Genomic DNA, 115,343 nt, shown 5'->3' on the forward strand with positions numbered 1-115,343 from the left:
TTAGTACTCCTTTTTACTTAAATATATATTAATATTTATATTTTAACTTTTATTTATATCATATGACGTTAACAAATGATACTATCTCATGATATATTATAAACTCTTATTTTATTTTAAACTAGTCTATGTTAAAAAATTTATAAAATAAAGGAAGATGTTTTATGAAAGAATTCAAATTACCATACGATTCAAAGACAATAGATCTTAAGCTTAATGATGAAAATTTTGCAGGTCTTTTAGAATCAAAGCAAGGTACATACAAATGTATTGAAAACGAAAATGACATTGTTGAAAAATCACTAGACAATCCAATTGGAAGCCCTTCACTTGAAGAACTTGCAAAAGGTAAAAAGGACATTGTATTAATAAGCAGTGACCATACAAGACCAGTTCCTTCAAAAATCATTACTCCTATTTTACTAAGAAGAATAAGAAGTGTATCTCCTAATGCACGTATACGTATCTTAGTTGCAACAGGATTTCACAGACCAAGTACAAAAGAAGAATTAATATCAAAATACGGAAAAGAAATTGTAGAAAATGAAGAAATAGTAATGCATTTTTCAAAAGATGATGCTGCTATGAAAAAAATAGGTACTCTTCCAAGTGGTGGAGAATGCATTATAAATAAAATCGCAGCTGAAGCTGATTTATTAATTGCTGAAGGATTTATCGAATCACATTTCTTTGCTGGATTCTCTGGTGGAAGAAAATCAGTACTTCCTGGTATAGCTTCATATAAAACTATCATGGCAAATCACTGTGGAGAATTTATAAATAACAAAAATTCACGTACAGGAAATTTATCTCATAACCTTGTTCATGAAGATATGCTTTATGCAGCAAGAACAGCTAAATTAGCTTTTATAGTAAATGTTGTTCTTAATGGTGATCATAAAGTAATCGGATCATTTGCAGGTGATGTAGAAAAAGCTCATTTAGAAGGATGTAATTTTGTAAACAGCTTAGCACGTGTAAATAAAGTTAAATGTGATATAGCTCTATCAACAAATGGAGGATATCCTCTTGATCAGAATATTTATCAGGCTGTAAAAGGAATGACTGCTGCTGAAGCAACACTTAACAAAGATGGAATAATCATAATGGTTGCAGGATGCCGTGACGGACATGGTGGACAAGACTTTTATGATAATATCGCAAATGTAAAAGATCCAAAGGAATTCTTTGATTCAGCATCAAATACTCCAAGATCAAAGACTGTACCTGAACAGTGGACTTCTCAGATTTTAGCAAGAATCTTAGCTAATCACAAAGTAATAATGGTTTCTGATTTAGTTGACCCTTCACTCGTAACTGGATTACATATGGAACTTGCAAAAACTTTAGATGAAGCTTTTAATAGAGCATTTGAATTAAAAGGAAAAGATGCAAAGGTTGCTGTAATACCTGATGGTTTAAGTGTTATAGTACAGGATAATAAATAATATGATCTCTCTTGAAGAAAAGCTAAAAACTTTAAAAAGCTTAATAGCCTCATACGGTTCATGTGCTATTGCCTTTTCAAGCGGTGTAGATAGTACATTTTTATCATATGTCACAAAGGAAGTACTTAATGACAAGGCTATTTTAATTTCTGCTAATGTTAATACACTTACATCAAGAGATACAGAAGATATTATTTCCTATTCAAAAAATATAGGACTAAAATTAATAACAATTTCATGTGATCAGCTTGCAATAGATAATTTTGTTAAAAACCCACCAAAAAGATGTTATTTTTGTAAATATCATTTATTTTCAAAAATAAAAGAAACTGCGAAAAAAAACGGTATAGATACTGTAATTGATGGAACAAATGCAAGCGACTGCAATGATTATCGTCCTGGTATTAAAGCTTTAGAAGAACTTAATATAAAGTCGCCTTTAAAAATATGTGGCTTTACAAAAAAGGAAATAAGAGACTTATTAAAAGCATGGAATATAGATGCTTTTAATAAGCCATCTTCAGGTTGTCTTGCAACTCGTATACCTTATTTTGAAAATATTACGCAGGAAAAACTTGATATTATCCGTAAATGTGAAGACTATTTATTAAATCTTGGATTAACAGATATACGTGTAAGACTGCAAAACGGTACTGCACGTATTGAAGTTAATCCTAAAAATCGATCTTATTTTTTTAATACATCAATAATGGATAATATCTACAAAACCTTTATATCATTTGGGTGCAGCTATGTTTCTCTTGATTTAAGAGGATATAAAACAGGAAGTTTAAATGAAATTTTAGATAAAGGAACAAATCAAAATGAATGATAACAAATTTATAGATATTGATATAGCAAAAGTAGATATTGATAGAGATAAAAGAAACGGCTATCCCGAAGTAATTTATGGCGAAGGAAAAACTTTTGATCAGATAATAAAAATATCTAAAGTTTTATTAAATGAAGATAAAACCGTACTTGTAACACGTCTTTGTGAAGAAAAAATGTCGCATATATATAAAGAATTTCCAGATGCAGTATATGATAAAGAAGCTCGCTGCATGGTAATTAATAAAAAAAATAGCAAAAAGCCAAAAAGCTATATTGCAATTGTAACTGCTGGAACAAGTGATATACCTGTTGCAAAAGAAGCAGAATTTTGTGCTGATGTATTCTCTAATGAAGTAAAAGCTATTTACGATGTAGGTGTTGCAGGAATACAAAGATTATTTTCTTATCTTGATGTTATTAGAAACGCTAAAGTAGTAATAGTTATAGCAGGTATGGAAGGCGCTCTTGCAAGTGTTGTATGCGGACTTGTTGATAAACCAGTAATTGCTGTTCCAACAAGTGTTGGATATGGTACAAGCCTTAATGGCATTACTGCTCTACTTTCTATGCTAAACAGTTGTGCTAGCGGCTTAAGCGTTGTAAATATTGATAACGGATTTGGTGCTGCTTACAATGCAAGTATGATTAATCATTTATAGGAGGAATTTATGTCTACATTATATTTAGATGCATTTTCTGGTATAAGCGGTGATATGTTTATTGCAGCTATGCTGGATATTGGTGCAGATTTTAAAAATTTAGAAACTGAATTAAAAAAACTGAACTTATCAAATTATAAGCTTTATTATGAAAAGAAATCAAAAAACTCTATCTTTGGAAGTGATTTTGATGTCATTTTAGAACATGGTGAAAAAGACTGTGGTATTTCTGAAGAACATAACCACCACCATCATCATCATCACGGAAGAAATTTTGCAGATATAAAAAAACTTATTGAAGAAAGTACTTTAAGTGATTTTGTAAAAAGCCATTCTATTTCAGTATTTCTTGAAATAGCAAAGGCAGAAGCTAAAGTACACAATAAAACTATAGATGACGTTCATTTTCATGAAGTAGGTGCTATTGACTCAATTATAGATATTGTTGGATCCTTCATATGTTTAGAAGAATTAAATATTGAAAAGGTAATCTCCTCTCCTCTTACTGATGGATGTGGACATATAAATATCGCACATGGAGAAATGCCTGTTCCAGTTCCAGCTGTAATGCAGATGAGAGTAAATTCTTATATTCCTGTTAATCAGCGTCTTGACATACATACAGAGCTTATTACTCCAACAGGACTTGGAATTGTAAAAGATATTGTTTCTGAATTTGGTTCAGTAAAAAGCGATATGGAAATTACAAATGCAGGTTATGGATTTGGTAAAAGAGAAACAGGATGTTTCAACGCTTTACGTGTACTTTTACTAAAAAAAAAATAAATAATTTTGAAGATAATATATTGGAAATAGAAGCCAATATTGATGATCAAAGCAGTGAACAGATTAGTTATGCTATGGATCTTCTTCTTAATATTGGAGCAAAAGACGTATTCCTTGCTCCAATAATGATGAAAAAAAGCAGAATGGCCTCTAAACTTACAGTTCTTGTTGACCCTTTAGAAAAAGAAAAGTTTATTAAAGCCATTTTGACTCATACTTCAACACTTGGAATACGATATAACATAAAACAAAGAACGATTATGAATCGTAAAATTATTAATATACAAACAATTTATGGAACTGTAAAAGTAAAACTTGCATCTTACGGCGATATAAAACATTATGATATCGAATATGAAGATTGTGCAAAGCTTGCTAGATTACATAACGTTCCAATAAAAAATATATATTTTGAAACAGAAAAGATATGTAAAAAACAATTTAAGGAGGAATAATAATATGTTTCAACATTTAGTTGCTGAATTTCTAAGCACGGGTCTTATGATTATTTTTGGTGTAGGAGTTCATTGCGATGAAGTATTAAAAAACACAAAATACAGAGGAAGCGGACATATATTTGCAATAACAACATGGGGATTCGGAATTACAATCGCCCTATTTATCTTTGATGGTGTATGCATGAATCCAGCTATGGTTCTTGCTCAGTGCATCTTAGGTCTAGTGCCATGGGCATGTTTTGTACCTTATAGTATAGCTGAAGTTTTAGGAGCATTTGCTGCTTCAATAATCGTTTATATAATGTATGCAGATCACTTTAAAGCTAGTGAAGAGGAAGTAAATCCTATTGCAGTAAGAAATATTTTCTCAACTAACCCTATAATTCGTAACCTTCCAAGAAATTTCTTTGTCGAATTTTTTGCAACATTTATATTTATAACTGGTACTCTTATGATTGCTACAAAATACGGAAGCATGCTTCCAATAGGCGTTGGTCTTTTAGTATGGGCAATTGGTATGGGACTTGGAGGTCCTACAGGATTCGCCATGAATCAGGCAAGAGATCTTGGACCAAGACTTGCTTTTCAAATACTTCCAATAAAACATAAAGCTAATAATGACTGGCAGTATGGTTTACTAATACCAGGTATTGCACCTTTTGCAGGCGCTGCATTTTCAGCAATAATTTTACATGTATTTTTAGGACTTTAATCTAATACATAGTTTACAAATGACAAATGTTGTGGAAATTCCGTAGGAATTTCATTGTATGATTTTTTGCGTTTTTACGCAAAAATAAGCTTTCGCCTGAAGCGAAAGCTAAATACAAAGTTTCTGCAATTTTGAGCAGAAACATCTTTCTTTGTCGGATTGGACCCCTCAAATGGGACTAATACATTCAAATACTAGTTTATTCTTAGATTTTCATTTTTGAAGAACTAATTTATTTAGTTCTTCAATTTTTATAATTTTACTACAAGGTTATTTTTAAAATTATTGTTTTTTAACTTATAAAATTCTTCAGGTGTTCTATAATCTATTGATGAATGAATTCTTCTACTATTATAGCCTTGAACATAAGTATTTATAACAGTTTCAGCTTCTTTAAAATTTTTAAAAAATATACCCGCTAAACATTCATCTTGTAGATATCTGTGATATGATTCAATGTGTGCGTTATAATTGGGGCTATGAGCTGGTATGCGCTCATGTATTATCTTTTCTTTAATACATACTTTCTCAAATTCATAAGCTATGAACTGACTACCGTTATCGGTACGAATTGTAAGACCATTTACTGAGTCTTTCAATTTACGCCTATATAAAGCTTGAAACACAGTTCTAATTGCACTTTTGGCATCAGCAGAATGTGATAAAATACACGAAACAATGCTTCTATCGAATACATCAATTATTGATGCTAAATAAGCTACTTGACGTGTTTCTGCTATGTATATATATTTTGTATCTAGTTCCCAAAGCTGATTTGATCTTAACACTTCGTGGTTTTTACATATACGTTTATATTTACGGATGCTTTTTCGTTGTTTTCTTAAAACACCCATAGTCAGCATAAGTCTATAAACTTTTTTCTTGTTTATTCTTATTTGATGCTCTCGCCTTAAAACAGATGTGACTTTTTTATATCCATAATGTTTTCCGAATTCGTCTGATAAGACAATAGTAATTAGTTTTTGTATTTGCAAGTCATTAATTTTTATGCCTGAAAAAGTATAACTAAAGCCTGGTATTATGCCATCCTTTTTTGTTTGTATTTTTAATTTATTGCTTTCAAGGCTTCGCCATCGGTAGTAGGTTGACTTCTTCAAAGCTAAAATTCTTAGTATAACAGATACAGGTGCACCTGTTGATATCCAATCATTAGCTATAATATATAAGTCTAATCCTACATGTTTTTTTTTAACATATCTCGAAGAACAGCAATCTCTAGTTCAAGCTCATTATTTCTCTTTTTAAGAGCTATGAACTCTTTTTTATAGTCAGGTATTTTTTCACTCAAGACTTGAGCTTTCTTAGGTTTTAATGTTTTTCCATACCTGCGATAATTACATTTCCAATACGATATCTGATGTGAATTGATATCATATTTAGCAGCTATTAACGAATTACTTCCACACGCTAAAGTTTCTTCTACTATTTTTACTCTTTCTTCTTCGGTAAATTTTCTAATAAATTTCATAAAAGACCTCCCCAAAATGTTGATTTTATTATAAAATACACTGAGTGTATTAGTCCAACATCTTGAGGGGGCCTATGAGCTATGAGTTGTCATTTGTCATTTGTACTTTGTCCTTTAGTATGTCCTCGTATAATAGGTTTATAATAAGAAATTTTCTTATTATAAACCTATTTTTATTATATAGAATAAAGAATTATCCTTTTTATTTGTTCTTTAATTTAATGCTAAATCATCTGACTCAATTTCAGCATTTTCTTTTTCTTCTTTGATTAATTTAGAATCATACATTTTAACAAAAGGGAAATAAATCAAAAATGCGAGTACACCATTAATTAATGCTAATAATATAGCTCTAAAATCTCCTGCAGTTCCTATAAATGCTCCGATACCAATTGGTGATGGCCATGGAACTTGTGCAATTATTGGATTAACCATGTGTAATTTTATTGCAAAGTAAGCTGTTGATGCACATGCCATTGGTGCTAAGAAAAATGGAATTGCAATGAATGGAATTATATATTATTGGGAGTCCAAATATAATTGGCTCATTAATATTAAATATTGCTGGTACAATACTTGCACGTCCTAGTACTTTTAATTGTTCTGATCTAGCTAAAAATGCTATAAATATTGTAAGTCCTAATGTAGTTCCTGAGCCTCCCATTATAACAAATGAATTTTGAAATTCACCTGCAAATGGTATATTTGCACCTTGTATATTTAATTGCATATTAGATAAAACAATTGGAGTTAAAAATGAACTTATAATATTTGCACCATGTATACCTACAATCCATAAAGCATGAATTAAGAAGTAAATTACTAAAATTCCAAGCCAGCTATTAGTTAGATTACTTACAAAACTAAATGGTATTGATATAACTTTAAATATGTCAATTCCAAAAGAAACAAATATACCATTTATTAAAAGTACTACAAAAGATACAAGAAATGCTGGAATTAATGCAGTAAATGAACGTGCTACACCTTCTGGAACAGCCTCTGGCATTTTAATAATTAAATTATGTTTTACACATTCACGATATAATTGAACAGCTACAACAGCCATTATAATTGCTGTAAATATACCAGTAGTTCCTAAACGAGATACTCCATCTCCTCCTATATTCCAACCATTTATTATTTTTGTATTATCAGTAATTTGATTTATTAAACTTATCTTTCCATCTCCTAATACCAATTCTGGAATAGTCATAAAAAATGCGAACATAGAAAGAAGTGCTCCATTTAACGGATTAAGATTAAGTTCCTCTTCGTCTGCAATAATTTTCGTATATTCGTATCCAATAACAATACAAAAATAAAGTGCTAAAATTCCCATTGTACATTTGTTAGCAAGCATGTACAAATCACTTATACGGAAAAATGTATTATTAAATATACCCTCAAGAAATGTCATTGTTTGAGGCAATATATTTAATACAAGAAACATAGATCCTACAATTGTAAACGGAATAGATGCCATACCTGCTGCCATTACTGCACGAACAAGACGAAACTGAGATACCTTCCCCATAGGTCCCATTAGATATTTTTCTAAAATTTCAAATAGTTTATTTTTATTTTCCATAATTATTCCTCCCTTTTTTTAATTCTTTTTCTAGTTCTTTTGTATATTTGAATTGCTTATCAGTACGATTTTTTATTCTTTGTAATCGTTTTAAGATAATCGCACAAAAAATCATTCCAATAAAAATAATTCCAATAATAAACTGATGAGACTCATTATTATTTTGTAAAAATGGAAATAGTCCATAAAATAATGGTGTAAATATGGTTACCATAACCATCACATTAATGCCTAATATTATTTTGTATGCTAAAATTGTCTTCTTCGCATTATCTATAGGAGAACTATACATCGTAAATTGTTCTACTACAGCTCTTACAATAAATATTAAATTAATTCCTGGCACTATAGCCCATACTTTATAGCTCATAATGAGAGAACAAAACCAATAAAGATTTGCAAAAAAGAAACCTGCTGTAATATAGCGGACTAATAAGAATCTATTAAAGTACATTGCTTTTAGACTCATTTCCTTTTTCCTTGCTTCAAGTTTCTGTTTTGCCTGACTACTATTCATCGAAATTTTCTCCATTTTTTAATTTGTACATCTGTTTATACATCTTCAAAAATTCAAGTGCCATTTCTCTAAGTGTCATTGTAGTCATTAGATGATCCTGTGCATGAACCATAATAATTTCCATAACTATTTCATCTCCATTTGCATAATCTTGAAGCAGTTTTGTTTGTGCTTTATGTGCCTTCCGAAGCTCATTATTTGCATCTTCCATCTTCTTTTGCGCTTCCTCAAATTTTCCTTTATTCATTAAATCAAGTCCTTCATGGACCATAGTTCTTGCATCTCCACTATGAACGATAATTTCAAATGCCACTACTTGTAAATCATCTTTTGTCATATATATAACTTCCTTTCATTCTTAAATTAATGTTGTAAATATTTCTTCAAAATCCTTAAAATCTTCACATTTTAATAATTTTTCTTGTACGTTTTCTTTTTCAGTTAATGAAACAATAGCTCTTGTTATATACTTTAAATGAGCATTCTCTATTTTGGATGGAGATAGTAAAAATACAAATTTTATTTTTTTAAATTGATCATTCCATCTTACCCCATCTTTTATTATTGCTACAGCAATACGTGCACTTTCTCCAATTGATTTTGCTGGATGCGGCACTGCTATGTTACTACTAAATACTAGAGAGCTCATCTGTTCACGCTGATCTATCTGCCTTAACATGATTTCAGAATAATAAGGTTTTTCATATCTTTGTAATAAATTAACTAAATCTTTAACTATATCTTCTTTTAATTCTGATTTATTTAAGATAATAAAACAGTCTTTTTTAAAGAACTTTTCAAATAAAGTTTTCTTTTCTGATGAAATAACTAAACTTTCACTTTTATCTTTCTTGCTATTTTTAGAGATTCTATTTTCAATAAATGCTTTGATTTCCTTTATTTCTTTATCATTTAAAAAAACGCTGACATGTATAACAGGCACATTAAATACAACTGTGTATAAATCTATAGATGAAATAATAAGATCAATTCCATTTAATTTTTCATCATTTATTTCATAATATCCAATAACATCAACAATATTTATGTGTTGTCCAAACTCTTTTTTAAGTCTTATACTAAGCATCTGTCCACTGCCATATCCTGTAGCACATATAACGAGTATATTAAGTTTTTTATTATCTTTATATCTTTCTATTGCAGCCATAAAGTGCAAACAAATATATGCCCATTCACTATCAGATACTTTGTAATCTTTTAAAATTGATAAATTTGAGAGATAATGTTTTGTAAGGAGCAAAATATCACCATAATTTTCTCTTATTTCATTAAGTAATGGATTCTCTAGCACTACCCCATTTTCAAGCCTCATATGAAGCGGGTAAAAATGCGTCATAAGACCATTAATAAGCTGATGATCATTTTTTATACAATATCCTATTTCATTTTCAATTTTCTCTAAAATTATTACTAATTCATCGTATATTTTCTTTTCATTATTAAATTCTTTAACATCATCTTGATTTTTAGAAGTACATTTTACTTTTAAATGAAGAGCTACATAATAAGCTTCTTCTTCTGGAAATTCAATATTGCTGCATAATTTTATACGCTTTAAAATATTTTTAGCTACTAAAAGCTGCTTATCATTTTTCATAACTATATCGCTTTTTGCTACTTTAAGATTAAATCCATCTCTTATACGTTTTATCGCTAATGCAATATGCAGTACAAGATTTTGTATTATGTAATCTGAAAGTTTAAGCTCTGCTTCACGACATTCATCTAAAACTATTATTGTTATTTCCTCAAAACTTATATCGCCTAAAAACAATGTATTTCCAACATATTTATTAATTGAAATGCTAAAACTGTTGCTGAAAAAGTAATCCATTATAAAATGTCTTTTATCTTTTTCATTTCCATCAATATAGACTCCCTTTTTTACTTTACTTACTACAGACAGGTTATAAGATTTCAAAAACTTTCTTATTTCTGAAAAATCATTCGATAATGTTGAACGTGATACATATAATTCATCACACAAATCATCAAATAGTGCATATTCATCTTGAAATAATAATTTATTCAAAATGTAATACTGTCTATCTTTTGAATCCTCCATTCTAATTTCATTTTTTTTCATTAGATTATTTTTATTCTTTTTTATAAAAGTGTTAAACTCAGATTCGTAAGTAATTTTAAAAACATATCCATGGCCTGGTCTTGCAGTAATTTCAGCACCATTTTCTATTAATATCTCTTGCAATCTTTTTATATAATTACGTATAGTACGATCTGATAAATTCAAATTTTCTGCTATATCTTTACTCGTCATAATCTCGCCCGTATTTTTAATAAAAACTTCCAAGATTGCTTTTTCTTTATTGCTTAACACCTAAACACCTCTCCTTAAAGAATCACTTTTTATTTTAAGTTTTCAAGAATGAGCTTTGCCATCTTTTGTACTCCCATTGGAATTGGAATATATGCTTGTGGCATAATATTTATAACAGGTTTATTTACTTTTTTACCAGCTTCAGCAAACTTTGCATAATACATTTTTGTTTGTGGACTTATTAGAAATAAATCAAAATCTCCTTCTTCTATATTTTTGGCGCCTTCTGTTGCTGAAACCGCATCTACTATGATTTCTTTTCCTTTACTTTTTAAAAATTCTGTTGTTTTCTTTGCCATTAATGATGATGACATTCCTGCTGCACAAATAATTAACACTTTTTTCATAATAATCACTCCATTTTTAATTTATATTTTTAATCCAATTTTTCTCCATTTGATGCAATAACCTTTTTATACCAGTCAAATGATTCTTTCTTAGATCTTTTTAATGTTCCATTTCCTTCATTATCTTTATCAACATAAATAAATCCATAACGCTTTTTCATTTCACCAGTTCCTGCTGATACTAAATCAATACAGCCCCAAGGTGTATATCCCATTAAATCAACACCATCTTCTGAAACTGCTTTTATCATTTCCTTTATATGAGCCTTTAAATATTCAATGCGATAATCATCATGTATCATTTTATCTTCAGAAATTTTATCTACAGCTCCAAATCCATTTTCAACTATAAATAATGGAAGATGATACATATCTGTAAACCAATTTAGAGCATATCTTAATCCTTCTGGATCAATCTGCCATCCCCATTCAGATGCTTTTACATACTTATTTTTAACTAAATCTCTTGTTTCATCATATTCAAATGATTCATTTCCTTCATTATATTTTGTAGCAAATGACATATAATAACTAAATCCTATATAATCAACACATCCAGCTTTTAAATCTCTTGCATCATCTTCTGTAAAATCTAATTTTATGCCTTTTCTTTCTAAATATTTCTTAATATGATTTGGATATTCACCATGTACATGTACATCTGCGAAATAATAACGCTTTTGCATTGCTTTTTGTGCCATTAATACATCTTTTGGAGCACATGTTGCTGGATAAATAGGGCACATTGCAATCATACATCCAATCTTAAAATCTGGATTTATTTCATGTCCAATTTTAACTGCACGTGCACTTGCTACAAGTTCATAATGAGCTGCCTGATACATTATTGCTTCACGATTTTCACCTGGTTTATAATAAATACCCGAATTAGTAAATGGTGCAAAATCTGTTTTATAGTTAGCCTGATTATTTATTTCATTAAAAGTCATCCAATATTTAACTTTGTTTTTATAACGTTTAAAACATGTTGTTGCAAATCTTTCAAAAAACTCAATAAGCTTACGATTACGAAAACCTCCATATTTTGTAACTAGATGAAATGGAAGTTCAAAATGTGATAATGTAATAACTGGTTCAATTCCATATTTTAAACATTCATCAAATAAATCATCATAAAATTTTAATCCTTCTTCATTTGGTTCTAATTCATCACCATTTGGAAATATTCTTGTCCAAGCTATTGATGTTCTAAAACATTTAAAACCCATTTCTGCAAAAAGAGCAATATCTTCTTTATAATGATGATAAAAATCAATAGCTTCATGGTTAGGATAATATTCTCCTTCTAAAACCCCATCAGTAATCTTACGATCTACTCCGTTTGCTCCAGCTGTCATTACATCAGCTACACTTATTCCTTTATTTCCTTCTTTATATGCACCTTCAAGTTGATGAGCAGCAACTGCTCCACCCCAAAGAAAATCATCTTTTAATTTTTCCATTATAATTTCCTCCTTTTTATTTTAGCTTTTAATATAACGTTTTCATCGAAGTTATATCGGCTTAGCTTGTACTATATTTGTTTGCCTCACCTTATGATTATATATTACATTTAATTTATGTAATTTTGAATAGTATCTTTTTCCGCAGTACAAAGGAAAAAAATTAAAAAAGTTCTAATTATTAAATATACATCAATAATTAGAACTTTTTATATTTTATTTAAAATAATTCTTTATATACTTTTTTTATTCTTTCTTTATCAAAAGGCACAAAATTATTTGCAAGTAGACGCTGTTGATTTTCAATTACAGAATCTGCAAATAGTAATATTTCCTCTTCTTTCATGCCATATTCATGTAAGGCTTTTTTAGGAATTAATACATTTAAGATCTTTTCTAATTCATCATATACATTTTGAACATCACATTTAATTATATCTGCAATATATTTATTTAATTTTTCAATCTCACCATCATTTTTAAGTTCCATGTAGTTTTTCATAACACCTGTAAATACTGCATAGTTTGCTTCTCCATGAGCTACATGATAATTTGCTCCTAATGGATAACTAAGTGCATGCACAGCAGCACATCCTGCATTTCCAAATGCTATTCCAGCATAATTTGAAGCGATTAAAAATTCTTTTAATAATGGAATTCTTGCGTTTTCTCCATCTTTGCAGATTTTTATATAGTTCTTTAAGATAATTTCAATTGCTTTATAACTGAATAATTTTGTATATTCATTTGCCTTCGGTGATAAGCTTGATTCTATTGCATGAATTAAAGCATCAATAGAACTTGTAGCAAAAAATTTAAAAGGAAGTCCTTTTAATAATTCAGGAATAAGCACTGCTGAATCTGCATACATTGCATCAGATACAAGCCCTTTTTTAGTTCCACGACTATTTAACGCCATAATAGTGATATTTGTCATTTCAGAACCAGTTCCACAGGTTGTTGGAACTAAAATTAACTCTTTATCTTTTTGTAGTGGAAGCTTTCCATCATATAAATCAAGAATAGGAGTTACATGTTTTAATGCAAATAATTTTGAAATATCTAAAACAGTTCCTCCTCCAATTGCTATAATACGTTTTACCTTTGTTTTAATCGCATTATAAATTGCCTCTGCCATATCATCTGATGGCTCTCCCATGCCATAATTTTCTTGATAAATAACTTCACATTCTAAATTTAAATTACCAAAACATGGTTCATAAATATACTTGTTTGTGATAATTAAATCTCCTGCGCCTATGTTAAATTCTTCTGCAAATTTTCTGCATGTATCATATTGTATAATTTTAGGTATAATTTGAAATTCACTCATTATGTTAGCCCCCTTATTAAATTAATTTATAATAATAATTATATCATGTCATATTTACTCATGATACCCATTAAGACTAAATATATTTCTTTATTTGACCTCATTTATCTTAAAATATAAATTACATATATAGTTCATACATTCTTCGTATAGTTTCTTTTATCTCCTCAACATACTCTTTAGGTTTAGTAACCTTCAAAAATTCCTTTTGTGAAAGAATCCATCTTTTCACGCCTTCACCATAAATCTCTGCTTTAACCTTATAGCCTCTTTCTGTCTTTCCTATAATAGTTGCTGTTGGTAATCTATCCAAAACCGCTTCAATAGAATCTCCAAAGAACTCAAATTCGATAGTTTTAAAATCACCTGTATACATAAACTGAACTTTTTTTCTATATTTATCCTCTTCAAATCTCCCATATGGATATGTAGAATTTTTATTAGTTTCCTTATAATTTTCAATTCTATCAACCCTAAATGCAATCTCTATCTTACTGCTTCCTTTTTCAATTTGTGAAACTAAATAAAAATAATATTCATTAAAAACTATTGCTATAGGATTTACTATATTATAGAATAGCATTTTATATGATGTTAAAAAATTTAAATATCTTCAAAATAAATAAAGAGCAAGCATTATTTGCATGACTAAATTTTAGTCAAAGTATTTAATGCTTGCCTTTTTTAGTATATTATTATTTTATATTATTCTTAGAAAGGAAAAAAGCAGAGCAACACCACCGACCAAAGTTTTGTTGCTCTGCTAACCATAAATTCTATGATAACTAATATTTATGATACAAAAATCATATCTAATTTAGATTCAAAAATCAAGTCATTAACGCAAAAATCCTATGATAAATTTATTAAAGACATAGATTTTCACAAACTTACTTGTTCCTGCGGAAGGTCCGGGCAGCTTGTAAAGCATGGTTATTACAAGAGAACTGTTAAAAACAGTGATGGCAAGATATCTATAACAATTCTTAGAGCAAAGTGTACATGTTGCAATAAAACTCATGCTATATTTCCAGAGTGTATTGTACCTTATTCTCAAATTCTTTTATGTGATCATATTTCAATTATTAATGCTTATAATTCCAAAGCTTCTTTTGAACCCATTATGATAGCTAATGAATTTATCGATGAAAGCAATATTTTTTATATAATAAAACAATATCTAGAGCATTGGAAGGAACGTATTACTTCATTTAAAATTTCATTAGATTTAAGTATTTCAAAGCAATGTTTAAAAAACTTTAAAAGACAATTTATGCAAATTAAATGCATCAATAATATTTTATTTTCGTAAAACCACATAACTTAGTTTTACTGTTAATTTATGTAGATATAAGCTTATATTGTAATAAAACAAAGGAGGCTTTTTCAAAATATGGACGAAAAAACTAGAAAAGAAATACCACTTTTCAGGTACGGAATCTTGGCTCCTCTGATAAGTGGTACTTATGATGAAAATAAAAGTGTTAAACAATTTTTCCGAGATGCCGCAGGCAAAGTATATCAGACTCCAGATGGTGAAGATACTAAGGTAGCTGCTGCTACTCTTGAACGTTGGTATTACAATTACAAGAATAAGGGCTTTGAGGCACTCATACCTGTAAAACGATGCGACACTGGAAGAACACGTAAATTAGATTCTGATATTACAGAACAGATTAAATATTTAAAACAAGAATATCCAAGAATCCCAGCAACACTTATCTATCAAAAGCTTATTAACAATGGAACTATTGTTAAAGGAGATATTTCACTTTCAACAATTAATAGGTATGTTAATGTTCTTAAGCTTGAGAATAAATATTCTAAAAATAAAGATATGAAAAGATATGAGCGTGCTCATATAAATGAAGTATGGTGTGGTGACAGCAGCGTTGGACCTTATTTGAAGGTAGATGGTAAAAAGAAACGCGTTTACATAATAGCACTTATTGATGATGCTTCAAGATACATAACAGGAATAGATGTATTTTTTAATGATAATTTTGTAAATCTTATGTCTGTTTTAAAATCTGCTGTTACACGATTCGGGAAACCTAAAATCTTAAACTTTGATAATGGTGCTTCATATAAGAACAAGCAAATGGAACTTTTAGCAGCTAGAATAGGTACAACTATTAGTTATTGTGCACCCTATACCCCACAATCAAAAGCTAAAATTGAAAGGTGGTTTCGTACATTAAAAGATCAATGGATGTCCCAGCTTAATATGAATGATTTTAATAATTTAGATGAACTTAGGATAAGCCTTATTTCATATGTTAATAGCTATAATCAGCATATACATTCTTCTCTAGATGGACTATCTCCACAGGACAGGTTTTTCAAGGAATCTCACATGATTAAAAGGCTTACAGATGAACAAATTGAAACTTCCTTTTTACTTGAATATGAAAGAAGAGTATCAGCCGATAACGTAGTTATGATAGATGAAACAGAATATGAAGTTGATTATAGATACTCAAAACAAAGAATAACCCTAAGATATTCACCTGATTTAAGCAAAATTTATGTAGTTGATAAAAACACTTCTGAACTTACAGAAATAAAGCTTTTAAATAAGCATGATAATTCTGTTATAAAAAGGGAAAAAATAAAACTTACTGGAGGTCAAGAATAATGGATTATATAAGTAGATATGGAATGGATTTTAATCCGTTTATAAAAAATTCTAAGGAAATAGTAGTAGAAACTTCTGACTATAAAGAAGTTATTTGTAGACTTAATTATTTACTTAATAATAAAGGTTTCGGAATCCTGACCGGAGGTCCAGGGCGAGGTAAAACTACAATAATAAGAAACTGGTCTAATAGCCTTAATTCATCACTTTATAAAGTTATTTATAGTTCCCTTTCTACACTTACTGTTGCAGAATTTTATAAAAATATGGCTGCCCAGCTTGGACTAGAGCCAATGTGCAGAAAAATTGATAATTTCAAAATTATCCAAAATGAAATAACTAGATATTCAGTTGAAAAACGTATAACTCCTGTAATAATTATTGATGAAGCTAATTATGTAAGTAATGGAATACTTAATGATTTAAAAATGCTTTTTAATTTTGACATGGATTCAAGAGATCGTGCAATAGTACTTCTTGTGGGGCTTCCTCAGTTAAATAATACCATGAGGCTAGTTGCTAATGAGCCTTTAAGACAACGTATAACAATGAATTATAATTTAGATAATCTCACAAAATCAGAAACTAAAGACTATATATTAGCAAAGCTTACTGGTGCTAAATGTAATACTGATATTTTTGATGATACCGCTCTTGAAGCAATTGCTAACGCTTCGAACGGAGTTCCTAGAATTGTTAATAAAATCTGTGATTCTAGCCTTATGATAGGCAATACAAAAAATATGAATACAATTGATAGTGACATAATAATGCTTGCTGTTAATGAAACTGAACTTGGATAAAAGTAAAATCTGCAAATATCAATAAGGTATTTGTGGATTTTTTTGTAATATTCAGAATATTTATCATCATAAACCGTAACGAAGTAGCCTCATTTTCATTGAAGATTTTGAAGAATATATTCATTTTTAGCATCAAATAAAGTTATGATATTAGCATCAAATAATTTGACGTTTAATAATCCATTCTAAATCCGCCAATGCCTTTGTCTATCCAAAAATTCATCATATCATAAACTTCATTTCTGACATTTTCATTTTCCCAGTTAAGATCTGGCTGTTTTTTACTAAATAAATGAAGATAATACTGATCTGTATTTTCATCATACTGCCAAGCGCTCCCGCTAAATTTAGTATATAGTTTTTTTAATTAAACAGTATTTAAAAAATAAGCGGCGCTGAAAATGTTTTCAATTTTGCTTTAAAATTTTTTGACATGAATTTCTTTTAATTAATGAAGGTTTAAGCAGTATTATCCTTCCTATATCATTTTCTTCTAAAAGCCGTATAACCTCGCTAATTGAAGTCTTTCCTATTTCAAATATAGGATTGTGTATAGTTGTAATAGATGGATTATAAAATTTTGAAAATCTCATATCGTCAAATCCAATTACACTTACATCTTTTGGAACATCATACCCGATTTCAGCTAAAGCTTTTATCGCTCCAAGAGCCATATTATCATTAGTACAAAATATAGAATCAATTTGATTTTTAAAAGATAAAAAACTTCTTTTTATTTCTCTACATGCATCAGCTTCACTGTAAAAACAATTAAAAACAATATTTTCATTATATTTAATATTATTTTCTTTTAAAAATTCTCTATAATATCTAAACCTTATTGAATCCTCATTTCCAAATCCGCTCCTTATGCATGCAATTTTTTTATGATTTAAAGATAAAAAATACTTTAACGCAATATTTACTGCTTCTTTGTTATCAATAAGTACACTAGAAACATTTTTATCAAAAATTTCATTATCTAAAAATACAAACTTTGTATCTTTCATTTTTTTTATCATTATTTTAATGTACTTATCATCTAAATGCAAATTTACAATAATTGCTCCATCTATATCATTTTCTTTAATTATTTTTATTATATCAAAATCTTTATTTTTTTCCTGCATAAATAAGAGAATTCTATATTTTGTATTTACAAGTTGTGAAATAAATCCATCAAACAATCTCAAATAATATTCTCCTCGTAAATTGTATGTAAAAAAAGCTATTTTTTTACATTCACTACTCATTTTACTCTCCTCCATACCTAATATTGCTTTTTCTTAATTATACTTCCGCTCATTTTTGCAATATTAATTAATATATAGTTCTGTTCTCCATTCTTTGACGTATAAATCTTATGATTTATAACTCCACTTCCATCATACTTTTTATCATCCGTATTTATAATTTCATAATATTCATATGGATCATCTACTATAACTTTAAGATTGTCATATCTAGTATTAGATAAATTTAAAACTACATATGCTGCATCTCCATCAAGGCTATCTCTTTTATATATAAAAACACACTCTTTATCTGTATATATCCATGAAAATCCTCCTTTATTATAATCAGCTTTATATAGGCTTTTTTCATTTCTATAAATATTTTGTAAATCTTTAAAAAATTCTGAAAAAATATTATGTTTTGGGAAGTTATATAAATTCCAGCATAATTCTCTATCTTCTTTCCACTCATCAAATTGTGCAAATTCATTTCCCATAAAATTTAATTTTTTACCAGGATGCGTAAACATATAAAGATAGAAACACCTTAATAAAGAAAACTTTTCCTCGTATGTTCCATTCATTTTATTAATAACTGAATTTTTATAATGTGATACTTCATCATGTGATATTGGCAAAAGATAGTTCTCATTATAGAAATAATGCATAGAAAACATTAACTTATTTCTATTATTTCTTTTTTCATATTGAGGCATCATAAAATATTGAAACGAATCATGCATCCAACCAAAACACCATTTATAATCAAACCCTAGTCCGCCATAAATTACAGGTTTTGTAACTTTATTATATATAGATGAATCTTCTGCAATATACATAACTCTTGGATGTTTCATCTGCATCTCATAATTCAAGTTTTTTAAAAACCATACTCCTGACTCATTAATACCTTTATTAATATCTCCATCTACATAAACCATATTTGATACAGCATCATATCTTACTCCATCAAAATGAAAATATGTTATAAAGAAATTAATACTTGATTTTAAAAAGCTTATTACATGTGGTTTTGTATAATCAAAAATAGCAGTTCCCCATTCACTACTACTCTTATCATCATATTCACTCTCAAAAACATGGCTTCCGTCATATTCATAAAGAGCTGAATAATCTTTTACAAAATGTCCAGGAACAAAATCAAATATAACTCCAATTCCTTCTTTGTGACATTTATCAATGAAATACATCAAATCCTTAGGCTCTCCATATCTGCTTGTTGCACTAAAAAATCCTGATATCTGATAACCCCACGATCCATCAAACGGATATTCATTTATAGGCATAAGCTCAATATGTGTAAAACCTTTTTCCTTTACATAAGGAATTAGTATCTTTGACATTTCTCTATACGTATAAAAAGTCTTTTTTTCTTTATTTTTTATTTTCCACGAACCTAGATGCACTTCATATATAGAAAGCGGCATATCAAAATTCTTATATCGCTTTTTCATATATTCTTTATCTGTCCATTTAAATCCTTTTATATTGTATACTCTTGAAGCTGTTCCAGGTCTTAATTCACTATAAAATGCAAATGGATCTATTTTGTCAGCTAAGTGTCCATTTTTATTTTTTATTTTATATTTATAATATGAGCCTTCAAAATTTCCCTCTACAAATAAAGTCCATATACCGTATAAGATTTTTTTCATTAAAATAGGCTGCCAGTTATTAAAATCAGCTATAAGAAATACTTCCATAGCCTCTGGAGCATATACTGTAAATTTTATTCCATTTTTCCCATTTTGTCTTACAATATGAGAGCCAAAAACCTTATACGCTTTATATGAATGTCCTTGAAGATATTCATTTATCTCTGAAATACACATATTATGACCCCCTTAAACTTCTCATTTCCCTTTAAAATTGCCATTTTTATAAACGCTTACATATAATTATAAAACTTGACTAATAATACTCTTTAATCTAAATCAGAAAAAATTTTTCTGCTTCTATCTAATGTTCCTGTAAGAAAAGATAATGCTACTCCATAGTTTGTAATTGGTACATTTTTTTCCTTGCATAAATTTATTCTATTAATTACAGTTTTTCTATTAACCATGCATGCACCACAATGTATTATAAGTTTATATTTTTGAACATCAAAATCAAAATCGTGTCCATGCATAAATGTTATATTAAGGTCTCCACCTACATACTTTTTAAGCATACTAGGTATCTTTACTCTTCCTATATCTTCATGTGAAACATTATGTGTACAACATTCTGTTATAAGTACATTATCGCACTTTTTTAAATTTTTTATAGCATCTGCACCTTTTAAATATTCTTTTATATCACCTTTTTGTCTTGCAAAAAGCATAGAAAATCCTGTAATATTAATATCTTTTGGTACAATTTCAGAAACTTTTTTAAATGCCTGTGAATCTGTTATAACAAGTGCTGGTTTAATATCTGAAAGCGCAGATTCAAGTTCTGTATCACGCAGGACATAGCTTTTTATTCCATTATCTAAAAGGTCTCTTAAACATTGAACCTGTGGAAGAATAAGTCGTCCTTTAGGTGCTTCTGAATCAACAGGCACAACTAATATTACTTTTGAACCATATTCAACAAGCCCTGAAATTAATGATGGTTCCTCTTCATCCTGCATAATTATATCTGAAATTTTTTTCTTAAGCTCCTCAATTCCACTATCTTCAGAAACAGAAATAAATAGAGCTTTTGAAAAATCACTTTTAACTTTTTCTAATATATCTTCAGAAACAGATTCCACTTTATTGAAAACTAAAATATAAGGTATATTATACTTTTTAAAATTAAGAATCATACTTTTCATTTCATCTTCATCAATATCATTTATATCAGATAGATAAACTGCTATATCTGTTCTCTTTAATATATCAAATGTCTTATTAATTCTTATTTTTCCAAGTTCAGTAGTATCACCTATACCTGCTGTATCAATAAATAAAACTGGACCTGCTGGAATAAGTTCCATTGCTTTCATTACAGGGTCTGTTGTAGTACCTTCTTTTTTTGAAACTACAGATATATCCTGACCAGTTATCTTATTCATAAGTGATGATTTTCCAGAATTAGTTTTTCCAAAAATAGAAATATGTTTTCTATTTGCATTAGGTGTATTATTCATTTGTTATATCCTCTCTGTTAAATTTTATTTCTTACAAATAAGTATAACATATTAGGTCAAACAATATATGTATTAATTGTTAAATTTGTTAAAAATAATAGACTGACACTTTTTAAGTGCCAGTCTGATAAATATTAATACCATATTTTAACATAATAAATAGTTTTTTTATTATTTAATTTTTAAAATATATCCTTTCATAGGTTCAAGTTCTATTTCATTATTGATAGTTACTTTTTGATCAGAAATTAAATCATGGAATTCACCGTTTAAATTAATATTTATATTATTCTTATCATAATTATTATTTATAATTACAACTGATAAATCGCCATTATATTCTCTCTTAAATGCCAATACATTCTTATCACAGTATAAAGTTTCATAATCACCATAGATAAGTTCTTTATTTTCTCTTCTTATTTTAATAAGTTTCTTATACATATCCATAAGATTAGTATTTTGATGTTTTTCATCCCAGATCATACATTTTCTTGACTGAGGCTCTTCAGCACCTGTAAGTCCTACTTCATCTCCATAATATATATAAGGCACTCCCATATAAGTAAACTGGAATAAAATTGCAAGAAGCATTCTTTCTATATGCTCATCACATTCTGTTAAAAATCTTTTTGTATCATGACTTCCTACAAGATTCCACATCTGTTTTGTGATGCTTTGCATATATATTGTTCTATTTTTAGCAAGTACATTATTAAATTTAACTACATCTATACTTCTATTTGCAAAGAAATCAACACAAGCTCCTTTAAAGGGATAATTCATTATTCCATCAAGCTGATCTCCTTTTAAGAAAGAACTTGCCTCATGCATTATCTCTCCAATTATTATTGCTCCTTTTTTCTTCTTCTTTACAACTTTTTTGAAGCTTCTCCAAAAATCATGGTCAACTTCATCACATACATCTAATCTCCATCCATCTGCATTTACTTCTTCAATCCAATACTTTGAAACATCAAGAAGATATTTCTTTACTTCTTCATTATTAGTATTAAATTTAGGCATATCATAAACATCATTTGCAAATGTGTAATAATTTATCTTTTTTGTGTCAACAGGGAAATTATCTATGAAGTACCAGTCCTTATATTTTGATTTTTCGCCATTTTTAATAATATCTTTAAAAGCGAAGAAATCACTTCCTGAATGATTAAATACTGCATCAAATACTATCTTAATATTTCTTTTATGACACTCAGATACAAGTTTTTTAGCTGTTTCTAAATCTCCAAACTGCTGATCTATACTATAATAATCGCATGTATTATACTTATGGTTTGATGATGATTTAAATATTGGTGTAAGATACAAAAGATCTACTCCTAAATCTTTTAAATAATCAAGCTTATCTATTATTCCTTGAAGGTCTCCACCAAACATAGAATATCTGTCAACTTTGTCTCCCCATTTTTTTACACATTCTGGATCATTTGTCTTATCTCCATTATAAAATCTATCAACAAATATTTGATATACAACAGCTTCTTGAAGCCATTTTTCTTCCTCATAAACATCCGCTTGTGCTATATATGGATACTGAAAAGCTGTAGCTTCTTTTACTTCAATATTATCGTCTCTAAATCCTCTTTCATCTAAGAATAAAGTTTCTCCATTAAAATCAGTAAGTTCAAAGAAATATCTGTATCTATCTTTATATACTTTTAAATCTGAAGTAAAATAATCAAATAATTCATCCGTATCTTTAAGAATCATTTCTTTCTTTATAAAATCATTATCCCAGTCATATCTATCTTTATAGTGAATTATACATTCCTTTATATCACTTTTTGCAGTCCTTATCATTACTGATAAAGTATTTTTATCTTTTCCATACGCATATGGGGTATCTAATATATGATAAATTGCTCTTTTATCCATCTTTTTTCCTCCGATAATTTTTATTATTCGTTTCTGGTATCGATTGCAACCATTACTATATAAATTATATCAGTGGTATCATTTAAAATTTATCTATAATTTATTTTTTTTATCAAATATTTATGTAATCTAAATATTTGTGTATAATATTTATAGTAATTTTAATGGAGGAAAACAAATGTATGATACTTATGATTCTGATAGTTATTTTTTTATAAATGATATATTTTCTCTGATTGCTCAAAAAGATAAGGAAAGTATTTTATGTCTTATTTATAAAAAACATGAAGAGGAAAAACAAAGTAAATATTTTCCCTTGCAAAATAAAAAAGATGATCTTTTAATGTGGAATGTCCTTTTTATTAGAGAGATAATAAAAAATGGATCTACAATACACTTTATTCATACTATTTACAATAAATATTATGAAAGAATAAAAAAACTTAATACATTAGAAGAAATGCAGTCTCTTGAACTTGAAATGACTGATAAATATTTAGATATCTTAAATAATTCAGTAGAGATTACTAATAACTATATAAATAATAAAATTATAGGATATCTATATATACACCTTGAAAATTCAATATCACTGAAAGATATAGCAAATAACCTAAATCTTTCAGTTGGATATATGTGTACATCATTTAAGAAAAATAAGAGTGTTTCAATAATGAAATATTATAAAATCTTAAAAATACAAAGAGCTAAAACTCTTCTTCGCGAAACAGATAAAAGTGTTTTAGAAATATCAACTGATTTATCATTTTCAAATCAAGGAAACTTTAGCAGAACTTTTAAAAAAATTACTGGTCTATCCCCAAAAGATTATAGAAATAAAATCATATAAATTTTTTTCTTCTTAATTCGTTTTTATTGACATAAAAAAGCCATTGATATATGATAAAAGTATTGTAATTTAATAGATACAAGGTAGAAAAAATAATAGGAGTGAAACAAATGGCAGCAAAAATTAGAACAAGATTTGCACCTAGCCCTACTGGTTATATGCATGTAGGTAATTTAAGAACAGCTTTATATGCATATCTTATAGCTAAACATGAAGATGGAGACTTTATTTTAAGAATAGAGGATACCGATCAAGAAAGATTAGTTGAAGGTGCTGTAGATATTATATATGATACTTTAAAAGTAACTGGTCTTAAACATGATGAAGGCCCTGACGTTGGAGGTCCTGTTGGTCCTTACGTTCAAAGTAAAAGAAAAGATATCTATTTAAAATATGCTAAACAGCTTGTTGATAAGGGTGAAGCTTATTACTGTTTTTGTACAAAAGAAAGACTTGATATGCTTCGTGAAAATGCTGAAGCATTAAAAAGACCTTTTAAATATGATAAACATTGTGCAAGACTTACAAAGGAGCAAGTTCAGGAAAACTTAGACAAAGGACTTCCTTATGTTATAAGACAAAATAATCCTACAACAGGAACTACTTCATTTGAAGATGTTATTTATGGAAAAATAACAGTTGATAATTCAGAACTTGAAGATATGATTCTTATTAAATCAGACGGTCTTCCTACATATAATTTTGCCAATGTTGTTGATGATCATCTTATGGGAATTACTCATGTTGTAAGAGGATGTGAATATCTTTCTTCATCACCTAAATACAACAGATTATATGCAGCTTTTGGATGGCCAGTACCAATTTATGTACACTGTCCTCCAATAATGAAAGATGAACATAATAAGCTTTCAAAGAGAAATGGTGATGCTTCATTCGGAGATCTTTTAGACAAAGGATATTTAAAAGAAGCTGTTTTAAACTATATAGCTCTTCTTGGATGGAATGATGGATCAAATAATGAAATATTCTCATTAGAAGAACTTATTAAAGCATTCGATTTCCATGATATAAGTAAATCACCAGCTATTTTCGATAGCAAAAAATTAAAATGGATGAATGGAGAATACATAAGAAAGCTTTCTCTTGAAGAATTCCATGAAAAAGCTGTTCCAGAATATAAGAAAGTTTTAAAGAAGGATTTTGATTTCAAATTATTATCTGAACTTCTTCATACAAGATGTGAACTTTTATCAGATATACCAGAACAGATAGATTTTCTTCAAGAGCTTCCTGAATATTCTACAGATCTTTATGTTCATAAGAAGATGAAATCAACTATTGAATCTTCACTTGACAACATAAAGAAATCTCTTCCAATAATAGAAGCTATAGATGAAAAAGACTGGACTTTAGATAATCTTCACGAAAAGATTTTTGCACTTATTAAAGATCTTGGAGTTAAAAACGGACAAATGTTATGGCCTATAAGAACAGCTCTTTCTGGTAAATCATTCACACCAGGTGGTGCTTTTGAAATAGCTGAACTTCTTGGAAAAGAAGAAACATTAAAAAGACTTAATAAAGGTATTGAACTTTTAGAAAAAGCAAATTAATATAAAAAAAGAGAATTTCTAATTTTTTTAGAAATTCTCTTTTTTATTCTTCTTCCGTTTTTTCATCATTAATCATATATCTTTTCCAATTTATATAAATGTTATAAAGATTAACAACATCCTGCTCGTTGTATAAAAGTATTTTTTCAACTTTTTCTTTTGGTATTCTTTTAAAATAATCTCTATCTTTCATTATCTTCTGAAATGTTTTTGCTAGATTAGAGCCGCTTATAACTTCGCCTTCTCTTATAATATTAAAAACTTTTTCCAAATTTTTTAATCCTATCGACGTAGTTTTTTCTTTTTCATACTCTTTCTGAATATCTATAGAATCGAATTTCTTATTAAAATCATAATTTATTCCATTTTCTTTAAATAAATAATTAATAACAGTAAAATCGTTATTCCCAGAAAAAGTGACTATAGCTTTTTTTCCTTTTTCATGCATCCTCTCGAAATATTTTTCAGCAAGATATAATATATCTATGGATTCATACCTATCTTCTATCATATATTGTGTTACAAGCATTTCTTTTTTTGATTTATCATATACACTTGCACCAAAGACTCCAATACACTTTGGTTTTTTATACACATAATGTTCCAAATCGAAAAATATAAGATCCTCAGGACTGTAATCCTTATCTTTAGATTTTATCATATATTTATCAAAATATTTCTCTGCACTAATAGAATTTTCACGTATAATCACTCTAACATACCACTCTTTCTTACTTGAACTGTATATTCTCAATGTCAATGTTATAGATAACATCTTTTCTTTCAACTATGACATTGATTTTATCTTTTAAAGCTTTATCTTCTACAATCATATTAAGAAGTTCTTTTGTAGGATTTATACAAGATGGATATCCAACAGACTTAAACATTTCAAAATCTCCAGATGTATCACCATATGCAAAACTATCTTTAAGAGAAATATCATATCTATCTACTAATTTTTTTATAGCTTCTGACTTGCTCTTTCCATCCCACATCGGAATGACTTCTCCTGTAAAACGCATAGTTTTTTTATCATAAACATATTTAGAACCTATATAATCTGTAAATCCATATTTTTCTGCCATCTGCTCTACTAAAGACGATGGAGAACCTGATATTATAATGAGTTTATGATTTTTATTTTTGTGCCATCTTATTCGATCTCTTGTATACGTATATACTCTGTCACCTTTTTGCTCAACAACTTTTTCTGCAATATATGACAAATTAGACTTTTGGAATCCTTTTATAGTATCAACATATATTTCAACCATTTTTAAAAGATACGAATCATAATCTCCTTGTCTTCTATCCCACTGAATATAATACGGTCTTACTTCATTATACCATCTTTCTGGAGGAATTATTTCATACTTCACCATCTTTTTAAACATTTCTGTGATTAAACCTTCTCTATACAAAGTTCCATCCAAATCAAAAAATGCTGCAACATTAGCCATATTTGTCCTCCTTTTTACTCTAAACCTTATTATGCCTTTTTTAATATAAAAAAGCTTGTTACTTTAATATATTATTCCTTATTATGCATTGACCTATTTATTATTAATAAAAATAGAAAAGCTTTTTTTATTTTTAAGCTTTCCTATTTATAAATCTATTAAATTATATCTAATATTTCTTCAAGTGGTTTTCTTATTTTTTTTCTTAGTATACCTTTATTATCATATCCAAATGATATAACAAGTCTTACTCTTTTTGAAAATGGAATATTAAGAAGATTTTTTATTTTCTTTTCATTAAACCATCCCATAATGCATGTTCCTATTCCCATCTCTGCAGCTTCAAGGCATATATGTTCTGTAGCAATTCCTATATCAACACTTCTATAATCCTGATTTTTTATAGCACCGCCAAATCTTGATATGACTTTTCCTCTTTCTTCTGTTACTATAACAAAAGCTTTGCTTTTTGAAGCAAATTTATTCATTACTTTATCCTGAACATACTCTGAAACTTTTTCTACTTTTTCTTTATCAATTACAAGATGAAAATGCCATGGCTGTGCATTGCATGCAGAAGGCGCAAGCCTTGCTGCTTCAATACATTTTATAAGCTTTTCTTTTTCAATATCTTTATCACTGTAATTACGTACACTCTGTCTTTTTTCTATAAGGTCCATAAACTCTGTCATTTTATCACCTTACATTTCTTCTACAACATCTATTCCAAGAAGATTTAAAGCATTCTTTATTACTTGAAGAGAAGCTTTAACAAGAGAAAGCCTTGCTGCTTTTAATTTCTGATCTTCAAGATTTAATACTGAATGTGAATTATAAAATTTATTAAATAATTTTGCAACTTCTATTACATATCTTGTAATTATGCAAGGTTCAAGTTTATCAAGAGCTATCTTTATCTGATCATTAAATATTGAAAGTGCTTTTACAAGTTCAAATTCTTCTTTTGTTTTAAGAAGGCTATAATCAGGTTTTTCTACTACATCTGAAGCTCTCTTTAATATACTATTTCCTCTTGCATATGCATACTGTACATATGGGCCAGTTTCTCCATCAAATGATAATATTTCTTTCCAATCAAATACTATGTCTTTTTCTCTTGAATTCTTAAGATATGTAAATAAGACTGCACCTACACCTATCTTTTTAGCAATATCTTCTTTATTCTTAATATCAGGGTTTTTCTCATTTATTACTTCTGTTGTTTTCTCTATTGCTTCTTTTAATAAATCATCAAGAAGAACTATCTCTCCATTTCTTGTTGAAAGTTTTCTATCTTTAAACTTAACAAGACCAAATCCTACATGAACGCAATCTTTTGCCCAAGTATGTCCTGCAAGTTCAAGGACTTTAAATACCTGCTTAAAATGAAGTGCCTGTGGAGTACCAACAACGTATATACTCTTTACAAAATCATAAGTCTTCTTTCTGTACATAGCAGCTGCAAGATCTCTTGTTGCATAAATAGATGCTCCATCTGCCTTTACAACTATACAAGGAGGCATATTGTAATCATCAAGCATAACAACCTGTGCACCATTACTCTTTACTAAAAGCTTTTTATCTTTTAATTCCTTAACAACTGCATCCATTTTATCATTATAAAATGCTTCTCCTGCAAGTGAATCAAATTTAACTCCTAATATATCATAAACTCTCTGAAATTCTTTAAGACTTAAATCTCTGAATTTTTTCCATAAAGCTGTAACATCTTTATCTCCATCTTCAAGTTTTTTAAAATTAGCTCTTGCTTCATCTTCAAGAGATGGATCTTTTTCTGCCTCAGTGTGGAATTTTACATATATTCTTAAAAGTTCATCTATTGGATTTTTTTCAAGTGCGTCTTCATTAACCCATCTTTTATATGCAGATATGAGTTTTCCAAACTGTGTTCCCCAGTCTCCTAAATGGTTTATTCCAACTGGACTATATCCTTCTTTTTTAAACATTTTATATAACGAATTACCTATTGCTGTAGTAAATAAATGTCCTACATGAAATGGCTTTGCTATATTAGGTGAAGAATATTCAACGCATACTGTCTTTCCTTCTCCAAAAGAAGATGCACCATAGTTATCCTTCTCTTCTAAAACTTTATTAATTATATCTTCTGATACTGAAGCTTTACTAACAAAAAAGTTTAAATATGGTCCAAAAGATTCTACTTTTTCAAATCCGTCATAATTAACTTTTTCCTTTAATTCTTCTGCAATCATGTTTGGAGCTTTTCTCATAACTTTGGCAAGCTTAAAACATGGGAATGCGAAATCTCCCATCTCAGGCTTTGGAGGTGTCTCTATAAGGCCTAAAGCCTCCTCCTTATCTATATCTGTTATATCCGACATAATTTTAGCTATATAATTTTTATAATTCATATTTTTCCTCCTATTTTTAATAAAAAGTAACAAAAAAACCGTCTCTTTTAAATAAAGAGACGGAATATCCGCGGTACCACTCTAATTGTATTTTTATAAAAAATACCTCTTAAAATTTTAACGTAAATTTAGACGGCAACCCTACTCATTTCAGGCGCTTCTCAAAGGTTCTCTTCATTTATCAAAAAATATCAGGCTCACACCAAAATCCTAACTCGCTTAATTTTAGTTTAATAAACTACTCTCCTCATCATTGAATTTAACTTTATAAATCTAACTTATTATACAAAAATAAAAGCTTTCTTGTCAATTAACTTATTGAATTTTTAATGTAATATGATATATAATAATGATATTATTTAATAGTAAGGAGCTTATTTATATTATGGATAAAATAGGAGTTATATATATTGGTGCAAATTCTGTGAAATTTACATTAATGACTATCCTAAAAACAGGTTATTATAAAATTATAGATGAATCTACAAGTGATATTAAGCTTGCTACAGATCTTATATATGGAAACACTATAAGTGATAAAAAAATAACTCTAACTCTCGATAATGTTCGTTCATTTAAATCTCTATGCAAAGCTTCTAGTGTGAATGACATTATTGCAGTTGCAAACTGTTCTTTAAGCAAGGCTAAAAATATAGATACACTTTTTAATGAGATAAAAACTAATTTCAACATTGATGTTACTCTTTTATCTGAAAGCGATGAAATAAAATCAACTTTTCTTGCTGTTGTAAAAAGTATGCATATAGAAAATAGTCTTATAATTGACATATGTGGTGCATCAACGCATCTTTCATTTGTACAAAATGGGAAACTCGAAAACTATACCGTTATTCCATTTGGAACTCTTACTCATGCCTACAAATATGATTTACGAGACAGAGTACTTCCAAACAATCTTATATCTGCAATAGATGTAATAAAAGATTCTGTTTCTAATATTTCATGGATTAAAGATCATACATTTGATTCTGTTATCTGTGTAGGGGGTACTGCAAGAGCTATTTATAAAATAGATAGGAATAAAAAAAGATATCCTTTTGACATTGTGCATAATTATGAAATGACTAAAAATGATGTTCATCATATATATAATCTTGTTAAATCTAAAAATTATAAACAAAGAATAAATATTGAAGGACTTTCAAAAGACAGAGCTGACTTAATAGTTGGAGGATCTGTTATCTTAAATACAATTCTTAACTATATAGACTGTGATAAAATAATAATCTCAGGAAGAGGACTTAGAGAAGGAATAATGTTTCATTATATAGAAAACAATTATGGTGAAATAAAAGATGTACTTGATTTTAACTTAAATGGGATAATGGACTATCTTCATATAAACAAGACACATTCATTTAATTTATATCATATGACTCAAAAATTATTCAATTCATTATATCCAATTCACAAATTTAAAAACACATATGATAATGTTATAAAAACATCATCACTTCTTCACGATTCCGGTATATCAATTGACTACTATCATCATTATAGACATTCGTTTTATGTCATATTAAATTCAAATATAAATGGTCTATCACATAAAGAACTTATTATGAGTGCTTTAATTGGTGGTACTCACTTAAATTTAAACAATATTCCAATAACTCCGTATCTCTCTATAATAAACAAGCTTGATATAAAAGCTATAAACTATATATCAGTGCTTCTATCTATTTCAGAAGAATTAGACAGAAGTTTTGAGAATGCAATTAAAGACATAAATGTAGAGATTACTGACTCAGATGTCATAATTACAATAACTTCTGACTTAAATCTTGAACTTGAAATATCTCATGCACTTTTAAATAAAGAAATATTTTTAAGTACATTTTGTAGAAATCTTATAATAAAGCAAAAAAATAAATGACAAATTTAAAATTTGTCATTTATTTTTCTCTAATATATATTTTTCAAGTGATATATTTCCATAATCTTTAAGTGCAGAAATAAGCTCATCCTCATTCATTATATAAAGAACTATCATATCATCATTTAAAATATAAAATATATTAAATTTATTTTTATCGACTAACATAAGAACTTTTAAAAGAGTAATTTTATAATAAACTGAAATAGTTTTATTTTCTACGTATCCATTTCTTTTTATCTTTCTTATTTTAGAAACTATTCCACCCATCATTATATACATTTTCTTTCGTCTTTCAGAAATAATCGTATATAATATAAAAATCACCATTATAAATAAACTGATATTAATTTTATGTAATAGAAAAGTTATTATCAAAAAAACTAGGAAAAGTACTATACAAAAAATAAAACTAAGTATTTCTATAATATTCTGCGCTTTTTTATATAAAACTTTTCTGCTAAGCAAAACCTCTAAAACTTTTGATCCATCTAAAGGATATGATGGAACAAGATTAAAAACTCCAAGAAATAAATTGATTTTTGCACATTCCAAAAATAAATCATTCATATTTTCAGAAAAAAGCATCATACATATAATACCAATAAAAATGTTAGATAATGGGCCTGAAAGATATAAATATAATTTTTGATCTTCTGAAAGTTCATTGATATCAGAAATAACGGCATTTGCTCCAAATATCCAAATAAAAGTCTTTTTGAGCCTACATCCAAAATTTAGAGCTGTAATAATATGAACAACTTCATGAATCATAATAAATAAAAAACTTAAAAATATCGGATTATTGTATGCCGTTAGTGATAAAAGAAGAATCAGCTCAATAATTAATACATTTATCCATTTTTTCATATTAACTCCTAAAATTAATATTGCTGATTTCTTATACTCTCAAGATAAGTCATACATTCTGCTGTTCTGTTTTTTAAAAATTCGTACTCATTCTCATAATCGTATTTTTTTATCTCATCGATAGTAATGTTGCTATTAAGCTGCATACGTATAGTCCTATAAATTCTTATTACATTGTTGTCTTTAATAAAACTCAATCCAAATAAAGCTGAAATAATCACAGCAGATAATATACATTGTGCGGTAATCTTATTGACAATTTTATTAACATTTAATTTTTTTATATTTTGGTTCTTATTTCTAATGCTTTTAACATTCTTGTTTTGGATATTACGATAATACATCTCATAGGCATTTTTATATTTTTCCACAATCATTCATTCCTAAAAATATTGTTCTAGTACTAAATATATATAATTTTTTCATTTTTAGAATATACAAAGTTTAAAAATAAATTTTCTTTTTATGAGCTCCAGCTTTTAATACAAATGCTATTGACATCATTACTGTTACCATAGAACTACTTCCATAACTTAAAAGTGGGAGTGTTATTCCTGTTATTGGTAAAAGTCCCATTGTCATTCCTATGTTCTGAATTATAGCAAAGAGAAAATATGATATAATTCCAGAACTCATAAGTGATCCAAAAATTTCTTTTACACTTCTTGAAATTGAGATCATTCTAAAAAGCATAAATCCATAAAGAACTATTACTGCCAAGCCTCCAATAAGGCCCCACTGTTCTGATATTGCAGTAAATATAAAATCTGTTCTATCTTCTGGAACATTTTGCGCTGCGTAGCCTGTAGTTCCATCTGGATCAAAAGATGGTCTGCTTCCTAAAATACCACCAGATCCTATAGCTATAAGCGACTGATTAAGATGATATGTAGTTTTTGCATCATCTGCATTTGGATTTAAAAACGCTGTAAATCTATTTATCTGATATGTCTGAAGAAGTCCTGAATTTAATACGATAAGTATTCCTACTATGAGTGTAATAAGACCTCCTCCTATAACACGCATATCAAGACCTGCAATAAAAAACATTCCAAGTACGATAAAGAAACATACCATTGTCATTCCCATATCAGGCTGAGTTATTATAAATGCAACTGGAATTGCAGCATAAAGAACTAAAATAAAGAAATTTTTTATATCATTTATCTTGCAGTCCATCTCATCAAGTTTCTTTGCAAGCATTAATATTATCGCAATTTTAGCTATTTCAGAAGGCTGAAATTGAAATCCTCCAATCTTCATCCATCCTCTTGCACCATTTACTACTATTCCTATTCCTGGTACTTTAGCTAAAATAAGCATAACTACTGAAATCCAATAAAATATAGGAACAAAATTAATAAACATATTATAATCTATACACATTATAATATACATAATAATTATTCCGAGTATAACTCCTATAAGTTGCTTCTTTAAATAATAATATGGTTGTACAGAAATCGTACCTTTAGTACATAAATATATATTTACTGTTCCTATTAAAATAAGTAAAAACATACTTATTAAAATAAGCTTATCAATTTCTTTTAAAACTCTGACATCTGGTTTTAATATTTTAAACAAAATTTCACCTCATAACTCTGTCTTTTTCTTAAGAATATTTTATCACTTACATTTGCTATAAGCAATTAGGATATTATTACAAAAATATTAAAAGGCCACCGCCTATAGCGATAAGCCTTTTAAATAAAAACTTTATCATTTAATCCTTACTTTATCTTCCATGTACATTTTTAATAGGTATATTTGCAATTAATGCAGAAGAATTTTCTCCACTTTCATCTGTCTCTGTCTTATTAACTGAAATTTCAACATCTTCGAGCTGTATATCTATATATTTGGAGATTACATTAAGTATCTCTTCCCTTATCTTATCTATAGTTTCAGGTGGTATTTCTCCTCTATCATGTATAAGTATAAGCTTTAACCTATCTTTCGCAACTTGCTTTGGAGAAGTCTTATTTCCAAAATTCTTAAAAAATCCCATTTCCTTTCACCTCTACTTATGTTTGAATAGTTTTTTTATCGAACTGAAGAAACCTTCGTCCTGAGGTTTTAAATCCATAAGTGGAACTTTTTCTCCTGTTATTCTTCTAGCAATATTTAAAAATGCTTGTCCTGAATATGAATCTTTTTGTAAAACGATAGGTTCACCCTTATTTGTAGAAACTGTAATATCCTTATCATCAGGTACAACACCTAAAAGTCCAACTGAAAGTGTTTCAACTATATCGTTAACATCTAGCATATCTCCATTTTCAGTCATCTTATAATTAAGTCTATTTACAATTATTTTATGATCTTCAAGTCCTTTTGCATCAAGTTTTCCTATTACTCTATCAGCATCTCTTACTGATGTTATTTCAGGATTGACAACTATTATTGCTCTATCTGCTCCTATTACTGAATTCTCAAACCCTTGCTCAATTCCTGCAGGACAGTCAATTAATATATAATCATATTCTTCTTTTAATTCGTTTACTATCTTAAGCATGTCTTGTGTGCTTACATCATCTTTATCTTTTGTCTGCGCTGTTGGAAGCATACACATATTATTAAATCTTTTATCTTTTATAAGAGCCTGTTTTAATCTACATCTTCCTTCTATCACATCAATTAGTGTATAAACTATTCTATTTTCTAATCCAAGCAATACATCAAGATTTCGTAGTCCTGTATCACCATCAACAACAGCAACTTTCTTTCCAAGTGATGCCAGAGCTGTTCCTATATTAGCTGTTGTTGTTGTCTTTCCAACTCCGCCTTTCCCAGAAGTTATAACAATAGATTCTCCCATTTAAAAAATCCCTCCATATGTTTTTTATATATACTTATTTGGCAAATACGGTTCAACCACAATATAACCATCTTCTATTTTTGCAAGTTCAGGATATTCAGGTTTTGCATCTTCATCTGGTGAAAGTGCAACTTTATCAGCAATTTTTAGAAGTTCTGGTTCAAGAGAAAATGCTACAATAACTGATTTGCTATTTCCTTGTGTTCCAGCACTTACTTTTCCTCTTATCCTGCCTAAAACGATGACATTTCCAGAAGCAGAAACTTCAGCTCCATTATTTATGTCACCTATTATTACAATATTTCCATTATAATTAATGCTTTGTCCACCTCTAACTGTCTTTCTAATAAATTTGGTCTTTCCTTCATATACATCTGAAAAATTTTTCTTACTATCTTTACCCTTATCTTTTATATCTTTAAGTACAATATCTTTAATTTCTATCTGATTTATAAGTGAATTCTTTAATACTTGTATATCACTTTTACCTAAAAGATCAAAATCAAAATTTAAAGTAAAGGTTGTATCTTTATAAAATTTTTTTCCTTTTAACAGTTTCTTTAAAAGAGTACTCTGCATATCTTCAAATGATTCAAATTCATTCATTAAAATTGTGGCATTAATACCATCTTTGTTTCCTTTTATTACAATTCCATTATTATTAAACATTATTTACCTCCAACAATTTTGCAGGCTGAATTTATTTTAGCATTTTTAGTTATTATTTACTTACTATTGAATTATAACATTATTAGACCATTTTTGTATAGGTATTTTCTCATTTTTTAAAGGTTAATCCTATAAATTTGTACATGTAAATAAATTTATAATAAAATAGCATAAAATTTCAAATTCATCTTTAAAATTTTATGCTATCTATAACTAATTCTCTTTTTTTGTATTCTCAATATTTTGAGAATTTTCTTTTTGGCTCTTCTGCTCTTGTTCATTATTTGGATTATCTAAAACATATTTTTTGAACGTATCAGAAGACGATGCATAGTTTGGATAATCTTTTACAATTTGATCTTTAAAGTAAGCTTCAAAAACAGCACGAACTGCAGTAGAAATAGTACCTCCATGACCTCCATCAAATACGACTGCTGCAACTGCGATTTGAGGATTTTCAGCTGGTGCATAGCTGACATATGTTGCATAAGGCTGTCTTCCCACCTCATCCTGTTTATCTAAAGCATCTGCTGTTCCTGTTTTACCAGCTGTCTTTATTGGAAAGATAGAGAATACTGAACTTGCTGTTCCTCCTTCTTCTGTATTAACGGCTTCCATTCCTTCTTTTATAGCCTGCTGTGTACTTTTAGACATATTTACAGTATTTAATATTTCAGGGTCAAACTGCTGAAGAACATTTCCTTCTGCATCAGTTATCTTATCAACAAGATGAAGTTTATATCTTGTTCCACCATTTGCAAGTGTTGAAATATATGATACTAACTGAAGCGGAGTAAAAGCATTCATACTCTGTCCTATAGAAGCATATACAAGCTGTCCTGGTGTAGATATTTCGCCTGGTTTATCATTTATAGTAAACTGAGCTAACGATTCTGCTATAATTGATACCTGATTATCTAAATTTACACTTCTTCCTTCAGATTCAGCTTTTGAAACATTCTGCTTATATCTATCTGAATTATCCATTATTGTTCTTATATCATCTTTTACTGATTTAGCAAATTCATCATGTGACATTAAAGATTCATCTGTTCCAACTTTGTTTAAACTTTCCACCATTTTATCTTTAATTGATTTCTTTGCATCAGCTACTTTTTGATTATCATCATCTGAAATCTTAAAATCAAATGGAATAAACGAATTTATTCCTTTATAGCTTCCATCTTCAAGATATTGAACTATTTCAAATTTAGCTGAAGATATGGAACGCATTTTCCATGATGTAAAATTATATACCTGTCCAAAATTTTCCTGAATCTCTATACCTGTGCTTGCCTTTGTATTACCTTTTGGATCAACTCCAAGCCCAAACTGCCAAGCATATTTTGCTATAGAATCAAGTGCAGATATATTAGCGCCGCTTTTCATATACATTCTATATGCAGTTTCATAAAAATAGTAGTTTACTGATTCTGCAATAGCTTTTTTTAAGTTTACATCACCTAGAGTAACTCCTCCTTGTTTATATTCAATTCCTGAAGGATTGAATCCTGCTCCAAATGTCTCAGGGTGAATATTAAATTCACCTGTATCAAGGATAGTTGTACTCGTATCTATCGCTCCTGATTCAATTCCTGCAACAGCTGTTAATGGCTTAAAAGTTGAACCTGGAGGTAAAAGAGACATTGTTGCGTAATTATACATATTTCTAGGATAAAGATCATATGGATCTGTTCTTCTTCCATTTTCTTCAGGGAAAAGTTCGTCAATAGATTTATTAAGTCCCATTCTCTGTATGAAATTTTTTCCAAATGAATTCAAATCAGGACTAAAATATGAACTTACAAGATCCGAAGATGCTTTATCTGTCGCCGTAAATATATTAGGATCATAATTAGGCAAACTTACAAGTGCAATAACTTTTCCTGTATTAACATCTACAGCAACGAGTGCTCCTCTTGTTGCATTTTTATATATACCACTTTGCTGCGTATTCATAGCATCCTGAAGTGCCTGTTCTGCCGCATACTGTACATCTGCATCTATTGTTAGATGAACATCATTTCCCGGGTAAGATTCCAATTTAAATAGTTCTTCAGTAGTTCTTCCTTTTGAGTTTACTTTTACAGTTGTTCCACCTTTTGAACCTTTAAGCTGATCTTCAAATGCAGATTCTATTCCTGATTTTCCTATAACATCAGAAGATGCATCATATCCTCTTAATTCATATCTATCTTTTTGTGAACTATCTATCGATGATACATATCCAAGTACTGATGATGCTAAATTATGAAATGGATAATATCGTATTGGAGTACTGCTTACATTTATTCCAGGAAGATCATTTAATTTCTGATAAATGATCATTACTGTATCTTTTTTTAAATTTTCTGCAATAGTAACTGCTTTATATCCACTATAACTCTGCATCTTTATTGCATCTTTTACAAGCATATACTCTCTTATATCATTTAAAGAATATCCACCATCTAGAATTATCTGAGTTAATTCTTTTCCATCCATTTTGTCATATACTGATTTTTTTTCTTTTGACAAGTAATCATCATCAACCATTCCTATTAAATCATAACTCTTTACAAGATAATAGAATGTTTCTTCAGCTGATTTATCTACAAGCTGATTATCTAGTTTTTCTTCCTGTTCATCATTAAGCTGTTCAACATCTTTTAGATCATCATCCTTGTTCTTTAAAAAATAATCATATCCTCTATCCTTTTTAAATCGCAATTCTTCAGCTTTTCTTGACTTATCATCATCAGTTTTATATTCAAAATATATCTCATTATTATCACTTATTTTAAGTTGCATATTGTCCTGAATAGACTCTCCATTTTCTTTTAAAAGTTGAAATAACTCTTTCATTGTAGAAAAAAATGAAGTTTGATCATCATTTTTAGTATATGTAATTGTATATGTCTGTTTATTAGATGCAAGTGTAGTTCCATTTTTATCATATATCTTTCCGCGTGGGGCAGTTTCTGATATAAATCTTGTAGCTGAAACATTTGCCTTATCTTTAAATTCGTCATATCTCAATATCTGAAGATATGCAAGCCTAATACCAATTACAGACAATATAAAAAAAAGAATAACTGTCAATATTGTATATCTTGAAATCTTTTTTTTCTTTTCAGGTCTATTTACTATCATTTAAACCTCCATGTATGTTTCGAACTATCATTATCTGTATATTTTAACAATATACCATAAATTATAAACATTATAACAGAATTATATATTGAAGCTATAATTGCTGTACTAAAATCAAGATTTAACTTTAAGAAATAATATATACCTGCTATAATAAAATATTTTAAAATTGTAAAAACAAATGTACTTATAATAGGTACCATTCGTTTTTCTCTCACAATAACTTCAGCAATTAATGCTGTAATATAGCATATAATAAGATTCGTAAATGAATTTAATCCAAATAAATTAAATAAAAATAAATCCTGAAGAATTCCACTTCCAATTCCTATAAGCACAGCATATTTTTTTTCAAGGCAAAAAGAACATGCTATTGAAAAAACAAATAAAATACTCGGATATGCATTATGAATAGGGAAAAATGGTATAACCGAATTATCTAAAATAGCTAATAAAATCATAATTATAATAAAAATTGCTTTTTTCATTTTTTACCCTCTAATTATATGAAATATCCGAAGTATCTTTAGGACATACAACTACAAGTTCTTCTAATTTATTAAAATCAACGTATGGTTTTACTATTGCAGTCTTTGTAACTTTAGTATTATCCTCTTCAACTTTTTCTACTTCTCCTATTTTTATTTCTTTAGGATATATTCCTCCTACGCCTGATGTCATAATAACATCGCCTTCTTTAATTTCAGAATCTACAGGAAGTTCATATACTTTTGCAAGATTACTATTATCTCTATCCTTATATCCTTTCAAGTATCCTGTTGCTTCTCTAGTACTATCTACCATTACACTTACTGCAATATTTTCATTCATAATAGACTGAACTATAGAAGATGAATTAGAAACACTTGTTACCTGACCTACTAAGCCTTTTGCCGCAATAACAACCATTCCCTTTTTTATATTGTCTTTTGCACCTTTATTTATTATATATCCATTTACAAAATTTCCATTACTAAAACCTATAATATCACATGCCACATAATTATAATTATCTTTTTCATTAGTAAAATTTAATATTTCTCTAAGTCTTTCATTTTCATTAACTACATCAGAATTTTCTAAAATCTGATTTTTTAATTCTTCATTTTCTTTAACAAGTTCTTTATTCTGAGATTTTACTTCAGAAAAGTTCAAAAAGAAATCTAATGTTTCTTTTATTCTATTATTTATTTTATATATAATTGACTGTGCTGGATTTAATGTAGCTGAAGCTCCGGACTGAACTGCATTTGCCTTATCAGTTTTTGCAGAATAAAATATTAATGCTAAAAAGCCAACTGACAGTACCAATACAGTTACTGCCAGTTTATTTCTAAAGAATTTCATCTATTTAGCCTCTCTGATCCTTACTTATCTTATCAAAATCTTCTAAGGCTTTTCCTGCTCCAAGTACAACGCAGTCAAGTGGTGCTTCTGCAACATGCACAGGCATATTTGTTTCTCTATTTATAAGCTGGTCTAATCCTTTAAGAAGTGCTCCTCCTCCAGCTAACATTATTCCTTTCTCCATTATATCTGCTGATAATTCTGGTGGTGTTTTTTCAAGAGTTGTTTTTATTGCTTCAATAATCGCAGCTACTGGTTCTCTAAGTGCTTCTCTTATTTGAGTTTCAGAAACTTGAACAACTTTTGGAAGTCCAGTCACCATATCGCGGCCTTTAATATCCATTACTCTCTCTTCTTCATCTGGTACTTTATCGGCAGATCCTATTTCTATCTTTACAAGTTCAGAAGTTCTTTCACCAATCATAAGATTGAATTCTTTCTTTATATATGAAATTATAGATTGATCAAGTTCATCTCCTGCAATTCTTAATGACTTACTTGTAACAATTCCTCCAAGAGAAATAATCGCAACTTCTGTAGTTCCTCCACCAATATCTACTATCATACTTCCTGTTGGTTCACTTACTGGAAGATCAGCTCCTATTGCAGCTGCCATTGGTTCTTCCATAAGAATTACATCTCTAGCTCCTGCAAGCTTTGTAGCCTCTTCTATTGCTCTTTTTTCAACTTCTGTTACTCCAGAAGGATAACATACTATTATTCTTGGACTCTTAAATGCACTCTTAGATGTAACTTTTTCAATTAAATTCTTAAGCATTGTCTGTGCTATATCAAAATCGGCAATAACTCCATCCTTAAGAGGTCTTATTGCTACTATATTACCAGGAGTTCTTCCTATCATAAGTTTAGCTTCAGCTCCTACTGCTAAAGGCCTCTTTGTAATATTATTTATAGCAACAACAGATGGCTCTCTAAGTACAATACCTTTTCCTTTAACGAATACAAGTGTATTTGCTGTTCCTAAATCGATTCCCATGTCTTTTCCTGTTCCAAAAAATCCCATGTTTGTTTTTTCCCCTTTCCAATCTATAGTTATTCATTTTTCTTTATAATTATGTAACTATTTATATTATTTTATATGATCTAATAATTTGATTCTTAATATAATTAAAAACTCTCTAATTCAAAATTTCTAATCATTTTATTTTAGATATATAATAAAAATTAGCATTTAAAAGCCAATCTAGTCAATTAAATGCCTCTAATATTTCACTTACAAAAATAAGAACATTTCCTCTTGCTACTACCATCTATAAATATACATGACTAAAAGTTCTTAATTCAAATATTTTTTAATTCTAACTAATATTAATCTAAAAATATTTTTAAAGATTTTATCATCGTTTTTAACTTATTAATAGGAAGCCCTACAATATTATAATAGCATCCATTAATTTTTTCAACAAATAAACCACCTTTTCCTTGTATTCCATAAGCACCTGCTTTATCCATAGGCTCACCTGTGTCTATGTACTTCATTATTTCTTTATCTGTAATATTAGAAAAAAATACGTCAGTACATACGCTTTCACTTAACACTTTATCTCCATACATTACAGTTACTCCAGAATAAACTGAATGTTTTTTCCCAGAAAGTTTTTTAAGCATTTCAAATGCTTCTTGTTTGTCGCGTGGTTTTCCTAATATGTTGTTATCAACACATACAACCGTATCTGCAGAAATTATAATAGTATCATTAAGATCTTCAAATCTTTTTTTTACTTCTTCTGCTTTTCCAAATGATATTTTTTTAACATACTCGTCTACAGAACCATTAAATTCTACAATTCGCTCGTCAAAACAACTTTCAATAATTTCAAATTCATTAAAAATTCTTTTTAAAAGTTCCTTTCTTCTCTCTGATGCTGATGCTAATATTATTTTCAAGAAAACACATCCTTAATTAGTAGTAATATACTTCTAAACTCAAATTTTTAAAGTAACAGAATAAATCGTGTATTACTATCTATTCTTTATATAGTTTATCATTTAAAAAGTGCATAAACAAGTATCTTTACTTAACTTATATTAAATTTAATTTTATTGTAATAATTTTAATACATCATATAGTTTTTTCATATTATCTATATTATTTGTAGCTGTTAATTCATCAGGCATTTCGCTAACATAACTTTTAATATCATCTGACACATTTTCATTATTAGATGATACGATTTCTTCAAACCATTTTTTAAACTCATATGTTTTTATAGAACTTACTTCTTTATCAGTAAGTTTATCATTTAATTTTAATGCTGCATCTATTACCTCTATGTCAAGATTTGTGTTTTTAGAAGATTCTTTTATTAACATATCTTCTTTTGTCACATCAATACCTTCTGATTTAAGGTTACTAATTATAGTTTGTGCATTTTCTTTATGATATATTCCTAAAATAATCTTAAATTTTCCATCACTTTCAACAATAAAAGGGTTTAAATTTTCTTTTTCTTTAATAATTTTCTCTGCATTTTCTTTTTTACTAAAGCATCCTATTTGAACAGTGCATGGTACTATATTTTTTTCTTTTGTATCAACTGAAGTATTATCCCCTTTAATATTAAATTTATTAAATATAATGATAAATGCTAAAAATATTAAAAAAATAGAAAGAAGCAAAATAAATACTCTATTTATTATAGATTTCCTATTATAATTATATCTTGTATACTTCATAAAACTAATGCCTCCATTTTCTTTTTACTATGCTTATACATAATATTATTGGTGACATAATTTTAGAACCTCAATAAAAAAGGGTATAAAAAAAGTGGCTTTCCCCACTTTATATAATTCTTCTAGCTGTAGCATATACTCTTGAGTAATAGCTACTATTTAAAGAACTTACCATAACAGGTTTTCCTGTTCTTGGGGCATGAATAAAGTCTCCCCCTCCTACATATATACCAACATGACTTATTGATCCCATTGTATTAAAGAATACTAAATCTCCAGGTTCAAGATTTGATTTAGAAACTATACTTCCTTGAGTTACCTGCTGATAAGTTGTACGATTTAATGATATTCCAGATTTTCCATATACATACTTTGTAAACCCAGAGCAATCAAAAGCATTAGGGCCTACTGCACCATATACATATGGCTTTCCAAGTAGACTATATGCTGTATTTATAATTGAACTTGTTTTTCCTGATTCACCTCTTGATAACATACTTTCTGGAAGAAGTGAACTATCTGAAGCTGCCTTTTTTATAGGAGCTTTAATTGTCTTAACTGAAACTAAGTTAGCTGTTTTAACTGTAGATGTACTGCTTGTTGTTAATGTTGTATCTGCACTTGCTGAAAGCGGTGCTATAAAAACTGTTCCTGCAACAGCTATTGACATTGCTGATTTTAAAATTATCTTTTTCATATTACTGTACATTAATTCGACCTCTCTTTTTTATAATGGAAACGTTGCCTTAACAGTAAACATTTTCATTATTTTATAATCATTACCTACCTCATGTATCGATAAATTTATTATATACATTTCATAATTTTTGGTCAAGCTCTTATAAAAATAATCTCCTACTCATATCTCTCATTATCTAACATATCCTCATAAATACTCTTTTTTATTTAAAATTTCTTTATAATGTATCTAAAAGTAACTTTATTATATCAATTAAATTACAGTACTGTATTAATAATGTATAAAATATGATAAAATATATCTATACTTTTTTATAAAGTAAATTTTAATATATGGGGTGTATTAATATTGACAAAGAATAATATTCAAAAAACTAAAATGATTTTTACAATAGGTCCTGCAAGTGATGATGAACAGACCTTAAGAAAATTTATTGAAATTGGCATGAGTGCAGCGAGATTAAATTTTTCTCATGGTACTTATAAAACTCATGGCGAAAAAATTGAATTAATAAAGCGTCTCAGATATGAAATGAATTCTCCTACTGCTATTATTCTTGATATAAAAGGTCCTAAAATAAGAACACATAACTTCGAAAATGATGGGGTAGATCTTAAAGAAGGTAATAATTTTGACTTTATATGTGGTGAAGAAATATTAGGTAATGATAAAAAGTGTTCCATTTCTTATGAAAATCTTTATAATGATGTACATAAAGATGGTCTAATTCTTGTTGACGATGGTCTTTTAAAATTCAAAATAACAGGAGTTGAAAACAAAGTAATACATACAAAAGTATTAGTTGGTGGAACAATTAAAAATCATAAAGGCGTAAATGTACCTAATGTTCAGATAAAGCTTCCTTCTATAACTGAAAAAGATATAGAGGATATAAAATTCGGATGTAAAATGGGTGTTGATTTTATTGCAGCATCTTTTATAAGAAAAGCAAGCGATGTTCTTGATGTAAAAAAAGTCTTAAAAGAAAATAATGGAGAGAACATAAAAGTAATTTCCAAGATAGAAACTCAAGAAGGAGTAAATAACATAGACTCTATTATAGAAGCTACTGACGGAATAATGGTTGCTAGAGGTGATATGGGAGTTGAAATTCCAATACAGAAAGTACCAATAATTCAAAAACAGATAATAAAGAAGTGTAATCAAGTAGGTAAAATAGTTATAACAGCAACTCAAATGCTAGATTCAATGATTAGAAATTCAATACCTACAAGAGCTGAAGCAAGTGATATATGTAATGCTATATTTGATGGTACTGATGCTATAATGTTAAGTGGTGAAAGTGCTTCTGGAAGTTTCCCTGTTGAAGCTGCAAAAACAATGAGTGAAATTGCACTAGAAGCAGAAAGATATTTAGATTATAATGCTTTAACTGCACGACTTAGAGAACCATCATTCTCAGACTATGCAACCGCAATAAGTTACTCTGCAGCAAGAACTGCAAATATCTTAAATGCAAAAGCAATTGTAGCTGCAACAAAAAGTGGTGCAACAGCTAAAATATTATCAAGATACAGATCAAAATGCCCAATAATAGCAATAACACCATTTGAAGAAGTAAGAAGACAGCTTTCTTTAAACTTTGGAATATATCCTATGAAATGTGATATGTTCAATTCAACAGATAAGATTCTTGAGGAAGCTAAAGATACTGTAAAAAAACTTGATATAACAGAACCTGGTGATGATATAATAGTTGCTGCAGGTATGCCAACAACTCAGACAGGTGGAACTAATATGCTTAAAATCGAGAAAATGTAATAAACTTAGTTTTTAACAAGAAATTGATTTTCAAATAAATTCAACTAAAAAATAGCCTGTACAATTTTTGCACAGGCATTTTTTATGTATACTATCTAGAACTATTAGTACCATTTTTCAATTTATCTATTTCAGTAAACGCGTAATTTATAATATCACTTCTTTTTATAATCCCTATAAAAATTTTATTATCATCCACAACAGGAACAAAATTCTGATTTATTGCAATTGAAATAAGACTTTCCATATTTTGATTTATAGAAACACTCTTATGTTTTACTCTTCTTTGTATTTGATTTACCTTTACATTATCTAAATTATTAAAATTCAAATTTTCTGTATTTTTAAGTTTCCATAAAAGATCACCTTCTGTAATAGTGCCTATATATTTTCCCTCTTTATTTATTAAAGGTATTGCTGTATATCCGTAATGTTCCATTTTATACATTACATCTTTCATAGATGATTCTTCATACTCATAAATCACTTCATTTTTTGGTGTTAGAAAAAAGGCTATATTCATATTTGTATTTCCTTTCTTAAAATATAAAATATATTTATACATTATAATATTTTGTTATAAAAATCAATTTAAAATTTAAATATTAAGATTTATTTAATTTATATATTTTGTCAAAATAATCACTTTCGCTTATTATAGTAGTAATTTCGATTAACTTTAATTCTTTTTTCAGGGTCATTCTTGGCAAAATTTCAAGAAAGACTTTTACTGTGCATTTTGAACAATGGGAAACAGACATAAACCTCCATTTTTTTAGCTTTATATCTGTATCAAGAATAAGCTTATTGCCGCATTTAGGGCACTTAAGAGTAAGCATTTGTTCATTAACATCTATTTTCTCAAGATTTTTTATATTAACTGATGCTATTTCGTAAACATCTTTTATTACATGATTTTTTACTATTCTGCAATTATATACTCTTTTAAAAACAGATAGTTCTTCTTCAGCATCATACAGAGCATCATGAAGTTTTTTTTCATCTACCTTTATCTTTAGATCATCAACCGCTTTTTTTAATCCAAGTGCTTTTTTATGTGAAAGAACTTTACATGTATACTCCTGTATATCTAAATAGCCTTTTAGCCAGCTAATATCATTTATACCATAGAATTCACAATTTCTTATTAATTCTGCAATATCATCTTTAGCCCATGAACATAATATATCTCCTTCATCAAACATCTTCCTAAGCTCATTAAAAGCTTCTATGAAACTGCATCCCTCTTTATTAAGAACATCTATAGTTATATTTGTAATTTTGCTAACTTCAGAACTTATCTGTAAACATATAGAAGGTTTTATATATCTTTTTAATTTTTTAAGTTCAGTAAGTCTATTATCGACTTTTACAGCGCCTATTTCTATAATCTCATTTTCAAGACCATATTTTTTCTTATTTGTTTCACTTATATTATTAAATTCTAAATCAACAATAACAAATCCCATTATAAACCCTCACATTTAATTTTTAAGAATATCAATTCCTGCAATTTTCATAAGATGAATTGCATTGCTTGTTGTGCTTTTGCCCTTTCTTAATTTGTAATCAAACTTTATTTTATCATTATCATAATATTCTCTAAAGTTATAATTTACAACTCCTAAATCTTGATCTCCCATATCACATAATTCTAAATCATGAGTTGAAACAAGACCATGTGCTCCTTTATTAATAAGCTGTTTTATAAGATAGTACGCTCCTATATGCCTATCTTTTGAATTAGTTCCTTTAAATATCTCATCTAAAATAAAAAATACACTATCTCCTTTTTTACATGCTTCTAAAATCTCTTTTATTCTTAAAATTTCAGCATAAAACGATGATATACTTTCTTCTAAATTATCTTTCGTACGCATACATGTATATATATTCATTATTCCACATGAAAATCTGTCTGCACATACTGGAGAACCTATATATGATAATAATAAATTAATACCTATTGTTCTTAAAAAAGTACTTTTACCCGACATGTTTGATCCTGTAATAAGTGCTGTCTTATCTTTTCCTCTTAAAGAAAAGCTATTTTTTACACAGCCTTTCTTTATAAGTGGATGTCCTATTAAACTTCCTTCTACTTCGTTTTTATCAAGTATTTCAGGATATATAAAATCCTTATTTTCAAATGCTATATTACTTATAGATGAAAGCATATCAATTTCTGATATTACATCAAGCCATGACCTTATGCGTTTTCCATTCTTTTTTCTCCATGAATAAAGATTATAAGCTATAAATACATCACTAAAAAATACCGTATTAAGAATAAAATAATAAGCATTATAATTACTATTCTCAAGCCATGATAAAACTGATGAAAATTTCTTTATCTCTATTTTAGAATTTTCATTACTATTTACTAATTTTTCTTTAAGATATTTAAGATACTTAGATTTAAATTCTTCTTTTTCTATTATTGAAATTATTTCAAAATAATCAGTTATAGAATTATATGATGATTCTAAAATTTTAAAATCCCTTTTCATACTTAAAGTAAGACTTCTTACTATAAAATAGTTTACTATAAGATCTAAAATTATAAACGATAAATTAATTTTATTTATCATAATTAAAAATATTGTTTCAAAAGTAACTGCAATACATATAAATGCAATAATAAGTTTAAAATACTGGAAATTTTTATCTGAACTTTCTGCCCATGATAAAAGATCTTCAATCTTGAAATCTTTTTTTTCTCTCATTTTTCCTTCTACCATTATAGCTTGCCTAAATTTAATCTTATCTGCTATCTCTTTTACTGATTCCTGTCTCTTTAATATATCTTCTTTACATATTTTTTTTGTATTTAATTTTAAAATTTCAGAAAGTTTTTTTCTTCCACCCTTAGTTACTGTTGTATTTATATATTGAAACAAAGATCGTTTTCCAAAAATATCTAAATCATAAGAATAATTATGATTTTCATCAATATATTCGCTTCCGTCATCTTTAAATTCATCAAATTTACCATCAATCCTTTTGATTCCATCTTTATTTATATCAATCAAAATCCTATTTCTCTTTTTCTTTTGAAATAATTTTCTATGTACAATCATCATAACTATAAAAATTCCTGTTAAGAAAAAAAGCGATATAACCATAGCATTAAATTTATCTATTTTATAGAAATAAAAAGCTAAAGAAACATCAATTAATACAGTAACAATTCTCATCCATACTAAAGTTTTGATTTTTCTTTCAATATTTTCATATATATCTTTATACATCTTTACATTATCAGAATATATTTTTTTAGTAGAATCCATATTGCACCTCTTCCAATTTACTATACAAATATATTTTACTTTAATAAATATTCTTGTCAACGTATTCTTTTTCTTAATAAACTTTTTTAAAACTTAAAATAAAAAGAGTTTCTTCTAGACATGAGAAACTCTTTTTATTAATAATTTTAATTATTATCTACTTTTTTAAACTTTGGTATATTTCTTCAAGATCCTGTTTCATTTCTTCTATATAACCGTAATCATCATTTTTTGATTCTAATGTATTAATAGGCTTAACTTCAGCTCCTACTTCATTTGCAAGAGTTTCTGATACTTTAGGACTTGCATTTTCTTCAGAAAAAATGGTCTTTATATTATTATCCTTGCAATATTCTACAAGATCTTCAAGCTGTTTCGGAGTTGGTTCTCCTTCTGCAAAAATATTTTCAACTGATTTTTGTTCAAGTTTAAAATCTCTGCACAAATATCCAAATGCTGCATGACCTGTAACAAAATCTTTTTGTTTTACTGTATCAAATTTCTTGGAATATTCATCAATTAAATCATCCATCTGTTTTGTATAGTCATTATAATTTTTTTCATAAAATTCCTTATTACTACTGTCTTTTTCACAAAATGCATCTTTAATAACTTCGCATTGCTTTTTAGCTTCTTTTAAACTAAGCCATAAATGTGGATCTATAGCATCATTTTCTTTTCTTATGTCAGCATTTTTACTTGAATCTACTATAAGAACTTTTTCATTCTGCTCAGATACAACATCATTAACTTTATCTATCCAACTTTCCATCCCTGCACCATTATAAACAAATACATCACTTTTTATGAGGTTCTCAAGATCTTTTGTCTTTGGTTCAAAATCATGTGGCTCCATATTCTCACCAATCATTGTTGTGACACTAACTTTATCTTTTCCTATAGCATTTGCAAATTCAGCTAATGGATAAAATGATACAACTACATTAAGTTTTTTATCTTCTGTATCTGAAGTGTCTGAAACTACATTATTACTAGATTGACAGCCTATAAGCATTAATACTGATAACAAAACACTAAAAATTAAAACAATCTTTTTTTTCATTTAATATTACTCCTAAAAAAATTCTATTTGCAAACTATTTGCAAATAGAATTATATAAAATATATATTTTTTTGTCAAGTAAGTAATTATATTCTATAAATTTATAGATATATAATCCTCTTTAAGCTCATTTATAAAATCTGAATCTATTTTTTGACATGTAAAAAATAAAATCTGGCTAATATCTTCATTAAACAGAAGTCTTAAAGCGTTTTTCCTTCTTGTATCATCATACTGTACAAATGCATCATCAAGAAATAAAACTATATTCTTATCCTTAAACATCATACTTATTATTGAAAGTCTGAGTGAAAGATAAATCTGATCTTTTGCACCCTTACTTAATATCTGTCCATCAAAAAGGTAAGGAACATCCTCTTTTTTCATTTTAAAACTATATTCATCAGAAACTTTAACTTCATCATAAACATCGTCTGTAATAAAATTCATTCTATCAAGAACGCTTTTATTAAGTGCAGGTTCTACTGTCTTTTTTAGTTCAGAAAACACATCATTAAGAGTTAAAAGTGCTATATCCGTTGCCTTAAATTTCTTTTCATAGTTTTCTATTTTTTGATTAGTATCTTCTATATCTTCAAGTACAGATGAAATATCTCTTTTACCAATATTTAATTTTAATATTTTATATTCTAAATCCTTTATATTCTTTAAAACTTCCATCATTTGATCTGACTTATGTGAAATTTCCTGATCTATCTCTTCTTCAGTATCATACGAATATCTCTCATCACTATTTATATATTCTTTTACTTCCTGCTCTATTTCTTTTATGTTCCTGTTATCTAAAAGAGTATTATATACTTCTTCTACATTTTCTAAAGATGACTTTATCATATTCATCTTACTTATCTTATCTTCATATTCTTCTATAATATCTAAAAGAGAATCATAAACTATAGGTGAAATCCCTACAAATCTGCATTTTTCTTCTATAACTTTTGATATTTTTTCAATATTTTCGTTAACAGATATCATTTCCTTTTTTAAAAAGTCTAATCTTGTAAGTTCTATACCATTATTTAAATTCTTCTTTTCATATTCGTCTATTCTTAAAAGAACACTTTCTAAATCATCACATAAAAATATTTTTAAAATAGAAGAAATAACGCCTTTATTTTTATTATACTTACTTTTTATATCTGTTATATTGTATGAATTAAGCTCTTCGTTATTCCTGTTTAAAATTATTTGTTCATTTTCTTTATACTTAAAAAATCTATCATATTCTTTTATCATTTTTATAAAATTTTCATATGTATTTTGGGATGTATAACTCATATATTTCTTTAATTTTTCTTCACATGCGTTTATATTTTTTATAGCATCTTTTAAAGAATTATGTCCATTTAAATATATAATTGCATATAAAAGCAGCTGTATAAATAATACAAAAATACATATTATATATTTATCTTTTGAAGCAAAATAAAAAGATAAAATACCTGATAAAATTGTTGTAATAGACGCAATTACTTTTTTCATTCGAAAAAAGCCAAACCTCTTTTTCTTTTCAAGTATCTTTTTATAGTTTTCTAAATTTGCTCTATATAACGATAGAAGTTCTTCTATATTCTTTCTGTTTTCCTCAATATATTTTTCATCAAAATTTACTGACATTTTCTTTAAATTTTCTTCTATTTCTTCATTTGATCTATTTAATTTAATAATCTTTTTTATCTTATCTTCAAGAATTCCTCTATCATATTTTAATTTATATATCTTATCTTTTGGATTTTCACCTATTGCATCCAATAATCTTAATTCATCATTATCCTCATTATTAAATTTATCTTTAAGATCCTTAATTTCTAAGTCGAGTTTTTTATATTTTTCTTGCAAATTTAAATACTCATTTACATTTTCTTTGAAATTTTTTAAATAATCCTCTGTTATAGGCTCCTTATCTTTCTTTAATTCGCTTTCAATCTTCTCTTGCTGTTTTTTTAAGTCTTCTTTCTTTATAAGATATTCTGATATTTTTTTATATTCTTTTTTTAATTTAATTTTTTTCTGATATTTTTTATATACTTGAAGACTATTTAACGTCTTTTCTATATCTTTTTTTTTCTGTTTCTCAATTAAAAGATTTTCTTCATTTTCCATATTAGATTCAGATATTCTTTTTAATTCCTGAAGTTCTAAAGAAAGCTTATCTTTTTTTAAATACAGTTTATCTATTACTCCATTTTTTCTTGTACCTTTAAGCTGCTTTTTTATAGATACAAGCCTATCAACAGTTTTTTCTATAGATACTTTTTCATCTCCTGTACTAAAAAGATTTGTTATCTTCTCCATTATCTCTTCATGCTTATCTTTAGATATAGATACTGACATTTGACCTATAAATAAAGTCTTTATAAATGTCTGAATATTTATATTAAGAAAATACTCACCAGGTTCTTCTTTTCCTATAGGAACTTTTTGACCAGTAATATAATCTAAAATTTCTATTGAATCGTCCTTTTTAGTATTTCCAAACATTCTTGTTATTATATAGCTTTTACTGTTATTTTCTACAATAAGCTCACCAGACATAACATTTCCTGAAATCGGCATAAACTTCTTTCTTCCGTTATTTTTACCTCTTGCATTATCCATTCCATAAAGCCATACTTTTATAAAGTTCTCTATTGTACTTTTTCCTTTTTCATTTTGGCCATATATGAGATTAAATCCTTTTTCAAAATTAATCTCTTTATTTTTTATTCCAGCAAATGATATTATATGAGCTTTTTTTATTATCAAGCCTAATCTGCCTCCTCTCCTGTAAGTGCTGAAATTCCTTCTTTTAATGCCATAAGATATATCTCTTTTTCTTCATCATTACTAGCATTTTTTAATTTTCCATAAATCTTAGATGCAAAAATATTTTTTACCGAATTTCCTTTTGAAAGTTCTTTTATATCCATATAATTTTGAGTATTATCTTTTATCTTTATAAAATAAAATTCATCTTTCAAAAGATTATATAAAATATCTTCATTTACAACAAAAAACTCATTTGTTGTACCTTTTAGAATGATATTATAAAAATTGCTCATTCTCTCTTTTTCATCGAAAGACGATACTATATTTTTTACAATCTCATCATAAGTTTCAGCTTTATCTAACATAATATATTTTGTATAGTAATTTTTAATAGATGTTTTTATAAATTCTGTATTTACATATCCATCCTCTATTTCACCTATAATTACTCCTTTATCGCCCTCTTCATCGAATCCTCTTCCTTGAGGACACCCGCTATATGCATAATAAGTATTACATAAATTCTGAACACCTGAATATGTATGTCTATGACCTAATGCTATATAATTAAATCCTGAATCTTCAATATCTTTTTTAGATATTGGATTGTATTCATTCTTTCTGTCAGAATTCATTATCTCACCATGAATAGCTAAAATATTATTGTAATTTTTATCAATCTTTACTTTTTCTAGCAAAGTCTCTCTTTCATATAAATCTCTAAATCCTGCCCCATATATAAAAGAATCAAATTCCTCTAAAAAAACTTTCTCCATTTCTCCTTTAAAAATATATACATTATCAGGCCATGTAATAAAATTGTAGAAGGATTTTACATTAAATGGATCATGATTTCCGGGACTTATAAATACTTTTTTTCCATCTAGTCTTTCAAATTCATTTATAAGAAAGGATATTGTACTTTTATGAACTGTCATATTATCAAAAATATCACCAGCCATAATTATAATATCAACATTTTTCTCTAATGCTAAATCTATTATATTTTTAAATACAACTTTTAAATATTCCCTTTCTTTTGATGCATCATTTGAATTCATACCACTAAATGGTGTATCCAAATGAATATCTGCCGTATGCAGAAATTTTATCTTTTTCATATAACCACCTTAAATTAATCGAACTCTTGTTCTAATTTTATCATAAAAATTAAGTTTTAGAAAGATACTTGAAATTATAAAAAAGTCTGCTTCTAGAAGAAAGACTTCTAAAAACAGACTTTTTTTCTTTAAATAGTAGCACTAAAACTTTTTAAGACTTAAACTGCTTATCATAAGATAAGATCCTAATATCATAAGTAAAACAACTATGTATATTGGAAACTGAACTTTTAAATTAACTAGTGCAAATAATGCCATAAAGCATCCTATTATTGTTATTGGTACTCCTGTATAAACTCCGTCAAAATCTGAAATATTGTATCTTGCGAGTCTAAATGCACCACATAAAGGGAATGCAACAAGAAGTATCATTCCAAATATTCCTTTTGGACCTAAATTTTCAAATTTAAAAAGTATATATATCAAAATAGATGGTGCAACTCCAAATGATACGAGATCTGCAAGGGAGTCTAACTCTTTTCCTATCTCACTTGATACATTTAAAAAACGTGCAATTCTTCCATCATATCTATCTACCAATCCTGCTAATAAAATAAATATAGCAGCTGCCATGAGATTATTATTTAATACTGATAATATCGAAATAATTCCACAAGATAAATTTGTAAAGGTAAATATATTAGGAATACAACTTTTTTTCATCTAATCACTCCTAAAAATTAAAATTTCCTAGTTCACTATTATATCATACAATACTTAATATTATAAGTGTAGTAAAGAAATTTAATTATTTATTAAGGTTACATATATTGTAAAATGTACTGTCGACAATAATACTTTATAATGATATAATTATTTTTATAACATATTTTTAGGGGGAACATTCTCATGAAAAAAGTTAGATTTATATATAATCCGTATTCTGGAGAAAATAGTATTCTGTCAGAATTAGATACTATAATAAAACTTCATCAACAGGCTGGTCTTACAATAATTCCTTACAGAATTCAGGGTAATAAATCTTTAGATGAAGCCTTTGATATAGTAGATGACACATATAAATATATTCTTGTAGCCGGTGGAGACGGAACAGTTGATTCTACAGTAAACGCAATGAAAAGAAAAAATATAGATCTTCCCATAGGAATTCTTCCTGTTGGCACAGCAAATGATTTTGGTAAATTTTTAGGTCTTACATCAGATGTAGAAGAAACATGCAAAAATATATTAAACTCAAAACCAAAATCAATAGATCTTGGTAAAATAAATGATAAATACTTTGTAAATGTCGCAAGCACAGGATTATTTACAGATGTATCTCAAAAAACAGATGTAAATTTAAAAAATTCTATAGGAAAGCTTGCTTATTATTTAAAAGGACTTGAAGAACTTCCTAATTTTAAGAAATTAAATGTCACTATAAAGTCAGATGAATGCAGTTTCACAGATAAAATGTACCTTCTTTTAATATTTAACGGACAAACAGCAGGAAACTTAAAACTTGCTCCACAATCAATTGCAGATGATGGAAAACTTGACGTTATAATGTTTAAAGCTTTGCAGCTTTATGAACTTCTTCCTCTTACATTTAAACTTTTAAGAGGAGAACATCTTGACTCAAATAAAGTTGTTTATTTTAAAACTAATAAGCTTATTGTTGAATCAAATGAAGATATTGCAACAGATATTGATGGAGAAAAGGGTCCAGATTTTCCACTTAATATCGAATGCGTAAAAAGCGGAATTAAAGTTTTAGGAATATTAGAATAAACATATTAATAATTATAAGTAACATCAATATTTAGGAGAGCTATCTTGATTGTTTTATACTATGTATTTTTGCTACTTATAATTTTTTTATGCCTATTTTTAATGATTAGAAATATTAAATATTCACCAAAAAAATTTAAATATTTTTTATTTATTTTTCTAATTCTATTTTTATTAAGAAATATTTCTCTTATATCTTTATGTCTAGTTAGAAATAACAACATTTTATATTATTTAAAATATTTAATATATATAGATTCAGTACTCATCCCTTCAATTTCATTGTTTATTACTTTTATTTTTTCAAAATCTTCTAAAATAAAGTTATATATCATTTATTTAATAATGTTATTTTTAATGATTCTATATGTATTAGATATGATAATATCTGATTTTGTAGTAAATATTCATTCATTTTACGGATTTATTTTTAATACAAATAATAACTTTACTATATATTTTACTGTTTTACTTATTTTATGTTTAAATTTAATAATAAATATTTCCATATTAAATTTTAAATATTCAAATAAACATGGAATAAAACTTCTATTAGCTGCAATATTAATTTCTGTAATAGAGTATAGCATTCTCATATTAAATATGAATTTTTTCCCATACCCTATAATATCAGATTTATCTTTTTTGATTATTTTAGACTACTTAGTCGGAAAATACAAAAAATAACTTTTAAAAGGATAGATATAATAATAATTAAATACCTATCCTTTTAGAAATTTTTATTCCTCATCCCGATCCGTCTTGGAATTTTGAAGTGAAAGATCATTTTCAATTTCAGTAAAAATAGTATCCTTATAATTTTTAACTGATATATAATCATTTTTTATTTTACAGTACTTAAGATACTGCTCATCACATCTATTTAAAGTTTCAACTACCATATCTATTAACTCGCCAACATCTTCGGCTCTTTCTATAGCTTTTCTCACTTCACTTTTTTTAGCTATATTTATATTATAAAGTTCTGCAGCCCCTGCAATTAAAAGTCTATATGAATCAACATATGATTTAAGAAGATCTGCAAGATTAGATATATCAGAATATTGTTTGCCTATTATATTCTCTACGCTCATTTTTCTTTCCTGTCTCTTCAATTGAATACATTTCATCTATTTCATCATATATATTTTTTACATAGGCATCTTTATCTTTATCTGAAGAGTCATTTCTAAATTGAATCTTAGAACCATTTTTTAAGAAAACAACTGGCACTACATATTCTTTAGGATATACATAAATCATTTATTTTCTCCCCCATTACATTCCACATAGTCCATTTTTTGAAAGTATCCTCTTGGATATTTGCAAAGAGGGCATCTAGGTGGTACTTCATATCCTTCATATATATATCCACAATTTAAGCATTTCCATAATGCTTTTTTATCAGACTTAAAAAGCTTATCGTTCTTTAAGTCTTTAGCTAATTTCACAAAAATTTCATCATGACTTTCTTCAACTTCCTGAAGTTCTTTATAAAAATTAGCTATCTCAGTAAATCCCTCTTCTCTTGCTACTTTTTCAAACTCTTTATAAAGCACTCTACTTTCATGTGCTTCTCCAAGAGCAGCCTCAATTAAGTTATTTTTAGTTTCACCTACTCTATTTAAATATTTTTCATATACTTCTCTTGCATGAGCTAATTCATTACCTGATATAACATTAAATGTATCTCTAATGCCTATAAGTTCTTCTTTAGCAGCTTTTTCAGCATACAAAGTATACTTAGTTCTTGCTCTTGATTCGCCAGCAAATGTCTTAAATAGATTTTTTTCTGTTTTACTTCCTTTTAAATCCATAAGTATTCTCCTTATTTTTAATCACAGTAATAAAATATTCTTAAAATATATAATTGTTACTTAAATAAAAATAAAAAGAAATTTAAATATAAAAAAGCAGGACTCGTTGCAGGTCTTTCGACCTGTATGCAACATGTCCTGCCCTCTTTTTAGTAGATAGCATAAACTAAAATAATAAATTATTTACTAATTTATATTCTATGTTCATACTCCTCTACCATTCTCTTTACCATTTCTCCTCCGACGGAACCACACTGTCTAGCACTTAAATCACCATTGTATTCCTTAAATGGTACTCCAAGTTCTTGCGCCACTTCGTTTTTCATTTTGCCTAAACCCTGTTTTGCTTCTGGAACTACTGTACTGTATGACATAACAATCCCTCCTCAGATTAAACTGGTATTTTATCATCAGGATAAAATTTTCTTTCATCCCTCCGACAATAATATCTTGCCCTTTATAAAAAAATATATACACTTTTATATATATTTTTCTTTTAATTTTTTTTCTATATCATTTTTTAAAGAATTTTTCATATCTTTAATTATAAAATCAAAATACAATATAAAATACTTATTAAATTTTCTTATGTCATTTAATGATAGCTTTTTATCTATAAATAATTTATCCAAATATTTATTTAAATTTCTAAAAAGAATAAAGACCTCTTTTTTCATCATATCTTCAAAAACATTTTTTCTAATAACGTTTTTTCTATCAATACTTAATATTTGATTATTTATACTTTGAATCCTTTTACTTAATTCTAATATCTTCTGTGGAAAAAGGAAATAAAGATTTTTATCATATAATTCTCTCAAATTATAATTAAAACATTTAAATACATCAGCAGAAAGTCTTACTAATTCATTATTATTAACAAATGTAAAATCTACTTTATCTTCAATATATATGTTAGAATTAAAAACTAATAACTTAGAATCATATGTATAATCCAATAAATTTTTCTTAATAATAAAAAGTGAACACACTTTTCCATTTATGTATGATAGCATTACATTGAATCTCATATATGTATTTACATTTTTTATAGAACATTCAAAGCTATCAACAGTATTTTTTTCAAAAATTTCAAGATCATCTTTTAAAAAATATTTATTATTTAAAATTTGAAATTCAAAATCAAGTGAAATATTTTCATCAAAAATAATATTAAGAAAGTCCACAATACTTTTTCTGCTTACTGATTTTATAATCTTTTTTATAATATTATTTAAATATGATGGTATTTTCTTTTGTTTATTTTTGATTCGTAAATATATATTTTTATTCATTAGTCTACACCTCAGTGAAATATTTACAAAAGTAGTAAAATGTATATTTATTTGTTATATAAAAAAAGCAGGTAAATTTGGTTACCCAAATTTACCTGTCTCTCATAATTTTGTTTGGCAGGGGCACTAGGACTTGAACCCAGAACCAATGGTTTTGGAGACCACTACTCTACCAATTGAGCCATACCCCTATAACGTTTTTTATTTTAACATGGTTTTATAGTACATGTCAACAATTCTTTTTAATTTTTTAATTTTTTTATTGTTTTATTATTCTCTATACAATATAATAAATATAGAGTTAATATTTTGACTATCAAAATATTTTACAATCTAATTATTTTGAAAGGAACTAAAAAAATGAAATTTAAACCTTTGAAAATCGGAAATTTAACAGCTAAAATTCCAATAATCCAGGGAGGAATGGGAATTGGTGTATCATCATCAGGTTTGGCATCTGCAGTAGCTAACGCTGGAGCAATAGGAATTATTTCAGCAGCTCAACTTGGATATAAAGAGCCTGATTTTTACGACAATGCTTTTAAAGAAAATATTGCAGGTCTAAAAAAACATATTAAAATTGCTAAAGAAAAAGCTCCAAATGGAATAATTGGTGTAAATATAATGTGTGCAAGTAACCACTATGAGGAACATGTAAAAGCTTCTATTGAAGCTGGTGCTGATTTAATTATATCAGGAGCTGGTCTTCCACTTACACTTCCAAACATATGTAAAGGTTCAGGCATAAAGATAGCTCCTATAGTTTCATCTTTAAAATCAGCAAGAGTTATTTTAAAAAGATGGGATAAACGTGATGAGACTGCTCCTGATTTCGTAGTAATTGAAGGACCAAAAGCTGGTGGACATTTAGGTTTTAAAGTAACTGAACTTAATGATCCTAACTATGATTATGATAAAACAGTAACAGATATAATAAATGAAGTATCTATATATGAAGAAAAATATAACAAAGATATTCCTGTTATAGTGGCTGGTGGAGTATTTGATGGAAATGATATAGCACACTTTTTAAAACTCGGTGCATCTGGCGTTCAAATGGCAACTCGTTTTGTAGTTACAAAAGAATGTGATGCAGATCAGAAATTTAAAGATATGTATTTAAACTGCAAAAAAGAAGACATAATAATAGTAAAAAGTCCTGTAGGTATGCCAGGTAGAGCAATTAAAAATAACTTTATTGATCTTCCTAATGAAAAAAAATGTCAAATTTCACACTGCTATAACTGTCTTACTCCATGCAATCCTAAGGATACACCTTATTGCATAAGTCAAGCTCTTATAAATGCTGTAAATGGAGATGTTGATAATGGTCTTGTTTTCTGTGGAGAAAATGCCTACAGATTAAATAAAATGACAACAGTAAATGAATTAATTAAGGAACTTACTGAAGAACTCGAAAATGCATAAATCCTTGAATAAAATGGAATACAATAGTATAATTAGTTTAAATTTTATTTATTTGGAGGAAAAATGTACATTATAAATTTTATACGTGGATTTTGTATGGCTTTAGCGGATAGTGTTCCCGGAGTTTCTGGAGGAACAATAGCTTTTATACTTGGTTTTTATGATAAATTCATTACATCACTTAATGATTTATTTTCGACTAAATCAAATAAAAAAGCAAAACTTAATTCTCTGCTATTTTTGTTTAAGTTAGGTTTAGGATGGATTACAGGTTTTATTTTTGCAGTATTATTTATAGCATCTGTATTTGAAAATAATATATATAAAATAAGTTCATTATTTATTGGACTTATTATTTTCTCAATTCCAACTATACTTAAAGAAGAAAAAAATTCATTAAAAAATAAATATAAAAACATACTTTTCACTTTTATAGGAATTTTCATAGTATGGGCTATTACATACTTTAATCCTATTACTAAATCAGGAGGAAGTTCACTTTCATTTTCTCTTGAACACTTTAATATTTTACTTGCAGTTTATGTATTCTTTTCAGGTATGATAGCAATATCTGCAATGGTACTTCCAGGTATTTCAGGCTCGACTCTTCTTTTAATACTTGGATTATATACATCAGTAATATCTGCAATAAAGGAAATTCTTACTTTTAATTTAACTTATGTTCCACTTATTGCTGCTCTTGGACTTGGAATTTTATTTGGTATTTTTTCTATAATATCACTACTTAAATACCTTCTTAAAAATCATAGATCTAAAATGATTTATTTTATTTTAGGACTTATGATAGGTTCAATATATGCAGTAATTATGGGACCTTGCACATTAAAAGTTCCACAAAATCCTTTAACTTTTAAAACATTTAGTATAATCTTTTTTATAATCGGAGGATTACTTATTCTTTCACTTGAAAAATTAAAAGATATACTAAATAAAAATTAAGTAATAAAAAAATACGGTTGTTTCTACTAAAAGTTTAGAAACAACCGTATTTTTATTTAATATTTTTTTAGCATGGAATGTAACTATTATCTGCCTTAAATCCTACAATTACGTTTTTAATATCTTTTAACTCTTTTCCATCTTTTAAAGCCTTACTTATTGCCTTATATAGACCACTAAGTGCAATAATTTTTCTAAGAGTCAAATCTTTAATTGACCTATCATTTACTTTCTTTATTAAGATACCTTTTATATCAAAATATGATTGATACTGAGTAAAATATGTCTTAATATTGCTGTCTCCCTTTAGTATTATAAGTTTATTAGAAAGACCTACTTCTTTGAATACTAAATCTGTTAGAATTTCAGGTACAAAACTCCTTATTTCAAATGCAATATTTTCATTTTGAATTATATCTTCAAAACCATCATACATTTTCTTAAATTTTATTTCACTATCACAGTTTTCTATAACATCTATAAATTTATCAACATCCTCTTCAAGCTTTTCATAAGAAATTGGATATTCTCTATATGTTTCACTTTTTTGCTCAACTATAAAATACTGCTTTATAGATGCAAAATCACTTTCCATTTTCCATCCTGAAGTCCATTCCTTTATCTGTGCTTCAACTACCTTATCATTTACTCCATTTATAGAACATTCACATGTAATTTTCTCGTTTCTTACTCTTGAGGTAAATATTTTTACGTAATAAGTCTTCTCTGCACCAAACTTCTTTTTTATTTCATCTTCTATCATCATCCATATATATGGTCTTATAGAGCCTTTCTTTAAAACTCCTCTTTGCTGAAGTGAACTTTCAGTTACTTCAAATGATCTCTTTTCTCCTAAGAAATCACTTTCAAAACTTGTGTATATCTCTTTTTTTACAAAATTTCTAACTGCATCAAATGCACCTAAAATAAAGTTAACACATGCATCACTTACAGCTTTCATTGGATCAGGTCCATAACCCGCAAGCACTTCTACTATTGGATCTTGAAGTTTTTCCTGATTTAAAATAAATACCATTTCTGCAATTACATTATCTTTATTATCTATCATATTTGTAAGCTTCACATCAATTGTAGCTTTAAGATCTTTAACAATAATTTTATCATTCTCTACAGCGCTACCTTCTATTACAGTGCTTAAACTTTCTAATATTTCATTTCTTCCTATTAACATATCTTCCCTCCAAATTCTATCACTTACTATTTCTAATTTTATCAATATCTTTATTAGTAACTTCTTTATTTGAATATCTTATTTTATTATAGATTGAACTTATTTCTTCTATATTGTGATTAGTCTTTCTTAAAATCTTATTTTGTATATCGCCTACAGTATCATTATTGCTTATTATAATTTGATCTTTTCTAAATTTTAATATTTTATTTTTATAAAGTTTTCTTGCTTTATCTTTGTTACTTAGGAAAACATTTTTTATTATATTCTTATATTGTTTATTAACTTTTTCTTTTCCTGATTTGTTATTTTTTTCTTCCTTATATACAAAAGTAATTTTCTCGATATTTTTTGCAGCTTTAAATAATATCATAATCTTGTTCAATATAAAATACATAAAAATAAGTACTATTACAGTGAAAATTATTTTTTCTATTATGTCAAAAACAATCTTTACTGAATCAGATATTTCCCCTTCATTTTTTAACATCTTGCTGCCAAATATATTTTCAAGGAGATCATTTTTATCTCCATTATTATTATCATCTTTCTGATAATCAAATGCTTTTTGAACATAATTTATATTAAATAAATTTGTAATAGTATTTACAACTTTTTTATCAGCATATGATGTTACTTTAAATACTCCTGATAGTGAAACACATATCATAAAAACTGCTATAAGAATCCCAAAAGATAATACAAAAATATTATTACTCTTTGATCCAGATAAATTATCGCTGCCTTCCATTGACAATTTTGTATTCCTTATTTTTATAAGATACATAAGTGAAATTATTAAAATTATAACACTTATTATCATAATAAGACTGCTTAATTCATTTATTTTTGATATTAATGCAATGATATTCTGAGGTATTAAAAGTATTTCCAGTACAAAAAATGTAAAGAGACTAAATTTTACATTCTGCTTTTTTAAACTATTTTTAAAAATCTTATATGCAAAAATAAGTAAAATAACAGCAAATGGATATTTTCTTAATAAGAATCCTATAACAAAAATTGAAATTGCTGTAAATGAAAACAGAAAAATTATAAAAAGCTTAAGATCTTTAATCTTCATCATAAAAAATATCATCACTATGATAGGTATTATTAAAAAAAGTCCCATATATATATCATTTTTATTATTATTTATTCCATAATTTATGCAAGCTACAACAGGATATACAGTCAAAAAATATAATATACTTTCAATAATATGATAAGAAAGTTTCTTTTGAAAATTATTATTTAAAAAATCTTCTGATATTCTGCATACTTCTATTTTCTCATTCATAAATCCACATCCCAAACTATAGCATCTTCTAATCCATCTAAAAATATTTGTCTTTGTTTTTCTTTTGGAATAACAAGTCTTGTCTCTATCCCTTGCATTTTAGTTTGCCTATATACATCTTTTATTCCATTTCTTGTATTATTTGATATTATAAAATATAAAGGCATAGTATTGCATTTTTTAATTTCTCTGTCTATATAATAACATATATTTTTTTCACTTAGGTTTTTAATATTAATTTTAGAAAAAGTTTCATTTGCATCTTGTATTGGATTATCATAAAGAGACGATACAATTTCTATATTCTTATAGGCTTCAGTATCCCAAGCATCTGTTATAACTGATACACTTATCATTCTTTCTGCCATTTTATTATAAATTGATGCTGCAAGACTTATAGCCTCTTCAATAACATCACTGCTTACCCAATCATCTTCACGATTTAAGCTTAAAAATATAATTATATCCTGCTTTGATGTATAATTATATATATTTGTTTTAAGTTCATTTGTCCTTGCAGTTGCTGACCAATTTATGTCTTTAAAACTATCAAATGAACTATAATCTCTTATTCCTTTTATCTCATACTGATCATTTACTATCTGTCTTCTCGATACAACTGTACCTAAAAGCTTATTAAATTCTATATTAAATTCTGATGAATCAATAAGCCTTGGGAATACATAAACAGTACTATTATTAAAAGTTTTTTTTACAAACTTATTTGTTACAAATAAATCTGAACAAAGTACATCTACATTTCCTATTTTATAGCATCCTCTATTTAAATTATGAAGTTTTTTTGTTTCTTTTAGCCTTTCATAACCTAGAAGTGAAAACTGAGATGATTCATTAATATTATCAATTGTATACTGAATCTTTATCCACCATAACGGAAGCCATTTCTTATTTGTAAATGTATAAGATACTGTAACATCTTCTCCACAAAAACATGCGTAATTATCAAATTTTAAATCAACATCAAGATTATTAAACGCTTTTGATTCATAAAATTTATATTGAATACTATATATTAAATAAACTATAAACATAATTAGAATCGGTCCCATTTTCTCACCTATCTTTTCTTTTTATCAAAGTCTTCAGTGGGCACCTCAACTTCGCTTACTATTTTATTTATTATATCTTCATTTTTTGTATTTTTAATCTTAAGACCACTTTTTAAAATTATTCTATGTGAAAATACATATGGAGCTAATAGTTTTATATCATCAGGTGTTACATAATCACGTCCTTTTATAGCTGCAAATACCTGTGAAAGCTTAAGCATAGCAAGAGATCCTCTTGGACTTATAGGAAGAACTATGTCGTCTAGGTTCTTTGTTCTTTCTACAATCTTTAATATATATTTTTGAACATCCTCACTTACATAAACTTTTCTACATTCTTCTCTTACTTTAAGAATATCTTCTTTTTTGCAAACAGATTCAAGTTTTTCAAGTGGATTATCTTCTATAAATCTCTTAAATATTCCAAGTCCTTCATCTATTGTTGGGTATCCCATATTAAGTTTCATAAGAAATCTATCAAGCTGTGCTTCAGGGAGATTAAAAGTTCCTTGAGATTCAACTGGATTTTCAGATGCAATAACGAAAAACGGTTCTTCTAATTTATATGTAGTTCCATCAATTGAGACCTGTTTTTCTTCCATACACTCCAAAAGACTTGACTGAGTTCTTGGAGTTGCTCTATTAATTTCATCAGTTAAAAGTATATTAGTAAATACAGGACCTTTTCTTAATACAAATTCTCCCTGCTTCTGATTATAATAATTTATTCCTGTAAGATCAGATGGCATCAAATCTGGTGTAAATTGTATTCGTTTAAATTTACAATCTATAGATTTTGAAAGAGCTTTAGCAAGCATTGTCTTTCCAGTACCTGGAACATCCTCTAGGAGAACATGTCCACCTTCAATTAATCCTGTAATTACAAGATCAATTACAGTATCTTTTCCTATTATAACCTTTTGAATATTTTGACTAATTTTATTTCTTAATTCTTCTGCTATCATGAATTTAACCACCTATCATTTTAATTCGTTCAATGATATATTACACCTAAATATTATGTCTTGTAAATATTTTCATTGTATTTAAATGCAATTTTATGTCAGTTTTAAAAGTTTTAATATTTCCTCGGCAATATTCCTTTCTTTTCCTATATAAGGATAACAATGTATATGAATTGCAGGATTAAAATTAAGCTCTATTATTCCATATTTTGAGTTTTCATCACTAATATCTTCTATTATCATATCAACTCCACATATTTTTGCATTTACTGCATTTGCACATTTTATTGCAATTTTTTTAAACCTATCTGGAATTTTTTGTGTATAATCTATGCTGTCTCCACCAGTACTTATATTAGAATTCTCTCTTAGGTAAACTTTTTCTCCTTTTTTAGGAATATAATTAGGATCTTTATTTTGACATTTTAAATATAAAAGTACATTTTCATCAATATTTATTTTTTCAAGAGGTTTTACATAATGATATCCTCTTAATGGATCTTTATTTTTTATTTTAACAAGTTCTCTTATGCTGCTTTTTCCATCACCTTCAACATTTGCAGGAACTCTTTTTAAAATTCCACATACCTTTTCCCCTATTATAAGAAATCTATACTCATTTCCCTTTATAAACTCCTCAATTAAAACTGTATTATCAAATTTAAATGCTATAAATAAAGCTTTCATTATATCTTCTTTTTGTGCATTATTTTTAAATACTGTAATTCCTGTACCAAAATTAGTTGATTTAGGCTTAATTACAACAGCTTTATTTATAAAAGGCTCTATCTTTTTTTCAGAATTTTCTAGAGAAAAAATTTCTATTCCTCTTGGAACTTTTATGTTATTTTTATGGAGTATTTTCTTTGTTATGCTTTTATTTTCCATTACAAGAACTGAAACATAGCTATCTTTAGATGTCTTTGTAGCTTGTTTTACATATTCTGTTTTCCCATTCTTTTTAAGCTCTATGAAGTTTTCTTTTCTGTCAATTAATTTTGTTTCTATTCCTCTTTTTATCGATTCTCTCATTAGTATTTGTGTTGAAAGTTCTAAATCTTCGTATCCATAAAGTCCAAATCTATTATTAAAAGCATCTTTTTTATATTTTTCAGCTAAAGACATAAATGTATTTACATATCCTTCATTCTTAATTTTTTCAGATATTTTATATGCATACGTAAGCTTTTTGTCTCTAATTTTGTTTTGAATCTCTGTTATTATATCTTCTTTATTAAGATTTAAAGCTTTATTTAGATAAGATATTTCTTTTAATACTTTTTCTGCATAATCAGTAAGTCTTATTTTTTCACCATTTCTTAAGATATTTATATCTGAAAGTCCAGCTTTAGCTACCAAATTTTGATTATATAAAGCTTCCTTATGCCAATTTTCATAATTGTCTTCATCTTTTAAAAGAAGATAAAAATTAAATAATTCAAGAAATTTTAAATCATTAAGACTTATTCCTCCCTTTTCAAAAGGATTAACATCAATGCATCTATATTCAAGATAATTTATTCCATCTTTTTTAAGCGATTCAAAGAAGTTATTTTTATTACTTGGCTTAACCCTTATAAGACTATAAAGCTCTTTATGCGTATCAATTACTCCGAGGCTTATATACTCCTTTATTGAATCTATATAACTATCTAAAGAGTCATAACATGGATATATATCAACTTTATTTTTATAGCCACATTCACTATTTCTATATGATACTAAGCCGTCACTACTATAGCTTTCACTAGAATCTTTATAGGATTTTTTTATGCACTCAGGAACATAACTTTTATGAATAGAAGGAGATGCACCTGTAAGATAAATTAAAAGCCACATATATTTTAAATAATTTCTACAAATCTTTAAATAAATGTTATTTTTAAACTCTTTATATGATATATCTTCCTTTTGATTTTCATAAATTTTTTTAAAGAACTCATCTTTAAAAGAACAATTATAATGAATTCCTGAAATTAATTGTCTTTTTCCTCCATACTTTTTTAAAAGTCTTTTTCTATATTCCTCTTCTTCACTTCCATTAAATTCTGAAACTTTTATTTCTATTTCATTTTTTATCATACATGGCATTGATTGAGGCCATATATATTCATCTCCTATTTCATCTGACACTATATCATAAAGTATATTTGAAAAATTATATATACTTTCAGATGAAGTGAATACAGGAGTTATAACTTCTATCTGACTTTCTGAAAAATCTGTAGTTATATATGGATTTTTATTTTTTTCTCCAAATATTAATGGGTGTTTTTTAGATGATAAAATGCCTTTATCATTAACTCTTAATCCTTCTCTCTCTATTCCAAAATTCTGCATATTAGATAATTCATAAGAATTAAATAATTTCTTTATTTTATTAATCATCCAAAGAGCGCTCCTTTCTAAATGAAAAATGAATATATATTTATTTATAATATGTGTTTATCTATTCTAAATTAAACAAATATTATAAAAATAATAATAAGCACGGCTGCAATAAAAGATGTTATTAAATACGTATTTTTTTCTTCTTTTTTATTGTCAAATGAAAATAATGACAATATCTTTTCAGATATAAAGAATACAATAAATGGATAAATAATTAAAATAGCAGCTTTTAGATAAAGATGACTATCTTTTAAAGAAATAAATGAAATAAGGCTACATAAAACTGTACATATTAAAACTGAAATTGAAATAATTTTTACTTTATCATAAAAACTTTTCCATCTTCTATCCCTTATAGTCATTTTCTTCTTAAATTTTTCGAGTTTTTCTTTCTTATATACTGATGATAGAGATTTTTGATCTAATTTCTTTTGAAGTTCGTCTAAAAAATCTCCCATACCATCAAAAAATGATGATAATTTTATAATTCTCTTATTTCCCTTTATTTTTATTGTATTATCCATAAAGATACCTGATGGAAAGTAAATTGATTTTATTTCTGCATAGTTTATCTCTGTCTTTCCAAGAAGATTATCATACATTAATTTTTTATTATCTATTGATAATTTAACCAGTTTAAACCTTGATAATAATATATAATACATTAGTATAAATTCTATAAAAAGTACTAATACTAATACTAATGTAAGAATTCCTATCATTATGATCATTGGTATTCTTCCATTTTTAGGTATGGTAAATATCTTAGATAATGTAAGTCCTGCCATAAATAAAATAACATACAAACATAATAACAAAAAACTCTTACCCGGTTTTTTAAGGCATTTTCTATAATTTATTGTCTTCATTTTAAACTCTCATCCTTTACATAATATTCTAAATATTATTATAAAGGATTTTTTTTGATAAATCATCTCAAAATAAGCAATATTATAAATATCTATAAAAAAGTTTCTAATATTTTTACAATATTTTATTGTAAATTTAAAAGAAATAGTGCTATAATCATTTTATTATGTGTATATACACGTGTAAACATTAATTAGGAGCTGTGTAAATATGACCGACAATTTAAAAGATAAAATTTTAAAATTAAAAAAAGAGAAAAATGCAGTAATACTTGCTCACTACTATCAGCCTGCTGAAATTCAAGATATAGCTGATTTTGTAGGAGATTCTTATTATTTAAGCAAAGCTGCAAAAGACTCAAATGCAGACGTAATTGTTTTCTGTGGTGTAAAATTTATGGCTGAAAGTGCAAAGATATTATCTCCAGAAAAAAAAGTTATAATGCCATGTATAAATGCAGGATGTTTTATGGCTGATATGGCTGCTGAAAAAGAAATAATAGATATGAAAAAGAAATATAAAGATGCTTTCACAGTATGTTATATAAATTCAACATATAAAGTTAAAGCCCACTGTGACGTAACTGTTACATCATCAAGTGCAATTAAAATTTTAAAAAATATAAATTCTAAGAAAATACTTTTTCTTCCTGATAAAAATCTTGGAGAATATTTATCAGAATTCTTTCCAGACAAAGAATTTATATTATGGAATGGATTCTGCAATTGTCATGAAAAAATAAAAAAAGAAGATGTATTAAATGCAAAAGAAGTAAATCCTGATGCAGAGATTTTAGCGCATCCTGAATGCACTAAAGATATACGGGATATTGCAGACTATATAGATAGTACTTCTGGAATAATAGATTATGCTTCTAAAAGCTTAAAAAATAAATTCATAATCTGCACTGAAGAAGGCGTAATTCACGAACTAAAAAAAAGAAATCCAAATAAAGAATTTATAATTCCAGGTGGCAAGATAGAATGTTTAAGTATGAAAAAAACTACTCTATCAAACTTATACGATTCACTTCTTAATATGGAAAATGAAATTCATTTAGATGAAAATATACGAAAAAAAGCTTTAACATCACTACTTAATATGCATAAGCTTGCAGAATCAAAATAATATATGGGGGAATTTTTTTATGAATAAATCAGTTGATGTACTAATTGCCGGTTCTGGAGTATCAGGTCTTAACTGTGCATTAAATTTAAGAAAAGATTTAAATGTTCTTGTAATCTGCAAAGACAGTATAAATTCTACAGATACAAACCTTGCTCAAGGAGGTATATCCGTAGCAAAAGATACGAACGATATAAATTTATTTATTGAAGACACATTAAAAGCTGGAAAATATAAAAATAATAAAGATAACGTAAAAATACTTGCTAAAGAATCAAGAAATTCTTTAAATTCACTTATAAATATGGGCTTAAATCTTGATAAAAACTGTAATGGAACGCTTAATTATACAAGAGAAGGAGCACATTCTATAAACAGAATAGTTCACACAAAAGATAATACTGGTGAAAACGTAGAAAATGTTTTAATTAAAAATGTAGAAAAAAATAAAAATATAACAGTTTGGGAAAATACAACTCTTATAGACATAATAGAAAACAATAATACATGTTTTGGAGCTAAAATAATAAAAGAAAATAAGCAGATAAATGTATATGCAAAATCTGTAGTTCTTGCAACTGGAGGTATAGGTGGACTTTATAGAAATTCTACAAATCAGAGATCACTTAAAGGTATCTCTTTAAATATATCGTCAAAACATAATATAGAGCTTAAAGATATAAATTACATACAATTTCATCCTACTGCTTTTTATGAAGAAAATTTAGAAAAAAGAAGACTTTTAATATCTGAATCTCTTCGTGGAGAAGGGGCTCTTCTTACTGATATAAACGATAAAAGATTTATAAATGAGCTGCTTCCTAGAGACATTGTATCTGATGCTATATATAAAAGGATGGATTTAACTGATACTCCATATGTAAAGCTTGATATAAGTTTTAAAGATTCTACTTATCTTAAAAAACGTTTTTCACTCATATATAGTGAATGTTTAAAAAGAGGTACAGATATAACTAAGGAATTTATAAAAGTATCTCCTGCTCAGCATTTTTTCATGGGAGGAATAAAAGTAGATTCGGATTCTTCAACATCTATGAAAAATTTATATGCAGTTGGTGAGACAAGCTGTACTGGAGTTCATGGTGCAAATAGACTTGCTAGTAATTCGCTTCTTGAAGGTCTTGTCTTTTCAAAAAAAGCAGCACAAAAAATAAATTTACTTATAGATACTATAAAATCAAAAATAATTAATACTGGATATATTACTGATTCTTTAAATTTTTTGCAATCTCAAAATGAAGAAAATGCACTAAATATAATAAAAAGAAATGGAGGAAGAATCGATGATAAATCGCTTAGCTATAGATAATATAATAAAAAATGCGCTCCTTGAAGATATACCATATGAAGACATTACTACAGATTCAGTAATCTTTCAAGATAGTACATCTAAAGCAGATTTAATATGTAAAGAAGACGGAATAATATGTGGTTTAAATGTATTTAAGAGAGTCTTTGAAATACTAGGAAATGTAGATGTTAACTTATTTAAAGAAGATGGAGATTATATAAAAGAATCAGAAATTGTAGCTAAAGTAAAAGGAAATACAAGAAACATATTAAAAGGTGAAAGAACAGCATTAAACATTCTTCAGAGAATGAGCGGCATAGCTACTCTTACACATAAATTTGCAGAAAAAATAAAAGATACTGATGCTAAAATATTAGATACAAGAAAAACAACTCCTAATTTGAGAGTTCTTGAAAAATATGCCGTATTAAAAGGCGGTGGACATAACCACAGATATAATCTTTCAGATGGAATTCTTTTAAAAGACAATCACATAAGTGCTGCAGGCGGAGTTAAAGAAGCTATTTCCCTTGCAAGAAAGAACTCTTCTTTTGTAAGAAAAATAGAAGTTGAAACAGAGAACTTAAATATGGTAAAAGAAGCTCTTGAATGCAAAGCAGATATAATAATGCTTGATAATATGGATATAGAAGAAGCAAAAAAAGCAGTTTTATTAATAAATAAAAGAGCCTTAACTGAGTTTTCTGGAAATGTATCTCTTGAAAACGTAAGAGAAGCCGCACAAACAGGAGTTAATTATATATCAGTCGGTGCTCTTACTCATTCTGTAAAATCACTTGATTTAAGCCTTAAAAATTTACACAACTGTTAATTTAAATTTAGCTTATAAAAGGCAGGTATTATAAAAAATATAAATATACTCTAATTCGACATATTAGTAGATTAAATTACCGTCTTTAAAGAATTTAATATAACTGGAAATTTATTTTCCAGTTATATTTTTTATTATTAAAATTTAATTATTTAAAATTATATTCTGTGACTATTGGTTCTCTATTTTTAGTCTTATCATTAAAATATTCATAAAATGATAATCCAAGAAAACTTCCTGCAATGTTATATACATTAGTAAATCCTAAATTCTGAAGAGCCCTAACCGCATTATAACTTCTCTGACCTGTTCTGCAGTGAAGATATACTGGTCTATCGCTCGGAATTTCATTCACTCTTTCTCTTAGCTCGCTTAATGGAATATTTACTGCATTTTTAATATGCCCATTCTCGTATTCATTTCTTTCCCTTACATCAATAATATACTCATTACTTTCAGCAAGTTCACGCACTTTAGATACAGTAACCTGCTTGAAATCCCCATTTAATAAATTTGAGCCAACATATCCTGCATAATTTACAACATCCTTTGCAGTTGAAAATGGTGGTGCATAACATAATTCAAGATCCTTAAGATCCTCTACAGTTGCTCCAAACTTTATAGCTGTAGCTATTATATCAATTCTTTTTGTAGTATCACCTTTTCCTATAGCCTGAGCTCCTAAAATTTTTCCTGTTTCTTTTTCTATCAGCATCTTAAAATGTATAGGTGATGAATCCTTCATTATTGAAACTTTATCTGAAAGTATAACATTTACTACATCATAATTTATTTTCATTCCAAGAACTTTTATTAGTGATTCATTAAGTCCTGTTGCGGCTGCATTATAATCAAATACTTTAATTGCAGATGATCCTATATATCCTTTATTTAATGTACTCTTGTTGTTAATATCATCAGCAACACTTCTTGCAGCTTTTTGTGCAGGACCTGCAAGAGATAATTTCATCATAGAATGAGTAAGGCTATTATATACTTCAATAGCGTCCCCTACTGCATAAATATCATCATCATTAGTCTTATAATTTTTGTCAACTTTTATCGCTCCAGTTAATCCAAGTTCTATCCCCGCTTCTTTTGCAAGAGCTACTTCTGGTAATACTCCTATTGCCATTACTACTGCCTTTGCTTCAATCTTTCTTCCACTTGAAAGAACTACAGCATCATCTTCAAAGCTTTCAACTTTATCATTTACTATAAGGTTTATTCCATTATCATAAATTTCTTTATGCAGTATTTGAACCATATCATAATCAAACGGTCTTAAAATCTGTTCTCCTGCTTCTATAAGTGATACTTTGTATCCAGCTTCTCTTAGATTTTCAGCTACTTCAACTCCTACAAATCCTCCACCTATAACTGCAATATCCTTAGTTTTTATTTCCATAACAAATCTATTTAATTTATCAATATCTAAAACATTTCTTACTGTAAATACATTCACTTTTTCAATCCCATTAATTTTAGGCACAATAGGATGTGCTCCTGGTGATAAAATAAGCTTATCATAATTTTCTTTATATATTTCATGCGTAATCATGTTCTTTACATTTACAGTTTTATTCTTTCTATCAATTGAGATTACTTCACTATTTACTCTTGCCTCAATATTATATTGTTTTTTAAACTTTTCAGGACTCATTAGTACGAGTCTTTCAGGTGATTTAATTACTCCACTTAAGTGATAAGGAAGTGCACAGTTTGAAAATGATACATGAGGTCCTCTTTCAAACATTATTATTTCATCTTTTTCGCTGTTTCTTCTAAGTCTTGCTGCTGCTGATGCACCACCTGCAACTCCTCCTACTATAAGTATCTTCTTTTTCATAATCATTTCCTCCTTATATATTCTGCCTTATTACTTTCTCTTTGATCCTGCATATGATCCTACTCCGCCAGAAACATTTACAACATCAAATCCTTGTCTTCTAAGCATTGAACATGCTCTGCTACTCCTTGAACCAGACTGGCATACAATATAATATTCTTTAGCTTTTTCCATATATTTATCTGGATTCTCTAAAAGCTTACCCATCGGAATATTTTTAGCAGATTTTATGCTTCCACCTCTATACTCATAATCTTCTCTTATATCTATAAGGTCTATTTTTCCTATAAGACTATCTATATCATTAACATTAATAACTTTTTCATCAACTTTTTTTAAAAATCCAAACATTTTTCATTCCTCCATAATTCTATCTTGAATAACCTTATTATTTAGTTTTAACATCCAAAATCAAATTTATAATATTTTTTTCAAGTTTTATTTAATCATTTACTATACCTAAATTATATTCAATATATTAAACTCTTTCTGTAACTAAGTCACCAACATAAATATTTAATCTAATATATACTTTTAATATTATTTTTTCTCTACAATTACAAGCAGTGGTGCATCATCACTCCTATTAAAAAATGAATGGTACATAACCCCATATTTACCTTTAGGAATCTCTTTTAAATAATTAAGTATTACTTTTTCCTCATTTTTTCCTTCGCTATGACCTCTATATATTGCAATAGACATCATTCCACCATGATTTAAAATAGTTAATCCATCTATAATACTTTTAAGCGATGTTTCAGCTTTTGTTGTTATAGACTTATCTTCTCCCCCTGGTAAAAATCCCAAGTTATACATTATAACATCACAATTTTCTTTTACATATTCTTTTATTTTTTCATGTGAGTCATTTATTACTTTAACATTTTTATTTTCTTTCTCATTATAATTTTGGCATACGTTTTTTTGAACATCAAATGCAAATACTCTTTTAAATCTTCTCTGCAAAAAATCTGTATCATGCCCGTTTCCAAGAGTTGCGTCAACTGCTACATTTCTTGACTCTTCAAAATTATCTATGATATAGTGAGCTATTTCACTGATGTCCGAAACATATTTAAACATATAATTTCCCCTTTTTTCTATCTTAAAATATAAAAAATAGAACATAAAAAAAAATACTAACAGCAAGTGCACTTTTCACAAGCCGATAGTATTTAAACTGGTTACCATGGTAAGACTCGAACTTACAACATGCAGAGTCAGAGTCTGCTGTTCTACCATTGAACTACACGGTATTATTTCCGACAACAGATACTATTATATAGCATATATTTTAAATTTGCAAGTTTTTTTCGTTTTTATTTACTTTATTAGATATATTTATTAAATTATAATAAAAAAACCAGTAATTATAAAAATTACTGGTTAAAATGGTTACCATGGTAAGACTCGAACTTACAACATGCAGAGTCAGAGTCTGCTGTTCTACCATTGAACTACACGGTACTGTCTTAACGACATGTTCTATTATACATAATATTTTAACATAATGCAAGTATTTTTTATAAAAAATCAGCTATCTAAATTTTTAGATAGCTGCATTTTTATTCTTCTTATTTAGAAAGAATTTTCTCTAAATTTTCTCTAATTGCTTTTATAAAGCCAAATGTATCTACTTTATTTACAGTTACTCCTTCAGCAATTACTGCTAAGTCGCCTGTCATTGTTCCCTGTTCAACTGTATCTATACATGCCTTTTCAAGAGCATTAGCAAAATTTATCATATCAGAGTTTTTATCAAATTCTCCTCTTTTTCTTATAGCTCCTGTCCATGCAAATATTGTTGCTATTGAATTTGTTGATGTTTCTTTTCCATCTAAATAGTCGTAGTACTGATCCTGTACTGTTCCATGTGCTGCTTCATATTCATAATTTCCTTCTGGAGACACAAGAATTGAAGTCATCATAGCAAGAGAACCAAATGCAGTTGCAAGCATATCACTCATAACATCTCCATCATAATTTTTACATGCCCATATAACATTTCCACTACATTTTATAATCTTTGAAACAGCTGTATCTATTAATGAATAATAATATTTTATGCCTAAGCTTTCAAATTTCTCTTTATATTCATTGTCATATAAATCCTGAAATATATCTTTAAATGTATGATCATACTGTTTTGAAATAGTATCTTTTGCTGCAAACCATAAATCCTGCTTTGTATCTACTGCATACTGAAAACATGTTTTTGCAAAATTTTCTATTGAATTTATCATATTATGCATACCGCATACAACACCTGGAGCATCAAAATTATGTATAAGTTTTCTTTCTTCTGTTCCATCTTCTGCTGTAAAAACGAGTTCACATTTTCCTTTTTTAGGTATTTTCATTTCAACTGATTTATAAATATCACCATATGCATGTCTTGCTATAGTTATAGGATTTTTCCATGATTTTATGTAAGGTTTTATAGGTTTAACTACTATAGGTGCTCTAAATACTGTACCATCAAGAATTGATCTTATAGTTCCATTAGGACTTTTCCACATTTTTTTCAAATTATATTCAGTAACTCTTGCAGCATTTGGAGTAATTGTTGCACATTTAACTCCTACTTTATACTTCTTTATTGCATTAGATGCATCAACTGTAACCTTATCGTCAGTTTCATCTCTATGTTTTAATCCTAAATCATAATACTCTGTATTTAAATCAATGAATGGAGTTAACAATTCTTTTTTAATTGTGCCCCATACTATCCTTGTCATCTCATCTCCGTCCATCTCAACTATTGGATTTGACATTTTAATTTTTTCCATATATTTTTGATGCCCCCTATTTAATTTTATACATTTAATTATACAATATGACTTTCTTTTTATCAATAAAGTAAAATTATGCTTTTATTACTTACAAAAAAAGATATGCACAATTATATTAAACCGTACATATCTTAAAAACATTATCTATTATTCTCATCAACGTCATCAACATCTTCATAATCAACGTCAATAATCTTCCCCTTAAAGTCTTCATCAAATTTATGCATACTGTCATGCTCATTATCAAGGCTTCTCTTAAAATCATCTGCTTTTTTTTGTTTTATGTATTGTCTTACTTTATTTACAACATAGATGACTGCGATAACTCCTAAAATAATAGGCAAAAGCTGTATAAAAAGCATCGCTACAAGCACTATTACACATACTATCCCTATCATATACACAAATTTTCTAAACCCTTCACTCATGTAACTCAACCTCTATAATATTATTTGTCATATACATATTATATTGCTTTTTCTTAATATTGTAAACAAAATCTAATATCATTCTTTACTTCTTTTTATAAAGAGTAGAGAAAAAATAAGCACTACTGGAAATATTAATGCTGAAAATATACCTTTTTTTATATCTCCTGAAAACATCTGTGTAACAATTCCTACTACAAAAGGTCCACTAGAGCATCCAACGTCTCCTCCAAAAGCAAGAAGTGCAAACATAAATGTTCCTCCACCCTTTATTCTCTCAGCTGACATAGAAAATGTTCCTGGCCAAAGTATTCCAACAGATAATCCACATAATCCACAACCTAATAATCCTATTACTGAATTTGTACTAAGCGATATCATTAAATAGCTTATTATACAGAGAATTCCGCTTAAAATCATAAACTTTTTAAGGCTTACCTTACTACTTTTTTTAGAATATAAAAGCCTTGAGCTACCCATTAACAAAGCAAAAAAACATGGTCCTAATAAGTCTCCTATATTTTTATTAACATTTAATCCTTTTTCTGCAAAATATGATGCCCACTGGCTTACTGCTTGTTCACATGCACCAGCACATATCATTAATATAATTAAAATGTAAAATAGTTTATTTCTCATAAGATGCTTTACAGGCATACTTTCATTTTCTTCATTTAATGCCTTTATAGGCACCTTAAAGAATAATATTGTATTAAAAATCGGAATCATTGCCCATAATACTGATAATATTGCCCAATTATTAAGTCCAAAGAATGCAAAAAACAATGTAGAAAAAAGTATAACTCCTGCTTGTCCCCAACAATAAAATGAATGTAGAAGACTCATCTTCGCTGATTTATCATTTGTTGGACATGCTTCCACTATAGGGCTTATCATTACTTCTATTATTCCACCACCAACTGCATATAAAGAAGCCGAAATTACTATGCCTATATATGGATTTTCTAAAGCATTTGGAAGAATAGCTAAAAGTATCAGACCTAATGAAGAAAAAATATGAGCTATTATAACTGAAGCTCTATACCCTATCTTATCTATAAATACAGCTGAAAATAAATCTATTATAAGCTGTATTGAAAAATTTAGTGCTATTATAAATGTTATTTTATCAAGGGGTATGTTATACTGCTTATTTAAAGTTACAAATAAAAGAGGTAAAAAATTATTAACTATTGCCTGAGTTATGTAACCTATAAAACATGCATAAACTGTATAATTGTAATTATTTTTTATTTTCATAATTATTACTCCTGTGCATTAATATACTACAAATTATTTTAATTCCTAAACTTTATAAAAGCAAGCAAAAAAATAGACTGCCATTAAAATAGCAGTCTATTTTACCCTATTTTCCGTAAGAGAAAGATTTCTCATAAGTTTTTATTTGAATTCTATTATTTATTTTCTAAGAAATTTATCAACAGCTTTTGTTACTGCTAATCCTTCACTTATTGCAGTTACAACAAGTGACTGTCCACGTCTAGCATCTCCTATTGCAAATACTTTAGGTACATTAGTTTCAAATTTTCCAAAGTCTGCTTTTACGTTACTTCTTCCATCTGATTCAACGCTAAATGCTTCTTTTAAATAATCCTGTGATCCTAAGAATCCCATTGCTATTAAAATAAGTTCTGCTTTTACATTTTTCTTAGATCCTTCAACTTGAGATGGAATTCTTCTTCCGTTATCTCCCATCTTCCACTCAACCTTAACTGTATCAACACTTTCAAGTTTTCCATCTTTATCTGTATAAACTTTAGTTACAGTAGTTAAATATTCTCTTGGATCTTTTCCATAAAGTTTTATATATTCATCCTGACCATAGTCAATTTTAAGGATTTTAGGCCATTCTGGCCATGGATTATCCTCTGCTCTTTCTACTGGAGGTTTTCCCATTATCTCATACTGAATAAGTGATTTGCACTTGTGTCTTAATGCTGTAGCAACACAGTCAGTTCCTGTATCACCACCACCTATTACGATAACATTCTTATCTTTTGCTGAAATAAATTCATTGTCTTCATGATTTGAATCTAAAAGACTCTTAGTATTTTTCTTTAAGAAATCTACAGCAAAGTAAATTCCTGATTTAACATCTTCTCTTCCCTCTGCATTAAGATCTCTTGGATTAGATGCACCTGTTGCAATTACAACTGCATCAAATTCATCTAAAATTTTCTGTGCATCATAGTTTTTACCTATATCCGCATTTGTTACAAATTTAACTCCTTCTTCAGCCATAAGTCTTATTCTTCTTAAAACAACATCTTTATCAAGCTTCATATTAGGAATTCCATACATTAATAATCCACCTGGTCTATCGCTTCTTTCAAATACTGTAACCTTATGTCCACACTTATTAAGACCATCGGCTGCTGCAAGTCCTGAAGGACCTGATCCTATTACAGCTACTTTCTTACCTGTTCTCTTAAGTGGTGCATTTGCTTTTACTATTTCGTTCTCATATGCAGTATCAATTATAGCTCTTTCATTTTCTTTTATTGAGACAGGGATTCCATTTAATCCTTCTGTACATCCTGCTTCACATGGTGCAGGACATACTCTTCCTGTAAACTCTGGAAATGGATTATGCTTTATAAGTCTTTCATAAGCAAGATCCCATTTTCCTCTGTATACTAAATCATTCCATTCTGGGATTAAGTTATGAATAGGACATCCTGATACCATTCCCTTAAATAAAACTCCAGCCTGGCAAAAAGGAACTCCGCAATTCATGCATCTTGCTCCTTGAATCTGCTGTTTTTCAAGTGGAAGTCTTAAATGAAATTCATTATAATCCTTTAATCTTTCATCTATATCTCTATTTTTGCCTTCTTCTCTGTCATATTCTAAAAATCCTGTTGGTTTTCCCATAACTTATCCCTCCTATCTTCCTTTAACTTCTTCGAAAGTCTTAATCTGTGCATCAGCATCACTACATCCAAGATTCTTGTATTTTTCAATAGTTTCAACAACTTTCTTATAAGCCTTTGGAATTATTTTTACAAAATTATCTTTTTCTAAATCAAAGCTGTGTAATATCTTATTTGCTTTCTTAGAACCTGTTACATTAGCATGTTCTTCTATAAGATTTTTAACTATCTCTTCATCATCAATATTTAATTCTTCCATAAGAATCATATCCTTGTTTATTTTTATATCAAAGTCATTATCTTCTTTATAAAGGTAAGCAATTCCGCCGCTCATACCTGCTGCAAAGTTAACTCCTGTCTTTCCAAGAACTACAACTTTACCGCCTGTCATATATTCGCATCCATGATCTCCAACTCCTTCAACTACTGCCGTAGCTCCTGAGTTTCTAACTGCAAATCTTTCACCTGCAATACCGTTTATAAATACTTTTCCTGATGTTGCTCCATAAAGTGCAACATTTCCTACTACGATATTATCATCTGCTATGAATGTTGATTTCTTCGGAGGATATAAAACAAGCTTTCCGCCTGAAAGTCCTTTACCAAAGTAATCATTAGCATCTCCTTCAATTTCAAATGTAAGTCCATTTGGAATAAATGATGCAAAGCTTTGTCCTGCACTTCCATTACATTTAATCTTTATTGTATCTTCTTTTAATCCTTCAGTACCATTAACTTTTGTAATTTCAGAACCTAAAATAGTACCAAGTGTTCTGTCTGTATTTGTTATATCTATTTCAAAACTTGTTTTTGTTCCATTTTTAATTGCTTCATTACACTTTTCAATTAATACAGTCTCATCTATAACATTATTTAATTTATGATCATGCTTCTTTGATGGATTGTATCTTACAACTTTTCCTCTATATTTATCAGGAGTATATAAAATTGAACTTAAATCAATATTTTTAGCCTTCCAGCCTCTTATATTTTCTTTCTGTTTTAATTTATCTACACGTCCTATCATTTCATCAACTTTTCTAAATCCAAGCTTAGCCATTATTTCTCTAAGTTCTTCTGCAATATAATACATAAAGTTTATTACGTATTCAGGCTTACCTTTAAATCTCTTTCTAAGAACTGGATTCTGTGTAGCTATTCCAACTGGACATGTATCCAAATTACAAACTCTCATCATTGCACATCCAAGAGTTACTAGAGGTGCTGTAGCAAATCCAAACTCTTCTGCTCCAAGAAGTGCTGCTATTGCAACATCTCTTCCTGTCATAAGCTTACCATCAGTTTCTATTCTTACTCTATCTCTTAATTCATTTAAAAGTAATGTCTGATGTGCTTCTGCAAGACCAAGTTCCCAAGGAAGACCTGCATTTCTTATTGAGTTTTTAGGTGCTGCTCCTGTTCCTCCATCATATCCTGAAATTAAGATTACATCAGCTCCACCTTTTGCAACTCCAGCTGCTACTGTACCAACTCCACATTCAGATACTAATTTAACTGATACTCTAGCATCCATATTAGCATTCTTTAAGTCATAGATAAGCTGAGCTAAATCTTCTATTGAATAAATGTCATGATGTGGTGGTGGTGATATAAGTGATACTCCCGGAGTTGAGTGTCTTGTTTTAGCAATCCATGGATATACCTTGCTTGCTGGAAGCTGTCCTCCCTCTCCAGGTTTTGCACCTTGTGCTAATTTTATCTGAATCTCATCTGCATTTACAAGATACTCAGATGTAACTCCAAATCTTCCTGATGCTATTTGTTTTATAGAACTTCTTCTTGAATCTCCGTTAGCATCTTTAATCCATCTTTCTTTATCTTCTCCACCTTCACCAGTATTAGATCTTCCGCCTATTCTATTCATTGCAATTGCAAGAGTTTCATGTGCTTCTTTAGAAATAGATCCATAACTCATAGCACCTGTCTTAAATCTCTTTACAATTTCTGATGCTGGTTCAACTTCATCGATAGAAATTTCTTTAGAATTATGCTTAAATTCTAATAATCCTCTTAATGTAACTTCACTATTTGAATCATCTATCATATCAGAATATTCTTTAAATAATTTATAATCTCCATTTTTAGTTGCCATCTGGAGTTTATGGATTGTAAGAGGATTATATAAATGTTCCTCCTGTCCATCATCTCCTGAACGCAATTTTTCAAATCCAGGACTATCTAAAGTGAAGTCTGCTGCATAAGTCTTATCTTTAAATCCTCTTTTATGTCTTATTTCTGCTTCTTTTTGAATTTCTTCAAGGCCTATACCGCTTATTCTGCTTATTGTATTTGTAAAATATTTATCTATTACTTTCTTATTTATTCCAATTGCTTCAAATATCTGTGCTCCTATATAAGACTGGATAGTTGAAATTCCCATTTTAGATAAAATTTTTGTAATTCCGTGTAATACTGCACTGTTATAATTTTTTACTGCTGTATTTAAATCTTTATCTAAAAGTTCTTCTTCTATAAGTGCTCTTACAGCTTCATATGCCATATATGGATTTATTGCTGATGCTCCAAATCCTAATAATGTTGCAAAATGATGAACTTCTCTTGGTTCTCCTGTTTCAAGTATAATTCCTACAGATGTTCTTGTACCTTTTTTTACAAGATACTGATGAAGTGCTGATACTGCAAGAAGTGAAGGAATTGGTATTTTATTTTCACATACGTTTCTATCAGAAAGAATAAATATTGTATATCCTTTTTCAAAAGCTTCTTGTGCTTCTTCAAATAAATCATTTAAAGCTTCTTCAAGTGATTTTCCTTCATCATATACTATATCTAATACTTTTGATTTTAAGTTTCCTTCATTTAAAGTCTTAATTTTAGCAAGCTGTTCATTAGTAAGTATTGGACTATCAAGCTTTATTAAATTACAATTTTGAGGTTTATCTTCAAGGATATTTCCCTCTGGTCCAACATATACATTAGATGCTGTAACAATTTCTTCTCTTATTGCATCTATTGGTGGATTTGTAACCTGTGCAAATAACTGCTTAAAATAATTAAATAAAGGTTGTGGTTCTTTTGATAAAACTGCAATTGGAGAATCCATTCCCATTGCTGCTATTGGTTCTGCACCATTTTGTGCCATAGGAAGCATTGTTGTCTTTACTTCTTCATAAGTATATCCAAATGTTTTCTCAAGTCTTATTCTTGTTTGCTTATCATATTCAATCTTGAAATTATTAGGTTTCTTTAAACTATCTAATGTTACAAGATTTTCATCAAGCCACTTTTTATACGGATATTCATCTGAATATGTATGCTTAAGTTCATTATCATCAATTACTTCTTTCTTAGTAGTATCTACAAGAAGCATTCTACCTGGTCTTAATCTATCTTTCTTTAAGACTATTTCAGGATCAACATCAAGTGCTCCTACTTCTGAAGAAAGAATAAGTCTTCTGTCTTTTGTTATATAATATCTACATGGTCTTAAACCATTTCTATCAAGTACAGCTCCTACTTTTTCTCCATCTGTAAATACTATAGCAGCAGGTCCATCCCATGGTTCCATAAGAGTTGCATTATATTCATAGAATGCTTTTTTCTCTTCTGTCATTGTATCGCTTCTATACCAAGGTTCTGGAATAGCCATCATTACAGCTTTTGTAAGATCTATTCCGTTCATATACATAAATTCAAGATTATTATCTAAAATTGCAGAATCCGAACCTTCTTTGTTTATTATAGGGAGTACTCTGTTAAGATCTTTTCCTAAAGCCTTAGATCTTATATTTGTTTCTCTTGAATAAATTTTATTTACATTTCCTCTTAATGTATTAATTTCACCATTGTGAATCATATATCTATTAGGATGTGCTCTATCCCAACTTGGAAATGTATTAGTTGAATATCTAGAATGTACAAGTGCAAGAGATGTTTCAACTCTTTCATCTTCTAAATCTTTATAAAATTCTCTAAGCTGAGTAGATAAAAGCATTCCTTTATATACTATTGTTTTTTCAGAAAAAGACGCTATATAGAATGTTTCATTTAAAAATTTACTTATCCATCCCGCTCTTTTTTCAATAGTTCTTCTTACAATATAAAGTTTTCTTTCAAACTCTTTTCCTCTTTTAACATCCCATGGTCTTTTTACAAATGCCTGCATAATATATGGCATTGTTTCAAGAGCAGCTTTTCCAAGAATTGAAGGATTTGTCTTTACATTTCTCCAACATAAAAGTTCTAAATCCTCTTCTTTTATTATATCTTCAAAGAGCTTTATAGCTTCGTTTCTAGCCTTTTCATTCTGTGGCATAAATGTCATAGCTACAGCATAATCCTGCATTTCAGGTAATGTAATGCCTTTACTTAAAAGTTCTTCTTTAAAAAATCTGTGAGGAATATTAAATAATATTCCTGCACCATCTCCTGTATTCTCATCTGCACCAGTTCCGCCTCTGTGCTTTAATCTTTCAAGGATAGTAAGACAATCGGAGAGCACTGCATGAGAAACTTTTCCATCAATATTAACTATTGTTCCAATTCCACATGCATCATGTTCTAAGTTTGAATTATATAACCCTTGATTATTTGGATTATTTTTATCCATTTTTTACTCCTCCTATAAATAGTATTTTTAACAAATATATTAAAACTTATTTATAAATCTGCAATTTAAAATAATTTTCCTTCTTCGCTCAAAATAAGCTCAGCAATATCACGCATTCTTCTTCCTGAATCCATGCTTAGCTTCTGCATATATCTAAACGCCTCAGATTCCCCCATATTTGAAACTTCCATAAGCCTTCCTTTAGCTTTTTCTAATACTTTTCTATCTTCTAACGTATGTTCAAGTTTTTCTACTTTATCTTTAAGCATCCTTATTCGTCTTCTACTTTGGAATATAAGATCAACTGAATTCATTAAAAGAACAGTTGAAATTTTTGTTCCTATACAGTATATATCTGTATCTTCTTCTATAAATGACTTATAAGGCTCATTTACTATAGCAAGAAAACTTGTATAATCACGTATATTTTCATATACATCAAGTAAGCTCATATCTTTAAACTTATATCCTACAATTGCAAGATCCGGTTCATTTTGCATAACTAATCTCATAAGTTCGCTACCTGAAGTACATATATTAGAAACGCTATAACCATCTTGGCATAAAATCTTCTTCAGCTTTTGGGCAATTTCAATATTGTTTAATGCAATAATAATATTTCCATTTCGCTCCATAGCAACCCCCGCCTAAAATAAACGAAAAATATTAATATCTATTAAGATACTTATCTATTTCCCACTCATGTACTTTTGTTCTATAATCATCCCATTCTCCATCTTTTGCACATATATAATTATTAAATATATGATCTCCTAACGCTTCTTTAGCAATTTCGCTTTCTTTCATAAAGTTTACTGCTTCATAAAGGTTATTTGGAAGACTTTCAATTCCTGCTTCTTTTCTTTCCTCATTATTCATTGCGAATATATTATTAGAAATTTGAGCAGGTGGAGTTAATTTTTCTTCGATTCCATTAAGTCCTGCTGTTAAAAGTGCTGCAAGTGTTAAATAAGGGTTAGCACTTGGATCTGGACATCTAAGTTCAATTCTTGTTCCTAATCCTCTTGATGCTGGTACTCTTATTAATGCAGTTCTATTACTGCATGACCATGCTAAATAAACTGGTGCCTCATATCCTGGGACTAATCTTTTATATGAATTTACAAGTGGATTTGTTATTGCTGCTAATCCTTTTATATTATTTAAAAGACCTGCGATAAAGTTATATGCAATTTCGCTTAATCCATTTTGATCATTTTCATCTGCAAATACATTTTTTCCATCTTTAAATAATGAAATATTTATATGCATTCCTGAACCATTTATTCCAAATACAGGCTTTGGCATAAATGAAGCATAAAGTCCATGTCTTTGAGCAATTGATTTTACTACTAACTTAAATGTCATAATATCATCAGCTGTCTTAAGTGCATCACCATACTTAAAATCAATTTCATTTTGTCCTTCTGCAACTTCATGGTGAGATGCTTCTATTTCAAATCCCATATCTTCTAAAGCAAGTGTCATATCTCTTCTTGCATTTTCTCCTCTGTCTACAGGAGCTAAATCAAAATATCCACCTCTATCTTGAGTCTTTACTGTGGCGTTTCCATTTTCATCTGTTTCAAATAAGAAAAATTCACATTCTGGTCCTACTTTCATTCCATATCCTAATTTTTCAGCTTTTTTAATAGCTCTCTTTAATGCATATCTAGGATCTCCTGTAAATGGTGTACCATCTGGCTTATATACATCGCAAATTAATCTTGCAACTTTTCCTTGCTGTGGTCTCCATGGGAAAATGACAAAACTATCTAAATTAGGTCTTAAGTTCATATCTGATTCTTCAATGTTTGCAAATCCATCAATTGACGATCCATCAAACATACATTCATTATTCAATGCTTTTTCTAACTGCTTATCTGTTATTGCTACATTTTTTAACTGACCAAAAATATCGGTAAATTGAAGCCTAATAAATTTTACTCCATTATCTTTTACCATTTTTACAATATCTTCTTTACTATACTTTGACATCTTATAATCCCCCTTTTTCTATAAAAAAAGCGTCCATTGGAAACCATGACAGTATCATGAATAACTTCTGAACGCCTTTGCTCAATCTTTTTCTTATTTAAGATTATATATGATTTATTTACTTTTATCAATACCCTTTCACAAAAATATTAATATTTTTGTGAAAAAACTTTATTTTTTTAAGTTATCTTCTATTTTTCTTTTTATTTTTATTATATTTTGAAATTTCATTTTCAATACTTTTATAAAAATCAGACAGAGTTTCGTTATCTTTTAACAAAAATACTTCTATAGCATCTTCTATATTATCTATGGTAAAAAGATGAAAATTATTATTTTCAATATCTTCCTCTACCTCTGATCTTAAAATTAAATTGTCTCTATTTAAAGAAGGAAAAACCACCCCTTTATTTTTTGTACAATCTACTATACTGCACACTTTATGAAATCCTTCAATTTTTTGATTAAGCCCTCCTATAGGCTGAACTTCTCCAAACTGATTAAGTGAACCAGTAACTGCAATGTTCTGTTTTATAGGGTGTTTGCTAAGTGAAGATAATATACATAGCATTTCAGCTACAGATGCACTGTCTCCTTCAACAACTCCATATGTCTGTTCAAAACTTAACTGAAAATTTACTGGAATTATATCATATGGATCTAATACACCGCTTAATATCGCTTTTAAAATCATAATAGATTTTTCATGAATGCTTCCACTCATGTTAGATTCTTTATGAACATCTATTATTTTTCCTTCTCCCTTAGATGCAATACATGTTACTTTCATAGGTTTTCCTATACTAAAATATGAATTTCCAACAACAGAAAGTGCATTAATGCAACCTATTTTCTCACCATTTATATCTATCATCATCTTTTTATTTTTATATTCACTATAAATTTCATCTTCTATTTTTTCATCATTATATATTGTTTTTAAAATTTCTCTCTTTGTTATTTTACTTTCCCCATCAAAAGTGCTGCTATTATTTGCCATTACAAGTGTTCTTAAAAGGTAATAATCATCATTTGATATTCTATTTCTATCATCTGTAATTCTTGAAAGATACTTTATAACTTCAAATAATGCATCTTCTTCAATTCCCATCAAATTGTTTTTTTCAATTATATCACCAATTTTATATTCAATCTCACTCTCTGACTTCTTATCGCAAATAACATCCAAAGTATCTTCTACTTTTATTGGAAATAATCTTTTAAAATCATCATCATTCTTATAAAGGAACGAATATGTCGAATAATCTCCAATTAATATAATCTTAACATCAACCGGTATTTTTTGTGGTTTAATTGTTGATACGGAAAATAAATCCATATACTTTTTTACAAAATTATAATTGACAGAGTTATCAAACATCATTTTTTTTAAATAGTAATAAGTTGAACTATTTTGAAGAATTGCATCCATTCTTAATATTATACATCCATCATTTGCATTTAATATACTTCCAGCACTTATCATTCCTGCTTCGGAAACATACGTTCCATTAGAAAGTGTCTTATACTCTATTGATCCTATAAGATTAAGAAGACTCGGATCTTCTTCATATATTACTCTTGGATGATCATATTCAGAATTATCAACTAATACATTCACAGTAAACTTTGTAAAAATCTTTTTCAATTTATCTTCATCATCTTCAAGATTCATTGAATAACATTTAACTATTTCTTCTTCAATTTGTTCGAACATATTATTTAAAAAATTAAGAGCATCTTTTTCGTATTTAAATTCATCATAAACGCTAAATTTTATATCTTTTAAATTATCATTTAAAAAAATTTTATAAATTTCTTTTAGCCTTTCTATAGAATCAAGTTCAGCTTTTTTTAATTTTTCTAAAATAACTTCAGCCTGCTTCTTTAAATCAATTACATCATTGCTTATAAGTTCTTGTTTTTCTTCTTCAAGCATATCATATTCATTTTCTGTCATCTGCTCTTGCGAATCATCCTTAAGTGGAATAAATACAAAACCATTATTTGTATTTTTGACATCAAATTTTTTATTTTTAGCAATACTCGTAAGCTCTGATATATATTTATTTCTCTTTAATATAATCTCCTGAAGTATATTCTCCTTCTCTTCATCTTCAGAAGAAGATTCATAAAATTTTAATATATAATCTAGATACTTTTCTTTAATTTTATCTGTTTCTTTCTTTAGTTTTTCCCCATTTCCATTTTTTAAAAAAATAGGAATAGTCTTTAACTCATCTAAATAAGTTATATAACATATATCATCCGGAGATTCTTTTTTAGAATAAAACTTTTCTAAATCATTTTTTAATTTTTTAAGCCTATCGCTTGAAAAAGAACCTATATAATAAATATTATAACCTTTACTTTTTATACTAAGATTTTTTTCTATTTCATATAAAACATCTTCTCTTTGATAAGTTTCATCATTTTTTAAAACCCGATTTTGAAAATTCTTTTTAAAAATAACTTCATTTGGAGTAAGCTCTCTATACATATATATCTCTACTTTCAATTAAACAAAGATTAAAAGCAGTCTCCTCCTTATAATATCTCTATATAATATTAATATTCCAGAATAGAGAAATTAGAGATAGTTTTTTACTAAAACATAGTAATTTGTTCGACTGTATTTTCTTTAAACGAAGAAACGCTTACACCTAAAAGTCTTACTTTAAGTTTAAATCCCTCATTAAAAATAAGTTCTTTAACTACATTAAATATATCTTCACCTCTATAAATATAATAATTTAAAGTTTTACTTCTTGTATGTATATGAAAATCTGTTGTTTTAAATTTAAATGTGATAGTCTTTCCTGTTACATTTCTTTTATTAAGCATATCATTAACTTCAAAGCACAAAGGCTTTAAAATACTAAGCATCTCATTTTTATCTAAAATATCATCTTTTAATGTAACTTCTTTTCCGCATGATTTAGAATCTATTTTTTCTTTAACCTCACGCTTATCAATTCCTCTTATCCTTTTATATACATCTTCTCCTGATTTTCCAAGATAATTTATAAGAAATTCTTCTGAAAGACTATATAAATCTTTTACCGTAAAGATCCCCATATTATTAAGTTTTAATAATGATACTTTTCCAATCCCATAAATTTTATTTATTTTTAAAGGAAATAAAATATCAGGGATCATATCTTTTGAAATAATTTTTATTCCATTTGGTTTATTCCATTCAGATGCAATCTTTGCAAGAAATTTATTATATGATATTCCAACAGATAAAGTAAGTGATGTTTTTTTAAACACTTCTTTCTTTATAGCCCTTGCAATTTCTAATGCATTATCATGTACTTGAGATATATCTAAAAAAGCTTCATCAATAGACATTTTTTCAATCTTACTCGTATATTTCTGAAATATACTAAATATTATATTTGATACTTCTTTATATCTACTATATCTTCCATCAAGATATACCCCTTGTGGACATTTTTCCATAGCCATAAAAATAGGCATACTTGAATATATTCCATATTCTCGTGCTTCATATGAACATGTTGAAACAACACCTCTTCTTTTTATACTTCCTACAATAACAGGTTTTCCTTTAAGAGATTCATCATCATGCTGTTCAACTGATGCAAAAAAAGCATCCATATCAATATGAAGAATATTATTACACATAAATAAAATCACCACTTTTCATATTTTCTTTTATTTTATAATAAAAGGTTGATGACTGGATATTAAAAATATTTTTTCCAGTCATCAACCTTTATATTATTAAATTCACAATTTTTAAGCAAGAATTTCATCAAATACACTCTGATTTTTATTTACACTTGTTGCATATACACCATATGCTAAGAACTCGTCTACAAATTTCATATTTATAATTTTTCTTCTATCACTCATAAGTACACTTGTAAGTGCTATCATATTTCTTATTTCAGTATCCATATACATTATATATGCACTTTCTTCAATACACATATATTCTGTTACCTGCTTTACAAAATGAATACATCTGTCAACATTTTCATCTAAGAGTTCCAAATCTGCTACAGGTAGAAATTGAGCAGGTATTTTAAGTTTACTTTCATCAAGTTCTTTATTAAGTATTTCGCAAATACGTATTTTCTTTTCAACATTTTTATTATTTAAAATCATAGATGCTAACATTGATTTAGAAAAAGATGAATTACTATATAATTCTAAAACATTTGATATTTCATCTTTTGTATTATTATTTAATGCAAACATTACACATAATAAATAATTTTCATTAAGAAGCGTATACATTTCTTCAGCAATTTCTATATATTTCTTGTAATCTTTTTTATCGGCATATCTGCATATTGTATATGCTGATAAAACAAGCTGCTCTGATATTGGCATATTTTTATCAATCATAATATCATAAACACAAACTATATCATTTAAAATTTTTTCCTGCATAAAACCCTGATTGCTTTCAATTAAAAAAGATAAAATATATAAAGTATCGCCTCTAAACTGAGATGTCTTAGATGTCTTTTCTTCAATTGTATTTCTGATTACCCTTATTCTTTCACCATCTATATATCTTCTTTTATAACCATTTAACATAGATGCAAAATGGTTGATTAATTCTCCATCAAATCTTAAAGTCTCAGATGCTTTTCTAAAATTTCTGATAGTAAAATCACACACTTCTCTAATATTATTATTCATAATTATCCCCCCATAAATCTCTCATTACTTTTATTATATCATAAATAGAATGCTATAATAACAATTAATTTCAAATAATCAATCCACAATTATCTACAATAATAATGTTATTTTACCCTATAAAGATATTAAATTATTAAATATTATGTTATAATTAACAGTATGATTAATCTATTTTATTTCTAAAGGAGAATCAGCATGAGTTTAAAAGATAAATTTAATGGTTATTTTCAATCTGTATATATGCAAAAATACGGTGATAGAATTACAAGTAATCAAGGTACTGTATTATCAGTAAAATTAGTTGAAAAAAATTATTTTATAATAAAGTTACTTTCAGCAGAACTAGTTTTAAAGCCTCAAGTTGGAAAAGGAATAGTAAAATGTTATTATAATAAGAAAAGATGGTTTAAAAAGCCTGAATTTATTACATTAAAACAAGGTCATAAAGTTATAATAATGGGCCTTAAAGGTGCTAAAACCACTAAAAAACATAGCATAGAAGATATTCAGGTAATCAACATTATAAATCTTACTACTAATAAAGACCTTGTTCCTGTTGATCATAGTCAAATTAAAAAAGCACGTCAGCAGGCAAATTCGATGATGATGAGAAAATAATTAATAAAATAGAACCTATAAAATAGACATTAAAAAAACTATTTTAATAGGTTCTTTTTTTGTATACTTTTTAAGATATTTTATTTATAAACAATTTTATCTACCAATGAATAAATATTATGTTTATAAGCATATATAGTAAGATATTTCTTATATCCCCATCTGCTTTCTTTATATAATTCTACACTTTCTTTTGGAACATAAACGTCTAATTTATTATCCATAGAACTAAGTGATTCTATTTCAGGAGGATTTAATGCAAATATATTAATTCTATTTAATTTTTCACACCCAAAATTATTATACTTTGGCATATATTTAAACATGGAACCGAAAGTTATTTCATTTAAATTTATGCACTCGCAGCATGAATACTTGCCAAGCTTTTCTATAGACATAAGCTTTATCTTTTCTAATAAATCACACATATAAAACACGTAATCTCCTATACTTCTTATATTATCTTCCATGTCTATATTAATTATCTCTTTTAAATTATCACACATATAAAAATTATAATTTTCTATTACTTCTAATAATTTATTAATTTTTATATTAGTCAAATTTTTGCACTTTGAAAATGAAGCAGTTCCCAATGTGTTTACATTTTCAGGAATCTCGTATTCTTTTTCATCTTTTGCCTCTGGATAATAAATTAATTTTGTCATATCATTGTTAAATAAAACCCCATTAACTGACTTTAATGATATATTGTGATCTTTAACATAAACATTTTTAAGATTTTCACAATCACTTAAAGCATATTCCTGAATATCTGTAACATTTTTAGGTATAGTTATTTGAAATTCATTTCCAACATATTGTATTAGCAAATTATTTTCTATTGCTAATTCTTCATTAATTATATTGTCTGGATAAATCTTATCTTTAAGCTCCATCCATCCCGCTGAATTTATATATTTTCCATAAGAATTTGAAGGCACATAAATATTAAACGATTCTAACATAAGAAAAAGTCTTCTATTAATTTCTGGAGGCTCTAGTGAATTTACATATAACACTCTAAAATTATCATCTTTTGACCATTTAAAAAACATATAAGTGCTGGCAATACTACTTACACTGCTTGGAATGCTATATTTATAATCGTTCCTTCCTACTGGATATGATATAAATTTTGTTTCGTCTTTATTATATAAAACCCCTTCAATATCTTTATAATACTTATTTCTTTCATCTACATGTATTTCTTTTAAATTGAAACACCATTCAAAAGGATTTCCTTCAATAGTTTCAACATTTTCAGGGATACTGATATTTGATATTCCTGTACCAAAGAAACATTTATTTCCTATAAATTTTACCTCTTTAGGAAATTCAATTTCTTTTAAATTTAGATTGCCTAAAAATGCTCTTTCTCCTATATACTTTAATTTGCTATTTTCACCAAATATTATTTTTCTAAGAGCTGGCACTTCTATATACGTATAATTATAAGAGCGGTATACCGATTTGAAAAACACCTCATTTTCTATAACTTCAACAGTATCTGGAATTATTAATTCTTCTAAATAAATATTCCAAAAAAAGGCTTGAGATTTAATAATACGTAGCTTTTCCGGTAAAATTAAAGTTGAAAAATTGCTATTTTCAAATCCATATTTTCCGATTATTGTAACATATTTTTTATTATAAGAACTTGGTATTACTAAATTATCTGGTAAGTCATCTTTATTTTTAGCATATACAGTATAAGCTTTTTCATCTTCATTTAATTCAAATCTAAAGAATCCCAAACTTGAAGGAATATGCTCCTTGAAAGGAAAAATTAAATCTTTATATTCATTCCAATTATAAAAAGACTTATAAACTTCAGTAGCTTCTTTTGGTACTTTAATCTCTAAATATGGTGAAGTCTCAAAGAAAACTATTCTTTCTAGTTTAGCAGGATATTTTGAATTTAAATAAACCTGTTGAAGGTTTGAGCATGAATGAAATGCAGCAGTTTTTATACTTTCTATACTTTCTGGAAGCTCAATACTTTCTAAAGATATACATTTGTAAAAGGCAAAAGATCCTATACTTTTTATATTGCTATTATCCTTAAATATTACAATAGCTAAATTTTGACATTCTGAAAAAGCATTCTTTTTAATTTTAGTTACAGGAAGACCTTTATATTCACTTGGAATAATTATAATATAAGGAATATCACTTTTATTTTTAGCCGATATGGTATAGCTTTTTCTATTATCATTAAGCTCAAATTCAAAATAACTATAAGACTCAATTTCAGAATTACTTTTTTTAAGCATATTATTTTGCTTTACAAAAATATCATCATCATTTATATCTATAACGTCATTAAATCTTTTCTTGTTTTCCATTACCTTGATTACTCTCCTTTACTATAAAATTTTTCTTCTAATAATAATATATTCAAAAAATAATATTCAAGTTCCTTTTTTATTATTAAGTAAATGTAATTAAAAAAAGCTGACCCCTATTCAATATAGGGATCAGCTTTTAGCTATCTAGTCTTTTTTATTAATTATTAAGATACTATTTCTTTTTTCAATTTCTCTGATTTCTCTAATATGTCATCTAATTCTTTATAAATATGTAAATACTTATTCTTATCTTTCAAAAAATCCAAATTTACTTTTACATTTATAATAGAACTTTCAATTGCCGCATGAAGAAGTACTGCTGAAATTTGAAGATCTGAAAAAAGCATTTTATTTCCGTATTTTTTCATAATCTCTAAATTATTATAAAATTCAAAAGATCTTTTGCAAAGTCTATATGGTACTTCCATAGCTTTTACTGTATTTTCTTCAATAGCTATGCTTCTCTTTTCTTTTTCATCTTCTGTATTTTTAGGCATAGAATAACTATTCATAAGAAACATAAAATTCTCTTTGTCTTCCTGCATAAATGATAATGATTCTTCAATAAATTTATCGCTTTCTTTTTTAAATCTATTTATTTTTTCTTTTTCATCATCTGAAAGCTGTTCATACTTTTTCTTCCCAATAGTAAGTGAATAAACCATCGAATTTAAAGAAGCTGATAGTGCAGAAATAAAGCCTGCTACTGCACCGCCTCCTGGTGCTGGTGAACTCGAAGATAAATCTTTCAAAAACTCACTTATTTTTTGATTACTAAATTCCATAAGTACTCTCCTTAACTAAAAATTTTTATTATCCATTATCGAAATTATATATCCTAAATATATCCAAAAAATAATACTTATAAAGCTTATAATATATATAAGATTACTTTCAAAAAGATTTACAACTAATATGCCATTAACAAGTGAAAACAAAATAGTACTTCTAAATTTTGCTTTCTTATTAAGATTAGACATTTTATTAACTAAAAATAAGAATACTGTTATAAGAAAAATCATAAATATTATAAGTGGGATCATTCCATTAATGAGCGCTATCTGAATATAAATGTTATGAATTCCACCCCAGTCTAATCCTGGAAGATCTGTCACTTGAGGTCTTGCAAGTCTTACAGCTTCTACAAAACTACTATTTCCAATTCCAACAAATGGATGCTTTTGAATTGCAATAAGAGCTGATTCCCATATATAGCTTCTTCCACTTGTAAAATATCTTATTGATAGATTATTAATATTAATTAGCGTAAAAACTATAATAAGAAATGGTACTAATACTGTAACTGCCTTTATTATTCTCTGTTTTGAATATACTATTATAAGTGTAAAAACTATAGTAAGAAGTAGAAGAAATGCACTTCTTCCTTTCGAATAAAATAAAGTCACAATCTGAATTAATATATTTATTTCAAAAAATATTTTATATTTATATTTTATATTTCTTGTGCATAAATATAATGATATAACTATTGCAATTGCAGCAGCTATAGATAGTGAATTTTTATTTTCAAACAGTCCATTAGTTCCCCCATAATACATTTTTTCTATATTTATGTATTTATCTGTGAATTTCAAAACTGCTGAAACCAATGATACCACAAACATAAATATTGAATAAAAAATGCTTATTATATTTATTTCTCTAATAATCTTTTTCTTTTCTGTAAATACATCTATTGAAAATACTGACATAAAAAGTACTGCATTTATAACCCATGCTTTTATATTAGAGATGTCTTTATAAAAAATTACATTAAAAATAAATGTAACAATAATAAAAATGCTGAGTATAATATCAAAATTATAAAGTTTTCTTTTTCTATAATCCTTAAAAATAGTAAATATAATTAAAAGCATTCCCCATAAAAGAGCTATTTTAGAAATAATATTTATATGCGGAATTTCCTTTATTATTGTAACTGTTGTAAGACTAACAAATAAATAGAAGATTTTAAAATAGAACCTGTTATCTAAAAAATTATATATTTTTTCTGCTATACTTTTCATTTACTTTTTTATACACCTCGTTTAAGTTCTTTACTAACACACTTTCTGAATAATTTAAAACAGCCATATCATGTATTTTCTGTTTATCATAAAAGTCATAATTATCTTTAACCCATATTAACGCATTTTTTATACTCTCCACATTGCCTTTCTCTGCTATTATTCCATTATCTTCATTTATTATGTCTTGAGCTCCTCCATTATCAGCACCTATAACAGGTTTTCCTGATGCCATAGCTTCAATATATACAACTCCAAATGTTTCATGCATTGATGGAAGTGCAAAAGCATCTGAATTTGCCATTTCGCAAGCTACCTCACTTCTTGATAATGCTCCTAGAAGCTCTATATTACTTCCCATATTATTTTTTATGATAAGTTCCTTAAGTTTCTCCCTCTCAGAACCATCACCACCTATTTTCAAAAAACAGTTTGAATCATTTTTAAAAGCCTGTGTAAATGCATTTATAAGATCTTCCATGCCTTTTCCTTCTTCTAAAAAAGCACATGAGAAAAAAATAAATTTGTTTTTATTTTCTTTCTTCTTAAGCTTAAACAGACTTAAATCAACCATATTAGGAACTACTTGTATGTCTCTATCTATGTATCCTTGTATTTCTTTTTTTAATCCACTGCCGACTGTTAAAAGCACATCTGCTTTTTTATATGTATCAAAAATATACTTTCTATAAGATTTTCTACAATATCTAGCATATTTTAATGAAGAATGTTCTGTAAGTACAAATGGAATATTATATTTTGAAGCTACATAGCTAGCAGAAACTCCTCCAAAAAACGCTGAATGTGCATGAATCATATCTACTTTTCCTTCATTTTTTACAATCAGTTTATATAATTGTTCCATTCTTTTATTAAATAGCATAAACATTAGTGGATTTTTAGGTAAATAATTATAATCTTTATACCTATATGTCATAAGTGAATCTTCAAATACATTACTAATGCCACGTTTTTGTTTTTCTTTAAATATCTTCGGTAAAGGCCAAATTTCATTATATGCAACTGTTACCTTTATCCCACTTTTTTGAAGAGCTTTAAACTGTTCTTTAAAAAAACTTCCATGAACTTTATTGTTAATACTTGAATACCAAGAAGGTACAACCATTATATGCAACTGATATCACTCCTTAGAATATCATTTAGCTTTTTAGCAACAGCTTCCCATTCGTAATTTAGATCTGGTTTTTTAAGCAGATCATTTTTCTGATGAAATTCTATAACTTTATAAATTTTATCTAAAATCTCATCTGTATTATTATCTGTTACAATACATTTCTCATTATTCTCTGTTATTGATTTTATAGGATCATTTTGATCTCCATAAATCACAAGAATTCTAGCTTTGCAACCAAAATAATCATAAATTTTAGCAGGAATCTGTTTAGAATTTTTGTTTCCAAACAATAGAAGAAGCTGACTATTAATCATAACTTTTAGTGCTTCGTTAAAAGGTATCCTTCTAGAAACTTTTGCAATATCAAGCTTTTCTAATTTCTCTTTCATCTCTATATCATCAATGTTTCCAAAAAATAAAACATTAATCATTTCATATTTTTCTCTATCATTTTCCTTTAACTTATATAAAGCATCAACAAATGGTTTTATATCTCTAAGTTTAGAAAATATTTCTCCTGCATATATAAAATTAATCTTATCTTTCTTTATAACATCAGGAACTTCATTTAAAGATAGTTTATTATATAATTTCTGATCAAATCCTCTATTTAAAATATACGTATTCTTATAAGTTAGCTTTTTATAATCTTTCATATAATCATTTCTGTTTGATTTTGTTACAAAAATAAACTTATCTGCTACATTTACAATCTTCTTTTCCATATGCTTTTCTATTATTTTCTTTAATATGAAATTTTTCTGCCTTGTAGAATCCTTAAGCCATGGGTCACTCCAATATGTAATCCATGGTATATCTTTAAACTTCTTTTTTAAATATAAAGCACAAAGATGCGATGAAGGCGGTTCATGCATAGAAAAAAGCACATCAAATTTTTCTTTTTCCATAAGATTTTTAGCATATTTTGATGCTTTTTTTGCCCATATATAATACATATCTGGAATTACTACAGCATTTTTTATCTTCCTAAGTAGTTTTCTCTTTCTACTTATTTTATTTGATATCTTATTTACTGAATCTGACCTTCTTCTAGGAATGATTTTATCAAAAATGAATCCACCATCAATTTTATGAATTACTATATTTTTATCCATCATATTATAAAGCTCATCATCATAATATATTGAATCACACGGAAAGTCTACTGTAAGAAGATGAACTGTATTCTCTTTAATTTCTGCAAGTTTATTTAAATACTGAAGTGTTTCAATTGCTGCAGAATTATTTATGATAGGTGAATAGCATGCTATAAATAATATCTTCATATTATATTTAAACTTCCCTCCTGATTTTCTTTTTTATAAGACCTACTATTTCATCTATTTCATCTATTTTTAATACATTTGATGAAACAAAATATACTATAATTCCTACTATAGAACATATAACAAGTCTCATAAGTGATTTAGATATATAATTTTTCAAAAATAAATACATTACAAAAACTAAAATTCCCATAATAATGGAATTTAAAATTATTAACATCATTTTTTTTATTATATCATTTAACTCTATCTTTTTGTTAATTTTTATTATGCTTATAAAAAGTAAAAACTGTGTTACTGCCATAGCAATTGAAGATGCCAATGTTATTCCGATAATTCCCATATGTTTTGACATCACTATGCTTAAAATTATATTTATTATTACTCCAATAATTCCATTTATCGCAGTAATCTTTGTTTTTCCCATTGAAAATAACGTTGAATTTAAAATATCACGCACTGCTGTAAATGATGTTCCTATGCCATAACCAATAAGTGCAGATGATGTTAAACTCATTCCATTTTCATCCATAAAATAAACAGCTTTAACTACATCTTTACCAAGTATTGATATTCCTATTCCGATAGGCATTAAAAATATAAAAACATATATTACTGATTTTTTTATCAGAGTTACAAACTCATCCATCTTTCCTTCGTTAAGTCTATTAGCCATTAATGGATATATAATACTCGTTACAGAGGCAGTTACTATATTATTTATAAAAAAAACAAGCTTCTGTGAAAATTCAAGAGCTGATATAGATCCGCTTCTATGAAGCGATGCTGCCAAATTCTTATCTACAACCATATTTATTGAATTAGCTCCTGCTCCAATAACAACAGGAATTATTAAATAAATAATTTTTTTTACATTTTCATCCTTAAAATCAATTATAAACTGATATTTATAATTATGTTTTAAAAGAGATGGAATCTGAACCACTACTCTTAAAAAATTTCCTATTACATTTGCTACTGCAAGACCTGTAATATCAAAATTTCTAAATAAAACTAAATATAATATCATAGGAAAATTAAAAAATAATCCCAGTATAGATGGAATAACAAAATCTTCATTCATCTGCAAAAGTGCAGTAAAACATGCATTTATAGATAAAAACATTATATTTATAATAGTTATTCTCGTTAAGAACACAGCCAAAACTTGAGTTTCTTTTTGAAGATTTTTAGATGCAAAAATTTGTACTATGTATGAAGCATTAATAAAACAGAGTATAAATACAAAAATAGATATAATAAATAAAATATTTATTATATTATTTGCAAATTTATACATATCCTTTTGAGATTTTTCATTTCGTATTCTGCTAAGTGTTGGCAAAAAAGAAGTAGCTATAGCAAGACCAATTAAAGTAAATATAGTATCTGGTATTCCAATTGCTATTGAATATGCATCAGTATTTATACCAATATTAAAATTTTTGGTTACAAGAATATCTCTTACAAAACCAAGTCCTCTGCTTATTAACGATACAACCATTATAATGAACGTTGATTTTAAAATACTACTTCCTTTTTTCATTCTTTTCTCCAATATATTTATATTCTAATGCTTTAAAAATAAATTCAGGAATCTTGAAAAGTCTCTTTATCCTAAAAGGCTCTACAATTACTCTATAAAGCCATTCAAGTCCAAATTTTATCATCCATTTTGGAGCTCTTTTAAGCTTTCCAGAGAGAATATCAAATACTCCTCCTACAGCCATAAATACATCTATATTACTTCTATGAATAATTTTATTTATAAATATTTCCTGCCTTGGTGAGCCCATTGCAACAAAAATAGCCCATGGTTTAGATTCCTCTATCTCATTTATTAAATTGTCACAATTATTAATATCAAAAAATCCGTTATGATATCCTACTATCTTTAAATTTTTATAATCATGCTTTATTCTCTTTACACATTCTTCTAAAATGTCCTGCTTAGTTCCTAAAAGATAAACAGATTTTCCTTCCTTATCTCCTTTTTCTAAAAGCTTGATTGCTATATCAAATCCTGCTATCTTTTCTTTTACAGGAGTTTTCAAAAGTTTTGATGCAATAACTGTTCCTATTCCATCAGGAATTATAACTGAATATTTTTCTTTAAAATTTTTATTTAACTCTTTATTATAAAATCCATTTAATAAAATAGATGGATTTCCTGAAACTATATTAACTTTATCAAGTTTCTCGATGTAATTCATAAAATCATCAATTTTTTCACTAAATACATCAAAAGAAAGTATCTTTATAAACATCTATTTCTCCTGTCTATTAAGCATCTTATCTATATCTTGTACAACCTCGTCATCAGGTTTTAATTTTTTAGCAATTTCAAGAGTTTTCTTTGCCATATCTATATCATTCATATTTATATAGCACATTACAAGATTTGTACAAATATCAATATCTTTAGATGCTTCAAATGCTTTTCTAAAGTATTTCACAGCTTCACTATAATCTCCTATAAGTGCAAAATTCATTCCAAGCTCATTTACCATCTCAAGAATTCCTGAATCTAAAGATATTCCTTCTCTAAGATAATAAATTGCTTTTTCATAATTCTCAAGCTTTCTATATGAAACTCCTAAATAATAATATATAAGAGGGTTCTTTTCAAATTGCTCAAGAAGTGGAACAAGATATGCAATCGCTTTTTCAGGTTGTTCATGAACCAAATCAGTAGCCTTTTCAAAATGGCTCAAATTAGTAATATTTCTTATAAAATTATTAACTAAGCTATCTCTTTTTCCGCCTCTTCTTAGATATTCATTTATCTTTACCTCTGCTCCTTTATAATCCTTATCATCTTTTAATATAAGAGCTTCATAAAGATATGGATCAGCAAGCTTTTTGAATTTTTCTTTGCACATATCTATATCATAATAAAGTATATCTGAAAATCCAGAATCCTTTTCTCTTATTTTTTCACCTACAGCAAGAAGTTTTACTATTATTTCCTTCTCTCCATTATATCTAAAAAGTCCTCGTAAAAATATATAAGCATCTAAGAAATTATCTTTCTTTACTCTGTCTGCTATAACACTTTTTATACATTCCTCTGAATCAGGTATGTATGATAATATAAGAGAATAATCATTATTAAATTTAAGTTTTTCATCTGCTCCAAGTGCAGTAAACATTCCTTCTATAAAATAATATATAGGAATATTATGTATCTTAAGTTCATTTTGGGCATTCTCTGCAACATATTCTGCGCTAATAGGAATGTATAAATCTTTACACTCAAACTCTATATTATCTGGTATTTTAATTAGTTTCTTAAATCCTTTTTCATCTATCTCTAAAAATAACATTTTGCTTAATTTATCTTTATAAAATGTTTTATAATTCATAATTCACCTCAAAGTTTATTAATTACTAACTAATTATATAGTTTTTAATTCCTTTATGCAAAATATATTTAAAATGCCCACTTAAAATAATATCTTAAGTGGGCGTTTTAAATTAAATATTCTAAATACTAATTTAATTTGCTATTAATAATTTCCATAACCTTGCTTTCAAATTCTTTTATTTCTTTTTTTGAACCTTCAAGACTACTTCCTTTAACTGCTAAATAAACCTTCATCTTAGGTTCAGTACCTGATGGTCTTACAACGAAATAAGATCCATTTTCTAAAATATATTTTAAAACATTTGATTTTGGAAGTTTTATTTCATTCTTAACATTATTTTTAAGATCTTCCTCAACGCTTTCCTTATAGTCAAGTCTCTTTATAACTTTTACTCCATCTATCTCTGATATTGGTGTATGTCTCATATTTTCAAGGCAAGCTCCAATCTTTTCTTGTCCTTCCTTACCTTCTAATACGAGAGATACTAATTTTTCATTATAATATCCATATTTCTTATATATATCCATTAAAGCATCATAAAGGCTCATACCTTTTTGCTTATAATAAAGTGCCATTTCGCATACAAGCATTGAAGCTATTACAGCATCTTTATCTCTTACAAATGTTCCTGCTAAATATCCATAGCTTTCTTCAAATCCAAAAAGATATGTCTTGTTCTTTGCTTCATTGAATTCTCTGATTTTTTCACCTATATATTTAAATCCTGTTAAAACATCTATAAGTTCAACGCCAAAGTCTTCAGCAATAGTTCTTGCAGCTTCTGTTGTAACTATTGTTTTTACTACAACTCCATTATCTGGAAGATTTCCTGTTTCTTTTAATGAACTTAATACATAATGAGTTAATAAAATACCTGTCTGGTTTCCAGTTAATACTTTATACTCACCAGTAGAATCCTTAACAACAACACCTATTCTGTCGCAATCTGGATCTGTTCCGAATATAATATCAGTATCTTGTTTCTTTGCCATATCTAGTGCGATATTAAATACATCTGCATTTTCTGGGTTTGGATATGATGTTGTAGGGAAATCTCCATCTGGCATTTCCTGCTCTTTAACAACAGATACATTAGAATATCCAAGTTCTTTTAAAACAGTTCTTACTGGAATGTTTCCAGAACCATGTATTGGTGTATAGATTACTTTAAGTGTATCTGCTTTTTCCTTAACTAAATCTTTTCTTATTGATAATCCCTTTACTTTTTCATAGTAAGCTTCATCAACATCTTTTCCAATCATGTTTAAAAGATTCTTATTTAATGCTTCTTCTTTAGATATTTTCTTAACTTTTGAAAAATCATCTACTTTATTTACATGATCTATTACTATATTAGCTTTATTATCTGTAAGCTGGCATCCATATTCATCATATGCCTTATATCCATTATAGATCTTAGGGTTATGTGAAGCTGTAACAACTATACCACCTGAACATTTTAAATGTCTTACTGTAAATGATAATACTGGTGTTGGTCTTAAACTTTCATATAAATAAACCTTTATTCCATTTGCACAAAAAGTTGTAGCAGCTGCAAGTGCAAACTGATCTGACATATGTCTTGAATCATATGCTATTGCAATTGAAGGATTTTTAAAGTTTTCATTTAAATAATTTGCAAAGCCTTGACTTGCCTTTGATACAGTATATATATTCATTCTATTGCTTCCAGCACCGATCATTCCTCTAAGACCGCCTGTACCAAACTCAAGATCCTTGTAAAATCTATCTTCTATTTCTTTTTCATCTTTAACATTTTTTAACTCATTTTTTGTTTCGTCACTTATAAATTCTGAATTCATCCATAAATTATATTTTTCTTTATAATTCATTTATATACCTCCTACATATATATATTCCAATTTTTATTATACAATAAATAATTTTTTAAATAAACACCTTTTGCTTTAAAAAAAGCTGCCTCAAAACAATAATTATTTATAATAGTTATTGTTTTGAGGCAGTTAAAAATAAAATTCAAACCTATTTTATTCTGCTGGTTTAGCTTCTGTATCTGCTGCTACTGCTGTATTGTCATCAGAATCATCTGATGCTTCTGGCATTTCTTCATCAGTAGTTATTGAAGCAATAACATCTGCTGCATCTTCTCCTAATTTAACATTAGCTGGCATCTTTAAATCAGCACATGTATAAACAGTTCCGATAGTTCCGTTACTTACATCTAATTCAATTTCCTTTGGTAAGTTTTCAGCTGTACAGATTACCTTTATTGAATCCTTATTAGTCTGGAATACTCCACCTTTTCCTGATACAAGTGCTTTTCCTACAAATTTAATGAATACTTCTGTTTCCATTTCTTGATCTTTTCCAACTTCTTCTAAATCAATATGAATAATTTTCTGAGAAACAGGGTTCTTCTGAACTTCCTTAATTACGGCAGTTCCTTCTTTATCTTCTATTTTAAAACCTAATACTCCGTGTTCTCCAACTTTTGTTAGTTCTTTTTCAAGATCTAATCTGCTTACTTTAAACATTTTGTTTCCAATTTCTTTTCCATAAACTACTCCTGGGATATTTCCTTCCCTAAGTACTTTCTTTGCTTCATGATTTACTGAATGTTGTCTTGATGTTAAAACTAATTGTTCCATTATGAACTCCTCCTAAAAATTGTGACATTCAATTCTTTACCATTACTTATGTAGCAAATTACAAATAATCCGCTAAAATAAATTGGCCTAATCTTTAAAAGGTTGGGTCTTTATTATAGTTTTTTAATTTAAAAACTGTTAAAGAATTATGAAAAGTTTTTTTTAATTTGATGTAATTTGTGAATTATATAACATTTAGCAAGAAAATTCTACATAACTCACTATATATTATATCATTATATAATTATTTTTCAATTATAAAGTATACTCATATTTTAATGAGCCTATTCTTTAGATAGGACGTCTTTTATAAACCTCTTTATAAAGAACTTCTCTATATTTTGTAAAATGCTCTTTATCTAATTTTTTATCTGAACTTAATATTATAAGTGGTAAATTTTTTTGACCTTCCTGCATTGGTGGCTGAAGATACTTATAATCATTTGCCTTGAATCCAAATTTCTTATAAAAATCAATTCTTTTTACTGCTTCTACTGTATTAGGCGGCTCGACTTCTAAAATAATATCTTTATTAAATCTTAATTTGAAATCATGAAGCATCTTAGTTCCAATTCCCTTTGAATGAAAATTTTTCATTACTGCAAGATGTTCTATATATAAAAAATCTTGAAATTCCCATTCCCCTATCATTCCTAAAATATTACTTTTTTCACTATACGAAAATATTTTATACAAAGGATTATTTAGCATTTCTTTATGTCTTTTATATGTTCGTCTTTCACTTTTTGGAAAATTATCAACAAGTATTTTATAAAAAATGTCAAACTGCTCATTTTTTAATACGTCTAATTTCATATCTATCTTCCTATTTATTTCTGTAATACTCTACTATATCTTCAATTTTATCAAATTTATATCCTGCAGCTTCATAACAATCTAAAACTGCAAATTCCATTTCTTTTTGAGGAATATCATTAAATGTCTTATAATTATATCCTCTATCTATATATGAATTTAAAATTGCTTCTTTTAAATCTTCTTTCGGTACTCCTTCTTCCTGAAAGATTTTTAGGAAGAAGTCTCTTGTTTCATTTAATTTTTCTTCATCTGATAATATTATACTCATTTCTTATCTTCCCCATCTTCATTTATTATTTTTTCCACTTCTTCTTTAGAAAAACCTGTTGCTTCTACAATTTCATCAACACTTTCAAAACCAAGCATATCTCTCGCGAGTGAGACCATAAGCCTTTTTACATTATTTCTTACAGTTTCAGGAAGCATATCATCTGAAACTAAATTAGATGATAAATCAAATTCAGTTTCACACCTTTGTTCCTGTTCATCCATTTTAAATGATTTTATAAGCTTTGCTTTATTCTTATCAAATTTATCTAAATATACAAGTTTTTTATCTTCCTCAAAGTCTTGTTCTGATAATACATCTATACCATTTTTCTTTAAAATAGATGCTGTAAGCCCACAGCCTTTTATTTTTTTATGTGTAAATGTACCATCATAAACATAATTCACTCCACATGATGGACTTCCTTCTTTTAATATTGCCTTTTTTATACCAGCTTTTTCTGCAATTTTGAGTGTTTCCTCTGCACCTTTTAAATAATTTTGAGTAACATCATCACCATCACATGTAATAATTTTTCCTGAATCATCTAAAATCTCATCAGCTGCATTTTGAAGTTCAGAAGGTTTTCTTGGTGTTTTAAGTCCTCCGAGCTGTTCAGGACATATAATAAGTGCCTTCCCCTCTTTTAAAAGGTGAACACACATATCATTTTTATTATTTTTTCCACTATATTTGCAATTAACCCCACAAAGGCAAGCACTAATTAAAAACATTAAAACACTCCTTCTAATTCTTAAGTACAGCTATGGTTACTCCGTCTCCACCTTCACCGTACTCTCCAAGCCTATATGACTTAACATGCGGATGATTTTTCAGCATTTTAGTTATCGCTTTTCTAAGGACTCCAGTTCCTTTCCCATGAACTATAGTTACTTCTCCAAGGTTTGCCCTATATGCATCATCTAAATATTTATCAGTTTTCATACACGCTTCTTGAGAATCAAGACCTCTAAGATCTACTCTTGATTCAACTCTTGATAAGTTTAATTTAACTTCTCTCTTCTTTTTTATTTTTTCTTTCTTTACTTGTTTTGATTTTCTAAGATCATCTAGTTTTACAGAAACTTTCATAATTCCTGCTTCAACTAATACTTCATTTTTATTATCTGGTTTTGTAAGAATAATAACTTCCTGATTTAAAGATGGAAGATATGCCGGCATTCCTTCTTCTATTTTCTTTAGTTTTTCCCCACTATCCTCTTCTTTTTTATAAGATAACATCTTTTCTTTATCTTCAAGACTGTCTTTAAGTTTCCTTCTTTCTTCTTCAAGTCTTTTTCTTCCGCCGCCTTCTATACCCATTTTTTCAAGCGTTCTCATTGCTTTAAGTATTTCATCAGCCTCATCCTTAGCGCTGCTTATTATATCACGAGCTTTTATTTTTGCTTCATCATAAGCTTTTTCTCTTGCTTTTTCTAGTTTTTCATACTTTTCATCATATTTATTTTTAAGCTTTTCAGCTTCTATTTTTAATACTTTAGCATTTCTTTCATCATCTTTAGCTTTTATACTTCTTTTTTGAAGATCACGTATTAAATCTTCAAACTGAAGATTGTCATCAGATACATAATTTTTAGCTCTTTCAATTATATAATCTGAAAGACCTAGCCTTTTTGAAATCTGAAATGCATTAGATTTTCCTGGTATTCCCACAAGAAGCCTGTATGTAGGCTGAAGTGTATTTATATCAAATTCAACAGAGGCATTTTCAACTTTATCTGTCTTTAAAGCATATGCTTTAAGCTCACTGTAATGTGTAGTTGCTATCTGTTTTGCTCCTCTTTCACGTAGTGTTTCAAGAATTGACACTGCAAGTGCTGCTCCTTCAGTAGGATCAGTTCCAGCACCAAGTTCATCAAAAAGTACTAACGATGTATCATCAGCTTTTTTCATTATATGTACTATATTTGTCATATGAGCAGAAAATGTTGATAAATTCTGTTCAATGCTTTGTTCGTCTCCAATATCTGCAAATATTTCTCTATAAAATGCTATTGATGAATTTGACTGTGCTGGTATAAGCATTCCTGAAAGTCCCATAATATGAAGAAGTCCAACAGTTTTAAGAGTTACTGTTTTTCCTCCTGTATTAGGTCCTGTAATCATTAGTGTATCAAAATCATCACCAAGATAAATATCTGAAGGAACAACCTTTTCACTATCAATAAGAGGATGTTTTGCACCTTTTAAGCAAAATTTTCCGTCTTCTTTTATATAAGGTCTTACTGCATTTAAACTTAATGCATACTTTGCTTTTGCAAAAATAAAATCTAAATCTATAAGTACATTAAAATTACTTTCACATACAGCTGAATTTTCTTTTACTTTTAATGTAAGGTTTCTTAAAATAGCTTCTATCTCTGCTTTTTCTTTTAAAGAAAGTTCTAATATCTCATTATTTAAATTTACAACACTCATAGGCTCTATAAAGAATGTTGAACCTGTTGAAGATTGATCATGTACAAGACCTGGCACTTTGCTCTTATATTCAGATTTTACTGGAATAACATATCTTTCTCCTCGCATTGTATATAAAGCATCTTGAAGATATTTAGAATTCGCCTTTACTATAGAATTTACTTTTTCTCTTATAGATGAATTTTTTTCTTTTATACTCTTTCTTATATTAAAAAGCTTTGCGCTTGCTTTATCATTTATTTCTGTCTCAGATACTATTGCTTTTGAAATCTCATCTTCAAGCTGTTTTAAAGGTTCTAGAATATAAATAATATCTTCTAAATTTTTATATTGTTTTTCACTTTCTTCTCTTTTAAAAAACTCTTTCATGTTTCTTGAAACTCTAAGCATACTTCCTATTTTAAGAAGCTGTTCAGGTATAAGAGAAGCATCTTTTTTTGCTTTTTGTAATCCATCTTTTATATCAAAAAGCCCTTCAAGTGGAGGTGCTCCTTTTTCAATAAGCACATAGAGTGCCTCATTACATTCATCAAGTTTTTTATTTATTTCATAAACATTATCATAAGGGGTTAGTTCATCTATAAGTTTTCTGCTTGTTTTCGTTCTTGCATACTTTTTCACTTTTTCTTTTATCTTATTAAATTCTAAGACCCTCATTGATCTTTTATTCATTTCTTCACATCCTAACTACTACTCTACTTTTCGTTTATAATGACCTCTTGTATAGTTGTTATCTTTTCTTTCTTCTTTTTTATAAACTTCATCTAAAACATAATTTACTTCGTTATAATCTTCTGTTGTGAAATCCACTCTAAAATTACATATTCCAAACCTTTTTAACTCATCCATCTCATTTATTATATCTGTAGGAACAGAGTTTAGTATGTGACTTCTACATGAATTATCTGTATATATAAAGAATTTTTCATTCATTCTGTCAATAAGACAATATTCGTCTTTAAGACATGCATTATTACAACTTTTATTTGAACTTTTATTTCCAAATGTGCTTCCTATAGGACAATATTCACTTACCATAAGTTCAGTTTTTCCATAGATATTTACTGCTGATGTCTTTTTCTTTCTATCTTCTGATATTTTTCTTATTTCAGATTTTGTAAGTTCAAGACTTAACGAAACTATATCAATATCTTTAAGATAAAATTCTAATGCTTCAGTATTAAATACATTAAGTTTATAATCTCCAATTATAAAAATTTCATCCTTATAATGGTTTATAATTCCAGCATTTGATGTTATTATCCCATCTATACTATCCTTTACAGAATCAATTGTTTTTATAATTTCATTAAATTCCTGTTTAACTACAGATGGTATGCTTATAAATATCCTCTTTCCATCTACTTTTCTTATATCTTCTATACCTAATGCATTCTTATATTTAGACGAAAAAATATTTAGTGCAATATTTAAAGTTTTTTCATTTTCTAATAAAGCCTTTAACTGTTCTTTAAATAAACAACTATATATTATCCCTATTTCTTTTTGAGATTTATTTTTTTCAAATGTAAATTCTTTTTTATCTGGTAAACGTCTATATGAAGATATTTTCTGATCACTTATTTTATTAAATAAATCACGTCTTAAACTATTAAGTGACGAAATTCTTACAAATCCTTCTTCAAAAGCGCTAAAAATTATATCTGAAAATTTATATGCTACATCTCCAGATTTCTTTAATGCTTTTTCTATTCTTTCTTTTGAAAGAGGACTACTTTGTGCTTTTTCTACAATGTCCCCATATACTTCATATATATTTCCTTCATATTCAGTTTTAATTTTAAGAGGTTCATTTGTCTTAAAAATAACTTCTGCTTTTAAATTTATCTTTTTTTCATAAGACTTTATATCTTTATCTAATGAATCAATCATCATTTTATCTGATGTCTTATATAATATATTTCCCTTTTTATATCCGTTTTTAGGAAAAAGCTTTACACTCTGTCCTTTAAAAGCTTCATTTTTTTCATTACCATTTACTATAATTTTGCTTAAAGTAAATCCTTTTTCTAAAAACCTTATTCCATCTCCTAAGGCTACGTCTCTTTCAAGAAGTACTTCTCCATTATCCTTAACCTGACCAATTCTTACGCCTGTATTTTTAGGATAATTAAAACTCATCATATCTTTTCCTGTATTCTTATAAAGATATGCTTTTGCAAATCCTTCTCTATTAAAAAGTTTTAATAGCATTTCTTTGCCATTTTTTATATCATATTTACTATTTTTTAAATACTTATCTACTGCATTTCTATAAGATTTTGTTACTCCTGCAACATATTCAGGTTTTTTCATTCTTCCTTCTATTTTTAAAGATGACGTACCGCTCTTTACTATATCTTCTATATTGTCAATAAGGCATGTATCTTTTGTGCTTAAAAGATATCCTTTTTTTTCTTCGCCTTTTTTGCCTTTTATTGTATAAAGCATCCTACATGGCTGTGCACATCTTCCTCTATTTCCGCTTCTTGTTCCTATCATAGAACTCATAAGACACTGTCCTGAATAACATACACATAATGCACCATGAACAAATATTTCTGTTTCTATATTTAAATCATTTGATATATATTTTATTTCATTTAAAGATAATTCTCTTGATAATACTATTCTCTTTAATCCTTTTTTATTAAAATATAATGCTCCTTCAGGATTATGAATTGTCATCTGTGTAGATGCATGAAGTTCAAAATCAGGATATGTTTTCCTTAATATATTAATAAGACCTGTATCTTGAATAATAAGAGCATCTACCCCTATTTCATATAAAAATGCTGCATAATCAGCTGCTTTTTTAATTTCATCATCTTTTAAAATTGTATTTATTGTAACATATATTTTTACATTATATATATGAGCATAATCTACTGCCTTTTTCATATTATCATCGTCAAAATTTGATGCATATGCCCTTGCAGAAAACTTATCTCCTCCAAGATATATAGCATCTGCTCCATTATTTACTGCTGCAATTAAACTCTCCATTGATCCTGCTGGAGCTAATACTTCTATGTTTTTCATTAATTTCCTCCAAAATTTTTACGATAATAAGAGCTATCTATTTTTCTTTTTATTTATTTTAGGTGCTATAAACTCTTTCTTAGCTTTTGCAAGTTCTATATCCTTCTCTACTATTTCAGATTTTAATTTTAATATTCTAGACTCAAGCTGCTTTACTTTTTTGTTTCCCTTTTCAGAATTTTTATTTTTTTGCTGTATTATTTTTTCTTCAGTATCTTTAAGTTTCCTATCTGATTCAATATAAAGTTCGCTAACTCTATCTAATTCTTTTTCATTATCACCGTATTTTTTTTCAAATTCTGCTCTTTTTATCTTTTCATTCTCAAGTTGTGATTTTAATTTATCAATTTCATTATTTATATCATCATCTGATTTTTCTTTTATCTCTGACTGTTTTAAAAGTTCATTATTTTTTTCTTTAAGTTCCCTGTTTAAGCCCTTTATACGTTCAATTTCTAAGCTTACTTCAACATTTTTATCGTCTGAGAATTTTAATTTTTCTTGTAATTTGCTATTTTCGAAAGTAAGATCTTCATTTCTCTTTTTCAATTTTTGTATATGATTATCCTTACCTTTACTATCGGTACTTAAATTTTTCTGACTTTCTCTTAATTCCTCAATTTTTTTATAAAGGAACTTGTTTTTATCTTTTATATCTAATATTTCTTTATTTAAAACTTCATTTAAATTTTTAACCTTATCTATTTCTTCTTTTAATTCATCATTTTCTTTTTTTAATGTACTGCATTCTTTTCTCTTTTCATTTAGTTCCTCAGATAGTCCTTTATATTCTTCTTCTATCCCTTTATAATGTTCTTTAAGTTCATTTTTTATACCCTGATTTGATGTCTTATATGCATCCTTTTCATTATTTACTCTTTGAAGTACTTCTGTCAGATTATGAATCTGCTCATTTAATTTTGTATTTTCAGTCTTTAATTCATTTTTACCATCAGTAATAGTCTTTACTCTATCTTTCATCTCATACAATTCATCTGCCATATTTACTGCTGTAAGAATACTTGCAGACGCAGTACTTAATGTTGAATTAATAGATTTTATCTCTTTTATCTTGCTGTCAACATACTGTGCAACTTCAGATAAGTATTTTTCGTTTTTGTCCCCTTTTAATTTATAACTACTCCCATTGATATTAACTGTTACTTTTATCATAATCCGCACCTCTAAATTACTTATATATTATAATTATAGGACATTTAAATATATAAAACAATTGAATTGTATATACTTTTTCTTTCCTTTTAATAATTTTGTGATATACTTATTTTAATTGTTAATTTTAATAAGACAGATTTAGGCGGTGAGGAACATTAATATTAAATCATTTTTAAGTATAATTATTTCAAAATTTATTGCATTTACTTCAAAACATCTATTAAAAGGAGGAAGTAATTTTCCTGGTAAGATCGCATTAAAAATTGATAAAACTATACTAAAGACAGTAAGCAGAGGCTATAGAGTAATATTAATAACCGGGACAAACGGAAAAACAACAACTACAAGCATGATTTATAACATTCTTAAGCAAAATGGAAATTATGTAATAACAAATAACACAGGTGCAAACCTATATCCTGGAATTGTTGCATGCTTTATTGCTAATTTTTCACTATTTAAAAAGATCAAAAACAGATATGCTGTTATTGAAGTTGATGAAGCTAATGTAAAATTCATCACAGAATACATAACTCCTGAAATAATAACAATAACAAACTTGTTTAGAGATCAGCTCGATAGATATGGGGAAGTTTATACTACTTTAAAGAAAATACTTGAAGGAATAAAAAAAGTTCCAGATACGAAACTTATCTTAAATGCAGATGAATCTCTTTTAGGAAAACTTGACATAAAAAATGAAGTTATTTATTACGGATTTAATGAACCAATAAAGAATAATAACGCTCCTGATATAAATGCAGATGCAAAGTTTTGTAAGTTCTGTAAGGCACCTTATAAATATAATTTTATAACTTATAATCACCTTGGTGATTTTTACTGTCCTTGCTGTGGATATAAAAGACCAAAGCTTACTTACTCTGTTGATAAAATTTTAAATTTATCATCTGAATCTTCAGTAGTACTTATTAACAATACTGAAATTATGATAAATCAATCTGGTGTTTACAATATTTATAATGGACTCTGTGCTTATTCATGTGCAAAAGAACTTAGCATACAGGATTCTTCAATAAAATTATCATTAGCTACTCAGAATTCAAGTTTTGGAAGACAAGAACAATTTAATATAGATGATAAAAACATTCATATTATTCTTGTAAAAAATCCTGCAGGATATAATCAAGCATTAGATACACTTTTATTAAATAATGGAGATCTTTCTGTTTTATTTATGTTAAATGATAATTATGCTGATGGTAGAGATGTATCATGGATATGGGACGTTGATTTTGAAAAAATAAATATACTTGATATAAAAAATATTTTTATTTCAGGTATAAGAATGTATGATATGGCTGTAAGATTAAAAGTTGCAGGTCTTGATGTAAATAAATTTGTTTTAGATGATAATTACGAAACTCTTACAGAAAATTTAAAAGCTGCTTCATCTGATAACATTTATATTCTAGCAACTTATACAGCAATGATAAACTATAGAAAATTTCTTTTCTCAAAAGGCTATATAAAAAAATTGTGGTAAATTGAAAGGAGGATTTTTATGAATTTAACTATTTGTCACCTTTATCCAGATTTACTTAATGTATATGGAGATTTAGGTAATGTTTTAATATTAAAATATAGAGCATCTCTTCGTGGAATCAATGTGAACATAGTAAACTGTTCATTAAATGATAAAATAGATATAAATAATACGGATATTATATTTTTTGGTGGTGGCCAAGATTATGAACAATCGATTGTATCTAAAGATTTAAATGCATGTAAAAAAAATGATATTTCAGAATATATAGAAAGTGAAAAAGTATTTATGGCTATATGTGGAGGCTATCAGCTTCTTGGTAAATACTATACTTCACCTGAAGGTGAAAAAATCGAAGGTCTTGGAATACTCGATATATATACTGAGGGCGGAGATAAAAGATTTATCGGAAATACAGAAATATTCTGTGAAAAGTTTAATGAAACATATGTAGGATTTGAAAATCACTCAGGAAGAACTTATATAAATAAGCATACTCCTCTTGGAAAATGCATACATGGGTATGGTAATAACGGAAGTGATGGCTATGAGGGTTGCATATATAAAAATACATTTGGAACATATTTTCATGGATCATTTCTTTCAAAGAATCCTGAATTTGCAGATAGACTTCTTGAAACTGCACTTCAAAAGAAATATGCTGAAAAAATAGTTCTTAACGATTTAGATGATTCTTATGAAATAAATGCAAAAAAACATATAATTGAATTATTAAAGTAAACTTAATTGACATTTAGTTAAATTAAAAATTTTAACTAAATGTCAATTTTTATTTTCTCTTTACTCTATCAATAACATTATGTTTTCTAAGATATGAATATTCTTCATCACTTATATCATTTAATGATTTGAATTCGTATCCTAATTTTTTATAAAGACTTATTATACTCTGAAGTGATGCTGTTGTTGTTTTCTTATTTTCAAGATCATGCATAAGTACAACTTCTACTTCTCTTTTTCCAGCCTGCTTTCTTATTGTTTGTTC

General features: G+C 27.6%; 102 protein-coding genes, 3 tRNA genes, 1 pseudogene and 1 other annotated feature (1 of these 107 cut by a window edge). Of the genes and pseudogenes, 22 read left to right on the forward strand and 84 right to left on the reverse strand.

Features of this window, described 5'->3' with window-relative positions; translation table 11 throughout:
- Positions 1–164 precede the first annotated feature (164 nt).
- From larA to larD, 6 genes are read left to right on the forward strand one after another with little or no spacing between them, the layout of a single operon-like run.
- Positions 165–1,448 (forward strand): nickel-dependent lactate racemase, encoded by a 1,284-nt coding sequence (larA, locus tag MTX53_RS09390; RefSeq protein ID WP_244833545.1) that lies wholly within the window; start codon positions 165–167, stop codon positions 1,446–1,448.
- Position 1,449: 1 nt separating this feature from the next.
- Positions 1,450–2,280 carry an ATP-dependent sacrificial sulfur transferase LarE gene (larE, locus tag MTX53_RS09395; RefSeq protein WP_244833546.1) on the forward strand — a complete coding sequence of 277 codons (831 nt, stop codon included), beginning with the start codon at positions 1,450–1,452 and terminating at the stop codon, positions 2,278–2,280.
- Positions 2,273–2,941 carry a nickel pincer cofactor biosynthesis protein LarB gene (larB, locus tag MTX53_RS09400; protein WP_244833547.1) on the forward strand — a complete coding sequence of 223 codons (669 nt, stop codon included), beginning with the start codon at positions 2,273–2,275 and terminating at the stop codon, positions 2,939–2,941. Before larE ends, larB begins: the two co-directional genes overlap by 8 nt.
- Before the next feature lie 9 nt (positions 2,942–2,950).
- Positions 2,951–3,727 carry a LarC family nickel insertion protein gene (locus MTX53_RS13085; protein WP_280527242.1) on the forward strand — a complete coding sequence of 259 codons (777 nt, stop codon included), beginning with the start codon at positions 2,951–2,953 and terminating at the stop codon, positions 3,725–3,727.
- A 20-nt stretch (positions 3,728–3,747) separates the two neighbouring features.
- Positions 3,748–4,182 carry a nickel insertion protein gene (gene larC / locus MTX53_RS13090; RefSeq protein WP_280527243.1) on the forward strand — a complete coding sequence of 145 codons (435 nt, stop codon included), beginning with the start codon at positions 3,748–3,750 and terminating at the stop codon, positions 4,180–4,182.
- 4 nt (positions 4,183–4,186) lie between these two features.
- Entirely contained in the window at positions 4,187–4,897 is a 711-nt protein-coding gene (gene larD, locus MTX53_RS09410) for a D/L-lactic acid transporter LarD (RefSeq protein WP_244833548.1), read from the forward strand.
- A 251-nt stretch (positions 4,898–5,148) separates the two neighbouring features.
- Here larD and MTX53_RS09415 read toward each other — a convergent pair whose 3' ends face one another.
- The 11 genes from MTX53_RS09415 to MTX53_RS09465 all read right to left on the reverse strand — a co-directional run bounded on the left by MTX53_RS09415 (position 5,149) and on the right by MTX53_RS09465 (position 14,579).
- Positions 5,149–6,015: an IS3 family transposase gene (locus tag MTX53_RS09415; protein ID WP_244833549.1), complete on the reverse strand. Its 867-nt coding sequence runs from the start codon at positions 6,013–6,015 to the stop codon at positions 5,149–5,151.
- A 77-nt stretch (positions 6,016–6,092) separates the two neighbouring features.
- Positions 6,093–6,386, reverse strand: a complete 294-nt coding sequence (locus MTX53_RS09420) for a helix-turn-helix domain-containing protein (protein ID WP_244833550.1) — start codon at positions 6,384–6,386, stop codon at positions 6,093–6,095.
- 213 nt (positions 6,387–6,599) lie between these two features.
- Entirely contained in the window at positions 6,600–6,821 is a 222-nt protein-coding gene (locus tag MTX53_RS09425; RefSeq protein WP_244833551.1) for a hypothetical protein, read from the reverse strand.
- Complete coding sequence (celB, locus tag MTX53_RS09430; RefSeq protein ID WP_244833552.1) at positions 6,814–7,977, reverse strand: PTS cellobiose transporter subunit IIC; 1,164 nt, start codon at positions 7,975–7,977, stop codon at positions 6,814–6,816. The genes MTX53_RS09425 and celB overlap by 8 nt, the downstream gene beginning before the upstream one ends.
- Positions 7,967–8,494 carry a hypothetical protein gene (locus tag MTX53_RS09435; protein ID WP_244833553.1) on the reverse strand — a complete coding sequence of 176 codons (528 nt, stop codon included), beginning with the start codon at positions 8,492–8,494 and terminating at the stop codon, positions 7,967–7,969. Before MTX53_RS09435 ends, celB begins: the two co-directional genes overlap by 11 nt.
- Positions 8,487–8,831, reverse strand: a complete 345-nt coding sequence (locus MTX53_RS09440; RefSeq protein ID WP_244833554.1) for a PTS cellobiose transporter subunit IIA — start codon at positions 8,829–8,831, stop codon at positions 8,487–8,489. Before MTX53_RS09440 ends, MTX53_RS09435 begins: the two co-directional genes overlap by 8 nt.
- Positions 8,832–8,852: 21 nt before the next feature.
- The gene (locus MTX53_RS09445) at positions 8,853–10,853 is read right to left on the reverse strand and encodes a BglG family transcription antiterminator (protein ID WP_244833555.1); all 2,001 of its coding nucleotides are present in this window, start codon (positions 10,851–10,853) and stop codon (positions 8,853–8,855) included.
- 29 nt (positions 10,854–10,882) lie between these two features.
- Complete coding sequence (locus MTX53_RS09450; RefSeq protein WP_244833556.1) at positions 10,883–11,200, reverse strand: PTS cellobiose transporter subunit IIB; 318 nt, start codon at positions 11,198–11,200, stop codon at positions 10,883–10,885.
- A 29-nt stretch (positions 11,201–11,229) separates the two neighbouring features.
- A complete protein-coding gene (locus MTX53_RS09455; protein WP_244833557.1) occupies positions 11,230–12,663 on the reverse strand; it encodes a 6-phospho-beta-glucosidase in 1,434 nt (477 codons plus the stop codon).
- Between the two features lie 220 nt (positions 12,664–12,883).
- The gene (locus MTX53_RS09460) at positions 12,884–13,996 is read right to left on the reverse strand and encodes a 4-hydroxybutyrate dehydrogenase (RefSeq protein WP_244833558.1); all 1,113 of its coding nucleotides are present in this window, start codon (positions 13,994–13,996) and stop codon (positions 12,884–12,886) included.
- Positions 13,997–14,117: 121 nt separating this feature from the next.
- Positions 14,118–14,579, reverse strand: a complete 462-nt coding sequence (locus MTX53_RS09465) for a WYL domain-containing protein (RefSeq protein WP_244833559.1) — start codon at positions 14,577–14,579, stop codon at positions 14,118–14,120.
- Between the two features lie 195 nt (positions 14,580–14,774).
- Between MTX53_RS09465 and MTX53_RS09470 the strand changes: the two genes are divergently transcribed.
- The 3 genes from MTX53_RS09470 to MTX53_RS09480 all read left to right on the forward strand — a co-directional run bounded on the left by MTX53_RS09470 (position 14,775) and on the right by MTX53_RS09480 (position 17,437).
- Positions 14,775–15,308: a DUF6431 domain-containing protein gene (locus MTX53_RS09470; RefSeq protein ID WP_244833335.1), complete on the forward strand. Its 534-nt coding sequence runs from the start codon at positions 14,775–14,777 to the stop codon at positions 15,306–15,308.
- An 81-nt stretch (positions 15,309–15,389) separates the two neighbouring features.
- Entirely contained in the window at positions 15,390–16,634 is a 1,245-nt protein-coding gene (locus MTX53_RS09475) for a DDE-type integrase/transposase/recombinase (protein WP_244833336.1), read from the forward strand.
- Positions 16,634–17,437: an AAA family ATPase gene (locus MTX53_RS09480; RefSeq protein WP_244833337.1), complete on the forward strand. Its 804-nt coding sequence runs from the start codon at positions 16,634–16,636 to the stop codon at positions 17,435–17,437. Before MTX53_RS09475 ends, MTX53_RS09480 begins: the two co-directional genes overlap by 1 nt.
- Before the next feature lie 178 nt (positions 17,438–17,615).
- On the opposite strand, the pseudogene MTX53_RS09485 reads toward MTX53_RS09480, so the two are convergent.
- The 5 genes and pseudogenes from MTX53_RS09485 to MTX53_RS09505 all read right to left on the reverse strand — a co-directional run.
- Positions 17,616–17,783, reverse strand: a pseudogene (locus MTX53_RS09485) (alpha-amylase family glycosyl hydrolase); the annotation flags it as partial.
- A 61-nt stretch (positions 17,784–17,844) separates the two neighbouring features.
- A complete protein-coding gene (locus MTX53_RS09490; RefSeq protein ID WP_244833560.1) occupies positions 17,845–18,690 on the reverse strand; it encodes a substrate-binding domain-containing protein in 846 nt (281 codons plus the stop codon).
- A gap of 17 nt (positions 18,691–18,707) precedes the next feature.
- Positions 18,708–20,525 (reverse strand): 1,4-alpha-glucan branching protein GlgB, encoded by a 1,818-nt coding sequence (gene glgB / locus MTX53_RS09495; protein ID WP_244833561.1) that lies wholly within the window; start codon positions 20,523–20,525, stop codon positions 18,708–18,710.
- Between the two features lie 92 nt (positions 20,526–20,617).
- Positions 20,618–21,811: a [FeFe] hydrogenase H-cluster maturation GTPase HydF gene (gene hydF / locus MTX53_RS09500; protein WP_244833562.1), complete on the reverse strand. Its 1,194-nt coding sequence runs from the start codon at positions 21,809–21,811 to the stop codon at positions 20,618–20,620.
- 171 nt (positions 21,812–21,982) lie between these two features.
- The gene (locus tag MTX53_RS09505) at positions 21,983–23,710 is read right to left on the reverse strand and encodes a glycoside hydrolase family 13 protein (RefSeq protein ID WP_244833563.1); all 1,728 of its coding nucleotides are present in this window, start codon (positions 23,708–23,710) and stop codon (positions 21,983–21,985) included.
- A 178-nt stretch (positions 23,711–23,888) separates the two neighbouring features.
- Here MTX53_RS09505 and MTX53_RS09510 point away from each other — a divergent pair, with 178 nt between their 5' ends.
- Both MTX53_RS09510 and gltX read left to right on the forward strand, forming a co-directional pair.
- Positions 23,889–24,560 (forward strand): helix-turn-helix transcriptional regulator, encoded by a 672-nt coding sequence (locus tag MTX53_RS09510; protein WP_244833564.1) that lies wholly within the window; start codon positions 23,889–23,891, stop codon positions 24,558–24,560.
- A 110-nt stretch (positions 24,561–24,670) separates the two neighbouring features.
- Complete coding sequence (gene gltX / locus MTX53_RS09515; RefSeq protein ID WP_244833565.1) at positions 24,671–26,134, forward strand: glutamate--tRNA ligase; 1,464 nt, start codon at positions 24,671–24,673, stop codon at positions 26,132–26,134.
- 43 nt (positions 26,135–26,177) lie between these two features.
- On the opposite strand, the gene MTX53_RS09520 is transcribed toward gltX, so the two are convergent.
- The 4 genes from MTX53_RS09520 to argS all read right to left on the reverse strand — a co-directional run bounded on the left by MTX53_RS09520 (position 26,178) and on the right by argS (position 29,990).
- Complete coding sequence (locus tag MTX53_RS09520) at positions 26,178–26,846, reverse strand: ribonuclease H-like domain-containing protein (protein WP_244833566.1); 669 nt, start codon at positions 26,844–26,846, stop codon at positions 26,178–26,180.
- Between the two features lie 19 nt (positions 26,847–26,865).
- Positions 26,866–27,597 (reverse strand): HAD-IB family hydrolase, encoded by a 732-nt coding sequence (locus tag MTX53_RS09525; RefSeq protein ID WP_244833567.1) that lies wholly within the window; start codon positions 27,595–27,597, stop codon positions 26,866–26,868.
- A 158-nt stretch (positions 27,598–27,755) separates the two neighbouring features.
- A complete protein-coding gene (locus MTX53_RS09530) occupies positions 27,756–28,289 on the reverse strand; it encodes a nitroreductase family protein (RefSeq protein WP_244833568.1) in 534 nt (177 codons plus the stop codon).
- Positions 28,290–28,298: 9 nt separating this feature from the next.
- Positions 28,299–29,990 (reverse strand): arginine--tRNA ligase, encoded by a 1,692-nt coding sequence (gene argS / locus MTX53_RS09535; RefSeq protein WP_244833569.1) that lies wholly within the window; start codon positions 29,988–29,990, stop codon positions 28,299–28,301.
- Between the two features lie 52 nt (positions 29,991–30,042).
- Positions 30,043–30,253 (reverse strand) — a binding site (T-box leader).
- Between the two features lie 122 nt (positions 30,254–30,375).
- Between argS and MTX53_RS09540 the strand changes: the two genes are divergently transcribed.
- Positions 30,376–31,887 carry a Ppx/GppA phosphatase family protein gene (locus MTX53_RS09540; RefSeq protein ID WP_244833570.1) on the forward strand — a complete coding sequence of 504 codons (1,512 nt, stop codon included), beginning with the start codon at positions 30,376–30,378 and terminating at the stop codon, positions 31,885–31,887.
- 15 nt (positions 31,888–31,902) lie between these two features.
- Here MTX53_RS09540 and MTX53_RS09545 read toward each other — a convergent pair whose 3' ends face one another.
- The 13 genes from MTX53_RS09545 to MTX53_RS13095 all read right to left on the reverse strand — a co-directional run bounded on the left by MTX53_RS09545 (position 31,903) and on the right by MTX53_RS13095 (position 44,132).
- Positions 31,903–32,757, reverse strand: a complete 855-nt coding sequence (locus tag MTX53_RS09545) for a site-2 protease family protein (protein WP_244833571.1) — start codon at positions 32,755–32,757, stop codon at positions 31,903–31,905.
- A gap of 14 nt (positions 32,758–32,771) precedes the next feature.
- On the reverse strand, positions 32,772–33,128 hold the full coding sequence (locus MTX53_RS09550) for a hypothetical protein (protein ID WP_244833572.1): 357 nt from the start codon (positions 33,126–33,128) through the stop codon (positions 32,772–32,774).
- A 73-nt stretch (positions 33,129–33,201) separates the two neighbouring features.
- Positions 33,202–34,344: an FtsW/RodA/SpoVE family cell cycle protein gene (locus MTX53_RS09555; RefSeq protein WP_244833573.1), complete on the reverse strand. Its 1,143-nt coding sequence runs from the start codon at positions 34,342–34,344 to the stop codon at positions 33,202–33,204.
- 151 nt (positions 34,345–34,495) lie between these two features.
- Positions 34,496–34,768 (reverse strand): cell division topological specificity factor MinE, encoded by a 273-nt coding sequence (gene minE / locus MTX53_RS09560; RefSeq protein ID WP_244833574.1) that lies wholly within the window; start codon positions 34,766–34,768, stop codon positions 34,496–34,498.
- Between the two features lie 12 nt (positions 34,769–34,780).
- Complete coding sequence (minD, locus tag MTX53_RS09565) at positions 34,781–35,578, reverse strand: septum site-determining protein MinD (protein ID WP_244833575.1); 798 nt, start codon at positions 35,576–35,578, stop codon at positions 34,781–34,783.
- Between the two features lie 24 nt (positions 35,579–35,602).
- A complete protein-coding gene (gene minC / locus MTX53_RS09570) occupies positions 35,603–36,247 on the reverse strand; it encodes a septum site-determining protein MinC (protein WP_244833576.1) in 645 nt (214 codons plus the stop codon).
- Between the two features lie 213 nt (positions 36,248–36,460).
- Complete coding sequence (locus tag MTX53_RS09575) at positions 36,461–39,379, reverse strand: penicillin-binding transpeptidase domain-containing protein (protein ID WP_244833577.1); 2,919 nt, start codon at positions 39,377–39,379, stop codon at positions 36,461–36,463.
- A complete protein-coding gene (gene mreD, locus MTX53_RS09580; RefSeq protein WP_244833578.1) occupies positions 39,376–39,867 on the reverse strand; it encodes a rod shape-determining protein MreD in 492 nt (163 codons plus the stop codon). Before mreD ends, MTX53_RS09575 begins: the two co-directional genes overlap by 4 nt.
- 10 nt (positions 39,868–39,877) lie before the next feature.
- Positions 39,878–40,726 (reverse strand): rod shape-determining protein MreC, encoded by an 849-nt coding sequence (mreC, locus tag MTX53_RS09585; protein WP_244833579.1) that lies wholly within the window; start codon positions 40,724–40,726, stop codon positions 39,878–39,880.
- Positions 40,727–40,730: 4 nt separating this feature from the next.
- Positions 40,731–41,750 carry a rod shape-determining protein gene (locus MTX53_RS09590; protein WP_244833580.1) on the reverse strand — a complete coding sequence of 340 codons (1,020 nt, stop codon included), beginning with the start codon at positions 41,748–41,750 and terminating at the stop codon, positions 40,731–40,733.
- Positions 41,751–42,055: 305 nt separating this feature from the next.
- Entirely contained in the window at positions 42,056–42,634 is a 579-nt protein-coding gene (locus tag MTX53_RS09595) for a Maf-like protein (protein WP_244833581.1), read from the reverse strand.
- 153 nt (positions 42,635–42,787) lie between these two features.
- A complete protein-coding gene (locus tag MTX53_RS09600; RefSeq protein WP_244833582.1) occupies positions 42,788–43,423 on the reverse strand; it encodes an SPOR domain-containing protein in 636 nt (211 codons plus the stop codon).
- 109 nt (positions 43,424–43,532) lie between these two features.
- Positions 43,533–44,132, reverse strand: a complete 600-nt coding sequence (locus tag MTX53_RS13095) for a C40 family peptidase (protein WP_280527244.1) — start codon at positions 44,130–44,132, stop codon at positions 43,533–43,535.
- A gap of 354 nt (positions 44,133–44,486) precedes the next feature.
- Here MTX53_RS13095 and pyk point away from each other — a divergent pair, with 354 nt between their 5' ends.
- A complete protein-coding gene (gene pyk / locus MTX53_RS09610) occupies positions 44,487–45,905 on the forward strand; it encodes a pyruvate kinase (protein WP_244835485.1) in 1,419 nt (472 codons plus the stop codon).
- A gap of 91 nt (positions 45,906–45,996) precedes the next feature.
- Here the strand turns inward: pyk and MTX53_RS09615 are convergent, their stop codons facing one another.
- From MTX53_RS09615 to pssA, 7 genes are all read right to left on the reverse strand, one after another.
- Entirely contained in the window at positions 45,997–46,428 is a 432-nt protein-coding gene (locus tag MTX53_RS09615) for a CBS domain-containing protein (protein ID WP_244833583.1), read from the reverse strand.
- A gap of 82 nt (positions 46,429–46,510) precedes the next feature.
- The gene (locus tag MTX53_RS09620; RefSeq protein WP_244833584.1) at positions 46,511–47,374 is read right to left on the reverse strand and encodes a 3'-5' exonuclease; all 864 of its coding nucleotides are present in this window, start codon (positions 47,372–47,374) and stop codon (positions 46,511–46,513) included.
- A 15-nt stretch (positions 47,375–47,389) separates the two neighbouring features.
- Positions 47,390–49,195, reverse strand: coding sequence for a MutS family DNA mismatch repair protein (locus MTX53_RS09625; RefSeq protein ID WP_244833585.1), 1,806 nt, complete (start codon positions 49,193–49,195; stop codon positions 47,390–47,392).
- A 157-nt stretch (positions 49,196–49,352) separates the two neighbouring features.
- Entirely contained in the window at positions 49,353–50,258 is a 906-nt protein-coding gene (locus MTX53_RS09630) for a zinc ABC transporter substrate-binding protein (RefSeq protein ID WP_244833586.1), read from the reverse strand.
- Positions 50,259–50,351: 93 nt separating this feature from the next.
- Positions 50,352–53,024, reverse strand: a complete 2,673-nt coding sequence (locus MTX53_RS09635; RefSeq protein ID WP_244833587.1) for an AAA family ATPase — start codon at positions 53,022–53,024, stop codon at positions 50,352–50,354.
- A 2-nt stretch (positions 53,025–53,026) separates the two neighbouring features.
- Positions 53,027–54,148 carry a DNA repair exonuclease gene (locus MTX53_RS09640; protein WP_244833588.1) on the reverse strand — a complete coding sequence of 374 codons (1,122 nt, stop codon included), beginning with the start codon at positions 54,146–54,148 and terminating at the stop codon, positions 53,027–53,029.
- Positions 54,149–54,289: 141 nt separating this feature from the next.
- Positions 54,290–54,811, reverse strand: coding sequence for a CDP-diacylglycerol--serine O-phosphatidyltransferase (pssA, locus tag MTX53_RS09645; protein ID WP_244833589.1), 522 nt, complete (start codon positions 54,809–54,811; stop codon positions 54,290–54,292).
- Positions 54,812–54,997: 186 nt separating this feature from the next.
- On the opposite strand from pssA, the gene MTX53_RS09650 reads away from it, so the two are divergent.
- Positions 54,998–55,879, forward strand: coding sequence for a YegS/Rv2252/BmrU family lipid kinase (locus tag MTX53_RS09650; RefSeq protein ID WP_244833590.1), 882 nt, complete (start codon positions 54,998–55,000; stop codon positions 55,877–55,879).
- A gap of 740 nt (positions 55,880–56,619) precedes the next feature.
- On the opposite strand, the gene MTX53_RS09655 is transcribed toward MTX53_RS09650, so the two are convergent.
- The 6 genes from MTX53_RS09655 to MTX53_RS09680 form a co-directional block, all read right to left on the reverse strand.
- A complete protein-coding gene (locus tag MTX53_RS09655) occupies positions 56,620–56,973 on the reverse strand; it encodes a hypothetical protein (protein WP_244833591.1) in 354 nt (117 codons plus the stop codon).
- Positions 56,936–57,142 carry a hypothetical protein gene (locus MTX53_RS09660; RefSeq protein ID WP_244833592.1) on the reverse strand — a complete coding sequence of 69 codons (207 nt, stop codon included), beginning with the start codon at positions 57,140–57,142 and terminating at the stop codon, positions 56,936–56,938. The genes MTX53_RS09655 and MTX53_RS09660 overlap by 38 nt, the downstream gene beginning before the upstream one ends.
- The gene (locus MTX53_RS09665; RefSeq protein ID WP_244833593.1) at positions 57,139–57,696 is read right to left on the reverse strand and encodes a rubrerythrin family protein; all 558 of its coding nucleotides are present in this window, start codon (positions 57,694–57,696) and stop codon (positions 57,139–57,141) included. Before MTX53_RS09665 ends, MTX53_RS09660 begins: the two co-directional genes overlap by 4 nt.
- Before the next feature lie 191 nt (positions 57,697–57,887).
- Positions 57,888–58,070 carry an alpha/beta-type small acid-soluble spore protein gene (locus MTX53_RS09670; protein ID WP_244833594.1) on the reverse strand — a complete coding sequence of 61 codons (183 nt, stop codon included), beginning with the start codon at positions 58,068–58,070 and terminating at the stop codon, positions 57,888–57,890.
- Between the two features lie 105 nt (positions 58,071–58,175).
- The gene (locus MTX53_RS09675; RefSeq protein ID WP_244833595.1) at positions 58,176–58,991 is read right to left on the reverse strand and encodes a hypothetical protein; all 816 of its coding nucleotides are present in this window, start codon (positions 58,989–58,991) and stop codon (positions 58,176–58,178) included.
- Positions 58,992–59,106: 115 nt separating this feature from the next.
- Positions 59,107–59,182, reverse strand: a tRNA-Trp gene (locus MTX53_RS09680).
- Between the two features lie 169 nt (positions 59,183–59,351).
- On the opposite strand from MTX53_RS09680, the gene MTX53_RS09685 reads away from it, so the two are divergent.
- Positions 59,352–60,419, forward strand: a complete 1,068-nt coding sequence (locus tag MTX53_RS09685) for a nitronate monooxygenase family protein (RefSeq protein WP_244833596.1) — start codon at positions 59,352–59,354, stop codon at positions 60,417–60,419.
- Positions 60,420–60,482: 63 nt separating this feature from the next.
- The gene (locus MTX53_RS09690; protein ID WP_244833597.1) at positions 60,483–61,379 is read left to right on the forward strand and encodes a DUF368 domain-containing protein; all 897 of its coding nucleotides are present in this window, start codon (positions 60,483–60,485) and stop codon (positions 61,377–61,379) included.
- Positions 61,380–61,446: 67 nt separating this feature from the next.
- On the opposite strand, the gene MTX53_RS09695 is transcribed toward MTX53_RS09690, so the two are convergent.
- The 6 genes from MTX53_RS09695 to MTX53_RS09720 all read right to left on the reverse strand — a co-directional run bounded on the left by MTX53_RS09695 (position 61,447) and on the right by MTX53_RS09720 (position 69,166).
- Positions 61,447–62,571: a DUF6348 family protein gene (locus tag MTX53_RS09695; protein ID WP_244833598.1), complete on the reverse strand. Its 1,125-nt coding sequence runs from the start codon at positions 62,569–62,571 to the stop codon at positions 61,447–61,449.
- A 19-nt stretch (positions 62,572–62,590) separates the two neighbouring features.
- Complete coding sequence (locus tag MTX53_RS09700; RefSeq protein ID WP_244833599.1) at positions 62,591–63,871, reverse strand: hypothetical protein; 1,281 nt, start codon at positions 63,869–63,871, stop codon at positions 62,591–62,593.
- Positions 63,868–64,941 (reverse strand): DUF58 domain-containing protein, encoded by a 1,074-nt coding sequence (locus tag MTX53_RS09705; RefSeq protein WP_244833600.1) that lies wholly within the window; start codon positions 64,939–64,941, stop codon positions 63,868–63,870. Before MTX53_RS09705 ends, MTX53_RS09700 begins: the two co-directional genes overlap by 4 nt.
- 8 nt (positions 64,942–64,949) lie before the next feature.
- Positions 64,950–65,906, reverse strand: a complete 957-nt coding sequence (locus MTX53_RS09710) for a MoxR family ATPase (protein WP_244833601.1) — start codon at positions 65,904–65,906, stop codon at positions 64,950–64,952.
- 93 nt (positions 65,907–65,999) lie between these two features.
- Positions 66,000–68,294, reverse strand: a complete 2,295-nt coding sequence (gene gshAB, locus MTX53_RS09715; RefSeq protein WP_244833602.1) for a bifunctional glutamate--cysteine ligase GshA/glutathione synthetase GshB — start codon at positions 68,292–68,294, stop codon at positions 66,000–66,002.
- A gap of 71 nt (positions 68,295–68,365) precedes the next feature.
- Positions 68,366–69,166, reverse strand: coding sequence for a hypothetical protein (locus MTX53_RS09720; RefSeq protein WP_244833603.1), 801 nt, complete (start codon positions 69,164–69,166; stop codon positions 68,366–68,368).
- A 211-nt stretch (positions 69,167–69,377) separates the two neighbouring features.
- On the opposite strand from MTX53_RS09720, the gene nadA reads away from it, so the two are divergent.
- The 3 genes from nadA to nadC are packed head-to-tail and all read left to right on the forward strand — an operon-like array spanning position 69,378 to position 72,436.
- Positions 69,378–70,295: a quinolinate synthase NadA gene (gene nadA / locus MTX53_RS09725; protein ID WP_244833604.1), complete on the forward strand. Its 918-nt coding sequence runs from the start codon at positions 69,378–69,380 to the stop codon at positions 70,293–70,295.
- Positions 70,296–70,314: 19 nt separating this feature from the next.
- Positions 70,315–71,622 (forward strand): L-aspartate oxidase, encoded by a 1,308-nt coding sequence (locus MTX53_RS09730; protein WP_244833605.1) that lies wholly within the window; start codon positions 70,315–70,317, stop codon positions 71,620–71,622.
- Positions 71,597–72,436 carry a carboxylating nicotinate-nucleotide diphosphorylase gene (gene nadC, locus MTX53_RS09735; protein ID WP_244833606.1) on the forward strand — a complete coding sequence of 280 codons (840 nt, stop codon included), beginning with the start codon at positions 71,597–71,599 and terminating at the stop codon, positions 72,434–72,436. Before MTX53_RS09730 ends, nadC begins: the two co-directional genes overlap by 26 nt.
- Positions 72,437–72,584: 148 nt before the next feature.
- Here the strand turns inward: nadC and MTX53_RS09740 are convergent, their stop codons facing one another.
- The 15 genes from MTX53_RS09740 to MTX53_RS09810 form a co-directional block, all read right to left on the reverse strand.
- On the reverse strand, positions 72,585–74,285 hold the full coding sequence (locus MTX53_RS09740; protein ID WP_244833607.1) for an FAD-dependent oxidoreductase: 1,701 nt from the start codon (positions 74,283–74,285) through the stop codon (positions 72,585–72,587).
- A gap of 30 nt (positions 74,286–74,315) precedes the next feature.
- On the reverse strand, positions 74,316–74,636 hold the full coding sequence (locus tag MTX53_RS09745) for a rhodanese-like domain-containing protein (protein ID WP_244833608.1): 321 nt from the start codon (positions 74,634–74,636) through the stop codon (positions 74,316–74,318).
- Positions 74,637–74,825: 189 nt separating this feature from the next.
- Entirely contained in the window at positions 74,826–75,371 is a 546-nt protein-coding gene (locus tag MTX53_RS09750; RefSeq protein ID WP_244833609.1) for a class I SAM-dependent methyltransferase, read from the reverse strand.
- Positions 75,372–75,469: 98 nt separating this feature from the next.
- Positions 75,470–75,544, reverse strand: a tRNA-Gln gene (locus MTX53_RS09755).
- A gap of 136 nt (positions 75,545–75,680) precedes the next feature.
- Positions 75,681–75,755: transfer RNA gene (locus MTX53_RS09760), tRNA-Gln, on the reverse strand.
- Between the two features lie 107 nt (positions 75,756–75,862).
- The gene (locus MTX53_RS09765) at positions 75,863–77,077 is read right to left on the reverse strand and encodes an NADP-dependent isocitrate dehydrogenase (RefSeq protein WP_244833610.1); all 1,215 of its coding nucleotides are present in this window, start codon (positions 77,075–77,077) and stop codon (positions 75,863–75,865) included.
- 143 nt (positions 77,078–77,220) lie between these two features.
- Complete coding sequence (locus MTX53_RS09770) at positions 77,221–77,508, reverse strand: hypothetical protein (RefSeq protein WP_244833611.1); 288 nt, start codon at positions 77,506–77,508, stop codon at positions 77,221–77,223.
- Between the two features lie 78 nt (positions 77,509–77,586).
- Entirely contained in the window at positions 77,587–78,768 is a 1,182-nt protein-coding gene (locus MTX53_RS09775; protein ID WP_244833612.1) for an MFS transporter, read from the reverse strand.
- 159 nt (positions 78,769–78,927) lie between these two features.
- The gene (locus MTX53_RS09780; protein ID WP_244833613.1) at positions 78,928–80,403 is read right to left on the reverse strand and encodes a glutamate synthase subunit beta; all 1,476 of its coding nucleotides are present in this window, start codon (positions 80,401–80,403) and stop codon (positions 78,928–78,930) included.
- A 12-nt stretch (positions 80,404–80,415) separates the two neighbouring features.
- Positions 80,416–84,993 carry a glutamate synthase large subunit gene (gene gltB / locus MTX53_RS09785; protein WP_244833614.1) on the reverse strand — a complete coding sequence of 1,526 codons (4,578 nt, stop codon included), beginning with the start codon at positions 84,991–84,993 and terminating at the stop codon, positions 80,416–80,418.
- 65 nt (positions 84,994–85,058) lie between these two features.
- On the reverse strand, positions 85,059–85,628 hold the full coding sequence (locus MTX53_RS09790; protein WP_244833615.1) for an ANTAR domain-containing protein: 570 nt from the start codon (positions 85,626–85,628) through the stop codon (positions 85,059–85,061).
- Between the two features lie 31 nt (positions 85,629–85,659).
- Positions 85,660–86,991 carry a type I glutamate--ammonia ligase gene (glnA, locus tag MTX53_RS09795; protein ID WP_244833616.1) on the reverse strand — a complete coding sequence of 444 codons (1,332 nt, stop codon included), beginning with the start codon at positions 86,989–86,991 and terminating at the stop codon, positions 85,660–85,662.
- A 184-nt stretch (positions 86,992–87,175) separates the two neighbouring features.
- Complete coding sequence (locus MTX53_RS09800) at positions 87,176–89,491, reverse strand: AAA family ATPase (RefSeq protein WP_244833617.1); 2,316 nt, start codon at positions 89,489–89,491, stop codon at positions 87,176–87,178.
- A 107-nt stretch (positions 89,492–89,598) separates the two neighbouring features.
- Positions 89,599–90,642 (reverse strand): DNA polymerase IV, encoded by a 1,044-nt coding sequence (locus MTX53_RS09805; RefSeq protein WP_244833618.1) that lies wholly within the window; start codon positions 90,640–90,642, stop codon positions 89,599–89,601.
- 114 nt (positions 90,643–90,756) lie between these two features.
- Complete coding sequence (locus tag MTX53_RS09810; protein ID WP_244833619.1) at positions 90,757–91,671, reverse strand: DUF4003 family protein; 915 nt, start codon at positions 91,669–91,671, stop codon at positions 90,757–90,759.
- A gap of 198 nt (positions 91,672–91,869) precedes the next feature.
- Here MTX53_RS09810 and MTX53_RS09815 point away from each other — a divergent pair, with 198 nt between their 5' ends.
- Positions 91,870–92,292: a hypothetical protein gene (locus MTX53_RS09815; RefSeq protein WP_244833620.1), complete on the forward strand. Its 423-nt coding sequence runs from the start codon at positions 91,870–91,872 to the stop codon at positions 92,290–92,292.
- Positions 92,293–92,372: 80 nt separating this feature from the next.
- Here the strand turns inward: MTX53_RS09815 and MTX53_RS09820 are convergent, their stop codons facing one another.
- The 16 genes from MTX53_RS09820 to zapA form a co-directional block, all read right to left on the reverse strand.
- Positions 92,373–94,640 carry a leucine-rich repeat domain-containing protein gene (locus MTX53_RS09820; protein ID WP_244833621.1) on the reverse strand — a complete coding sequence of 756 codons (2,268 nt, stop codon included), beginning with the start codon at positions 94,638–94,640 and terminating at the stop codon, positions 92,373–92,375.
- 167 nt (positions 94,641–94,807) lie between these two features.
- Entirely contained in the window at positions 94,808–95,428 is a 621-nt protein-coding gene (locus tag MTX53_RS09825) for a cyclodeaminase/cyclohydrolase family protein (RefSeq protein ID WP_244833622.1), read from the reverse strand.
- Between the two features lie 15 nt (positions 95,429–95,443).
- Positions 95,444–96,670: an O-antigen ligase family protein gene (locus tag MTX53_RS09830; protein WP_244833623.1), complete on the reverse strand. Its 1,227-nt coding sequence runs from the start codon at positions 96,668–96,670 to the stop codon at positions 95,444–95,446.
- Positions 96,642–97,805, reverse strand: coding sequence for a glycosyltransferase (locus MTX53_RS09835; RefSeq protein ID WP_244833624.1), 1,164 nt, complete (start codon positions 97,803–97,805; stop codon positions 96,642–96,644). The genes MTX53_RS09830 and MTX53_RS09835 overlap by 29 nt, the downstream gene beginning before the upstream one ends.
- Positions 97,796–99,091, reverse strand: coding sequence for a glycosyl transferase group 1 (locus MTX53_RS09840; RefSeq protein ID WP_244833625.1), 1,296 nt, complete (start codon positions 99,089–99,091; stop codon positions 97,796–97,798). Before MTX53_RS09840 ends, MTX53_RS09835 begins: the two co-directional genes overlap by 10 nt.
- A gap of 7 nt (positions 99,092–99,098) precedes the next feature.
- The gene (gene murJ / locus MTX53_RS09845; RefSeq protein ID WP_244833626.1) at positions 99,099–100,637 is read right to left on the reverse strand and encodes a murein biosynthesis integral membrane protein MurJ; all 1,539 of its coding nucleotides are present in this window, start codon (positions 100,635–100,637) and stop codon (positions 99,099–99,101) included.
- Positions 100,621–101,358: a WecB/TagA/CpsF family glycosyltransferase gene (locus MTX53_RS09850; protein WP_244833627.1), complete on the reverse strand. Its 738-nt coding sequence runs from the start codon at positions 101,356–101,358 to the stop codon at positions 100,621–100,623. Before MTX53_RS09850 ends, murJ begins: the two co-directional genes overlap by 17 nt.
- Positions 101,359–102,456: a tetratricopeptide repeat protein gene (locus MTX53_RS09855; RefSeq protein ID WP_244833628.1), complete on the reverse strand. Its 1,098-nt coding sequence runs from the start codon at positions 102,454–102,456 to the stop codon at positions 101,359–101,361.
- A 128-nt stretch (positions 102,457–102,584) separates the two neighbouring features.
- Positions 102,585–104,312, reverse strand: a complete 1,728-nt coding sequence (locus MTX53_RS09860) for a phospho-sugar mutase (RefSeq protein ID WP_244833629.1) — start codon at positions 104,310–104,312, stop codon at positions 102,585–102,587.
- A gap of 156 nt (positions 104,313–104,468) precedes the next feature.
- Complete coding sequence (locus tag MTX53_RS09865; protein ID WP_244833630.1) at positions 104,469–105,089, reverse strand: 50S ribosomal protein L25; 621 nt, start codon at positions 105,087–105,089, stop codon at positions 104,469–104,471.
- A gap of 291 nt (positions 105,090–105,380) precedes the next feature.
- Positions 105,381–105,905, reverse strand: a complete 525-nt coding sequence (locus MTX53_RS09870) for a GNAT family N-acetyltransferase (protein WP_244833631.1) — start codon at positions 105,903–105,905, stop codon at positions 105,381–105,383.
- Between the two features lie 10 nt (positions 105,906–105,915).
- A complete protein-coding gene (locus MTX53_RS09875) occupies positions 105,916–106,176 on the reverse strand; it encodes a hypothetical protein (protein WP_244833632.1) in 261 nt (86 codons plus the stop codon).
- The gene (locus tag MTX53_RS09880) at positions 106,173–106,910 is read right to left on the reverse strand and encodes a DUF523 domain-containing protein (RefSeq protein ID WP_244833633.1); all 738 of its coding nucleotides are present in this window, start codon (positions 106,908–106,910) and stop codon (positions 106,173–106,175) included. Before MTX53_RS09880 ends, MTX53_RS09875 begins: the two co-directional genes overlap by 4 nt.
- 13 nt (positions 106,911–106,923) lie before the next feature.
- Positions 106,924–109,287 carry an endonuclease MutS2 gene (locus MTX53_RS09885; RefSeq protein ID WP_244833634.1) on the reverse strand — a complete coding sequence of 788 codons (2,364 nt, stop codon included), beginning with the start codon at positions 109,285–109,287 and terminating at the stop codon, positions 106,924–106,926.
- 18 nt (positions 109,288–109,305) lie between these two features.
- On the reverse strand, positions 109,306–111,657 hold the full coding sequence (locus MTX53_RS09890) for a U32 family peptidase (RefSeq protein ID WP_244833635.1): 2,352 nt from the start codon (positions 111,655–111,657) through the stop codon (positions 109,306–109,308).
- Between the two features lie 33 nt (positions 111,658–111,690).
- The gene (zapA, locus tag MTX53_RS09895) at positions 111,691–112,830 is read right to left on the reverse strand and encodes a cell division protein ZapA (protein WP_244833636.1); all 1,140 of its coding nucleotides are present in this window, start codon (positions 112,828–112,830) and stop codon (positions 111,691–111,693) included.
- A gap of 148 nt (positions 112,831–112,978) precedes the next feature.
- On the opposite strand from zapA, the gene MTX53_RS09900 reads away from it, so the two are divergent.
- Both MTX53_RS09900 and MTX53_RS09905 read left to right on the forward strand, forming a co-directional pair.
- Positions 112,979–114,337 carry a Mur ligase family protein gene (locus MTX53_RS09900; RefSeq protein WP_244833637.1) on the forward strand — a complete coding sequence of 453 codons (1,359 nt, stop codon included), beginning with the start codon at positions 112,979–112,981 and terminating at the stop codon, positions 114,335–114,337.
- An 18-nt stretch (positions 114,338–114,355) separates the two neighbouring features.
- Positions 114,356–115,078, forward strand: a complete 723-nt coding sequence (locus MTX53_RS09905; protein ID WP_244833638.1) for a type 1 glutamine amidotransferase — start codon at positions 114,356–114,358, stop codon at positions 115,076–115,078.
- Between the two features lie 49 nt (positions 115,079–115,127).
- Here the strand turns inward: MTX53_RS09905 and MTX53_RS09910 are convergent, their stop codons facing one another.
- On the reverse strand, positions 115,128–115,343 hold the end of the coding sequence (locus tag MTX53_RS09910; RefSeq protein ID WP_244833639.1) for a polysaccharide deacetylase family protein. The gene runs 552 nt beyond the window's last position; 216 of the gene's 768 nt are visible here — the last part of the coding sequence; its start codon lies beyond the right edge, outside the window — the gene reads right to left on this strand; its stop codon occupies positions 115,128–115,130.

Origin of the sequence: Clostridium sp. BJN0001, from assembly GCF_022869825.1 — a bacterium.
Classification (GTDB): Bacteria; Bacillota; Clostridia; order Clostridiales; family Clostridiaceae; genus Clostridium.

What these genes read in the sequence shown, in the direction of transcription:
- larA (WP_244833545.1), top strand. Translation starts at nt 165, where the DNA reads ATGAAAGAATTCAAATTACCATACGATTCAAAGACAATAGATCTTAAG.
- larE (WP_244833546.1), top strand. Translation starts at nt 1,450, where the DNA reads ATGATCTCTCTTGAAGAAAAGCTAAAAACTTTAAAAAGCTTAATAGCC.
- larB (WP_244833547.1), top strand. Translation starts at nt 2,273, where the DNA reads ATGAATGATAACAAATTTATAGATATTGATATAGCAAAAGTAGATATT.
- MTX53_RS13085 (WP_280527242.1), top strand. Translation starts at nt 2,951, where the DNA reads ATGTCTACATTATATTTAGATGCATTTTCTGGTATAAGCGGTGATATG.
- larD (WP_244833548.1), top strand. Translation starts at nt 4,187, where the DNA reads ATGTTTCAACATTTAGTTGCTGAATTTCTAAGCACGGGTCTTATGATT.
- MTX53_RS09420 (WP_244833550.1), bottom strand. Translation starts at nt 6,386, where the DNA reads ATGAAATTTATTAGAAAATTTACCGAAGAAGAAAGAGTAAAAATAGTA.
- MTX53_RS09425 (WP_244833551.1), bottom strand. Translation starts at nt 6,821, where the DNA reads ATGGTTAATCCAATAATTGCACAAGTTCCATGGCCATCACCAATTGGT.
- celB (WP_244833552.1), bottom strand. Translation starts at nt 7,977, where the DNA reads ATGGAAAATAAAAATAAACTATTTGAAATTTTAGAAAAATATCTAATG.
- MTX53_RS09435 (WP_244833553.1), bottom strand. Translation starts at nt 8,494, where the DNA reads ATGAATAGTAGTCAGGCAAAACAGAAACTTGAAGCAAGGAAAAAGGAA.
- MTX53_RS09440 (WP_244833554.1), bottom strand. Translation starts at nt 8,831, where the DNA reads ATGACAAAAGATGATTTACAAGTAGTGGCATTTGAAATTATCGTTCAT.
- MTX53_RS09450 (WP_244833556.1), bottom strand. Translation starts at nt 11,200, where the DNA reads ATGAAAAAAGTGTTAATTATTTGTGCAGCAGGAATGTCATCATCATTA.
- MTX53_RS09455 (WP_244833557.1), bottom strand. Translation starts at nt 12,663, where the DNA reads ATGGAAAAATTAAAAGATGATTTTCTTTGGGGTGGAGCAGTTGCTGCT.
- MTX53_RS09460 (WP_244833558.1), bottom strand. Translation starts at nt 13,996, where the DNA reads ATGAGTGAATTTCAAATTATACCTAAAATTATACAATATGATACATGC.
- MTX53_RS09465 (WP_244833559.1), bottom strand. Translation starts at nt 14,579, where the DNA reads ATGCTATTCTATAATATAGTAAATCCTATAGCAATAGTTTTTAATGAA.
- MTX53_RS09470 (WP_244833335.1), top strand. Translation starts at nt 14,775, where the DNA reads ATGATAACTAATATTTATGATACAAAAATCATATCTAATTTAGATTCA.
- MTX53_RS09475 (WP_244833336.1), top strand. Translation starts at nt 15,390, where the DNA reads ATGGACGAAAAAACTAGAAAAGAAATACCACTTTTCAGGTACGGAATC.
- MTX53_RS09480 (WP_244833337.1), top strand. Translation starts at nt 16,634, where the DNA reads ATGGATTATATAAGTAGATATGGAATGGATTTTAATCCGTTTATAAAA.
- MTX53_RS09490 (WP_244833560.1), bottom strand. Translation starts at nt 18,690, where the DNA reads ATGAGTAGTGAATGTAAAAAAATAGCTTTTTTTACATACAATTTACGA.
- glgB (WP_244833561.1), bottom strand. Translation starts at nt 20,525, where the DNA reads ATGTGTATTTCAGAGATAAATGAATATCTTCAAGGACATTCATATAAA.
- hydF (WP_244833562.1), bottom strand. Translation starts at nt 21,811, where the DNA reads ATGAATAATACACCTAATGCAAATAGAAAACATATTTCTATTTTTGGA.
- MTX53_RS09505 (WP_244833563.1), bottom strand. Translation starts at nt 23,710, where the DNA reads ATGGATAAAAGAGCAATTTATCATATATTAGATACCCCATATGCGTAT.
- MTX53_RS09510 (WP_244833564.1), top strand. Translation starts at nt 23,889, where the DNA reads ATGTATGATACTTATGATTCTGATAGTTATTTTTTTATAAATGATATA.
- gltX (WP_244833565.1), top strand. Translation starts at nt 24,671, where the DNA reads ATGGCAGCAAAAATTAGAACAAGATTTGCACCTAGCCCTACTGGTTAT.
- MTX53_RS09525 (WP_244833567.1), bottom strand. Translation starts at nt 27,597, where the DNA reads ATGGCTAATGTTGCAGCATTTTTTGATTTGGATGGAACTTTGTATAGA.
- MTX53_RS09530 (WP_244833568.1), bottom strand. Translation starts at nt 28,289, where the DNA reads ATGACAGAGTTTATGGACCTTATAGAAAAAAGACAGAGTGTACGTAAT.
- argS (WP_244833569.1), bottom strand. Translation starts at nt 29,990, where the DNA reads ATGAATTATAAAAATTATATAGCTAAAATTATGTCGGATATAACAGAT.
- MTX53_RS09540 (WP_244833570.1), top strand. Translation starts at nt 30,376, where the DNA reads ATGGATAAAATAGGAGTTATATATATTGGTGCAAATTCTGTGAAATTT.
- MTX53_RS09545 (WP_244833571.1), bottom strand. Translation starts at nt 32,757, where the DNA reads ATGAAAAAATGGATAAATGTATTAATTATTGAGCTGATTCTTCTTTTA.
- minE (WP_244833574.1), bottom strand. Translation starts at nt 34,768, where the DNA reads ATGGGATTTTTTAAGAATTTTGGAAATAAGACTTCTCCAAAGCAAGTT.
- minD (WP_244833575.1), bottom strand. Translation starts at nt 35,578, where the DNA reads ATGGGAGAATCTATTGTTATAACTTCTGGGAAAGGCGGAGTTGGAAAG.
- minC (WP_244833576.1), bottom strand. Translation starts at nt 36,247, where the DNA reads ATGTTTAATAATAATGGAATTGTAATAAAAGGAAACAAAGATGGTATT.
- MTX53_RS09575 (WP_244833577.1), bottom strand. Translation starts at nt 39,379, where the DNA reads ATGATAGTAAATAGACCTGAAAAGAAAAAAAAGATTTCAAGATATACA.
- mreD (WP_244833578.1), bottom strand. Translation starts at nt 39,867, where the DNA reads ATGAAAAAAGCAATTTTTATTATAATTATGATTTTATTAGCTATTTTA.
- mreC (WP_244833579.1), bottom strand. Translation starts at nt 40,726, where the DNA reads ATGAAATTCTTTAGAAATAAACTGGCAGTAACTGTATTGGTACTGTCA.
- MTX53_RS09590 (WP_244833580.1), bottom strand. Translation starts at nt 41,750, where the DNA reads ATGGGATTTTTTGGAACAGGAAAAGACATGGGAATCGATTTAGGAACA.
- MTX53_RS09600 (WP_244833582.1), bottom strand. Translation starts at nt 43,423, where the DNA reads ATGAAGTATACAAGATATAATTATAATAGGAAATCTATAATAAATAGA.
- MTX53_RS13095 (WP_280527244.1), bottom strand. Translation starts at nt 44,132, where the DNA reads ATGTACAGTAATATGAAAAAGATAATTTTAAAATCAGCAATGTCAATA.
- MTX53_RS09615 (WP_244833583.1), bottom strand. Translation starts at nt 46,428, where the DNA reads ATGAATATAGCCTTTTTTCTAACACCAAAAAATGAAGTGATTTATGAG.
- MTX53_RS09620 (WP_244833584.1), bottom strand. Translation starts at nt 47,374, where the DNA reads ATGGGATTTGTTATTGTTGATTTAGAATTTAATAATATAAGTGAAACA.
- MTX53_RS09625 (WP_244833585.1), bottom strand. Translation starts at nt 49,195, where the DNA reads ATGGATTCTACTAAAAAAATATATTCTGATAATGTAAAGATGTATAAA.
- MTX53_RS09630 (WP_244833586.1), bottom strand. Translation starts at nt 50,258, where the DNA reads ATGAAAAAAAAGATTGTTTTAATTTTTAGTGTTTTGTTATCAGTATTA.
- MTX53_RS09640 (WP_244833588.1), bottom strand. Translation starts at nt 54,148, where the DNA reads ATGAAAAAGATAAAATTTCTGCATACGGCAGATATTCATTTGGATACA.
- pssA (WP_244833589.1), bottom strand. Translation starts at nt 54,811, where the DNA reads ATGAAAAAAAGTTGTATTCCTAATATATTTACCTTTACAAATTTATCT.
- MTX53_RS09650 (WP_244833590.1), top strand. Translation starts at nt 54,998, where the DNA reads ATGAAAAAAGTTAGATTTATATATAATCCGTATTCTGGAGAAAATAGT.
- MTX53_RS09655 (WP_244833591.1), bottom strand. Translation starts at nt 56,973, where the DNA reads ATGAGCGTAGAGAATATAATAGGCAAACAATATTCTGATATATCTAAT.
- MTX53_RS09660 (WP_244833592.1), bottom strand. Translation starts at nt 57,142, where the DNA reads ATGATTTATGTATATCCTAAAGAATATGTAGTGCCAGTTGTTTTCTTA.
- MTX53_RS09665 (WP_244833593.1), bottom strand. Translation starts at nt 57,696, where the DNA reads ATGGATTTAAAAGGAAGTAAAACAGAAAAAAATCTATTTAAGACATTT.
- MTX53_RS09670 (WP_244833594.1), bottom strand. Translation starts at nt 58,070, where the DNA reads ATGTCATACAGTACAGTAGTTCCAGAAGCAAAACAGGGTTTAGGCAAA.
- MTX53_RS09675 (WP_244833595.1), bottom strand. Translation starts at nt 58,991, where the DNA reads ATGAATAAAAATATATATTTACGAATCAAAAATAAACAAAAGAAAATA.
- MTX53_RS09685 (WP_244833596.1), top strand. Translation starts at nt 59,352, where the DNA reads ATGAAATTTAAACCTTTGAAAATCGGAAATTTAACAGCTAAAATTCCA.
- MTX53_RS09690 (WP_244833597.1), top strand. Translation starts at nt 60,483, where the DNA reads ATGTACATTATAAATTTTATACGTGGATTTTGTATGGCTTTAGCGGAT.
- MTX53_RS09695 (WP_244833598.1), bottom strand. Translation starts at nt 62,571, where the DNA reads ATGTTAATAGGAAGAAATGAAATATTAGAAAGTTTAAGCACTGTAATA.
- MTX53_RS09700 (WP_244833599.1), bottom strand. Translation starts at nt 63,871, where the DNA reads ATGAATGAGAAAATAGAAGTATGCAGAATATCAGAAGATTTTTTAAAT.
- MTX53_RS09705 (WP_244833600.1), bottom strand. Translation starts at nt 64,941, where the DNA reads ATGGGACCGATTCTAATTATGTTTATAGTTTATTTAATATATAGTATT.
- MTX53_RS09710 (WP_244833601.1), bottom strand. Translation starts at nt 65,906, where the DNA reads ATGATAGCAGAAGAATTAAGAAATAAAATTAGTCAAAATATTCAAAAG.
- gshAB (WP_244833602.1), bottom strand. Translation starts at nt 68,294, where the DNA reads ATGATTAATAAAATAAAGAAATTATTTAATTCTTATGAATTATCTAAT.
- MTX53_RS09720 (WP_244833603.1), bottom strand. Translation starts at nt 69,166, where the DNA reads ATGAAGACAATAAATTATAGAAAATGCCTTAAAAAACCGGGTAAGAGT.
- nadA (WP_244833604.1), top strand. Translation starts at nt 69,378, where the DNA reads ATGACCGACAATTTAAAAGATAAAATTTTAAAATTAAAAAAAGAGAAA.
- MTX53_RS09730 (WP_244833605.1), top strand. Translation starts at nt 70,315, where the DNA reads ATGAATAAATCAGTTGATGTACTAATTGCCGGTTCTGGAGTATCAGGT.
- nadC (WP_244833606.1), top strand. Translation starts at nt 71,597, where the DNA reads ATGATAAATCGCTTAGCTATAGATAATATAATAAAAAATGCGCTCCTT.
- MTX53_RS09740 (WP_244833607.1), bottom strand. Translation starts at nt 74,285, where the DNA reads ATGAAAAAGAAGATACTTATAGTAGGAGGAGTTGCAGGTGGTGCATCA.
- MTX53_RS09745 (WP_244833608.1), bottom strand. Translation starts at nt 74,636, where the DNA reads ATGTTTGGATTTTTAAAAAAAGTTGATGAAAAAGTTATTAATGTTAAT.
- MTX53_RS09750 (WP_244833609.1), bottom strand. Translation starts at nt 75,371, where the DNA reads ATGTTTAAATATGTTTCGGACATCAGTGAAATAGCTCACTATATCATA.
- MTX53_RS09765 (WP_244833610.1), bottom strand. Translation starts at nt 77,077, where the DNA reads ATGGAAAAAATTAAAATGTCAAATCCAATAGTTGAGATGGACGGAGAT.
- MTX53_RS09770 (WP_244833611.1), bottom strand. Translation starts at nt 77,508, where the DNA reads ATGAGTGAAGGGTTTAGAAAATTTGTGTATATGATAGGGATAGTATGT.
- MTX53_RS09775 (WP_244833612.1), bottom strand. Translation starts at nt 78,768, where the DNA reads ATGAAAATAAAAAATAATTACAATTATACAGTTTATGCATGTTTTATA.
- MTX53_RS09780 (WP_244833613.1), bottom strand. Translation starts at nt 80,403, where the DNA reads ATGGGAAAACCAACAGGATTTTTAGAATATGACAGAGAAGAAGGCAAA.
- gltB (WP_244833614.1), bottom strand. Translation starts at nt 84,993, where the DNA reads ATGGATAAAAATAATCCAAATAATCAAGGGTTATATAATTCAAACTTA.
- MTX53_RS09790 (WP_244833615.1), bottom strand. Translation starts at nt 85,628, where the DNA reads ATGGAGCGAAATGGAAATATTATTATTGCATTAAACAATATTGAAATT.
- glnA (WP_244833616.1), bottom strand. Translation starts at nt 86,991, where the DNA reads ATGTCAAAGTATAGTAAAGAAGATATTGTAAAAATGGTAAAAGATAAT.
- MTX53_RS09800 (WP_244833617.1), bottom strand. Translation starts at nt 89,491, where the DNA reads ATGTATAGAGAGCTTACTCCAAATGAAGTTATTTTTAAAAAGAATTTT.
- MTX53_RS09805 (WP_244833618.1), bottom strand. Translation starts at nt 90,642, where the DNA reads ATGTGTAATAATATTCTTCATATTGATATGGATGCTTTTTTTGCATCA.
- MTX53_RS09810 (WP_244833619.1), bottom strand. Translation starts at nt 91,671, where the DNA reads ATGAATAATAATATTAGAGAAGTGTGTGATTTTACTATCAGAAATTTT.
- MTX53_RS09815 (WP_244833620.1), top strand. Translation starts at nt 91,870, where the DNA reads ATGAGTTTAAAAGATAAATTTAATGGTTATTTTCAATCTGTATATATG.
- MTX53_RS09820 (WP_244833621.1), bottom strand. Translation starts at nt 94,640, where the DNA reads ATGGAAAACAAGAAAAGATTTAATGACGTTATAGATATAAATGATGAT.
- MTX53_RS09825 (WP_244833622.1), bottom strand. Translation starts at nt 95,428, where the DNA reads ATGGAATTTAGTAATCAAAAAATAAGTGAGTTTTTGAAAGATTTATCT.
- MTX53_RS09830 (WP_244833623.1), bottom strand. Translation starts at nt 96,670, where the DNA reads ATGAAAAGTATAGCAGAAAAAATATATAATTTTTTAGATAACAGGTTC.
- MTX53_RS09840 (WP_244833625.1), bottom strand. Translation starts at nt 99,091, where the DNA reads ATGAAGATATTATTTATAGCATGCTATTCACCTATCATAAATAATTCT.
- murJ (WP_244833626.1), bottom strand. Translation starts at nt 100,637, where the DNA reads ATGAAAAAAGGAAGTAGTATTTTAAAATCAACGTTCATTATAATGGTT.
- MTX53_RS09850 (WP_244833627.1), bottom strand. Translation starts at nt 101,358, where the DNA reads ATGTTTATAAAGATACTTTCTTTTGATGTATTTAGTGAAAAAATTGAT.
- MTX53_RS09855 (WP_244833628.1), bottom strand. Translation starts at nt 102,456, where the DNA reads ATGAATTATAAAACATTTTATAAAGATAAATTAAGCAAAATGTTATTT.
- MTX53_RS09860 (WP_244833629.1), bottom strand. Translation starts at nt 104,312, where the DNA reads ATGAATTATAAAGAAAAATATAATTTATGGATGAATTCAGAATTTATA.
- MTX53_RS09865 (WP_244833630.1), bottom strand. Translation starts at nt 105,089, where the DNA reads ATGGAACAATTAGTTTTAACATCAAGACAACATTCAGTAAATCATGAA.
- MTX53_RS09870 (WP_244833631.1), bottom strand. Translation starts at nt 105,905, where the DNA reads ATGAAATTAGACGTATTAAAAAATGAGCAGTTTGACATTTTTTATAAA.
- MTX53_RS09875 (WP_244833632.1), bottom strand. Translation starts at nt 106,176, where the DNA reads ATGAGTATAATATTATCAGATGAAGAAAAATTAAATGAAACAAGAGAC.
- MTX53_RS09880 (WP_244833633.1), bottom strand. Translation starts at nt 106,910, where the DNA reads ATGTTTTTAATTAGTGCTTGCCTTTGTGGGGTTAATTGCAAATATAGT.
- MTX53_RS09885 (WP_244833634.1), bottom strand. Translation starts at nt 109,287, where the DNA reads ATGAATAAAAGATCAATGAGGGTCTTAGAATTTAATAAGATAAAAGAA.
- MTX53_RS09890 (WP_244833635.1), bottom strand. Translation starts at nt 111,657, where the DNA reads ATGAAAAACATAGAAGTATTAGCTCCAGCAGGATCAATGGAGAGTTTA.
- zapA (WP_244833636.1), bottom strand. Translation starts at nt 112,830, where the DNA reads ATGATAAAAGTAACAGTTAATATCAATGGGAGTAGTTATAAATTAAAA.
- MTX53_RS09905 (WP_244833638.1), top strand. Translation starts at nt 114,356, where the DNA reads ATGAATTTAACTATTTGTCACCTTTATCCAGATTTACTTAATGTATAT.